Genomic DNA, 111,095 nt, shown 5'->3' on the forward strand with positions numbered 1-111,095 from the left:
CCTTGCGCTCGCGCAGCGGCGGCGCGTGGATCGGCACCACGTTGAGCCGGTAGTAGAGATCCTCGCGAAAGCGCCCCTCCTCGATCTCCTTCGGCAGATCCTTGTTGGTCGCCGCGATCACGCGGACGTCGGCGGTGAGCGTGCTGGTGCCGCCCACCCGCTCGAATTCGCCCTCCTGCAGCACCCGCAGCAGCTTCGCCTGCATGGCGGCGGGCATGTCGCCCACCTCGTCGAGAAAGAGCGTGCCCTTGTCGGCGAGCTCGAACTTTCCCTTCCGCGCCGCATGGGCGCCGGTGAACGCGCCGCGCTCGTGCCCGAAGAGCTCGCTCTCGATCAGCTCCGCCGGTACCGCTGCACAGTTGAGCTTCACGAAGGGCCCGTCCTTGCGGCGGCTGTTCTCGTGGATCGCGCGGGCGATCAGCTCCTTGCCGGTGCCGTTCTCGCCGGTGATCAGCACCCGCCCCTCGGAAGGCGCCGCGCGGCGGAGCCTGTCGAAGAGCGCGCTCATCTGCCTGCCGCCGCCCACCATGTCGAAGGTGCCGCGCGCGGCCCGCAGCTCGTCGAGCTCGTCCGCCATCGCCTTGTGGCGGAGCGCGTTCTCCACAGCGACGAGGAGCCGTTCCTTTGCCACGGGTTTCTCGAGGAAATCCAATGCGCCCAGGCGAACGGCCTGGACCGCCACGTCGATGGTCCCGTGGCCGGACATCATGACGATCGGGATCCCTTTGCGTGTTTTTCGGATCTGTTGGAGAATTTGCAGACCGTCCTCGTCGGGGAGCTTGACGTCGAGGAGGACCACGTCAATCGGCCTGGCGAGCAGGCGCTCCAGGGCCTCTTTTCCGCTGGACGCCGTCTCCGTGGCGTGTCCGGCGAGCCGGAGCGCCTGGCCGAAGGTCAAGAGGATATTTCGCTCGTCGTCGACGACGAGCACGGTAGCGGCCATCAAAATCTCCTAACGCAAAGTAATTCTAACCGATTTTCGACAGCGATTACCCGTTGACAGCGCGCGTAGCACCTAGCTAGAAGGCGCGTACCTATCGGAGGACCCACCGATGAACTCTCGGATTCTGCTCGCTCTTGGCGCCGTCGGCATGCTCGGCCTGCTCACTGGTTGCCCCCCCAGCTACCCCAACTGCAACGACAACGACGACTGCGTGGTCGACGGCCAGCAGGCCGGCATGTGCGTGAACGGCACCTGCCAGGAGTGCGGCACCGATTCCGACTGCAAGGCCGGCTTCGAGTGTGACGACAGCACGCCCGGTGCCAACCGCTGCGTGCCCATCGCGGGTTACTGCACCTCGAAGGCCGACTGCCCCGAGGATCAGGCCTGTGTGAACAACCGTTGCAGCTCGTGCCAGAGCGACGCGCAGTGCGGCACCGGCTTCGAGTGCGTCGGCGGCGCTTGCCGTTCGCTCGCCTGCCAGAGCGACGAGGACTGCACCGGCGGCCGCGCCTGCATCGACGGCTTCTGCCGGACCCCCGAGGTCGTGCGCTGCGAGCCTGCCGGCCCGGTGCGCTTCCCCTTCAACGAGTCGACCCTGACCTCGGAGGCGCAGAGCAACCTCCAGGCGCTCGCCGACTGCCTGCAGTCGAACCAGTACGCCGGCGCCAGCGTCGTCGTCGAGGGCCACGCGGACGAGCGCGGCACCGACGAGTACAACATGCTCCTCAGCCAGCGCCGCGCCGACGCGGTGAAGCGCTACCTCACCAGCCTCGGCGTCGGGGCGGACCGCCTCCGCACCACCGGCTTCGGCGAGGAGCGGCCGCTCGTCGACGAGTCGAGCGAGAGCGCGTGGGAGCAGAACCGCCGCGCCGAATTCGAAGTCACCCGCTGATTGAGGCATAGTCGGCGTGATGAACCACAAGTTCCACGTCGTGCTCGCGGCCGTCGCCCTCCAGGCGACGGCCGCCTGCTACCCCTACTGGACCGGAAGTGCTCTCGAAGAGCGCGTCGTCGCCCTCGAGAACGCCACCGCCGAGAACCGCGCCCAGCTCGACGAGACCCGTCGCCAGCTCGCCGCGCAGCTCGAGAAGCTCCAGGCAACCCTCGACGACCTGACCAAGAGCTCGACCCGCACCACCGCATCGGTGGCGGCGGCGACCGACGATCTCCTGCGCCAGGTCCAGATGCTCCGCGGCGACCTCGCCACCCAGCAATTCCGCGACGAGGAATTCGCCAAGCGCTTCGAAGCCCTCGAGCAGCGCATCGCCGCCCTCGGCGGGGAAGAGGCGCTGCAGAAGTTCGAGGCGAAGCGGGGGCTGGCGGCGATCCAGCGCCCGGCGGACAAGCAGAAGTTCTTCGATCTGGCGAAGGGCTATCACGATCGCGGCGAGTACACCTTCTCGCGGCAGCTCTTCGCCGAGTTCATCGAGAAGTGGCGCTTCGACGAGCTCTCGCCCCGGGCGCAGCTGCTCATCGGCGATTCGCATTTCGCCGAGAAGCAGTACCGGGAGGCGATCCTCGCCTACCAGAAGATCCGGGAGACCTGGCCGACCAGCCGCTACGTCCCGGACGCGCTCTACAAGCTCGGCCTCTCCTTCCTCCAGCTCGGCCTCCGCAACGAGGCGAAGCAATTCCTCGAGGAAGCCGCCAAATTCCCTGCGCAGGATGCAGGCAAGCAGGCGCGCGAGAAGCTGAAGCAGCTGCAGGGCGGCGGCAAGAAGCGGTAGCGCCGGCGCTGGCGGGGACGCGGGCGATGCTGGTAGCATCCGATCGATGACACACCGCTCGCTTCTCTTCGCCTGTGCGGTGCTCGTTGCGGCGGCCTGCTCCTCGAAGCCCGAGGAGAAGGCCGCGCCGCAGCAGCCCGCAGCCATCGCCGCACCTGCCACGAAAAACACGCAGGCCTCGCAGGCCGAGGTGACCGCAGCGCCGGTCACCCTTCTCGTCACGGGGGACAACTGGGGCGAAATCGCCCCGTGTGGCTGAAAGAGCCACCCGACGGGCGGTCTGCCTCGTCGAGCCACCGTGATTTCCGAGCGCCGGTCGAAGGGGCCCGTGTTGGTCCTCGACGCCGGTGATGCACTCTTCCAGCTGCCGTCGAAGGCCGACGAGCGGGCGCAGGCGCAGGCGCGCCTGGTGCTCGCCGGCATGGCCGAGGTCGGAACCGCGGCGATGGCCGTCGGCGACCGCGATCTCGCTGCGGGCCTCGATTGGCTCCGCGCCGAGGCGAAGGAGGCGGGGATCCCGCTCCTCTCGGCCAACCTCGAGAGGCCCGGCGGCGAGAAGCCCTTCGAACCCTCCGTGCTCCTCGCCGTCGGCGAGAAGCAGGTGGGGGTGATCGGCCTCTGGGCGAAGGGCACGCTTCCTGCCGGCCTCGTCGCCGCCGACGCAGCTGCAGCGGCGAAGGCCGAGGCGGCGAAGCTACGCGCCAGGGGCGCGCAGCTCGTGGTCGCCCTGGTCCACGGCTCCACCGCCGAGGCGATGCCCCTCGCCGCCGTCGAGGGGATCGATCTCGTCGTCCCCGCCCACGACGGCCAGTCGCGCCAGCCGGTGGCGGCGCCCGGTGGCGGCTGGGTCCTGGGGGCCGGCTCCCGCGGCAGGCAGGTGCTCGTCGTCGAGGTCCACCCCGACGGCGCCGGCGCCCTCGCCGATGCAGGCAGCGCCGATCGCCTCGCCCGCGAGGTGGAGTACGTCGAGCGGCGCCTCGCCGAGGCACGGAAGCGCCGCGACGGCGAGCGTCCGGAGCTCCGCAAGACCTACGAGAAGATGGTCGAGAGCTTCGAGGCCCGCCTCGCCACGCTGCGGACGCAGGTCGCCGGGGCAGGGATGCCGGAGGGCCGGCGCTTCCGCGCCAGCGAGATCAGCCTCGACGAGCACGTCGCCGACCAGCCTGCGCTGCAGGCGCGGGTCGACGCCTTCGAGAAGGCCCACGGCAAGGCGGAGGAGAAGCCCCACCTGCTGCCGCGGTGACCGACGCCGCCAGGACGAGGAAAAGGGCGCCTCCGCCTCGGGATGGCGCCCTTTTCCGTCGCACCGCCGCGCTGCCGTTCAGCTGGTGCCGGAGGGACCGGCAGAGGCGATCGCCACCTCCGGCGCCTCGTCGTCGAGCGGCGGCGGCACACCGTCCGCCTCTGCCTGCATCCGGTCGGCGCGCGACTTGAAGTGGCCGAAGGTCGCCAGGAGGATCGACGCCACCGGCACGGCGAAGAGCGCGCCCACGAAGCCGAAGGTCCGTTCGCCGGCGAGCAGGGCGAAGGCGATGAGCGCCGGGTGGATCTTCGCCGCCGTCCCCATGATCTTCGGGTTGAGCAGGTAGGCCTCCACGGCGTGGATCCCGAGGATCCAGGCGAGCGCCGCGACGCCGGTGGAGAAGGACTGCGACAGGCCCACCAGCACGATCGGGATCGTGGAGATGATCGTCCCGAAGATGGGGATGAACGAGAGCACCGTGGCCACGGTGGCGAGGACGAAGGCGAACTTCACCTTGAGCAGCAGCAGGCCGACCAGGGTCAGCACGCCGTTCACCAGGCAGATCACGATCTGCCCGCGGACGACGCCGGCGAGCTTCCGGTCGATCCGGCGGAGCAGGTCGTCGTAGTCGCCGAGGTGCTCCGGCGGCACCATCGAGCGGAAGAAGCGCTGGATGCCGCGGACGTCGATGAGCAGGAACGCCGTGACCATCAGCACGAAGAAGAGCATGAAGACGCCGCCGAAGAGCCCGGCGAGCACCCGCTGCGAGTAGCCGACCACGTCGAGGAAGTGGGAGCGCAGCCAGGCCGATCCGTTGGCGATGCTGTTGCGGATCGCAGCCTCGAGGTCGAGATGGAGCTTGGCCCCCTCCGCCGCCTGGTCGGCGCCGACCGCCAGCTGCGCGGCGCCGGGCTGCGCGGCGGTGAGATCCCCGACCTGCAGGCTCTCGTCGCCGAGGGCGATGGGGATGCCGTGGGTGGTGAGCCAATCCTCGGCGACGCGGATGTACCAGGCGATCCGGGTTGGTGTGAGGGCGTTCAGGAACTCCCGGGCCTCCGCGGTGAGGCGCACCAGCTCCCGGTAGAGCTGGGGCAGCGCCGCCACGGAGAAGAGGTAGACCACGCCGAAGAACGCCGCGTAGAGGAGGAGGATCGCGCCCCAGCGCGGCACGTTCCTGCCGCCGACCCGGTAGCCCGCGATCCGCGTCACCAGCGGCTCGATCACGTAGGCCACCAGCAGCGCCACGCCGAAGGGCAGCAGCACCTGGTGGAAGACGACCAGCACCGCTGCGATGGCCAGCCAAAGCAGGGCGACGATCAGGAGGTAGCTTTTCGGGCGGGCCTTCGAGCGCGAATCCACGGGCGATGATCTAGGGGAGCGCGGGGCTCCGGTCAACGGAAGGACCCGATGGCCGGGCTCTGCCGTGGGGTGATAGGATCGGCGCTTCCGCACCCGGAGCGCTTCTTGATGCACGGACAGAAACCGGCGCCGCTCGCGATCCGTTCCCTCGCAGCGCTTGGGATCTGCCTGCTGCTCGCCTGCTCGCTGGCCTCCTGCACCGAGGTGAAGGAGGAGCCTCCCGGCGGCGCAGGGGCCCGGACCGAACCCCTGGGGGCCGGTGAGAGCTGCAGCTTCGACGCGGAGTGCCGCGCGGGCCTCCGCTGCGATCCGGAGCGAAGGAGGTGCGTCTGCACCTCCGACGGCAACTGCCCCGTGCCGCTCCATTGCGATCCCTTCTCCGGCCGCTGCGTCCGCGAGGCGCCCGGCTGCCTCGCGGACCGGGATTGCGGGGACGAGCGCTGGTGCGAGACCTCGAGCCGCGTCTGCAGGCAGCTCCGTGCCTTCTGTGAGAGCTGCGAGCTCGACGGCGACTGCGGCGCGGGCAACCGCTGCCTCGTCGACGCCGGGGGATCGGGCCGCTTCTGCGGCGAGGCCTGCGCCGCCGACGCGGACTGCTCCCGCCCCGGCACCCGCTGCACCGAGGGGCAGTGCGTCCCCACCACCACCTGCAGGGACGTCGCCCCGTGCACGCCGGACGAGGGCCGCAGCTGCGCCATCGACCGCGATTGCAGGCCGGAGCAGCGCTGCGATCGGGACGTCGGCGCCTGTGTCGCCCGCAGCTCGGGCTGCGCGCCGGAGCAGCGTTGCGATGCGGCGAGCCTCGCCTGCTACGTGCCCTGCGACGACGACAGGGCCTGTGGAAGCGCCGCCCGCTGCGAGCGGGGCGCGTGCGTCTCCTTGCCCACCTGCACCGAGAACGGCGAATGCCCGGCGCCCCACCTCTGCGCGAAGGCCGCAGGCGCCGCCACCGGCACCTGCCTCGCTGGCTGCACCGAGGACGATCATTGCCCGCGCCCCAGGGTCTGCGCCATCGAGCCGGGGCAGGTGGTGGGCGGCTGCGTGACGGGGTGCGGCGAGGACGGCGACTGCCCCCTCGGCGCCGTCTGCGCCGCAAGCGACGGCCGCGTCCTCTGCGTCCCGGGCTGCAACGACGCCGGCGACTGCCTGCCGCAGGAGATCTGCGACGCCGGCAGGTGCAGAGCGGAGGAGGGGCGCTGCCAGATCACCGATACCTGCGGCCTCTGCGAGCAATGCAGCGGCGCGGGCTTCTGCGAGGGCGCCCGCAGGGCCGGCGTGCCCGCAGCCAATTATTGCGGTCTCTGCTCCGGCAGCGGCCTCGACCCTGCCTGCGGCGCCGGCGGCCTCTGCGTCGACGGCCGCTGCGCCCCGGCCTGTCCCCCCGACGGCTGCCCCCGGGGCTTCTTCTGCCAACCCGTGCGCGACGCGGGTGGCGAGCTCGTCTCCTCCGTCTGCTTTCCCAACGACGGCATTTGCGATAGGGAGTGCATGTGAAAATCCCGAACCGGAACCTCCTCCTCCTCGCGCTCGCAGCAGCGCTCGCCGCCGCTGCGCCCGCCTGTGGCAGCTCCTCCCCCGGCGCTGAAGGCCCGAAGAACGAGCCGCCCGATACCGGCGCCGAGATCTGCGACAACGGCATCGACGACGACGAGGACGGCGCCATCGACTGCGCCGATCCGAACTGCCTCGTCCTCGAGGAGTGCACCGCCACCGGCTGCACCGAGCAGGTGCCCACCTGCGAGGCCGACCGGGTGGGCCAGCTCAACCTGATCTGCCTCGAGGGTTCCTGCGAGCCCGCCGGCCAGCTGGTCGACGGCGCCACGGTGCGCGGCAGCGTGCAGGTCTTCAACCAGCTCGATTCGCGGCTCCACTCGCTCACCGACCGGAACAAGGCGGTGCTCGTGGAGCTCTTCCACCCGCTCAAGCCGGATGGTTCCGAGGCGACCTGCGACGACATCTTCGTCGCCGGCCTCGACGGCGGCTCGCTCGCCGCCTTCAACCTCGTCGGCGCTTCGAGCCGCGGCATCAGCGACCCCGACACCACCATCCCGGCCCCTGCGTTCGAGATGCCGGTGCCCGAGGAGGGAACGGGCTTCCTGCTCCTCAGCCGCTTCTACGGCGCCCGCGACGTGAGCGGCAACCCGGGTGGCGAGCTGGTCGGCCTCGGCTGCAAGGAGGGCGTGGTCATCCCGCCCGGTCCCTACGTCGAGGACGACGACCACGCGGTCTACGTGACCATCCTGCCGGTCTGCGATCCCGGCAACGACACCTGCCCCGACGGCAAGACCTGCCAGATCGGCGCGCTGGTCTGCCGCGACAAGCGCTGCGGCGACACCTGCTCCGCCCTCGACAACAACACCTGCCGCGACATCGACGGCAGCCCCACCTGCGTGCAGATGTGCGATCCGGAGCGCCTCGAGACCAGGCCCTGCGCCAGCGGCGAGCGTTGCGACACCACGCCGGGTGAGCGCCCCGCCTGCATCCCCGTCGCAGAGTGAGGCGCGGATGATCGACCTCGAACAGTCGGGGACTGGCGCGCTGCCCTGCATGCCGGTGCAGCGCCCCAGGCCCCCAGCCGGCTGAACGTCGGCTCGAACACGAGGGGCGGTGTGCTCCCCGGCACACCGCCCTTCGTGCGTCTGCGCCCCGTGGATCAGCGCTTGCGGAAGAGGCCCACCGTGAAGCCCAGGGGGCCGAACCGGCGGTGCCGTTCGTTGCCGGCGCGGGCCCTGGCGAGAAAGGCGTCCCGCTCCGGATCGAGCGGATGGTCCTCGGCCCAGCGCTCCACGTTCGCGAGCCACGCCGCTTCGTAGGCGTCCCACTCCGATGTCGAGGCGCTGCGCAGCAGGATCGGGACGAGGCCCGCGCGCTCGGCCTCCGCTTCCAGGGCATGGGCCTCGGGAAGATCGCCGCGGGTGCAGCCGAGCGCCGCGAGCAGATCGGGCGGCGGATCGCCCCGCCAGTGCGCGTCGCCGGCGAGGACCCACCCGCCTGCCGGGACCGCAGCTGCCAGGGCGGCGACGCTCGCCAGCGGGCCGGAGCCGATGCAGATCGACATCGCCCACCGCGACGAACCCAGGGGCCACCCGGCGGCGTCCGCCTGCAGCAGCTCGACGGCGCCGTCGGGCAGGCGCACCGCTGCAGCACGGCGGCCCTCGTCGAGGAAGTGCGCGGAGCGGTCGATGCCCGTCGCCGCTACGCCATGGCGCTCGGCGAGACGAAGGAGCAGCTCCGCCTTCCCGCATCCCAGCTCGATGAGCCGTTCGCCCGGCGCCAGGCGGACGCTGCCTGCGACCTCGTCGAAGAACGAGGCGGGCAGGGGGTTGAGAAAGGAGAGGCCGGTGTGGGCGATGGCGGAGAAGCGCGCGCGATCCATGCCCTCTCGTACCACGTCCACCGGCGCTGGTAGGATCGACGCCATGAGCCCAGCCCACCGACGCCTCTACCTCGACGGCCAGTTCGTCGAGGGGCCCGCGCTGCAGGAGATCCGCAACCCCTGGGACGGCAGCGTCGTCGCCACGGTCGCCGCCGCCGGCGCCGCGGAGATGGAGCGCGCCCTCGCCGCGGCCCACGCTGCGCGGGAGCACGGCCGGCACCTGAGCGCGGGGAAGCGCCGCGACCTCTGCCAGGCGATCGCCGACGGCATCGAGGCCCGCGCCGAGGAATTCGCGCGCGCGATCTGCACCGAGGCGGGCAAGCCCATCGCCATCGCCCGCGGCGAGGTGAAGCGGGCGATCGCCACCTTCTCCCTCGCCGCGGCGGAGACCACCCGCTTCGGCGGAGAGGTGGTGCCCATCGATCTCGACGCCGCGACCGGTGGCTACGAGGCCATCACCCGCCGCGTGCCCGCCGGCGTTGTGGCGGCGATCTCGCCCTTCAACTTTCCGCTCAACCTCGGCGCCCACAAGGTGGCCCCGGCGATCGCCGTTGGCGCGCCGGTGATCTGGAAGCCGCCGCCGCAGGCCCCCTCCGCCGCCTGCCTCCTCGCCGAGGTGGCCCACGAGGCGAAGGTGCCGCGCGGGATGCTGCAGGTGCTCCCGTGCAGCAACGAGGTGGCCGAGAAGCTTGCCACCGATCCCCGCATCGCCATCCTCTCCTTCACCGGCAGCGTGCCGGTGGGCTGGATGCTCAAGGAGAAGGCGAAGCGGGCGAAGGTGATCCTCGAGCTCGGCGGCAACGCGGCGGCGATCATCTGCGCCGACGCGGACCTCGACTGGGCGGCGAAGCGCTGCGCGCAGGGCGGGATGATCTACGCGGGGCAGGTCTGCATCAGCGTGCAGCGGATCTACGTCGAGCGCTCCTGCTACGAGGCCTTCCGCCTCAAGCTCCTCGGCGAGGTCCGGATGATCCGCGCCGGCGATCCCGGCGACCAGTCGATCCTCGTGGGGCCGATCATCGACGAGAGCCACGCGAAACGGATCGAAGGCTGGATCGAGGAGGCGCGCGAAGGTGGGGCCACCGTCCACGGCGGCGGGCGGGAGGGCACGGTGGTCCACCCGGCGGTGCTGGAGAACGTGCCCCCGGGCGCGCGGATCTCCTGCGACGAGGTCTTCGGCCCGGTGATCCTGCTCGCGCCCTTCGACGATTTCGACGAGGCGATCGAGCGCGCCAACGACTCGCGCTTCGGCCTCCAGGCCGGCATCTTCACCGACTCGCTCGGGCGGGTTCGCAAGGCGTGGCGCGATCTCGAGGTCGGCGGCGTGATCGTCAACGACTACCCGACCTTCCGGCAGGACAACATGCCCTACGGCGGCGTGAAGGAGTCGGGCCTCGGCCGCGAGGGCCTCCGCTACGCGATGGAGGATTACACGGAGCCGCGGGTGCTGGTGCTCGCCGGCCGTTAGACGAACAGCGACGGCGCGAGGAAGCGCCGCTCGATCCGGTCCACCAGCTCGACCAGATCGCGGCGCTTCAGCTTGCTCTGCAGCGATTCGTTCAGATCGAAGAGGCGCTCGGTGAGGTAGCGCCAGAGGAAGATCGCCGCGTCCCGCTCGCCCTCGTTGAGCTGCGCGCTGCGCCACCCGTCGTCCTGCCAGCGATCGATCGCCTCGTATTCGTGTGCGAGGTCGAGCCGCGCCAGGGCGAAGGCCTGGTCGAAGGCGAGGCGGTGGGGCCTCGGCCCCTGGAGCACGTTCAGCGTGCGGGCAGCGCCTGCAGGCTCGATCCCCTCGAGCGGCGGCGGCCACTGCTGCAGATCCTCGGCGAAGGCCTTGGCCGCCTCGTCGAGGAGCACGTCGAGCGCAGCCCGCGGCTGCAGGTCATACAGGTAGTCCCAGCGTCCCATCGATCTCCGGAACGCGCCGCTCCGCCTCCTGCGGCACGGCCACGTTCTCCTCCTTGATCCGCGGGTGGGCCAGCGCCCAGGCAGCGCCGTTCGCCAGCTCCGCGTGCACCGCATCGTACACATGCTTGCGGAGGAGGAGGTCGTGGTGTGGGGCGTGGACCTCGACGTTCTTCACGTTGGGCAGGCCGCGATCCACCACCGCCGCAGGGAAGGGGCAGACCGCGTCCTCCTGCGACCAGATCGACGCGAACCAGACCGACCGCGGCGTCGGCGTCTTCTTGAGCCGCCGGATGAACGGGGAGAGCGGCATCATCTCGAGCACCGACTGCGCCACCGGCGCGATGAGGAGCCCGAGGTAGGCGAAGGGGGTGCCGTTGTGCGGCGTGCCCAGGGTGATCAGCGTGCGCACCCGCCGATGGCCGCCGAGGTGCTTCACGTAGTGGGCGCCGATCAACCCGCCCTTCGAGTGCCCGATGATCGTGAGCGGCCCGAGTTTGTAGCGGGCGTACATCCGCTCGACCTTCGCGGCGACGTGGGCGGCGAGCTCCTCCACCGGCCGGTTGTTGAAGGCGCCGCGCAGCCCTCCGAGGTTCAGGGAGAAGACGCAATAGCCGTCGCGGCGCAGCCGACGCTCCATCACCTGCAGCGAGCGGCGGGTCGCCATGAAGCCGTAGATGAGGAGGACCGGCTTCTCGCACCGGGTGAAGTCGGTGCGCTTGCGGATCTGGTTGGCCGCCTGCGGCTTGCCGAAATGGTTCTTGAGCCGGCGGACGCGGGAGCGGAAGCGACGGTAGCGAATCAACCAGGCTGGCGTGCTCAATCGTCTCTCCCTCCGCTGCTGCTCGTCCCCCGCTGCCCCACCCGAAGCGAAAGCTCACTGCCCCCTGACGAAGTGCTCGTCCCAGTTCCGCAAGACCCGGTAGCCGTGCTCGGTGGGCCGGGTCTGCCCCTGCCTGCCCCGTGCGTCGAGGAGGCGCCGGAGCGTGTCGGCCCGCAGCTCGGGGTGGAATTGCACCGCCCGCAGATGGGGCCCAGCAGAGAAAGCCTGCCAATCGCAGCTCTCACCTGCAGCGAGGAGCTGGGCCCTTTCGGGTGGGGGAGCCGAGACGAGGGCATCGTTGTGGGTCTGCTGGACGGCGATGCGCTCGGGCAGGCCGGCGAAGAGGGGATCGCTCCGCCCCGCTGCGGTGAGCCGCACCTCGCTGGTGCCGTACTCCGGTCCCGCGGGGTTCACGCCGACACGGCCGCCCAGCGCCTCGCCCACCAGCTGGTGGCCGAAGCAGACCGCGAGCACGGGCACGCCCCGGTCCGCCGCCTCCAGGGCCCACGCGCCGAGGCGGTCCATCCACGGCGACTCGTCGCGCACCGAGAGCGGCGAGCCGGTGAGGATCACGCCGCCGAAGCGCTGCGGGTCGGGAAGCTTCTGCGCCGCGGGATGGACCGTGGTCCGATCGGGGCCCCCTTCGAGGGAGGCGATGAACCAGGCCTCGTAGTCGCCGTCGCTGCGGATCACGTCCGGGTGGGTGCTGCCCGTCTTGACGATGAGGAGAGGGGGAAGGGTCACGTTGCCGCTCCGATTCCGGTGCCTAACCTATGCACCTGCCTGCCCGGCCGCATGCCGGGGGGCAAGTCACCAGCGCCGGCTCCGCGATCCGCCCACCCCTTCGCGTCCGGCACCAGGGGAGGCAAATATGGCCGACAAGCGAGTCCGGGCGTCGGGCCGGCCTTCGGGCCGGGTGGCACGCAAGAGCACCGGCAAGGTGCAGACCCGCGCGAGCAGCTCGGCGCGCAGCGGGCGCGTGCGCACCCAGAAGACGGAGCCGCGGGTGCGGCAGGAAACCCGCGATCTCGAGGCGCTCCGCCGCGAATTCGCGCAGCGGAAGATCACCACGGTGAAGCTCGGCGGCTTCGACGTCGACGGCATCTTCCGCGGCAAATACGTCTCGCTCGAGAAGTTCTTCTCCGCGGCGAAGGGCGGCCTCGGCTTCTGCGACGTGATCTTCGGCTGGGATTCCGGCGACACGCTCTACGACAACGCGCGGCTCACCGGCTGGCACACCGGCTATCCGGACGCGAAGGCGCGGATCGATCTCGACAGCTACCGGCCGATCCCCTGGGAGCCGGGCACCGCCGCCTTCCTCCTCGATTATCTCGACGCCGAAGGGGAGCAGCCCCATCCCGCCTCGCCGCGCGGCCTGCTCCAGCGCGTGGTGGCGAAGGCCAACGCGATGGGCTTCGCCCCGAAGTACTCCGCCGAGTTCGAGTTCTTCCTCTTCCGCGAGACGCCGGAGAGCGTGCGCGAGAAGAACTACCAGGGCCTGAAGCCCCTCTCGCCCGGGATGTTCGGCTACTCCTGGCTGCGCGCCTCGGAGAACGCCGAGCTCCTCCACGCCATCGTCGACGGCTGCAGGGAGTTCGGCATCCCGATCGAGGGGATCCACACCGAGACCGGCCCCGGCGTCTACGAGGCGGCGATCACCTACGGCGAGATCCTCGAGGCAGCAGACCGCGCGGCGCTCTTCAAGACGGCGGTGAAGGAGATCTGCGCGCGCCACGGGGTGATGGCCTGCTTCATGGCCAAGTGGAACGCCGACCTGCCCGGCTGCAGCGGCCACGTCCACCAATCGCTCTGGAACCTCGACGGCACCGCCAATTGCTTCGCCGATCCGAAGGCGGAGCGGGGCATGTCGAAGACGATGCGCCACTTCCTCGCCGGCCAGCTCTCCCTGATGCCGGAGCTCACCGCGCTCGTCTCCCCGACGATCAACTCCTACAAGCGCTACGTGCCCGGCGTGTGGGCGCCGCTCAACGCCACCTGGGGCCTCGAGAACCGTACGTGCGCGCTGCGGGTGATCGGCGCCGGCGACGCGAAGGCGGTGCGGATCGAGCACCGGCAGCCCGCCGCCGACATGAACCCCTACACCACCATGGCAGCGGTGCTGGCCGCCGGGCTCTACGGCATCGAGCGCAAGCTCGAGCCGGCGCAGCCCATCGCGGCGGATGCCACCGGCAGCGGCGCCCCCGATCTGCCGCGCTGCCTCGAGGAGGCGGTGGAGCGTCTCGACAAGAGCCGGGTCGCCCGGGAGATCCTCGGCGACGGCTTCGTCGACCACTACATCCGCACCCGGACGTGGGAGGTGCGGCAGTACCAGCGCGCCGTCACCGACTGGGAGCTCGACCGCTACTTCGAGATCATCTGATTCTTCTGGCCGCCTGCTCCTGCGAGCGAGAGCGCCCGTGCCGCCAATGGCGCGGGCGTTTTTGCCGCGGGGAAGGGGAGGGGACATGCCGACCTATCTTTCCTATCCAACCCGCGTCGTCTGGGGCGCCGGGACCATCATCAAGCTGGGCGAAGAGGTTCGGAAGGCAGGCGGCACCAAGGTGCTCGTCGTCTCCGACCGCGGGGTGATCGCGGCGGGCCTGGTGAGGCGGGTGGAGAACCTGCTGAGCGAAGCCGATCTCCAGTTCAGCGTCTTCTCCGATCTGCAGCCGAATCCGGTGGAGGCCGACGTGTGGAAGGGCGTCGAGGCGTACCGCGCCCTGCACGCCGACATCATCGTCGCCATCGGCGGCGGCGCGCCCCTCGACACGGCGCGCGCGATCCGGCTCGCGGTCAACCACCCGAAGCCGCTCTCGCGCTACGACGACGCCAAGGGCGGCGACGTCAACGTCACCTCCGAGCTGCCGCCGCTCATCTGCATCGCCACCACCTCGGGCACCGGCAGCGAGGTGTCGCGGAGCGCGGTGGTCAAGCTCGACGACACCAAGCGCAAGACCGTGCTCTTCAGCCCGCGGCTCATCGCCACCTGCGCCATCGCCGATCCCGAGCTCACCCTGGGCCTGCCGCCCAAGCCCACGGCGTGGACCGGGATGGATGCCTTCACCCACTGCCTCGAGGCCTACGTCGCGCTGGGCGACAACCCGCTCGCCGACGCGCTCGCCATCGACGGCATCCACCGGGTGACGCGGGCGCTGCCCGCGGTGATGGACAACCCCAACGACCTCGCCGCGCGGGCCGACATGATGGCGGCGGCGATCATGGGGGCGATGGCCTTCACCAAGGGGCTCGGCGCGGCCCACGCCATCGCCCACGCGGTGGGCGCCATCGTGCCGGGGGCGCACCACGGCCTGGTCAACGCGATCGTGCTGCCTGCGGTCTGCCGCTACAACGAGGAGCAGGCCCACCCGCGCTTCGCCCGGATCGCCGAGGCGATGGGCGAGCCCTGCGGCTCGATGGACGAGCGGAAGATGGCCGACCGCGCCTGCACCCGCGTCGAGGAACTCTGCCGCCGGGTCGGCATCCCGGAGAAGCTCTCTGCGGCAGGCGTCACCGCCGAGATGATCCCGCAGCTCGTCGAGCTCGCCCTGGACGACGCCTCGCACCGCACCAACCCGCGGCCCTTCACGCGGGAGGATTGTGAGCCGATGCTGCGGTCACTGCTCTGAGCACGCGATGGCGCCGCCGCCGAGGCGGCGCCAGCGGTTCCCAGCGGTGCACTCATGGTACGCTCTGCCGCACACCATACGAGCGGAGCGTTCGATGCTGCATCGAGCAGGCGCATTTATTGTGCTCTTCGGGGTCCTCGTCACGTCGTGCGCGTCGGACCCGCAGCCGCCCGCCGTGGACCACGGCGCAGCAGGTACCCAGGGGGGCTCGGCCGGCAATGGTGGCGCCAGCGGAGGAGCCGGCGGTCGCGGCGGCGACCTGGGCACGGGCGGAGCGGGCGGGGCCGGTGGCGCGGGCGGTGCCGACCAACGCGTGTGGTGCGAGAAGCGGGACTGCCTCTGCACGCTGGACTGCTGCACGACGCTCGACGCGATTCCGAGCGAGTACGACGTCGACCGAGACGCCTACTATTGCCCCGCAGGGTTCTACGAGTGGGGGAAGTGCGATCGCGAGGCTCTCTGCCCGTGCGACCTAGCGACGCAGGGACGGTGCATCAGCGATTGCTGTTGGGCCAACGACATGCATACGGGAATGGTCTGCCGCGAAGGGGAGTGGCGATGTGAGCCTCCCTTTGCGGTCGATAGAACGAGTTGCCCGCCGCCGAGCGAGTGCCCTTGCGAGTCGCAGCTGGTCTGGCGGGGCGATGCCTGTGATGCCGAAGGGCGTCTCTACTGCAACCTCAGCGAAGAGGTCATGGCTGCCTGCGACGGGATCAGCTGCCAGACCTGCGAGGGCATCGAGGGCACGGTGGCGACCGAGTCCTGCAGCTGCACGTGCAGTGTGTACAACGTCCTCTGCGAAAGCATCGCCAACTGACCGCTAGGCCCCGCCCGCTAAGCGGGGCAGCTCACTCACACGAGGCCAGCACCGAGCAGCCCTGCTGCTCGACCCAGGTCTCGTCATCCGCGCACTCCGCCGGTGAACTGAAGGTACAGCGCCAGACGCAGCTGTTCTCGACGCAGCGGTACTCCCCGCTGCAACCGGGCCGAGGCGCATCATCTTCGTATCCTACGCAGTCGCAATCCTCCTCGCAGTCGTCTCCGCAGCCGAGGTTCGGCGCGAGGAGGAGCGTCGCCAACAGCAGGGTCGTGCGTGTCATGGTTCCTCCACCCAGGGGCGGAACTATGCCACCGGCCGCCGCCTCGCTTCGAGCGCAGCGCCTGACGAAGCGCATTCTCGGCGGAATACGGCGCCGCTACCCCGCCCTGCCCAGCAGCTGCAGCTCGTTCTGCAGGATCCGCCGCACGATGCCGATCGCGCAGGCGTAGGTGCTCTCCACGCCGAAGTAGCTCAAGGATTTCGAGAGCAGGCTCTGCCGGCGGGAGTAGGGCGTGTCCGAGGCGTAGTGGAGCACGCCCACGTCGAAGGGCATCTGGTTCGACAGGTGGACGATCTCGCCGCGCGGGTGGCGGTTGGGATTGGCCAGCTCGAAGAGCGCAGACAGATAGGGCCCCGCCTCCATCTCCAGCACCGTGTAGCCGGAGCTGTAGTAGCTGCGCATGTACTCGCGGTTCTGCTGGAAGGTGCCGAGCACGGTGAGCGCCTTCTGGTTGTCGATGACCACGCCCTCGCGTAGCCACGGCTGGACGTCGGCGGCACTGAAGCAATTGCGGAAGAGGTACGTATTCCGCGAGTGCTCGTCGTGGACCACCGACGAGATCATCGCGTCGCCGACGCGGCCGTTGAGCGTCGCCGCCTTGCCCATCACGTAGACGCCGCGCAGCTCACCGACGCCCTGTCCCAGCCGCGAGAGGTGGTGGTAGGCCGCCATGCCCAGCGGATAGTCGATGTTGAGGATCACGGCGTCGCTGTCGCGCAGCCGCTCGAGCCCGTCCATGCGGAGCCGCGGGTCCATGCGCTCGGGGATCAGGCGCTTCAGCTCGATCTGCTGCGCGCTCACGTCGATCTTGCCGGGGCTTTCGATGGTGACGATGCCGCTCTCCGCATCGAATTGCTGCACCTCGGTCTGCTTGTCCTCGGCGTGGATCAGTTCGCGCAGCAGGTAGTAGGCGATGGCGCTCGTCTCCGCCTCGTCGCCCCGCTGCATCGCGTGCTCGAGGGCAGGCGCGAGGTTCTCCGGGTTGCGGCGCTTCACGAAGTCGATGATCTGCTGCCGGTGGGCCACGGCGTAGCCGCCGAGCAGGTTGGAGAGCGAGTGGGTGTTGGAGGAGACGAAGTAGACCGGCCGCCGGCGCGGCGCCGTCTCCTGCAGGTAGGTCGGCTCGATCTCGCCCCACCAGCGCTGCGCCGCGCGCTGGTATTGCGAGTAGGAGCCGGCGAGGAGCCGGAAGGAGAGGTCCGCCTCTCGCCGCGCCATCTCCCGCAGGCCGAAGTCCCAGCTCTCGCCGAAGGCGGCGCGGAGCTGCTCCACCGCGTGGGCGTCGAGCCCCAGCGCCGCCGCGAGCTCGTCGAGGTCGACGGTGATCGGCGCGTCCGGCGGCGCCTCGGCGAGTTGCTTGCCGATGGCGCTCTGGGAGAGCGCGCGGTGCATCTTGTTCCACTCGATCTGCCAGCCGGTGGTGATCGGCACCAGGTCGTCGATATCGGAGGTCGAGGTGACGAAGCCCGCCAGGTTCTCGCCGCCGTCCCAGCGCAGCGGCCGCCGCCTGCCGCGGGTGCGGACCCGCCTCCAGTTGGTCACGTCGAAGCCCGCCGCCTCGAACATCTCGTGGCTCTGCCCCATCACCACCAGCCGCACGTGCGGCATGCACGCCGGCAGGCGCGCGGCGCTGTAGCCGAAGGCGGCCACGTCCGGCACCAGGTCCCTGGCGCCGGAGTGGAGGCTGGTGTTCGAGTAGATGTGGGCCTCTTCGAAGCCACGTACCCGCACCTCGCCCGAGCTGCGCAGGAGCGAGTAGTAGGTCCGGACGTAGAGATCGATCTCGTCGCTGGTGATGCGGGGCGGCTGCCGGTCCACGGTGGCTCTCCTCTGCGTCTTGCCCTGGATTCTGCTGCCGCACGGGAGCGCTTGCCACCTCTGCGATCGATCCTTTGCCGCAGAAACGACGAACGCCCCGGCAGCGTGGGCTGCAGGGGCGTTCGTGGTGCGAGCGAGCGGGCCGCTCAGGTATTGGCGAGCCGGATCGCCTCTTCGCTCTTCTCGCGGCAGAAGTTGCAGAGCACCGGCTCCACGTTGGACTCGAAGGGCGCTGCCCACGACGGGTGCATCGAGCACTTGGGATCGAGGCAGGTGTGCAGCTCCCAGGTGCGCCCGATCTCCCGCACCGCCTGCTTGGCGAGGCGCTTGCGGAACTCGTCGCTGTTCTCCTCGAGGTCCTTCGGGAAGAGCGCGGTGGAGACCACCGCCTTCTGTCCGCCGAATTGCGCGAGGCCGTGGGTGGGCGGCTCGCCGAGGGGCCCCTCCGGCTGGTGGAGCTTGCGCCGGGTCACGTAGAGGAGCTTGTCGTCGGCGACGAGCTTCACCGTCTCGGCCTCGTCGAGGAGGGTGTTGGCATCGTACGCCCCCACGTCGCCGACGCTCTCCGCCTCCTCGGGCAGCGGCAGGTTCCCCGCCCGCTCGCAGCCGAGGCCGTAGGCCTGGAAGAGCATCTTGCAGAGGGCGTCCATGTCGGCGTCCTCGAAGGACTCCAGCGTCACCACTCGGATCACGGCTTACTCCGACTTCCTGGCGCGGGTGGTCTTCTTCGCGGGGGCCTTCGCTTCGCCCTCGTCCGCTGCGGCGGCCTTCTTCTTCGCGGCGGGCTTCTTCGCCGCCGGCTTCTCCTCGCCGGCAGCGGCCTTCTTCGTGGTCCGCTTCGGCTTCTCCGCAGGCTCGCCCGCCTCTGCCGTCTTTCGCGCGCTCCTGGCCGCAGGCTTCTTCGCCGCCGCTGCCTTCTTCGCCGGCGCCTTCTCCTTCGCTGCAGCAGGCGCCTTCTTCGCCGGGGCCTTGCGGGGCTTCTTCGCCGGGGTCTCCTCTTCCTCCTCGGCCTCTGCCGCCTCGCCTTCGGCCTCGCCCTCGCCTTCGGTCTCTTCCTCTTCCGCGGGGAGCTCTTCCTCGCCGAGGTCGAGCTCGTCCTCGAGGCCGATCTCGCCGAATTCCTCCTCGTCCTCGCCCCGGGGCCTGCGGGCTGCGGGCCGGACGGGCTTCGGAGGCAGGGTGGCGAGACGCCGGGGCTTCGCCGCGGGCCGGACCACGCCGGGCGGCGGGATCAGCGCGAGGTCGATGTAGTCCTCGGCGGTGGAGTGGGGGACGCCCAGGGCCACGGCGATCTCGTCCACCAGGAGGTGGCGGGCAGCGTCGTAGCGCTCGCGTTCCTTCTGCGGAAGAGGCCGCAGGTTGGCCAGCGCCTGGAGCGCCTTGAGCACCTCCGCCACGCCGAGGATCCCGCCAGCGCTGAGCAGGTCGCCGTGCATCCGGTGGCGAACCTTCCAGTCGAGCTCTGGATCGTCGAACGAGGAGGCGAGCAGGTCGAAGACGTCGCCGAGCTCCGTCGTGTCGGCAACCTTGCGGAGGCCGATGGTGGGCACCTTCGCCACGGGCACGAGGATGGACGCAGCATCCTCCTCGCGCGCGAGAGCGATGAACTCGAGCTTCATCCCCGAGATTTCCTTCGCCTGGCGGCCGAGAACGCGGCAAACGCCCTGCTTGGGATAGACGACCCGGTCCCCGTCGTGAAGCTCGTCGGCGGACTGGATCGCCCCTGCGGAATCCTGGGGGAGGCTCTCCGTCTGTTCCTGACTTGGCACGATCGGTTGCCTACCATGCGGGCAAGCGGGCGGCAACGAAGCCGAACCCCCTGCCATACCGGTGAAATGTCGGGAAACGTGCAGGGTTGGCCACCCGCCCGGTCGCCGGACGCGTCAAGCACATGGCGCTGCATCGCTTCTCACCGCCGGGCTTGGTTGTCGGCGGGAGAACAGGGTAGAGTCCCGCGCGATGCACCTCGAGAAAGTCATGACCGAAAGCCGCCGTGTCCTCGTCCTCGACGACGACCAGCTCATTCTCCGCGCACTCCACCGCGTGCTCGAGGCGCAGGGGTTCGAGGTCTCCAGCTGCAACAGCCCCGAGGACGCGCTGCTGAAGCTGCAGGAGCGGCCGGCGAACCTGATCATCTCCGACTACATGATGCCGGGGATGAACGGCGTGGAGTTCCTGAGCGAGGCCCGGCGGATCTGCCCCGACGCGCCGCGCCTGCTCCTCACCGCGGTCAACGACTTCAAGGTGGCCACCGACGCGGTGAACACCGGCGAGATCTACCGGCTCCTCACCAAGCCCTGGAACCATGCCGAGCTGATCAACACCATCCGCCAGGCCTACGAATACGGCGAGCTCAAGCGGCAGCACGCGCTCCTCACCGAGAAGGTGCAGGAGCAGAACGCGCAGCTGCAGGAGATCAACGCCGACCTCGAGCGGCTGGTGGTGGAGCGGACCAACGATCTGCTCGACGGCATGATCAACGCCCTCGACTACCGGGACATGGAGACCCAGTGGCACTCGCGCCGCGTCTCGCTCTACGCGAAGCGCCTCGGCGAGCAGCTCGGGCTCACCGGCAGCGAGCTCCACGACGTGGAGATGGGCGCGCTCCTCCACGACATCGGCAAGATCGGCGTCCGCGACTCGGTGCTCCTGAAGCCCGGTCCGCTCACTCCCGAGGAGTGGGAGGAGATGAAGGAGCACCCGGCGATCGGTTTCAGGCTCCTGCGCGGGATCCACTATCTCGAGTCCGCGGCGCAGGTGGTGCTCCAGCACCAGGAGCGCTGGGACGGCAAGGGCTATCCCGCCGGCCTCAAGGGCGAGGATATCGCGATCGGCGCGCGGATCTTCTGCGTGGTCGACACCCTCGACGCGATCCGCTCCGACCGCCCCTACCGCGCGGGAAGGCCCTTCCCGGTGGCGCTGGCGGAGATCCAGCGCTGCTCGGGGACGCAATTCGATCCGAGGGTGGTCGAGGCGTTCGCGGCAGTCCCCGAGGCGGAGTGGGAAGCGATCCGCGACCAGATCGACGAGATGGCGGCGGCCTCGACTGCTGCCGACGCCGCCGACGGGCTGGGCGAGGTCGGCCGCTTCTGGCAGCGCCGCCAGACCGCCGCGGTGACCGGCACCAAGGGCTGACCGCCGGGCGGTCAGCGCACGCGCTGGGCTCGCCGCTCGGCGCTTTGCCGCGTCTCGCTACACCGAAAAGAAGAGTGGGCTCACTTCGCTAGCTTGCGGAACGCGCTGTCGTGCCGTGCCATCGCGCGGTCCGCGGCTTCTGCGACGTGGTCTCCATTTCCGGGAGCGTGTGTCGGGCGGATGATCAGCGCCTCGCCGTCGGTGCTGATTTCGAGCGCGGTTTCGCGGTCGATCTTGAGCAGATCGAGGATGGGGCGGTCGATGATGATGCCGAGGCTGTTGCCGACCGGCGTGAGTTTCTTGACCATGGCTGGCTCGTTGGAACGGTGTTCGAACAACGAGTAGCGGCTCTGGTCGCAAGGGGCAAGGTGACGCCGCCAAGCGACCCCACCCACCCGGGCGGATGCCGGTGGGGCGGGTGGTCGCCACCGTTGCGCTCCGGGTGGGGCGGCGCCGGTGTGTGCCTCTCCCCTGTCTGGTTGCCCGCCCCTTGCGCACCGACGCGACGCGGCGCAACAATGAATGGGTATTCATTCAGCATGATCCCGTGGGCCCAGCGAGCCGGCGGGAAGAAGGAGCTGCGGCATGGCTGCAAGGATGGAGACGGGTCCGATCCAGGGCTCGATCGGTGGCGGTTATCTCCTCGAGCCGGTGGGCAAGACCCGCTTCCTCTCGCCGGAAGGCTTCAGCGAGGAGCAGCGCCTCTTCTTCAAGACCGGCGACGAGTTCGTCCGCCGTGAGGTGGTGCCGAACGCCGAGCGGATCGAGCACAAGGAGTACGATCTCACCACCCGCCTCATCCGCGAGGCCGGCGAGCTCGGGCTCCTCGCCGCGTCGATCCCCCAGAAGTACGAGGGGCTCGGCCTCGACGAGACCACGGCGATGATCGTCGCCGAGGCGATGGCGCGGCTCGGCTCCTGGTCGGTGACCCACGGCGGCCACACCGGCATCGGCACCTTGCCGATCGTGTGGTTCGGCAACGAGGCGCAGAAGGCGAAGTACCTGCCGAAGCTCGCTACCGGCGAGTGGATCGCCGCCTACGCCCTCACCGAGCCGGGCTCCGGCTCCGACGCGCTGGGCGCCAAGACCACCGCGGTGCTCTCGCCCGACGGCAAGCACTACGTGCTCAACGGCACCAAGCAGTGGATCACCAACGCCGGCTTCGCCGACGTCTTCGTGGTCTTCGCCAAGATCGACGGCGACAAATTCACCGGCTTCATCGTCGAGAAGGGCACCCCCGGCCTCACCATCGGGCCCGAGGAGAACAAAGTCGGCCTGCGCGGCTCCTCGACCTGCCAGCTCATCTTCGAGGACGGCAAGGTGCCGGTGGAGAACGTGCTCGGCGAGATCGGCAAGGGCCACAAGATCGCCTTCAACATCCTCAACAACGGCCGCTTGAAGCTCGGCGTCGGCTGCATCGGCGGCTCCAAGAACGCCCTGGAGATCGCCACGGGCTACGCGCAGGAGCGCAAGGCCTTCGGCAAGTCGATCGCGGAGTTCCCGCTCATCCGCGAGAAGCTCGCGCAGATGGTCGCCAGGATCTACGCCATCGAGTCGATGGGCTACCGGACGTCGGGGAACATCGACGCGAAGCTCCAGGGCCGCGACCACGACGCCGACGACTTCGGCGCAGCGGTGATGGCGGCAGCCGAGGAGTACGCGATCGAGTCCTCGATCCTGAAGTACATGGGCTCGGAGATCGCCGGCGGGATCATCGACGAGGCGCTGCAGATCCACGGCGGCTACGGCTACATGGAGGAGTACGCGGTCGCCCGCGCGTGGCGCGACCAGCGCATCAACCGGATCTTCGAGGGCACCAACGAGATCAACCGGATGCTCGTGCCCGGCATGCTCCTCAAGCGGATGATGAAGGGCATGCCGCTCCTGCAGTGGTTCGGCCAGATCCAGGAGGAGCTGAAGAGCGGGCTCCCCTCCTTCGACGGGCCGCTGGCGGAGGAGAAGCAGGCGGCGGAGATGATGAAGCGCCTCGCCGGCTACGCGATGATGGTGGCGGTGAACGCCTTCGGTCCCGCCATCGAGGAGCGGCAGGAGGTGCTCGCGGCGCTGGCCGACGTCATCGGCGAGGCCTACGCCGTCGACTCGGCGGTGGGGCGGACCCTGCACCACGGCGCGGACGACGCGGCCCGGGTGGCGGCGGTGCAGCTCTACGCCCACGACGCCTGGGAGCGGGCGCTCTCCGCTGCGCGCAAGGTGGTCAACGCCGCCTCGAAGGGCGACGAGCGCAAGGCCCACCTCGCGGCGCTGCAGAAGCTCTACACCTTCGTGCCCTACGACTCCGCGGAGCTCCGCGAGACGATCCTGGGCCGGGTGATCGAGAGCGGCGGCTATCCCTGGAAGTACTGATCGGCGGTAGCGGCGCATGAACCAGGCGGCGTGCTCCCTCGCGGGACACGCCGCTGCGCGTATTCGGGGCCGAATACACCTCGTGTCGCAGCCGGTGGCGCGGCGCAGCGGTGGCTGCGATGCTGCCGCCATGTCGCGCCTGCTTCTCGCCGCGAGCTGCCTCCTGGTGGCAGGCTGCACCTCGCTCCAACGCTACGGCACCGCCCGCACCCTCGCGCCGAGCGAAGTCTCCGTGCACGCCGCAGTGGACGTGGTGGAGGGCTACGAGCCGCAGCTCGGAGAGACCTTCGATGCAGCCCTTCCCGCCGCGCCCCGCCTCGGCGCGCGCTTCGGTGTCGCCGGATGGACCGAGGTGGGGCTCGAGCTCGCTCCCGTCCACGGCACGTTCGACGTGAAGCAGCAGCTCGTCCGCTCCTCCCGCTTCGATCTGGCGCTGGCGCCCGCGCTCACCGCGGGCTGGATCGACGATACGCAGCTGGAGGGGCTGGTGCTGGTGCAGCTGCCCGTGGTCTTCGGCATCCACGCCACCGACTGGCTCACCGTCGTGCCGCAGGTCTCCGCCGGGTACGGCTGGCGGGAGGCCGAGCGGCTCTGGCCCGAGGACCGGGCCTGGCAGGGGAGCGCTCTCGTGGGTGGGGGGCTCGGGCTCTTCGTGCGGATCGCGGACACGTTCGCGCTGCAGCCGCTCGTGGGCATGACGTTCGAGCCGGACAGCGGCTATCGCTATACCAGCGGCGGGCTGGCTCTCTTCTACGGCGCCCAGCCGGGGCGGGGGGCGCGATGAGGGGCTGGCTTCTCGCCGCGGCGGTCGCGGCGGTCGCGGTGACGCCGACGGCCGCCTGGCCATGCAGCACCGGACCCATCGACCCGTACGAGATCGATCCGGCGGAGGTGGGCATCGACACCGCCTCGCCGACCGCCGCGGTCGTCCAGTCGGTGCGGGTCGTGCGGGCGGTGCAGCCGCTGCTGCCCGGGCGCGGCGTGGACAGCTGTGGGGACGGCGACGGGATCCGCTGGTTCGGCGAGGCGCGGCTTCTGCTGCGCCCGAGCACGGACGACAGGACCGCCGCCGATCGCATCGGCTACCGGGTGGAGTTCGACGGACCGCACCTGCCGCCGCTCTACGACACCTCCGGCGGGATCCAGGTCCTCGGCTGGGACGACTCGGTCGCCCTCGTCTGGGAGGAACGCGACGACGACGACCGTGTCGACTTCCGCGTCCGCCTCACGCCGCTCGACCGCGCCGGCAACGAGGGGCCGTCCACCGAGGTCCACGTCCGCGACGAGGGCGTCGGCTGCGCAGCTGCCGGGGGCAGTCCCGGAGCGCTGCCGTTGCTCGTGGGAGCCGCGGCGTTGCTGGGTGCAAGGCGCCAGCGATGCCGGTTGTTCGCTCGGGAACGCTCGCCGTCGCCGTAGCTCGCCGGCTTCCTGCTACCCCGTCGGGTCGGGCACCATCCTCCTCCAGTTACATCAGCGGTTACACGAAACACGCACCGCAGGAGAAACGCGATGGCGGTTCACGGCGGGCCGAGGTTTGGTCGTGTAGCACCACGGGCGAAGTTGATTTTCGCGCTGATCGGAGCTGCCGGGCTCCTCGCTGCGACGGGCTGCGGCGGGACGGAGCCGGGGGATCCCCCCGGCAACACGGGGGGCAGCGGCGGCACCGGCGGAGCGGGTGGCAGCGGTGGCACGGGTGGCAGCGGCGGGGCAGGGGGGACGGGCGGTTCCGAGACACCGACCTTCGGGCTCGCCGGCAGCGGCCTCGTCCTCCAGCTCAACGACCCGCACGATCTGGCCATCGCGGAGGCGGGCGCCTTCGCCTTCCCCGCGGTGCTGGAGGACGGCGACGGCTTCCTGATCAGCGTCGCCCAGCAGCCCACCGGCCTCGTGCAGACCTGCACGGTGGCCGATGCCGTCGGCACCATCACCGGCAGCGACGTCGTCCTCGAGGTGACCTGCGCCACCGACACTTTCACGGTCGGCGGCACCGTCACCGGCCTGCGGGGCACGGGCCTCGTGCTGCAGAACAACGGCGGCGACCCGATCACCATCGACGCCGACGGTCCCTTCGCCTTCCCCACCGCGCTGCCCGACGGCTCCACCTACCGGGTCGAGGTGGCGACCCAGCCTGCCGATTCCTTCCAGATCTGCAGCGTGACCTCGTCCTTCGGCAGGCTCGCGGGCGCCAACGTCGAGAGTGTGGCGGTCGATTGCGTCGACACGTACACGGTGGGCGGCACGATCACCGGCCTCGGCACCGCGCCGCTGACCATCCGCAACAACCTGAGCGACAGCCTGGTGCTGACCCAGGACGGCGCCTTCACCTTCCCGACGCGGTTGGTGGCGGGGAGCAGCTTCGACGTCACGATCGGCGTCTTCGCCCCCGATCGCACCTGCACCATCAGCGGCGCTGCGGGCACGCTCGACGCCGACTACACCGGCGTCGAGATCACCTGCGTCGAGCGGCTCTACACGGTGGGCGGCAGCGTCACCGGCCTCGAGGCGCCGGGCCTCGTCCTCCAGAACAACGGCGGCGACAACCTGACCGTCAACTCGAACGGCACCTTCACCTTCGCGACGCCGATGGCGCCGGGCAGCACCTACTCGATCACCGTGCTGACCCAGCCGGACTGGTGGCTGCAGTGCAGCGTCACCTCCGGCGCGACGGGTACCGTCGGCAACGGCAACGTGACCAACATCGTGGTCACCTGCCTGGCGCTGGGCTGATCGATCCGGGCGGGCGGGCGGTCGCCGGAAGCGGTGCCGCCCGCCTCGAAGTCCTACCCGTCGAGGAGCGTGCTGCCCGCCACGATGCGGTCGTAGAGCGGCAGGAAATCCGCGAAGCCCTCGACGGTGAACTCGCCCATGCGCTCGAGGCAGCCGTTCTCGTCGGCGAGGCCCGAGGCCACGATGACGTGCACCGCAGCGCCGTCGTAGATCATCGTCGAGCGCACGTGCTCGATGCCGGTGCCGTCTTCGAGCGCCACCCGGAACTCGATCCGCACCGCGGGATGCCCGCCGACGGTGAGGGCGGCGGGCTCCTCCGGCGTGAACTCGGATCCGGCGGGGCATCCCGCCGCGCGGTCCGCGCCGAAGGTCGCCAGGAAATCGTCCGCAGCCCACTGCAGCGCCGCCTCGGCGCCGTCGCTGTCGAGCTTTGCCTTGAAGTCGGTCATCGACTCGAGGGGGAAGCGCATCGCCTCCACCTTGCCGTCGCCGTGGGTCGGGTGGGTGGCGCAGAGGACGGGGGCGTCGCCGCAGGACCCGAGGCTCCAGCCGTCGACGACCTGTGGCTCGGCCGGCAGCGCGTTCCAGTCGGTGTTGATGGCGGCGGGCTCGGTGGCGCCACCCGTGCCGCCGCCTCCACCGACGCCGCCCGTGCCACCTGCGCCACCGCCGCCGGCGGGATCGTCGTCCGTGGCGCAAGCGGCCACGGTGGTGCCGAGCACGAGAGCGAGAACAGCCTGAACGAGCCACCTGGTGACGCGCATCGCGAGAGCCCCTGGGAAGAGATGCGCCCACGGTAGGCGACCGGCACAGGCGCGGACCAGTGCGGGAATCCGCACCCCCAGATGCCGATCGGCCGCCCCGGCGATCCACCGGACCCCACTTTCGGCCCCCCTTCGATCCACTTGGATCCACCTAGCCCGTAAACGGCCTCCAAACCCCCGCTAGAACCCATTCCAGAGAAGGGTTCGGTTTTCCACAGCCCTGTCCACAGAGACCAGGTGCAGATCGGCCTCCCATTCGGTACAACGCAAACCCAGCGAGATCAGGCCCCTTTCTCTACTGGCCCCCCGTGCGTGCGCATGGGACTGGCGCGCCGGTGGAGGAAAGTGGTATGAAGTGGATCGTGGTGGCGGATGGAAGTCGTCACGAGGGTCGAGGACTCGCTTGTTTCGCGGAACCTACGAACACGCCGTCGACGCAAAGGGCCGGACGGCCCTGCCGGCGAAGTTCCGCGAAGTGATGCAGGGGAAGTACGAAGGCGAGAGCACGCTGATGCTGGCTCCCTCCGCCGACGGCGCTCCCTGCCTCCGTGCGTTCCCGATGCAGGAGTGGCGCGCCACCGAAGAGAAGCTCGCGGACATGGACCCGTTCGATCCGCGCGTCGACGAGCTCATCCGCCTCTACGTCGGGCCTGCCCAGGACGTGGAGACGGACAAGTTGGGCCGCCTCCTCGTCCCGCAGCCGCTGCGGGAGGGGATCGGCATCACGAAGGACATCCTCTTCGTGGGGAAGCTGAAGCACTTCGAGATCTGGGACGCGGAGACCTTCCGCTCCTACATGGACAAGCGGCGCAGCGAGGGGACGCTGACCCGCACGCTCAAGGAACTCACGCTATGAACAAGATCACTTACGCCAGGGTGTCGGGCTACGAGGCTGCTGTTGCCGCTGCCGTGCAGGCGGACGTGCACGTGATTCCCGCGGAGGGCGAGCTCCTCGAGCAGCAGATCACCGACCTGGCCGACGAGATCGTCCGCCTCTCGGTGGCCGGCAAGCACAACGTCGTCCTCGACCTCTCCCGCGTGCACCACGTCGACTACCGCGGCGTGCGCCAGCTCGCAGCCCGGGCCCGCTTCCTCCGCGGCGCCGGCGGCGACCTCAAGGTCTGCGGCCTCTCGCTCTACCTGGCGTCGATCTTCCGCGCCTCGGGCCTCTACGCCGAGTTCGAGATGCACGACACGGCGCAGTCCGCTTCCGCCGCCTTCGCCTACGCCGCCCTCGCCACCGAGGACGCTGCAGGCGAGGACGACACGCTCTAAGAGTAGAACGTGGAAAACGCCCCCCACCTCTCCGTCCTGCCCCGCGAGACCATCGACGTGCTCGCGGTGCGCCCGGATGTCGTCGTCGTCGACGGCACCCTCGGATACGGGGGGCACACCGAGCTGCTGCTCCAGGCAGGCGCCAGGGTGATCGGCCTCGACCGCGATCCCCGGGCCATCGCCGCGGCCGAGGCGCGGCTCGCCCCCTTCGGCGATCGCTTCCGCGCGGTGCAGGCGAACTTCCGCGACATCCGCGCGGTGCTCGATGAACTCGGCATCGACGAGGTCGACGGCGCCCTCGTTGACCTCGGCGTCTCGAGCCCGCAGCTCGACGTGGCGGAGCGCGGCTTCTCCTTCCGCAACGCAGGTCCCCTCGACATGCGCATGGGCGAGGACGCGCCGACGCTGGCCGAATATCTCGCCGGCGTCGACGACCGCGAGCTCAAGCGCGTCATCTCCTGGTACGGCGAGGAGCGCTTCGCGGGCCCGGTGGCCAAGGCGATCAAGCGCGAGCTCCACCGGATCTCCGACACCGTGCAGCTCGCCGAGGTGGTCTCGAACGCCATCCCCCGCGGCGCCTGGCCCAAGGGGATCCACCCGGCGACGCGGACCTTCCAGGGCCTGCGCATCGCGGTGAACGACGAGCTCGGCGCCCTCGACGCGTGGCTGCAGGCGCTGCCCGCCGTGATCGCGAAGGGCGGCAGGGCCGCGGCGATCTCCTTCCACTCGCTGGAGGACCGCGCGGTCAAGCAGGGATTCACAGCCCTCGCGCATCCGTGCCGTTGCCCGCCGGGGATGCCCGTGTGCATCTGTGGCGCCGCCGAATGGAAGCTGGTCACGCGCAAGGCGATCGTCCCCACGGAGGAGGAGATCGCCCGCAACCCCCGATCGCGCAGCTCGAAGCTGCGCGCAGTGGAGCGGCTGTGAGGATCAAGAAGAGCCCGAAGATCACCGGCGCCGCCTCGACCCGCGGCTTCGCCGCCACGGTCGCAGCGAGCCTGCTCCTCGCCACGCTGGTCGGCGCACACGCCTGGACCCGCGTCGAGGCGACGATGGTGGGCTACCGCCTCTCCGCAGCGCAGGCGGAGCAGGAGGATCTGCTCCGCGAGCAGCGCGAACTCGAGCTCGAGCTCGCCACCCGCCGCGCCGCGGCGCGGATCGAGGGCGACGCCCGCAAGCGCCTCGGCCTCGTCGAGCCGCGCCCCGACCAGATCTTCGCGCTGCCCGATGGCGCGCCCGCAGGCAGCGCGGTGGCGCAGGCCTCCCGGTGAGCCCGTCCCGCCTCTCCCTCGGCAGCTGGGATGGTGCCCGCTGGGTGAAGGTGCGGGTGGCGCTGCTCGGCTTCCTCCTCGCAGCGGGCCTCCTCGTCGTCCTCGGCCGCGCCTTCCATCTGCAGGTCCTCGAGCAGGAGTGGCTCGCGGGGATGGCGCGGGAGCAATACCTCCGCACCGCGGAGCTCGCGCCGCGGCGCGGTGAGATCCTCGACCGCACCGGCGCGCGCCTCGCCTCCAGCGTCGAGGTCGAGTCGATCTTCGTCGACCCGAAATTCCTCGGTGCGGACGACGCCGAGCGCCGCGCCAACCTGGTGCGGATCGCCAAGGCCGCATCCCTCTCCAAGAAGCAGAGCCACAAGCTCCTCGAGCGCGCGCTCGCCCCCGGCAACCGCTTCACCTGGGTGAAGCGCAAGGCGAGCCCCGCGGTGGTCGCGGCGGTGGAGGGCCTCGGCCTCGGCAAGGGCGTCGCCACGGTGAAGGAGTCGCGCCGCTTCTACCCGCAGAAGGAGATGGCGGCGCAGCTCCTCGGGTTCGTCGGCTCCGACGGCAAGGGGCTCGAAGGACTCGAGCGCTCGCTCGACGATTGGCTGCGCGGCCACGGCGCGGCGCTGCCCGCCCTTCGCGATGCCCGCGGCCGCAGGCTGCTCCCCGAGGTCTCGGTGCCGGTGGAGGAGCGCACCGGCCACACGGTGGAGCTCACCCTCGATCGCAACATCCAGTACCTGGCGGAGAAGGCGCTGGGGAAGGCGATGGAGACCTCGCGGGCCAACGCGGGCTCCGCGCTGGTGGTCGATCCGCGCACCGGCGAGATCCTCGCGCTCGCCCATGCGCCGACCTTCAACCCCAACATCGTCCCCGGCAGCTCCGAGCGCGCAGCGGTCCGCAGCCGCGCGGTGACCGACGCCTTCGAGCCGGGCTCGACGATGAAGGTCTTCCTCCTCGCCGGCGCGCTGGAGCAGGCCGCGATCAAGTCGAACCAATCGTTCGACTGCGAGAACGGCAGGTGGAAGGTCGGCCGCCACGTCATCAACGACCACCACGGCCACAAATGGCTCACCCCGGGCGAGATCCTCCAGGTCTCCTCGAACATCTGCTCGGGCAAGGTGGGCCTGCTCCTCGGCGGCGATCGCCTCGCGGGCATCTACCGCGACTTCGGCTTCGGCAGCCGCACCGGCGTCGAGCTCCCCGGCGAATCGCCGGGCCTCGTCGCCACCATGAAGTCGGAGATCTCGGTGGTCACCGGCTCCTTCGGCCAGGGGCCGGTGATGGCCTCGCCGCTCCAGATCGCCATGGGCATGGCGGCGGTGGCCAACGGCGGCGAGCTCCTCCAGCCCTGGCTGGTGCGGCAGGTCACCGCGCCGGACGGCACGGTGGTGGAGCGGGGCGGCAGGCACGTGGTGCGCCAGGTCCTCTCCGAGCGGACCGCGAAGAAGGTCACCGAGTGGATGCAGCTCGTGGTCGGCGAGGACGGCACCGCAGCCAAGGCCGCGGTCCCGGGTTATCCGGTGGCGGGAAAGACCGGCACCGCGCAGAAGGTGGATCCCGAGACGCGCGGCTACGGCAGGGGGCGCATCGCCTCCTTCGGCGGGTTCGTTCCCGCAGACGATCCGCGCCTCGTCATCCTCGTGGTGATCGACGAGCCCAAGAGCAGCGTCTACGGCGGCATGGTGGCGGCGCCGGCGTTCCGCGAGATCGCCGAGGGTGCGCTCAAGTCGTTGGGTGTCGCACCGACCCTGCCGATCGTGGCGGCGCAGAAGGAAGAGAAGAAGAGCCCGGCCCAGAAGAAGCGGGAGCGGGAGAAGGCGGCGGAGGGGCTCGTCACCGTCGAGGACGCGCTGCCCCTCGAGCCGCAGCAGGTCCGCGTTCCCTCGGTGGACGGCCTCTTCGCCAGGGCGGCGGTGCGCACCCTCGCGGAGGCGCGCCTCGAGGTGGACGTGGTCGGAAGCGGACGGGTAGTGAAACAGGAGCCGCCTGCCGGCTCGGTCGTGGAGCGGGGGAGCCGGGTTGCCGTCACTCTGCAGCCTCTGTAGAGACGGGGCCGCGCTGGTGTAGAGGAATTGCCGCGACTCCTGTGGCATGGGCCTCGTGCGCCGCCGCCTGCCGGGCAGATGGGCGCCGGCAGGGCGGTTGCACTGCATCCCCTTTGTCGGGCTCCAGCGGAAAGAGGAAGGAACGCCAAGCACCATGCGCCTCAGCCACGTCATCGCCGGCACCGGCCTCGCGCTCCCAGCAGGAAGCCCCGACCCCGAGATCACCGCGGTGGTCCACGACTCGCGCAAGGTGATCCCGGGCGCGCTCTTCGTCTGCCTCCCGGGCCTGAAAGTCGACGGGCACGCCTTCGCCGCCGGCGCGGTGGCGGCAGGGGCTGCGGCGGTGATCGGCGAGCGGTCCCTCGACCTCGCGGTGCCGGCGCTGGTGGTGCCCTCCGCCCGCGCGGCCCTCGCCCGCGCCGCTGCCAACCTCCACGGCAACCCCGGCGAGCGCCTCGCGCTGGCGGGGATCACCGGCACCAACGGCAAGACCACGACCACCTGGCTCTACGAGGCGATCGCCCTGGCTGCGGGCAAGCGCTGCGGCGTGATCGGCACGGTCAACTACCGCTTCGCCGGCAAGGTCCTCCCTGCGGAACACACCACCCCTGAGGCGGTGGAGGTGCAGGCGCTGCTCGCCGGCATGGTCGACGCCGGCTGCGAGACCGCGGTGATGGAGGTCTCCTCCCACGCCCTGGCGCAGGACCGCGTGCTCGGCCTCACCTTCGCCACCGCGGCCTTCACCAACCTCACCCACGACCATCTCGACTACCACGCCGACATGGAGGACTACTTCGCCGCGAAGGCGAAGCTCTTCCGCGCCCACCTGCGTGCAGGCGGCGTCGCGGTGCTGAACGGCGACGACGCGTACGGCACGCGGCTCCACGAGGAGCTCGTCGCCGGCGGCGTCACCAGCTGGCGCTTCTCCACCGAGGACGCAGCAGCCGAGCTCACCGCGCGGGACGTGCGGATCGGCATCGACGGCATCGAGGCCACGCTGGTCACGCCCCGCGGCGAGGCGCAGATCCGTTCGCCGCTGGTCGGCGCCCACAACCTCCAGAACCTGCTCACCGCTGCCGGCCTCGCGCTGGGCGCAGGCCTGCCGATCGAGGCGGTGGCCGAGGGGCTGACGCAGAGCCCCGGCGCCCCGGGCCGCCTCGAGCGCATCGACGGCCCGCAGGGCGTGGTGGCCTTCGTCGACTACGCCCACACCGACGACGCCCTGCGCCGCGCCTGCAGCGCGCTCCGCGAGGCGTCGCCGGGACGGCTCATCACCGTCTTCGGCTGCGGCGGCGATCGCGACACGGGCAAGCGCCCGCTGATGGGCGCCGTCGCCGGCAGCGGCTCCGACCTCGCGGTGGTCACCTCCGACAACCCGCGCACCGAGGATCCGGCGCGCATCGTCGAGATGATCGTCCCGGGCGTGGAGTGCACCGGCAAGAAGCGCCTCTCCCACGACGAGGCCCGCGCCGGCGGCGAGGGCTTCACCGTCGAGGTGGATCGCCGCAAGGCGATCGATCTGGCGGTGGCGTGCGCGCGCCCCGGCGACGTGATCCTCATCGCCGGCAAGGGGCACGAGGACTACCAGATCCTCGGCACCACCAAGATCCACTTCGACGATCGCGAGGAGGCACGGCGCGCCCTCGGCGCGTAGATCCTTATGGCCACCGCATCCCCAGCAAACCGCGCGATCTTCTGCCTCGCCGACGTGGCCGCAGCCACCTCGGGTGCGCTCGTCCGCGGCGACAAGCTGCTGCCGATCGAAGGTGTCACCACCGACAGCCGGAGCATCGGCGCGCAGAACCTCTTCGTCGCCCTGGTGGGCGAGAGCTTCGACGGCCACCGCTTCGTGGCGCAGGCCGCCGCTGCAGGTGCGGCCGCCGCGGTGGTGCGCCGGGGCTTCCGCTCCGACGCGCCGCTCCCCGAGGGCTTCGGCCTCGTCGAGGTCGACGACACGCTGGTGGCGCTGGGGGCGCTGGCCCGCGTCCACCGCCGCCGCTTCCCGCAGATCAAGGTGGGCGCGATCACCGGCTCCAACGGCAAGACCACCACCAAGGAGCTCGCCGCCGCGGTCTTCAACGCCGCCTTTGGCGAGACGCTGGCCACGGTGGGCAATCTGAACAACGAGATCGGCGTGCCGCTCACGCTCTTCCGCCTCAGCCCGGCCCATGCCGCAGCCACGGTGGAGATGGGCATGAACCACGCCGGCGAGATCGCGCGCCTCGCGGCGATCGCAGAGCCCGACGCAGGCCTCGTCACCTGCGCGCAGCTGGTCCACCTCGAGGGGCTCGGCTCGATCGAGGCGGTGGCGAAGGCGAAGGGCGAGCTCTACCACGGCCTGCCGCGCCACGCGGTGGCGGTGACCAACCTCCGCGACGAGCGCACCACCGCCGAGGCCCGCGCCTCCGGCCGCAAGCTCCTCACCTACGGCGGCCCCGAGCACGAGGGCGCCGACGTGCGCCTCGTCCGCCTCGTCTCCCACGACAGGCGCGGCCTCGCCTTCGAGGTCTCCTTCCGCGGCGGCCCCGCCGCCTTCGTGCGCCTGCCGCTGGTGGGCGTGCACAACGCCGAGAACGCCTGCGCGGCGCTGGCGTTGGGGCTCGCCCTCGGGGGCGATCCGGACCGGATGCTCGAGGGCCTGGTCACCGCCCGCGGCTTCGATCGGCGGCTCCAGATCAAGCAGGCCCCGGGCGGCGTCACCGTCGTCGACGACTGCTACAACGCCAACCCCTCCTCTATGCTGGCGGCGCTGCGCACCGCGCGCGAGCTCGCCGGGGAGGGCAGGGTCTTTGCCGTGCTCGGCGACATGTTCGAGCTCGGGGGAGAGGAGGCGGCGGGCCACCGCGAGGTGGGCGTCGCCGCTGCAGCAGCGCAGGTCGCAGGGCTCGTCGCCTTCGGGCAGCGGAGCCGCGCGATCGCCGCCGCTGCAGCAGAGGGAGGGGTGGAATCCATCTGCACCACCGAGTCGCCGGAAGAGGCGCTCGCGTGGCTGCGTAGCCACCTGCGCGACGGCGATCTGGTGATCGCCAAGGCGAGCCGCGGCACCAGGCTCGAGCGGATCGTCGACCCCCTGGTGGCGGGGGAGAAGGCCTAGATGCTCTACCACCTGCTCTTTCCGCTGGCGGACCGGATCGCGATCTTCAACGTCCTCCGCTATCCCTCGTTCCGCATCATCGCCGCCGGGATCTTCGCCCTGCTCCTCGGCATGCTCCTCGGGCCGTGGTTCATCCGCGAGCTGAAGAGCCGCCAATACGGCGCCTCCAACGTCCGCGAGGACACCCCCGAGCAGCACAAGAGGAAGAGCGGCACGCCGACGATGGGCGGCGGCCTCATCCTCTTCTCCTTGAGCGTCTCCACGCTCCTCTTCGCCGATCTCACCAACCGCTACGTCTGGATGGTGCTGATCGTCACGCTGGGCTTCGGCGTCATCGGCTTCCTCGACGACTACCTGAAGCTCTCCAAGCGCAATTCGAAGGGGCTGCCGGGCAAGCTCAAGATGGCGGGGCAGACCGGCATCTTTGCCCTCGCGATCGTGATCTTCGGCGTGGACTGGGAGCAGGCCCGGCTCCTCTTCGACACCACGCTCTCCTTCCCCTTCGTCGCCACGCGCCTCTTCAACCCCGACATCGGCTGGCTCTACCTCCCCTTCGCCTGGGTGGTGATCGTGGGCACGTCGAACGCGGTGAACCTCACCGACGGCCTCGACGGCCTCGCCATCGGCCCGACCATCGTGAGCGCGATCACCTTCCTCGTCCTCGCCTACGTGGCGGGCACGGTGATCGCGGGCTTCAACCTCGCCGACTACCTCTACATCCCCTTCATCGAAGGGGCCTCGGAGCTCTCGGTCTTCTGCGCCGCCACGGTGGGCGCCGGCATCGCCTTCCTCTGGTACAACACCTACCCGGCGAGCGTATTCATGGGCGACATCGGCGCCCTGGCGCTGGGCGGCGCCCTCGGCACGCTGGCGGTGCTCACCAAGAACGAGTTCGCCTCGGTGATCCTCCACGGCGTCTTCCTGGTGGAGACCCTCTCGGTGATGATCCAGGTGGCGGTCTTCAAGCGCACCGGCAAGCGCGTCTTCAAGATGGCGCCGATCCACCACCACTTCGAGCTCAAGGGCTGGGCCGAGCCGAAGATCATCGTGCGCTTCTGGATCGCCTCGATCATGCTCGCGCTCGTCACCCTGATCAGCCTGAAGCTGAGGTAATCGCCCTTGTACGAGCTCTCCGGTCGCAAGGTTCTCATCGTCGGCCTCGCCCGCTCCGGCGTCGCCGCTGCGAAGCTCTGCGCGGCGAAGGGCGCGCGGGTCACCGCCACCGACAAGCGCAAGCCCGCACAGCTCGAGGCGCAGGTGCGGGAGCTCCTGCCCCTCGGCGTGCGCTTCGAGCTCGGTGGCCACGACGTGGAGAGCTTCACTTCCGCGGAGCTGATCGTCTGCTCGCCCGGCGTGCCGCTGGCCAACGCGGAGTTCACCGAAGGCCGCAGGGCCGGGGTCACCATCGTCGGCGAGGCGGAGCTCGCCGCCTCCTTCGTGCAGGAGCCGATCGTCGGGATCACCGGCACCAACGGCAAGAGCACCACCACCGCGCTGATCGGCCACCTCCTCGCGCAGAGCGGCAAGTCGGTCTTCGTCGGCGGCAACCTCGGGACGCCACTCTCCGAGCGCGTCCTCGACGGCACGCCCCGCGACGTGTCGGTGGTGGAGCTCTCCAGCTACCAGCTCGAGGCGGTGCACGCCTTCCGCGCGCAGGTGGCGGTGCTCACCAACCTCACCCCCGATCACCTCGACCGCTATCCGTCGGCGGAGGCCTACTACCAGGCCAAGCGCGCCATCTTCCGGGGCCAGACCCCGGACGACTACGCGGTGCTCAACGCCGCCGACGAGAAGACGCTCCGGCTCCACCAGGGCGCGAGCTCGCTGCCGATCACCTTCGGCCACGGCCCGGCGCAGGATCGCGCGGCCCGCGACGACGGCAGCCGGATCGTGGTGCGGCTGCCGGGGGGCGTCGACGAGTCCTACGAGACCCTCGGCCGCACCCTGCGCGGCAGGCACAACCGCGAGAACGCGATGGCGGCGATCGTCGCCGCCCGCCTCGCCGGCGCCACCGAGAGCGGCGTACGCGAGGGGCTCACCAACTTCCCCGGCCTGCCGCACCGCCTCGAGATCGTGCGGGTGCAGGGCGGGGTCGAGTGGATCAACGACTCCAAGGCGACCAACGTCGACTCGACCACCGTCGCGCTGCAGGCCCTCGCCGGCCCGGTGATCTGGATCGCCGGGGGGCTGGGCAAGGGCGCGCCCTACGCGCCGCTGCGGCCGCTCCTCGGCGGCAGGGTGAAGGCGCTGCTCACCATCGGCGCCGACGCTGCCGCCCTCGCCGCGGAGCTCGGCGACGTGGTGCCGGTGACGGCCTGCGAGACGCTGGACCGCGCGGTGGCGACGGCACGGGCGCTGGCGGCGAGCGGCGACCAGGTGCTGCTCTCGCCTGCGTGCGCCTCCTTCGATCAGTTCAAGAGCTACGAGCACCGCGGCGCGACCTTCCGCGCGCTGGTCGAGGCGCTCTAGCTCGTTTTCCCGGGGGCGCCGGCGAGTGGCCGGCGGGAGGGATTGGGATGCGGCTTCTCTCCGCTTCGAACGGAGGCTCCGGCCTGCCGGCGACGAGCTCCGACCTGCGCGCGCAGATGGAGGCGCCGCGCTACGATCCGGTGCTCCTCTGGGCGATCCTCGGCCTCACCGCCGTGGGCCTCGCGAGCGTCTACTCCGCCTCGGCGGTGATGTCGGCCCGCGACTACGGCAGCCCCTGGCATTTCCTCGTGCGCCAGAGCATCGCCGCGGGCGTCGGCCTCGCCGGCATGTACGGGGCGATGCGCTACGGCTACAAGCGGCTGGAGAAGCTCGCCTACCCGATCCTCGCCATCACCGCGGTGGCGCTGCTCCTCGTCCTCGTCCCGGGGATCGGCACCGTGGTCAACGGCGCCCGCCGCTGGATCCGCTTCTTCGGCTTCAACTTCCAGCCGGCGGAGCTCGCGAAATTCGCGCTGGTGATCTACCTGGCGCGATCGCTGGCGCGGAAGGGCGAGAAGGTCCGCTCCTTCTCGATCGGCTTCCTCCCCCACGTGCTCGTCACCGGCTTCTTCATGCTCCTGCTCCTCGGCCAGCCCGACTTCGGCTCGTCGATGGTGCTGCTGGTGCTGCTCTGGGTGATGCTCTTCTGCGCCGGCGTGCAGCTGCGGTGGCTGGTGGGCTCGGCCTTCGCCGCTGCGCCGCTGGCGGCGGTGCTGGTGCTCAGCAAGGAGTACCGCATGGCCCGGCTCACCGCCTTCATGGATCCGTGGGCCGATCGCCTGGGCAACGGCTGGCAGCTCGCCAACTCGCTCCTCACCCTGGGCAACGGCGGCGTCACCGGCCAGGGGATCGGCGCGGGCAAGCAGAAGCTCCACTACCTCCCCGAGGGCCACACCGACTTCATCGTCTCGGTGATCGGCGAGGAGGCGGGCCTGCTCGGCATCGCCTTCGTGGTGGGGCTCTTCGGCCTGCTGGTCTGGCGCGGCATCCGCGCCGCCTTCAACGCCGCCGATGCCTTCGGCGCCTACCTGGCCCTGGGGCTCACCGCCCTGTTGGGCATCCAGGCCGTTACCAATATGCTGGTGGCGATGGGGATGCTGCCCACCAAGGGGCTCACGCTCCCCTTCGTCTCGTACGGCGGCACCTCACTCGTGTTATCCCTGACGGCTGCAGGCGTGCTCCTCGCCATCTCCAGCGGAAGTGGCGGGTACCTGCGGCCGATGTCCTCCCGCTCCCGGTAGCGGGCAAGTGTTTTGGCGGGCCCGGTTCGCGGCCCGGCGGAGTTCTGGCTCGGATGAAAGTGGTGATCGCAGGAGGCGGCACGGGCGGGCATCTCTTCCCCGGCATCGCGCTGGCGGAGGAGGTGGTGACGCGCCACCACGCCAACGACGTCCTCTTCGTGGGGACGGCGCGGGGCCTCGAGGCCCGCGTGGTCCCGAAGGCCGGCTTCAAGCTGGAGCTGATCGAGGCCACCGGCGTGAAGGGCAGGGGGCTCGGCGGCTGGATCTCCGGCCTCTTCCGGCTCCCGAAGGCGATCCTCCAGTCGGTGCACATCCTCCGCGGCTGGAACCCGGACATCGTGGTGGGAGTGGGTGGGTACGCCTCCTTCCCCGTGGTCTTCGCCGCCTGGCTGCTGGGCCTGCCCACCGCGGTGCAGGAGCAGAACGCGCTCCCCGGCCTCACCAACCGCGTCCTCGGCAGGCTGGTCCGCGCGGTCTTCGTCTCCTTCGACGAGGCGAAGCGCTTCTTCCCCGAGCGGAAGACCCAGAACGTGGGCAACCCGATCCGCAAGGCGCTGATGGAGAATTTCCTCCGGCCGCAGTCGCGCCACGATCGTTTCAAGATCCTCATCTTCGGCGGCTCCCAGGGCGCCCACGCGATCAACGTGGCAGCGGTGGAGGCGGGCGCCCACCTCGAGGGGCTCAAGGAGAAGGTGGAGATCCTCCACCAGACCGGCGCCCGGGACATCGAGGCCACGCGCAAGGGCTACGCGGAGGCGGGGATCGCCGCCGAGGTGGTCGAGTTCATCGACGACATGTCGGCGGCCTACGCCGCGAGCGATCTGGTGATCTGCCGCTCCGGCGCCACCACCCTCGCCGAGCTCACCGTCTGCAAGAAGGCGGCGATCCTCGTCCCCTTCCCCTTCGCCGCCGACAACCACCAGGAGGTCAACGCCCGCTCCCTGGTGGACAAGGGCGCCGCGGTGATGATCCGCCAGCAGGAGCTCACCGGCGAGCGTCTCGCAGCGGAGGTCCGCGACCTCCTCGAGCACCCGGCGCGGCTCCAGCGGATGGAGCGGGCGGCGGGGCTTCTCGGGCGGCCGGAGGCGGCGAAGGAGATCGCCGACGTCTGCGTGCAGCTCGTCTACCAGGGGCGCGAGCAGGGCGCCGGCTGAACGGCGCTGGCCTTTCGGCGGCGCGCCTTGCAAGGTGTTTTCCGTGGGCCGGCCCAGTGCCGGCCGCTGCATTTGTGGGAGCTGGAGATGTTTCGAGGCAGGCGACCGACCATCCACTTCGTGGGCATCGGCGGCATCGGCATGAGCGGCATCGCCGAGGTGCTGCTCAACCTCGGCTACCCGGTCACCGGCTCGGACCTCAAGGCGAGCGAGACGACGAAGCGCCTCGAGTCCTTCGGCGCGAAAAGCTTCGTGGGCCACGGGGCCGAGAACGTGGGCAGCGCCGACGTGGTGGTGATCTCGTCGGCGGTGCGCCGCGACAACCCCGAGGTGGTCGAGGCCCGGCGCCACTCGATCCCGGTGATCCCGCGGGCCGAGATGCTCGCCGAGCTGATGCGGCTCAAATACGGCATCGCGGTGGCCGGCTCCCACGGCAAGACCACCACCACCTCGATGGTGGCGCACCTCCTCGCCGCCGGTGGCCTCGATCCCACCGCGGTGGTGGGCGGCAAGCTCAACAACCTCGGCTCCAACGCCTGCCTCGGCACCGGCGAGTACATGGTGGTGGAGGCCGACGAGAGCGACGGCTCGTTCCTCAAATTCTCGCCGGCGATCGCCGTGGTCACCAACATCGACCCCGAGCACCTCGACCACTACGGCGACTTCGACAGGCTCAAAGGCGCCTTCGTCGAGTTCGTGAACAAGGTGCCCTTCTACGGGCTGGCGGTGATGTGCCTCGATCACCCGGCGGTGCAGGCGCTGCTGCCTTCGCTCGAGCGCCGGCACGTGACCTACGGGCTCTCGCCGCAGGCGGACTACCGGGCCGAGGCGATCGAGTCCTCGGCCTTCGAGATGAGCTTCACCGTGGTGCGCCGGGGCGAGGCGATGGGGCGCTTCACGCTGCACATGGTCGGCATCCACAACGTGCAGAACGCGCTGGCGGCGATCGCCGTGGCCGACGACGTGGGTGTGACCGTGGAGCAGATGCAGGAGGCCTTCGCCTCCTTCACCGGCGTGCAGCGGCGCTTTACCGTGCGCGGCGAGGCGGGCGGCGTCACCGTGGTGGACGACTACGGCCACCACCCGGCCGAGATCCGCGCGACGCTGGCGGGGGCGCGCAAGGCCTTCCCCACCAGGCGGATCGTGGCGGCGTTCCAGCCCCACCGCTACACGCGCACCCGCGATCTGCTCGGCGAGTTCGCCACCTCCTTCAACGAGGCGGACACGCTGCTCGTCAGCGAGATCTACGCAGCCAGCGAGGAGCCCATCCCGGGGGTGAGCGGCGAGGCCCTCGTCGAGGCGGTGCGGTCCTGCGGACACAGGGACGTGGCCTTCGTGCCGCACCGGAACGTGCTGGCGCAGGCGATCCGCGAGCGGGTGCGGCAGGGCGATCTCGTGATCACGCTGGGCGCAGGCGACATCAGCCAGACCGGGCCGGAGCTGCTGGCGCTGCTGCAGTCGTAGGCACGGCGTTCGCAACACGTCGCCGCGAGAGGTGATCGACTTGTCCTTCCTGGCAGAGCTGCAGCGCCATTTCCGCGGCGAGCTGCGTGAGAACGAGCCGCTGGCCCCGCGCACCTCGGTGAAGGCGGGCGGCGCGGCGGATCTCTTCGCCCGGCCCGCGGACGCGGGCGACCTGCGGGTGCTCCTCGCCGCCGCTGCTGATGCCGAGGTGCCGGTGACGGTGCTCGGCGGCGGCGCCAACACCCTGGTGTCGGACGAGGGCGTCGCCGGCGTGGTGGTGAAGCTGCCGGCGTGGAGCGGCGAGGCGCAGGTCGACGAAGCGGGCGGCACCTTCGTCTTCGGCAGCGGTGAGCCGATCACGAAGATCCCCGGCGCGATGAAGAAGCACGGTCTGGTGGGCGCGGAGTTCCTGGCCGGGATCCCCGGCACCATCGGCGGCGCCTGCGCGATGAACGCGGGCACGAAGAACGGCGAGACCGTCCGCGTGGTGCAGGCGGTGGAGATCGCGTCGCCGGAAGGCGCGCGCTGGTGGGCCCGGGACGAGCTGGTGTGGCGCTACCGCTCCTGCGAGCTGCCGGCCGGGGCGGTGGTGACGCGCCTCGAGGTGCGGCTGCGCCGGCCCGCAGGCGAGGCGGAGCTGGCGGCCTCGCGCGAGGCGATGGAGGCGGACCTCGCCTACCGCAAGCGCACCCAGCCGCTGCACCTGCCCAACTCCGGCTCGGTCTTCCAGAACCCGCCGGGGGATTTCGCGGGGCGGCTCATCGAGGCCTGCGGTTTGAAGGGCCTGCGGCAGGGTGGGGCGCAGATCGCCGAGGGGCACGCCAACTGGATCGTGAACCTGGGCGGCGCCCGGGCTGCGGACGTTTCGTTCTTGATCGAGAAGGCCCGCGCGGAGGTGCGCGAGCGCTTCGGCGTGGAGCTCACGCCGGAAGTGAAGCGGATCGGAAGGTGGTCATGAAGGGCAAGAAGGTTGCCGTGCTCTACGGCGGGCGCTCCTCCGAGCGCGAGGTCTCCCTGCGCTCCGGCGCCGCGATCCACAAGGCCCTGGTGGCGAAGGGCTACGACGCCGAGCTCCTCGACGTCGATCTGGACGTGGCGGGGAAGCTGCGCGCGATGAAGGCCGAGGTCGCCTTCATCGGGCTCCACGGCCGCTACGGCGAGGACGGCTGCATCCAGGGGCTGCTCGAGTCGATGGGGATCCCCTACACCGGCTCCGGCGTGCTCGCGTCCGCCCTCGGCATGGACAAGGTCGCCACCAAGCAGGTCTTCAAGATGCGCGGCATCCCCACCGCCGACTACGTGGCGGTGCGGCCGGATCGCATGCGCGAGCTCCTGATCGCGGATCTGCCCTTCGGCCTGCCCTGTGTGGTGAAGCCGAGCTCCGAGGGTTCCTCGGTGGGCGTGCACATCGTGAAGACCGCCGAGGAATTCGCCGCAGCCTGCGAGGACGCGGCAAAGTACAAAGGCGACATCCTCATCGAGCGCTACCACAGGGGCCGCGAGGTCCAGTGCGCCGTGCTCGACGACGAGGCGCTGGGCGTCATCGAGGTGAAGCCCGCCGCCGAGTTCTACGACTACAAGGCGAAGTACGACTCCGGTGGCACGACCCGCTACCTCTACCCGGCGCCGCTGGACGAGGCGATGTACCGGAAGGTGATGGACGTCACCGCCGAGGCGCACAAGGCCCTCGGCTGCGCCGGCGCCACCCGCACCGATCTCATCCTCATGGACGACGGCGAGCTCATCGTGCTGGAGACCAATACGCTCCCCGGCATGACCGAGGCCTCGCTGCTTCCGAAGATCGCCGCGGGCATCGGGATCGACTTCCCCTCGCTCTGCGAGCGCATCCTCCAGGGCGCGTCGCTCAAGGCCTGACGGGGGCCGCCGGGCGAGGCCGCCGTGCACACCTTCCTCCGGCCAGCAGCGGGGGAAGTGATGGAGCAGGTGCAGCGCACGGAGCGGACCGATTGGTACGCCCTCGAGGTGGAGGAGGTGGAGAGGCGTCTCTCCGCCTCCCACGCCGGCCTCGACACGGCGGAGGTGCGGCGTCGTCGGGAGCGCTTCGGGCCCAACCGACTGCCCGAGCCGGCGCAGAAAAGCGATCTCGTCATCCTCCTCCACCAATTCACCAGCCCGCTCATCTACATCCTGCTCATCGCCTCGGGCGTCACCTTCCTGCTCGGCCACTACGTCGACGCCGCGGTGATCCTCGCTGCGGTGCTCCTCAACGCGCTGATCGGCTTTCCCCAGGAGCGCAAGGCGGAGCGCTCCGTGCGGGCGCTGATGCACCTCGTGGCGCCGAAGGCCCGCGTGCTGCGCGACGGCCACGAGCGCGAGGTGGAGAGCGGCGAACTGGTGCCTGGCGATCGGGTGCTCCTCGAATCGGGGGCCCGGGTCCCGGCGGATCTCCGCCTCGCCGGCGCCACGGGGCTCGCCATCGACGAGTCGATGCTCACCGGCGAATCGATGCCTGCGGCGAAGCGGATCCGCACCCTGGCGGAGGGAACCCCCCTCGGCGATCGTGCCAACCTCGCCTTCACCGGCACCGTGGTCACCAGCGGCAGGGGCTGGGGCTACGTGGTGGCGATCGGCAGCGGAACCGAGCTGGGCGCCATCGCCGGCAGCATCGAGCATGAGCCGCGGACGGAGACGCCGCTCCAGATCCGGATGCGGCGCTTCGCCCACGTGATCACGCTGGCGGTGGTGGTGTCGGCGCTGCTCGCCTTCGGCGTCGGTGTGGCCCTGGGCGAGCGCCCAGCCGAGATGTTCCTGACCGCCGTCGCCCTCGCCGTCGCGGCGATCCCCGAGGGGCTGCCGGTGGTATTCACCATCGCCCTCGCCGTCGGCGTGCGGCGGATGGCGCGGCGCAAGGCGATCGTGCGTCGCCTTCCCGCGGTGGAGACGCTGGGTAGCACCACCGTGATCGGTTCGGACAAGACGGGCACCCTCACCGAGAACCGGATGACGGTTCTGGCGCTCTGGTCGGGCGGCGAGGAGCGTGCGCTCGAGGAGATCCCCGCCGACGAGAGCGATCCCGCCCACCTCGCGCTGCTGGCCGGCGTGCTCGACAACGAGGCGGAGGTCTACGAGAGCGAAGGTGGGGAGAGGAGCACGGGGGATCCGACCGAGGTGGCTCTCCTCGTCGCGGGGGCGCACGCCGGGATCGATCACGAGGAAGCCCGCGGCACCCACGCCCTCTTCGCCCAGATCCCCTTCGAATCGGAGCGCCGCTACTCGGCCACCGTGCGGGAGCGCGGCGGCCACCACCGCCTGTGGGTCAAGGGCGCCCCGGAGCGCGTGCTCGACATGTGCACCGCGCTGCAGGGGCGGGGCGGGCGCGAGCCCCTCGACCGGGAGCGGGTGCTCGCCGCAGCCCACGAGATGGCGGGGCGCGGCCTGCGGGTGCTGGCCTTCGCCTGGAACGACGTGCCGGCGCCCCCAGCGGCGGAGGAGGAGCTGCCCGAGCCGCGCGACCTCGCGCTGCTGGGGCTGGTGGGCCTGATGGATCCGCCGCGCGAAGGCGTCCCCGACGCGATCGCCGCCGTGCGGAGCGCTGGGGTCCGGGTGTTGATGATCACGGGCGATCACGCCTCCACCGCCCGCGCGATCGGCGAAAGGCTGGGGCTCGCCGAGCCCGGCGCCGCGGTGCTCACCGGCGGCGAGCTCGAGGCGCTCGACGAGGCGGCGCTCCGCGGCGCGGTGGGCCAGATCTCGATCTACGCGCGCATGGCCCCGGACCACAAACTGCGGGTGGTCAAGGCGCTGCAGGCGAATGGTGAGGTGGTGGCGGTGACCGGCGACGGCGTCAACGACGCGCCGGCCCTGCGGGCAGCCGACATCGGCGTGGCCATGGGCAGGAGCGGCACCGACGTGGCCCGAGAGGCGGCGGATCTGGTGCTCACCACCGACGACTTCGTGAGCATCGGCGCCGCGGTGGAGCAGGGGCGGATCACCTTCGACAACGTGCGCAAGGTCACCTTCTTCCTGGTGAGCACCGGCCTCGCTTCGGTGCTGGTGATCCTCGCGGCGATGGCGCTGCGCTGGCCGCTGCCGCTGCTGCCCGCGCAGCTGCTCTGGCTCAACCTCGTCACCAAGGGGCTGCAGGACGTCTCGCTCGCCTTCGAGCCAGGCGATCCGGACCTGCTCCGCAGGCCGCCCCGGAGCAGGAAGGAGGGCATCGTCTCGCGCCTGCTCTGGGAGCGCACGGTGATCGTGGGCGTGGTGATGGCGGTGGGTACGCTGGCGCTCTTCCGGTGGGAGCTCGATCGCACCGGATCGCTCGCCGAGGCGCAGACCATCGCCCTCACCGCGCTGGTGGTCTACTCGATGTTCCACGTCGGGAACTCGCGTTCGGACCACCGCTCGCTCTTCCGGCTCTCCCCCTTCTCGAACCGCTTCCTGCTGGTGGCGACCGGCGCCGCGCTCGTGCTCCACGTGCTGGCGCTCTACGTCGGCCCGACGCAATTCGTGCTGCGGGTGGTGCCGCTCGACGCCGCGGCGTGGCTGCGCATCTTCCTGGTTGCGCTCACCATCGTCGCGGCTGTGGAGCTGCACAAACTTCTGCGGCACGAGCCGCGGGGGCTCCAGGTGCGACGGCGGCCCGCCGCCACACCGGTGCCCGAGGAGCGGCGCGCGTAGGTTTTCACGCGCCTACAGGTGGCTCGTCACCTGCGGCGCCTCGTACCAGTTGTCGGTGGCGCCGTCCGAGAAGCGGACCGGCGCCGCGGCGAGCTCCGCAGCGTCGACGCCGTCGAGGCAGGCGAGGTTGATCGAGAGGAAGTCGCCGCCGAGCACGTCGAGGTGGCCGCGGCCGAAGGGGCGCACCCCGCAGCGCTTGCAGAAGAGGTGGTGCATCGACTTGCTGCCGAACTGGTAGTCCGAGAGCGCGCCCTCGCCGGCGAGGAGGCGGAAGTTCTCCGGCTTCACCAGCGTGGCCCAGCTGCGGGTCTTGGCGCAGATGGAGCAATTGCACTTCCCCGTGCCCTCGGCGAGGTCCATCTCCGCCTCGAACTTCACGTCGCCGCAGTGGCAGCTTCCCGCGTAGGTCTTCTTCATCGTTCTCTCTCCCGGTGGGGCAAAGCGCCCTCGAACCAGGAGGAGCCTATCGGGCTCGGCGGACATTTCCTGTCCGCGAAGATCGGATAGCCTCCCCCCATGCTCGAGACGTCCGCGCGGCTCCTCCGCCTCCTCGCCACCCTGCAGACCCGGCGCTTCTGGACCGGGAACGATCTCGCCGGCCACCTCGAGGTGACGCCGCGGACCCTGCGCCGCGACGTCGATCGGCTGCGCAGCCTCGGCTACGCGGTGGAAGCGACCTCCGGCCACGGCGGCGGCTACCACCTCGGCACCGGCACGGCGATGCCGCCGCTGCTCCTCGACGACGAGGAGTCCGTTGCAGTCGCGGTGGCGCTCCGCAGCGCCACCGACACCGTCGCCGGCCTGGGGGAGACCGCCATCCGCGTGCTGGTGAAGGTCGAGCAGCTCCTGCCCGCGCGGCTGCGGCGCCGGGTCGGTGCGCTGCAGGCGATGACGGTCTCGGTCAATCGGTACCCGCAGACCGCGGTCGATCCCGATCGGCTCGCCACCCTGGCCGCAGCCTGCCGCGACTCCACCGCCCTCCACTTCCCCTACCGCCGGCGCGAGGGGAGCACGGCGGTCCGCGCCGTCGAGCCGCTCCGCCTCGCCCACGCCGGTGGTGGCCGCTGGTACCTCGTGGCCTGGGACGTCGAACGGGAAGATTGGCGCACCTTCCGCGTCGACCGCATCGAAGGGGCGATCGGCCTCGGCGCCCGCTTCGTTCCGCGCCAGCCGCCGGGTGATCTCGAGGCGTACGTCGCCGAGTCGCTGGCCCACGCCCCCTTCGCCCACCAGGCACGGGTGAAGCTGCGCGGCTCCCTCGAGGAACTCTCGCAGCGGATCCCGGTGTGGTGCGGGGTGCTCGAGCGCCTCGACGACGAGAGCTGCGTGCTTCGCGCCGGCGCCGAGTCGCTGGACGGCCTCGTCTGCCAGCTCGTCCTCTGCGGCAGCGATTTCGAGCTCCTCGACCCACCGGAGCTCGCGCCGCAGCTCCGCGCCGCCGCCGACCGGCTGCTGCGCGCTGCAGGGCCTGCACCTGCAGCGACGAAGGGGACCCGCCGGGAAAGACGTGCCCGACCGGGGCTGTGACACGGCGGATCCGCCGCTCCAGAATGGCCCGGTGCAGCGAAAGCGCCCACAGCCCTGGCCGATCCGGATCACCCATTGGCTCAACGTCTACCTGCTGATCGTGATGGCGGGGAGCGGGCTGCAGATCCTCGTGGCCTATCCGTTCATGGGGCCACAGGGCGATCGGGCCGGCTGGTATCCGCTCGACGGCTGGCAGCCGGGGCCGCTGCTCACCGTCGGCGATTGGCTCGCCGGCGGACGGCATTGGCACTTCGCCTTCGCCTGGTACTTCGTGGCGACGGGCGTCGTCTACGTCGGCTACCTCTTCGGGTCCGGTGAGTGGCGCCGCCGGCTCTTTCTGCCGCGCCGCGATCTGCCAAACGCGGTGGAGACGGCGAAGTACTATCTGCGTCTCCGCGGGACGCCGCCGCCGCAGGGGCTCTACAACGGGCTGCAGCGCTTCGCCTATACGGGCACGCTCTTCCTCGGCGCCCTCGCTGCGCTCACCGGACTCGCGCTCTACAAGCCGGTGCAGCTCCAGGGGCTGGCGCGTCTCTTCGGCGGCTACGACCCGGCGCGGGCGATCCACTTCCTCACCCTCGCGGCGCTGGCGGGTTTCACCGTGGTGCACGTCGTCCTCGTCGTGCTCCACCCGCGCGCGCTCGCCTCGATGTTCACCGGCGGCAGGAAGGAGGACGTGCATGAAGAGGAACGCTACGAGCAGCCACCCGGCAGACCTCCACCTCCCTGAGGCGCCGCGCCTCGTCCGGCCCACGAGGCTGCAGGTGGCGCACGTGCAGAAGCGCGGCCTCGAGGCCTCGCGTCGTGCGCTGCTCGGTGGCCTCCTCGCCGGCTCCGCCGCGGCGCTCGGCGGCTGCGACAGCTCGAACCCGCGCACCGGCTTTCTCGGCGCGATGGAGCGCTTCAACCACCGCTTCCAGGCCTGGCTCTTCGACCCGGAACAGCTGGCGCCGGAGGAGCCGCACGCCGCGCTCACGCCGCCCGCTGCCTTCCCCGCCTACTTCATCTCGCCGGTGGTTCCCCGCGCACCACGGACCTGGCGGCTGAAGGTCGGCGGCCTCGTCGAGCGGCCCGCCTCCTTCACTGTCGAGGAACTCCAGCAGCTGCCCCGCACCGAGTACCGGATCCGCCACCACTGCGTCGAAGGCTGGACCGCGGTGGCCGCGTGGACCGGCGTATCGATCCGCGACCTCGCAAGCCACGTCGGCGCCAGCCCCGCTGCGCACTACGTGGATTTCCGCTCCTTCGACTTCGGCTACTGGTCCTCGTGGGATCGCCCGAGCGCCTTCCACCCGCAGACCATCCTCGCGTACGGCCGCAACGGCGATCCGCTCCCCCCCGAGTACGGCGCCCCCCTGCGCCTCTACAGCGGCGTGAAGCTCGGCTACAAGATGGTGAAGTACCTCACCGAGGTGAACTTCCTGCCAGCGCCCACCGGCGGCTACTGGGAAGACCGGGGCTACGAGTGGTTCGCCGGCGTGTAGAGCGGCGCTATTCGCGCAACGGCTCGCAGATTCCGTCCCCGTCCTCGTCCTGCAGGCCTTCCTTGCAACGGTCGCAATTCTCGCCTTCCCAGCCGGCGAAGCAGGCGCAGCGCGCGACACCGGAGGCGTCGACGCACTCGCCGCGACCGCACTCGAGGGCGGCGGTCCTGCAGTCCGGCAGGCAGACCTCGTCGAAGTCGTAGTCCTGCAGCCCCTGCGCGCACATGTCGCAACGCTCGCCTGCCCAGTCGGGCTCACAGGCACAGAGAGTGCTGCCGGTGGCGTCGTCGCACGCGCCGTGGGCGCATTCGATCTCCGCCAGCGCGCAGGAGAGGGTGCAGAGGCCGTCGCCGTCGTGGTCCTGGTAGCCGATGGTGCAGCGTTCGCAAGCCTCGCCCTCGTTCCCCTCGGGGCAGCTGCAGCGGGCGGTGCCGGAGATGTCGTCGCACCAGCCCATGCCGCAGGCGAGGGCGGCGGTGAGGCAGTCGGGGGCGCAGACACCGTCGTCGTCCCAGTCCTGCGTCCCCTCCTCGCAGGGATGGCAGTCGGCGCCGAAGCTCCCCGGCGGGCAGAGGCAGCGGGCGAGCTCCCCATCGGTGGTGCAGTCGAGCTCGCCGCACCGCAGCTCCTCGCAGCTCACGGGCTGTTCGGTCGGCCCGTGCAGCGGGTCGTGCTCGTTCGCCCCGGGCTCGTCCCCGCCGCAACCGAGGATGCCGAGCGCTGCCACCAGGATCGCCAACCACCTCATCGCAGCCTCCGCCGGACGACCTTCCCAAAGATGCAGCGCTTCGGACACGTCCACGGGCCCGTGGGTGACGAGGGATGCGGTGGGTTCGTGGACGCGGCCACTCTACAACTGTTCGGTGTCGGAGAAAATAGGGCCGGGCCGACCGATCTCCTCCCCGAGCTGGCGGAGGTAGGCCTCGATGAACGCCGCCCGCTGCGCTGCCATCCGCCGGGCGGTCTCGGTGTGGAGCCCTGCCGGGATCTTGAGCAGCTTCCGGAAGAAATGGTCGACGCCCCACTGCTTGTCGTCCGGGTCACGTGCGAGGCAGAAGGGATCGGCCGGATCGTAGAAGGGCCGGCCCATGGTGCTGCAGGTGGCGAAGAGGCGCGCGACCCCGATGGCGCCGATCGAGTCGAGCCGGTCCGCGTCCTGGAGCACCTTCGCTTCGCGGGTCTCCGGCGTGATCCCCCGGGAGAAGGGGTGGACGCGGATGGCGTAGGCGATCGCCTCCGCCTGCGCGGGCTCCCAGCCCTCCGCCCGAAGCAGGTCGAGCGCGCGCTCGGCGCAGACCTCGCCGGAGAGGTGCGACGCCGGGTGGTCCTTCGGGTAGTTGAAGAGCTCGTGGAGCAGCGCCGCTGGAACGGCGATCGAGGCGTCCGCCCCCTCGCCCTCGCAGATCCGCCGCGCATTCTCGGTGACCCGGAGCACGTGGAGGAAATCGTGCGAGGGCTCCGCCCCTGCCGTCGCCGCCTCCGCCGCAGCACGCAACCTATCCCATCGCACGTCCCAGCTCATCGCTCGCTCCTCCGACATCGACCTACGGGCGGTTTTACCTCGCGTTGGCAGGGGTTGGGGCATCTGTCGTATCCTCCCGGCCAGGGCGAGGCAGGGGGAACTCGTGCAGCTCGGTCACCGCATTCTTCTGCTCGGCGCCACCGCCGTGCTGCTCGTCGGCGGCATGGGCGCCGGCGCCCTCGTGGGCGCAGCCCGGGGCGAGGCGGTCCGTGCTTCCACCTTCGGCGATCGCGAGCAGCTCCAGGCCGTCTTCCGGATGGCGATCGATGCGCTCGAGCTCCGCCGCGCCGGGACCCTCGGCGATCCCGCCCTCGCCGGGGCGATCGAGGCGCGGATCCGGGGAGAGCTCGCCACCTATCGCTCGCTGGTTCGGGAGGAACCCTCGCCGCTCGAAGCCCGCGAGGAGGAACGCCTGGCCGCGGAGATCGACACGGTGCTCACCGAGCTCCGGGCGCAGCCGCTCGCCTCGATCCGCGCCGAGGTCCTGAGCGACACCCTGGTCGCTCGCATCCGCAAGGCGCTCGAGCGCGAGCAGGCCGAACTCGCCGCGTCCGCGCAGCAGGCCCACGACGTGATCGGCGCCGTGCGGCTCCTCGGCATCGCGGTGCCCGCCCTCGCTCTGGTCCTCATCGTCTGGATCTCGCTCACGCTCCTCGTGCCCCTGCGCGACCGGGTGCGCGATCTGCTCGCAGGGGCGGAGCGGATCCGCCGCGGCGATACGCGCACCGAGATCCCGGAGCGGGGCGGTGACGAGCTGGCGCAGGTGGCGGCGGCCTGGAATGCGATGCAACGCGAGCTGCGGCTCACCACCGTCTCCCGGAGCGAGCTGGAGGAGAACCTCGCGGCCCTCCGCGAGGCCCGCGCGCAGCTGGTGGTCGCGGATCGCATGGCGCTGGTGGGCACGCTGGCCGCCGGCGTCGCCCACGAGATCAACAACCCGCTCTCCTACCTCGGCGCGAACCTCGAGTGGATCCGCGCCGAGCTCGCCCTCCGCGCAGGCGATCGCAGCGATCTCGCCCGTGCCCTCGAGGAGGCGACCGACGGCGCCCAGCGCATCGCCGCCATCGTCGGCGATCTGCGGGCCTTCAGCCGGGAGGACGAGACCCGGGTCCAGGTCGATCTCCGGCAGGTGGTCGAGGACGCGATCCGCCTCGGCGGCCACGAGGTCCGCCAGGTCGCGACCCTCGAGCGGCAGCTGGACGAGGTGCCGCCCGTGCTCGGCAACCGGATGCGCCTCGGCCAGGTGGTCCTCAACCTGCTGGTCAACGCGGCGCAGTCCTTTCCGCCGGAACGCGCGGGCAACGCCCGGATCGCGATCCGTACCCGCACCGACGCCGACGGCAACGCCGTCGTCGAGGTCGAGGACGACGGCCCCGGGGTACCCGAGGAGATCCGCCACCGGATCTTCGATCCCTTCTTCACCACCAAGCCGGTCGGCGTGGGGACGGGGCTCGGCCTCTCGGTCTGCAACGGCATCGTCGCCGCCCACGGCGGCGCGATCGAATACGTGGCCGCTGCAGGGGGCGGGAGCCTCTTCCGGGTGACGCTCGGGGGCGTTCCCACGGCGCGCGTCGCCTGATCCCGAACGATCGCGCGATGTGATCGCGATCCACACAGGCAGAAAACTGGATCGCCGATATCACCGGCCCGATCAATCGGCGCGTGAGCAACCGCCGCAAAATCGATCGCGCCGAGCAGGCGCGCAGGGCCCTCTCCCTCACCAGGCGCCTGGCCATCTTCACCCTCCGGGTGTGCGGCCTCCTCGCCGCAGTGGCTGCGGTCTGCGGCGGCGGCTGGGCTGCGATCCGGTGGGTGACGACCACGCCGCGGCTGGCGATCGTCGATTTCGAGATCTCCGGAAACGATCGCGCCAGGGAAGGCGAGATCCGGCAGCTCCTCGGGATCGCGCCTGGCGAGAACCTGCTCCTCGCGGATCTCGGCAGCGCCCACGACAGGCTCCTCGACCACCCGTGGATCCGCGAGGTCTCCCTCGAGCGGCGTTTTCCACAGGGGGTCGATATCGCCGTCGTTGAGCGGCAGCCCAAGGCTCTCGTAGATCTGGGCCATCTCTACCTCCTCGACGAACGCGGGGAGGCCTTCAAGCGCGCACAGCCGGGCGATCCGCTCGATCTCCCGGTGATCACCGGCCTGCCCCGCGAGGACTGGTCGGACAAGCCAGAGGAAACACGGCTTCGACTCGACGAGGCGCTGCACGCGCTCGGCGCCTGGGCGGAGCGGGAGCGGTCCCGCTCGTTGCCGGTGGCGGAAGTGCATCTCGACGAGGGGGAGGGCGTGACCCTCTACCTCGGGGAGCGGGGGCCGGCGGTGAAGCTGGGACACGGCGATTTCGAGCGAAAGCTGGATCGCCTGGCCCGGGTCCTGGCCGAGGTGGAGCGGCGCGGTGAACGGGTCGAGCTGGTGCGGCTCGACAACCGGGCGAGGCCCGGCTGGATCGCGGCACGGCTGGCGGAAGCCACCGGGCCGGAGCGGAAGACGGCGACTCCCTGAGAGGGGAGAAGCCTGCAGGGCAATGGGCGCGAGAGCGCTCATCGGACGGGAAAAAGCGGCACGGCGGGCCGAAAGGCTTCTCACGTCGAGCATGCCGCAGGCAGCTCACCCGGAAACGGGGAGCGAAAGGAAGTCCGGCATGGGCAAGAAGGGCGAGCTGATCGTCGGACTCGACATCGGCACCACCAAGATCTGCGCGATCGTGGGCGAGGTGACCGACGAGGGCATCGACATCATCGGCATCGGCAGCCATCCGTCGAAGGGGCTGCGCAAGGGTGTCGTCGTCAACATCGAAGCAACCGTCGCCTCGATCAAGCGCGCGATCGAGGAAGCGGAGCTGATGGCAGGCTGCGAGATCAACACGGTCTACACCGGGATCGCAGGCGGCCACATCAAGGGCTTCAACTCGCAGGGCATCGTCGCGATCAAGGACAAGGAGGTCCGCGAGGCGGACATCCAGCGCGTGATCGACGCGGCCAAGGCGATCGCCATTCCGCTCGACCGCGAAGTGATCCACGTGCTGCCCCAGGAGTTCGTCATCGACGAGCAGGGCGGCATCAAGGATCCGCTCGGCATGTCCGGCGTGCGCCTCGAGGCCAAGGTCCACATCGTGACCGGCGCGGTCTCCAGCGCCCAGAACATCATCAAGTGCGCCAACAAGACGGGCCTCAACGTCGCCGACATCGTGCTCCAGCCCCTGGCCTCCTCCGAGGCAGTGCTCGGCGAGGACGAGAAGGAACTCGGCGTCTGCCTCGTCGACATCGGCGGCGGCACCACCGACATCGCCATCTTCTCCGGCGGCTCGATCGTCCACACCGGCGTGATCGCGCTGGGCGGCAACAACCTCACCAGCGACATCGCCATCGGCCTGCGCACCCCCGCCCACGAGGCGGAGCGGATCAAGCAGAAGCACGGCTGCTGCATGGCGGCCCTCGTCGACGAGGACGAGACGATCGAGGTGCCGAGCGTCGGCGGCCGCCAGCCGCGGGTGCTCTCGCGCCGGATCCTCACCGAGATCCTCGAGCCGCGGGTGGAGGAGATCTTCCAGATGGTGCAGCGCGAGGTGGAGCGCTGCGGCTACCAGGATCTCCTCGCCTCGGGCGTGGTGATCACCGGCGGCTCGACGCTGCTGGCCGGCATGCCGGAGCTCGCCGAGGAGGTGCTCGGCCTGCCGGTGCGCCGCGGCCTGCCGAGGGGCATCGGCGGTCTCGTCGACGTGGTGAAGAGCCCGATGTACGCCACCGGCGTGGGCCTCGTGCAATACGGCGCCCGCAACCTCGAGATGCGGAACTTCAAGATCCGCGGTGGCGACGACAACGTCTACAAGAAGGTCGGCAAGCGCATGAAGGAGTGGTTTGCCGAGATCTTCTGATCACGCCGAGAGCTGAAGGAGCGAGCGATGATTGATTTCGAAGGGAAGAGCAGCGTTCCCGGCGCGCGCATCAAGGTGATCGGCGTCGGCGGTGGCGGCGGCAACGCCGTCAACAGCATGATCTCGGCCGGCCTCACCGGCGTGGACTTCATCGTCTGCAACACCGACGCACAGGCGCTGGCGGCCAACAAGGCGCCGTTCAAGGTGCAGCTCGGGCAGGCGCTCACCCGCGGCCTCGGCGCCGGCGCGAACCCCGGCGTGGGCCGCGATGCGGCCCTCGAGGATCGGGAGAAGCTCCTCGAGCTCCTCGAGGGCGCCGACATGATCTTCGTCACCTGCGGCATGGGTGGCGGCACGGGCACCGGCGGCGCGCCGGTGATCGCCGAGGTGGCCAAGGAGCTCGGCGCCCTCACCGTGGGCGTGGTGACCAAGCCCTTCTCCTTCGAGGGGAACAAGCGGCGCAAGCAGGCCGAGTCCGGCATCGTCGAGCTCGGCGCCGCGGTCGACACGCTGATCACCATCCCGAACCAGCGGCTGCTCTCGGTGGCCGATGCGCGGATGCCGATGCTCGAAGCGTTCCGCCGCGCGGACGACGTGCTGCTCAACGCGGTGCAGGGCATCGTCGACCTGATCCAGAACCACGGCTACGTGAACGTCGACTTCGCCGACGCCCGGGCGGTGATGGCGGATCAGGGCATGGCGCTGATGGGCACGGGGCGTGGCACCGGGGCGAACCGCTGCCTCGACGCGATGCAGGCGGCGATCGCCTCGCCGCTCCTCGAGGACGTCTCGATCGACGGCGCCATGGGGTTGCTCATCAACATCACCGGCCCGGGGGATCTCGGGCTGGTCGAGGTGGACGAGGCCCTCTCCATCGTCCGCGAGGCGGCGCACGAGGATGCGAACATCATCTTCGGTTCCGTGGTCGACGAGCGGATGGAGGACGAGGTCAAGATCACGATCATCGCCACCGGCTTCGAGCAGAAGACGGCGCGGGTGCAGCCGCCGCGGCTCCCTGCGGCAGCGCCGAAGCAGCAGCAGCCCGCAGTCGCTGCCGGGGCCCGCACCGGCAGGGCCCTGCCGCCTCCTCCGCCGCCGGAGGAGATGGCCTACGTCGAGCAGCAGCCGGCCGCGCGCCGCCCCGCCGCGGTGCAGACCCGGCCCTTCTCCTCGCCCCAGCTCCTGCGCGAGCTCGCGGCCGATGCAGAGGATGAGCTCGACATCCCCACCTTCCTGCGCCGCGCCAACCAGGCGGAGTTGGGGTAGGGAAGCGCCGCCGACGGCGGACTGGCGGCAGGGAAATCGGGCCCGGGCGACTCGCTCGGGCCCTTTTTTGTGCTCGATATCAAACACAATTGCCGCTGTTTCGCTTTGGTTAATCGCAATAGTCGAAAAGCTCTTTGCTGGCTCAAATGCAGGTGCCAGAAAATTGGTAACGGCGTCTTGACGCCTTTTTGAAGCGCTTGGTACCGTTCCTTTCGTCCTGACAAACGAAGCGCTGGCTGCCGTGGGAAGTCGAGTTCCAACGGGTGTCGGCGAGGGGGATCGCCTTCCTACCCGGATAACGGGAAGGCGTAATTGCGGGCTTTTGCCCGGAAGAAGGGAAGCACCGATGGCGCAGGGAACGGTCAAGTGGTTCAACGACGCGAAGGGCTACGGTTTCATCTCGCAGGACACCGGCGAGGACGTATTCGTGCACTTCTCGGCGATCACCATGGAGGGGTTCAAGACCCTCGCCGAGGGGGAAGCCGTGGAGTTCGACGTGACGCGTGGCCCCAAGGGCCTGCAGGCGTCGAACGTGCGCCGCGTCGCCTAAGTCACCGAAACCACCGGTGAATCCGCGAAGGCCCGGGCTCTTGCAGCCGCGGGCCTTCCGCGTTCCTGGGGCACGGCTGTGGTGCTGCGGGCGGGCAGCGGTGCTGCGACCCGGGGGTGTTAGCGGACTGGCATCTCCGCGTCCCTGCAGCTGGACGCATCGAGCCGGCATCGATCACCGGTTTGACGACATCCTCGGCAATCAAACGAGCGATGCGACGAACTCGTCGGTGCGGCTCGCCAGTCGATCGCTCTTTTCGAGCAGCTCGTCGAGCTCCCGGAAGAGCTCTTCGCTGCCCTCGAGCTCCTCCCCCGGCGCGAGTCGATGGATCAGATCACCCACCCGAACAAGGTGCTGCCGGGCGAGGAGGAGATCCCTGCCGGCTCTCGTCCCCTGGCGCGTGAAGAGCAGGCCGCTGTGGAAGAGCCGCGCCACCGCCTGCTCGTTCCCGTCGAGAACGCGGCGCAGCCGCGCCCGGTAGAGGCGCTGGCGCCTGTGGCTGCGGACGGCATCGAGATCGACCACCTCTGCGGTCCTGGACCTGCGGCGCATGGCGTCCTCCCTTCCTCGTTCTCCGGAGCAGGAGCGCAAGGTTGGGACGTGCGGGCTGCCGTGCAACCCATGCGCGGAAACCATTGAAAGGGGGACGCCTTCCGCGTATGGCGAAGGGATGTTCCGCAAGATCCTCATCGCGAACCGGGGCGAGATCGCCCGCCGGATTTCGGAAGCCGTGCGCCCGATGGGCGTCTCCACCGTCGCGGTCTACAGCGACGCCGACGAGGGCGCGCCCCACACCCGCGCCGCCGACGAAGCGGTGCACATCGGCCCTGCTGCGCCGCGGGAGAGCTACCTCAACGCCGAGGCGATCCTCGCCGCCGCGAAGAAGACCGGCGCCGAGGCGATTCACCCGGGCTACGGCTTCCTCTCGGAGAACGCCGCCTTCGCCCGCGCGGTCCACGACGCCGGCATGACCTTCATCGGTCCGCCGCCGGAGTCGATGGAGCGGATGAAGGACAAGGCAGAGGCCCGGCGCCTCGTCACCGCTGCAGGTGTGCCCACCGTTCCCGGCACCGAGGGCACCGTCTCCACCACCGAGGAGGCGAAGGCCGCCGCGGCACAGATCGGTTATCCGGTGCTGGTGAAGGCAGCCGGCGGCGGCGGCGGCATCGGCATGATGCCCGCCCGGGACGACGAGTCGCTGGAGAAGGCGCTCCGCGCCTGCGGCGACCGGGCCCGCTCGGCCTTCGGCCGCGATGCGGTCTACCTGGAGCGCTACCTCGAGGCCCCGCGCCACATCGAGGTCCAGATCCTCGGGGACCACCACGGCAACCTGATCCACCTCTTCGAACGCGAGTGCTCGATCCAGCGCCGCCACCAGAAGGTGACCGAGGAGGCCCCCTCGCCGCTCTGGTGGCAGGGCAAGCGCGACCTCCTCGAGCGGATCTACGACGCGGCGGTCCGCGCGGCGAACGCCTTCGGCTACGCGAACGCCGGCACCTGCGAGTTCCTCGTGCAGGGCGACGAGTTCTTCTTCATCGAGATGAACGCGCGCCTGCAGGTGGAGCATCCGGTCACCGAGCTCACCACGGGCGTCGATCTCATCGGTTGGCAGCTCCGCATCGCCGCCGGCGAGAAGCTCGACCTCCACCCCTCGCGGATCGAGCGGCGCGGCGCGGCGATCGAGATGCGCGTCTATGCCGAGGATCCGATCCGCTTCTTCCCTGCGCCAGGAAAGATCACCACCTGGGAAGAGCCGACGGGGGAGGGCGTTCGCGTCGATGCAGGCTACGAAGCCGGGCAGATGGTGACGCCCTTCTACGACCCGATGATCGCCAAGCTCATCGCCTGGGGCCAGGACCGCTCCGAGGCCATCGCCCGCGGTCTCGCGGCGGTGCGCTCTTTCAAGATCGAGGGCGAGAAGCTCAAGACCAACCTGCCGTTGCACGAGCGCATCCTCGCCGACGACGCGTTCGCCGCAGGCGACCTCGACACCCACTTCCTCGAGAAGCACGCGCGCCCTTCGAAGTGAGCGCGCCCACCAGGAGAGCAGCGAGATGGCAACCGAGATCCCCGCCCACATCACCGGCACCGTCTGGAAGATCGAGAAGAAGCAGGGCGACAACGTCCAGGAGGGCGACGTCCTCGTCATCCTCGAGTCGATGAAGATGGAGATGCCGGTCGAGGCGCCGGAGAACGGCGTCGTGCAGGAGATCCGCTGCTCGGAAGGGCAGGCGGTGCAGGAAGGCGACGTGCTGGCGATCATCGGCTGATCGCGCGGAGACGACGTGGGCCTGCTGCAGGTCGACAGGGTGGGGGAGGACGTTCGCGTCCTCACCCTCGACAACGAGCGCAAGCGCAACGCCGTCGATCCCGATCTCCTCGGGGCGATCGTCTCGGCCTGCGAGGAGGCGAACGCGGCGCAGGTTCGCTGCCTCGTCCTCACCGGTAGGGGCGACAAGGCCTTCTGCGCAGGCTACGACCTCGAGGCGCTGGCCCGGACCCGGCCCGACGATCCCCTCCCCGACGCGGCGCTGCAGGTGGCGCTCTCGGCCCTCGAGCATGCGCAGGCGCCGGTGATCGCGGCGATCAACGGCGCCGCCTACGGGGCCGGCGCCGAACTCTCGGTCGCCTGTGATCTACGGATCGCAGCTGCAGGGGCGCGGATCGCGATGCCGCCGGCAAAGCTCGGGATCATCTACGCGCCGGCGGGGCTGCAGCGCTTCGTCGAGTTGCTCGGGCTCTCGCAGGCCAAGCGCCTCTTCTATACGGCAGAGCCGGTCGAAGCCGCCGAGGCCCGGTCGATCGGCCTGGTCGACGAGGTGGTGGAGCCGGGCAGGGCGCTCGATCGGGCGCTCGAGCTCGCCGCCTCGATCGCCGCGAACTCGCCGGTGTCGGTGCAGGGGATGAAGCGGCTCTTCCTGCTGCTGCGCAGGCGCGAGCTGCAGCCGGCGGTGATGGCGGAGGTCGAGGCGCTGCGGCGCGCCTCCTTCCATTGCGAGGATGCCCGGGAGGGTATCGCCGCCGTGCGCGAGCGGCGCAAGCCCCACTTCACCGGTCGCTGACCGAGTCAGCGCGCTGCAGCGCGCTCCCAATTCTCGATGGCGGAGCGGATGCGCTCCGCCTGCGGATCGCCCGGACGCAGCTCGAGATAGCGGCGCCAGTGGGTGGAGGAGCGGGCGCCGTCCCCCTGCCGCGCGCGGATCTCGGCGAGGCGGCGCTGCAGCTCCGCGTCGTCCGGACGAGCCGCCGCTGCGAGCTCGAAGAGAGCGCCTGCACGCTCGAGTTCGCCGCGGGCGTAGAGCTTCTCGGCGGCGCCGGCGAGGTCGGGGGCCGACGCGGCGGAGGGCGGCGCCTCGGCTGGAGCGGGGAGCGCCACCGGCGCGCGCTGCGCCGCATGGCCGCCGCCCACCCAGAGCGCGCTGGCATAGCCGGCGGCACCTGCTGCCACCAGCGCGAGACCGAGCAGCGGGATCCAGGCGGCGGCACGCTGCCGCGTGGCGGGCGGTGGCGCCGCGGCCGGAGCGGGCCCCGGCGTAGGGGCGGCTCCTGGCCCCGGCGTGTGTGCAGCGGCACCGGGCCCCGGCGTGCGGTGCAGCGGCGGCGGTCCCGGCGTGTGTGCAGCGGCACCAGGCCCCGGCGTACGGTGCAGCGGCGGCGGTCCCGGCGTGTGTGCAGCGGCACCAGGCCCCGGCGTGCGGTGCAGCGGCGGCGGTCCCGGCGTGTGTGCAGCGGCACCAGGCCCCGGCGTGCGGTGCAGCGGCGGCGGCAGGTCGCCCCTCCGTGGTCCCGGCCCGGGCGTCACGTCGTCCGGGCCGGCGTTTTCGCCCCACGGATCGTCGCCCAGGGTCACGCCGCCAGAGTGCCAGACCAACTCCTCGTCGACGCTCCCATCGTCGACCTCCAGCGAGACCGCGTCCGCGTGCTGCCGCACGCCGGCCCCCGCCGCCCCCTCGAGGACGATGGTGTAGTCGCCGACCTGCACCTGCTGCCCGGGCTGCAGCACCACCCGCCCGTAGGCCGGCGCGCCGTCCACCCGGATCCCGGTGCTGCTGTCCAGATCCTCGACCGCTACCGTCTCGCCCTCGCGAACGAATCGGCAATGCTCCCGCGAGATGTTCCGGGCGGTGAGGCGGATGTCGTTGCCCTCGCGGCGGCCCACGCTGAGCAAGTCGCCGCGAAAGGGGACCGTCACCTTCGCACCGCTCGGATCGTGGACGATCAGCCGCATTGTCCCACCTCCGCCTACCATGTCATCCCATGACGAGCGGACGCCGACGAAGTTACCATCCGGGCGGAACCCTTGCTCTTTTGGCGCTTCGCGGATTGGATCGTCCCCTTGGACATCTCCAGCACCATCACCGTCCGCGGCCCTGCCGGCGAGGAGATCCTCGAACTCGACGAGTTCGAGGCCCGCGTCGAGAGCGGCGAGATCGGCCCAGCCACCGAAGTGAACTTCCCGCCGGTGACCGGCGCGGGATTCGTGCGCGCGGCGGAGCTGGACGCCTTCCGGGGGCTCTACGAGCCGAAGGCCCTCTACTTCCGCAGGGCCTTCACCCTGGGCCGCCTCCCGCTCCTCACCCTGGCCTTGAGCCTCGCCAACCTGGCGGTCTTCCTGCTCGAGCTCCGCGGCGGCCCCGTCGACACCGCCACCATGGTCGCCTTCGGCGCCAAGGCCGGGCCGCTCCTCCACGATCTGGGTGAGCTCTGGCGGCTGCTCACCGCCAACTTCGTGCACCGCGACTGGGCGCACATCGGCTTCAACCTCTTCGTCCTCTTCCACTTCGGCGCCGCCCTCGAGAACGCCTACCGCCCCCTCGACTACCTCTACGTCCTGCTCGCCGCGGCACTCGGCACCACCGCCCTGAGCTACACCATGACCGACGCCGTTTCCGCCGGCGCCTCGGGCATGGCCTACGGCATGCTCGGCGGCGCGATGGTCTTCGGCCTCAAATACCGGCGGATCCTCCCCGAGCGCTACCGCACGGTATTGGGCGGCGCGGTGGTTCCGACGGTCCTCGTCTTCCTCTACATCGGCTGGACCTCCTCCGGCGTCGACAACTGGGGCCACGTCGGCGGCCTCCTCGCCGGCGCCCTCGCCACCGCACCCCTGCGGCCGCGGCTCCTCGGCGACGCCCCCAGGGGACGGCGCCTCGTCCTCTGGCGGATCGTGCCCCTCGCCGCGGTGGTCGGCGGTCTCGTCCTGGCGCAGCCGATCCTCGAGGATCGACTCCCGCGCCTCGAGGTGCAGCGCGAGGAGCGCTTCGGCCTCGAGGTCCCGGTGCCCGCTGGCTGGCGCCCGGCGGCGGAGCGGCTCGGGCCGATCTCCTGGAGCAACGGTCTCGCCGGTCCGGTGCGCGCCTCGCTCTCCGCCGGGGCGCGCTTCCTCGACGAGGAGCCTGCCCTCGACGTGGAGGCGCGGCGCTGGATCGCCGAGGAACTCTACGGCGAGGAGCGCGAGGGCCGGATCGAGAACGTCCTCCTCTCGCCGATCCGCTACGCCCACGTCGGCGGTCTCCTCGGCGTGGCGGTGGACGCAGCATTCGACGCAGAGGGCGTGCGCACCGCGCTCACCGCCCACTTTTTCGCCAGAGGGCACGTGCTCTACTCGCTGGTGCTCGCGAGGCCCTCCGGGCTCGAAGGCTACGCCCGCGTCTTCGAGCGGATCGTCGCAGGGGTGCGGCCGGTGGAGCCTGCCTTCCTCCGCGCCGCCCGTGGCAGGGCGCTCCTCGCCCCCGACGATGCGGAAGCCTGGCGCGCGGTGGCCGTTGCGGCGGAGCGCGTCGGCGCAGCGAAGGAGGCACGCCGCGCCCTGGAGCGGGCGATGGCGCTGGCGCCGGAGGATCCCCTCGCCGTGGCCCACCTCGCCAGCCTCACCGTGGAGGAGGGGCTGCCGCGGGAGGCCTGCAGGCTGGCTGCACGCGCCCGCTCGCTGGCGCCACAGGCGTCGCAGACCCTCGAGGCCCTCGCCGATTGCGCCCTGGGCCAGCACGATGCCGCCACGGCGGAGGCCCGCCTCGCGGAAGCGGTGGCAGCAGCGCCGGACGATGCACGGCTCAAGCGCCGGCTCTGGCTGCTTCGCGCCGACCGGGCCCGGGAGGACTTCTCCCTCGCGCGCGAGGATTAATTCTCGCGGACGAGGGTGCGGGTGATCGAGGGGCCGACCTCGTCCGGCGTGACGATGAACGAGTCGAGCTCGTAGCCCTTGCGACGCAGGTCGAAGCGGTGCGGCTTGTCGAGCACCATCGCCTCGATCGCGAAGGGCGTGTGGCCGACCACCTTGCCGTTCCACTGCAGCTCGGCGCCCGGGGGATCGGAGTCGATCCGGAAGGATCCGAGCGAGGAGGAGAGCTTCGCTTCGGCGCGGACCACCGAGCGGCCGCCTGCCACCGGTATCGTCGCTTCGCGATGCAGCGCGAGCCGGAGTGTGAGCTCGGCGCCCTCGTCGGGGATCGGCGCATCCTCGAGGACGAGCGGCGTGATCCCGAGGCTGCGCTCGCCGACGATCACCTCGGCACCTGCGGGGTCGCTGAGGACCACCAGCGTGGGGCCGCCGCTGGCGAGGAGGGCCCAGGTGCCGCCGATGCCTGCTGCGAGACCGAGGACGCCGGCTGCCGCCGCCTTGAACCAGCCGGTTTCGCGGCGTGCCTTGAGACGAAGCGGCGGCGTCGCCCGCATCGAGGCGGTGATCCGGCCGACGGTCCGCTCCGGCCCGGGATCGAGCTGGATGGCGACGCTCTGGGGATCGAGGGCCGAGACGAAGATCCGCGTGCCCTGCTCGGGCTCCGGCGCCAGCTCGGTCTCCGCCCGCGCTGCTGCGTGTGCGTCCTCGATCGCCCGGCTGCGCGCGTTCGCGAGGACCTTCATGTGCAGCGGGTCGTTGGCGCGGAGCCGCTGCTGCCGCTCGATCCGTTCCCGGTAGAGCTCCTTCATCGTCGCCGATAGGTGCTCCTGCACCCCGATGATCGGCGTCGGGAAGAGGAAGTCGATGAGCTCGTCGGCCATCTCCTTCGCGCTCTGGAAGCGGTCCTCGCGGCGGTAGGCCAGCGCCCGGAGCACGAAGGCGTCGAGCATCGAGGGGAGCTCGCGCTTCACCTGCGACGGCGGCGACACCGGCTTCTTGCGCGACTCGCGCAGCGCCTCGATCGTCTGGACCCTGCCGAAGGGGTGGGCACCGGTGAGCAGCTCGTAGAACATCACGCCGACCGCGAAGAGATCGACGCGGTGGTCGAACCACTCGCCCTCCGCCTGCTCGGGAGCGGCGTAGCTCAGCTTGCCCATGAGCGTGCCCTCCCGGTAGTTGGAGAGGGAGCCCTGCGCCGCGCGGGCGACGCCGAAGTCGAGCAGCTTGATCCCGCCCTCCCACGTGATCATCACGTTGTCGGGAGAGACGTCGCAGTGGACGATGCCCAGGGGGTTGCCGGCGCCGTCCGCCCGGCGGTGCGCGTAGTCGAGACCGCGCAGCACCTCGAGGCAGATGAAGATGCACTGCTCGATGGTGAGGGCCTTGTTGGCCTGCTTCGCGGTGTAGATCAGGTCGTGGAGGGAGGCGCCCTCCACCAGCTCCATCGAGATGAAGTGCTGCCCCTCCACCTCGCCGAGCTCGTAGACCTGGGCGATGGCGGGGTGGGTCAGGGCGACGGTGAGCTTCGCCTCGTTGACGAGCATGCGCACGAACTGCCTGTCGCTCGAGAGCGCCGGCAGGATGCGCTTGACCACCAGCTCCTTCTCGAAGCCGACGGCGCCCGCCGCCTTCCCGCGGTAGATCTCCGCCATGCCGCCGGCGCCGAGCTTTTGCAGCAGGAAGAACTTGCCGAAGATCTGGGGCCGGAACGGCTCGGGAGGGGGGGCCATAAAAGTCCCCGAATCCTAGGCGGTTTCGGGGGATCGCTCAACCTTCCCGGCTACTTTCCACTCGCCTCGGGCCGGACCGGTCCCTGCCCGCCGGGCATCGTCCCCGGCTGGCCACGCTGCTTGTCCTTCTCGAGCTTCTTCAGCTGGCCGGGGGCGGTGGGCAGGCCCGGGCGATCGAGGCCGGACTGTCCGGGCGGACCACCGAGCGGATGGCCGTTCAACCCCTTGCCCTTTGCTGCGTCGGGGAGCTGCTCCAGGCGACGGTGTGCCTCGCGATCGCGGTTCACCGCACCCGGCCGCTCCGCGAAGGGGTCGACGAGGTGGTCCATCGGCCTGCCGCTGTGGGCACGGACGGCGATCTCCTCGAGGAGATCGGCAGGCGCCGCACCCTCGCTGGTGCCGGCTGCCACCCGGTCGGAGATCTCGGCGATGGCGCCGGCGGCGTAGCCCCTGGCGACCATGCGGCCGAGGGCCAGGCCGGCGGTGGGCGTCGCGGCACGTACGGCGGCGAGGTCACCCAGCTCGCGAATGGCGAGGCCGAGCTGCTCTGCGGGGACAGGCGCGTTGCCGACCTCGGCGGCGAGGGCCACCAGCGCATCGCGTCCTGCGCCGCGGCGCAGCGCCTCGGCGCCCGCCTCGACCAGCTCGGGCCTGCCGTCGAGAGAGACGTGGACCCGGGCGAGGGCGGTGTCGGCTTCGGCGAGGCGGAACACCATGCCGTCCACGACGGGAAGGAGCCGCGCCGGTGGAATGCCCTTGGCGATCCCTTCGAGGACCTTGTCGGCGATGCCGGCGACGGGAAGCCCACGGGCTGCTGCCTTCTCGACGCTGGCGAGGGCGGCGGTGAGCGCGTTGGCGTCGAGGCCCCGCGCGGTACCGCGGGCCACGATCGCCTCGACGGTGTCGGCGGGAACGCCTGCCGCCAGGGCGCGGCCGGAAGCTGCCTCGACCGCTGGCGCCGCGGCGAAGGCAGGCGTCGCGGCGAGCAGCAGGGCGGCGAGCGCGGTGGCCTGTCCGAGGCGGAGGATGGCGGGGCGAAGCTTCATTTCACCTCGAAGGACGAGCCGTCGGCCCGCAGGTTACCGGTGATCTCCACCACCCCGTTTCTGCCCCCGAAGCCGTCCGGTTCGTAGCGGGCGAGGCCCGGCGGGGCGAGCCAGCGCTCCGCGCCGTCCGGCGATCGGACGACGAGCTGGAAGCGGTGGGTGCCCGGGGCGAGATCGAGGACGATCTGGTAGACGCCGGGCCGTTCCTCGCGGAGCGCGGGACCCTGCGGATCCCACCGGTTGAAACTCCCCGCCACGGTGACGGTGCTGCCGGGGCGCAGCCCCTCCACCCGGAGCGGAAGGCTGCCTTCGTAGCGCGCGGGGGCTGCGGGAGCGTTCGTGGTGGCGCAGCCCGCAGCGAGGGCGAGCAGCAGGGCCGCGCGGATCACAGCCACCATGGCAGCTCCATCCGCAGCCCGCTCCAGACCACCTGGCGGGTGCCCTCGAAGGTGCTGCGATCGGCCTCGGTGCCGCCGTCGACCACGGTGTTGGCGCCGTAGGACCAGGCGATCTCGGCGGTGGTCGACGGGGCCACCGGAAGCGACGCCCCCAGGCCGGTGTAGCCGTAGCGGTCGCTGCGCTCGTCCGCGGCGAACCGGCTCCACTGCAGGCCCGCGTAGCCCCGCACCACGAGCTCGCCCCACGGGGCGATGCCGAGCGAGACCTGGCCGCCGTCGCCGTCCATGTCCCAGAGGGCATCGGTGGTGCGGTTGCGGACGCGGCGGTATTGCACGCCCGCTTCGAAGATGCCGGAGAAGCGATGGATCAGCGAGAGCACACCGACCTGGAAATCCTCCTCCACGCTGGCGCCGTCGCCGAGATCGTTGGCGCGCTTTCCCGCGGCGAGACTCGCCTCCGCGGTGGTGCGATCGGAGAGGCGCCAGCGCAGCACCGGCCCTGCATCGAAGGCGAGCGAGGCGGCCGTCGGCGGGGCGCTGGGATCGCCGGAGGCGGAGCCGCTGATGTCCTCGAAATCGACCTGCTCCACCGAGGCCCGGAGGTCGAGATCGACCTGGCGCGAGAGCCGGAGGCGCAGGTTGAGGGCGCCGTCGTGGAGGAGGGAGCTGGCGTCGGGGCCGTAGCGGCTCCAGGTGAGCCGATAGCTCGAGAGGATCTTCACCACCGGTCCGGTGGAGAGATCGAAGGCCACGCCTGGGGCCACGTGGGTCTGCCAGTGGGGGAAGTCGCTGCCGACGAGGAGGGCGGAGGCCCAGCCGCCGCCCACCGCGAGCTCCGGCGTCAGGCGCGCCTGCACGGCGGCCGCTGCTGCACACGGCGTGATGACGAGGAGCGCTGCGAGGAGGGGGAGCGGGCGCACGGTCCGTGACGATGACACGGACCATGGGACCCGGCAACCTTGCGACGTTACAGCTCGATCACCGAATTCCTGCCGCCGAAGCCGTCGTCGACGACGGCCGCCGCCTGCGGATCCGGCTGCCAGTCGCCGTCCACCCGGAAGGCATATTCGTGGCGGCCCTTCTCCAGGGGGAGCACCGCCTCGAAGGTCCCGTCGGGCAGCCGCTGGAGCGGCGCCGGCGTCCAGCGGTTGAAGCTGCCGGCGAGCTCGACGCTCTTCGCGTCCCCGGCGCGCAGGGTGAAGCGGACCAGCGCCGCGCTGCCCACGTCCGAGGCGGCGATGGCCCGGGCCGCGTCCTGCTGGCCCCGGGAGAAACCGACGCTGCCGGCCACGCCGGCGGCTGCGACCAGGGCGAGACCCGCCATCGCCATCTGGGCGAAGGAGAGCTCGAAGCGGCGCTGGAAGAGGGTGGGGATGCGGAAGGGCCGGCGCTGCGGCGCCTCCGCGCGGATTCTCGCCATGGCCCTGTCGACGAAGCCCGCCGGCAGGGGCGGCACCGGCAGGTCCCGGGCTGCCTCGGCGATCCGCTCGAGCGCCTCGATCTCGGCGAGGCGGGAACGATCCGCCCGCAGGGCCGCGAGCAGCTCCTCGGCCTGCGGGGCTTCGAGCTCCCCGTCGAGCCAGGCGTGCACGAGCTCGTCGATGCGCTTGTCGTCTGCGGCCATCACTCGTCCCCCAACAGCTTCCGGAGCATCTCCCGGGCGCGGAAGACCCGCACCTTGAGCATCGGGATCTGTCCACCGACCACTGCCTGGATCTCCTCGTAGGAGAGATCCTCCACGTGCTTGAGCAGGAAGGCCTCGCGGTACTTCTCGGGGAGCTTGCCGATCGCCTCCTCGAGGGCCCGCACCGCCTGCCGTCCTGCCACCCGCCGCTCCGGATCGGGATCCGGGTCGACGGGCGAGAAGAGGTCCTCGTCGTCGAGCGCACCTTCCCGGCGCTCGCCCGCCTTGAGGTGGTCCCTGCAGAGGTTCACCGCGATCCGAAGGAGCCAGTGGCGGAGCTGCGCGTCCTGCCGGAAGGAGGCCAGGGCGGCGAAGCCCTTGGCGAAGGTCTCCTGTGCGAGCTCCTCCGCCACCGCCGTGTTCCGGACCATCCGCATGCAGAGGGCGTGCACCGAGGGGCCGTGGCGTACCACGACCTGTGCAAAGGCCTCCCGATCGCCGGCGAGGCTCCATTCGACCGCCTGCCGGTCGAGAAGCTCGCTCTCGGGAATTTCCTCTCTGGCTGCGCGCGGTCGGGACATGCGCGGGCTTTTTTCCTTCGGGCGGGGGGAGCCCCGCTGGCCGGTTCCTCCTCGGGCTCTTCTTCACCTGGGAAGACGAGCGGGCACCGGGGAGGTTTCACCGGCGCATCCTAACGCGGCACCGGCCCGCACCGCGAGTGACCCTGTGGTCAGATGGAGTGAGATGAACGCCTTCGAGAAGATCCGGAACGAGCTCAGCGCCTCCTACCTCGAGCGAGACGAGGTGGTGGAAGGCCTCCTCTGCGCCCTGGTCGCGGGGCAGCACGTCCTGCTGCTCGGCCCCCCGGGAACGGCCAAGAGCGAGCTCGCCCACGAGCTCTGCAAGCGCGTCGACGACGCCCGCTACTTCCAGTGGCTGCTCACCCGGTTCACCACCCCCGAGGAACTCTTCGGGCCCATCTCCCTCAAGGCCCTCGAGCAGGATCGCTACGTCCGGGTCACCGACGGCAAGCTGCCCCGGGCCCACGTCGCCTTCCTCGACGAGATCTTCAAGGCCTCGTCCTCCATCTTGAACACCCTGCTCGCGATCCTGAACGAGCGCCGCTTCGACGGTGGGGACGGTCCCGCGCAGGTGCCGCTCTTCTCGATGGTGGGCGCTGCCAACGAGCTCCCCGAGGACGAGGAGCTCCACGCGCTCTACGACCGCTTCCTCCTCCGCTACCAGGTCGGCTACCTCAAGGAGGATTTCCGCTTCCTCCAGATGCTCACCGCGTCGGCGGCGGCCGAGCGCTCCAGCGTGGGCATGGCCGATCTCTCGGCGATGCGGGAGAAGGCCCGCCAGGTCGAGATCCCCGGCGAGGTCCTCCGGGACGTGGCGGAGCTGCGCAAGCGCCTCGAGGACAAGGACGTGGTGGTCTCCGACCGGCGCTGGCGCCACTCCCTCGATCTCCTCCGGGCCCGGGCGGCGCTCCAGGGCCGCGGCCGCGTGAGCGGCGACGATCTCGGCCTCTACGCCCACGTGCTCTGGAGCGATCCGAGCGAGCGCGCGGTGGTGGAGGAGTGCCTGCGCGAGGTGGCCCACGGCCACGAAGACGAGGCGGAGAAGATGCTCTACCAGGCCCGCGAGGTGGCGGAGAACGCCCGCGGCCCCCACGAGGACGAGGAGAGCGCGGACCAGGCTGCCGTGGAGGCGCTGGCCAAGCTGCACGACCTGCAGCGGCGGCTCGACACCATCGTCGCCGAGGCCTCGGCGCGGGGCCGTGCGGTGGAGCGGGTGACCGCCTTCCGGGACGAGGTGCGCGGCATGGTCCGGGCGCTTCTCGCAGCGGAGCAGGGCGAGTCCGACTCGCGCCACTGAACCCCGCCCCTCTCGCCAACCTCTTCGTTCCAGCGGGGATCGCTTGATCGACGCCTGCCTCATCGAAACCGATGCCTACGACCGCGACGCGCGGGCGAAGGCCCTCACCGGCCCCGCCGTCGAGACGCTCTGCGAGAAGGGCGCGCGGGTCACGCCGCACTTCCGCGCGCTCCTCGAGGATCTCTTCGCCATCTGCTTCAAGCTGCGGGTGCGCGTGCGGGAGGGCGGTCCGCGCTCCGCGGCGCTCAACCGCCGCATCCTCTCGGCGGTGCTCCAGGCCGACGGCATCGACGAGCTCCGCGCTTCGTCCGCCCTCGATCCGGTGCGGGCCGCGAGCGGGGCCATGGGCATCGCCCGGGCCGCGCTGCAGGAGCTGAAGAAGGGCGAGGCCCTCACCGACGAGGAGCTCCTGGACCAGGCGGCCCTCGCCCACGCGGAAGGCAAGCTCGGTGAGCTCGACGAGCTCGCCCGATCGCTGCCCGACGAGCCCGGCGCGGATTCGATGCGCCGGCGGATCGAACGGGAGCGGGAGCGGCAGCAGGAGCAGGTCGACGATCTCGCCTCCCGCGTCGATCGCGCCATGGAGGACCTGCCCTTCCTCGAGCGCCGGGTGACGCAGGCCACCGCCCGCGCCGCCGACGCGCTGGAGGAGGAAGAGGAGGCGGCCCGCGCCTTCACCGAGAAGATGGGCGTCTCCAGCTCGGGCTCCGCCGCGGAGCGCCTCGAGCTGGCGGAGAAGCTGCGCGGCAACGACAAGCTGCGCAAGCTCGCCAACCTCGCCGGCGCCTTCCGGCGCGACGCGCTGGCGGCGCGGAAGAAGCGGGTGCGCCGCGCCTCGAGCGAGGTCCACAAGGTGGGCCGCGGGGCGGAGCTGTCGCGGCTCCTGCCGGCGGAGCTCTCGGCCTTCGTCGATCCCCGGCGCAAGCTCGACTTCCTCCGCCGCATGGCCGAGCGTGATCTCGCCGAGTACGAGCTGGTCGGCGCCGATCGTGGCGGGCGCGGCCCGATGGTGATCTGCGTCGACGCCTCCGGCTCGATGAACGGACCGCGGGAGCTCTGGGCAAAGGCCGTGTCGCTGGCGCTGCTCGAGGTGGCCCGCAGGCAGAACCGCTGCGTGGAGGCGATCGTCTTCGCGGGCCGCGAGGCGCGGCTCGAGCGCTTCTCGCTCCTCGACGGCAAGAAGAACCGCGGCGGGCGCCGCGTGCCCCAGCTGCCCTCGCTCCTCGACTTCGCCACCTGCTTCCCAGGCGGCGGCACCGATTTCGAGAAGCCGATCTCCGCAGCGGTGGAGGTGCTCGAGAGCGCCAAGATGAAGGGCGGCGACATCGTCTTCGTCACCGACGGCGAGGCGCCGATCCGCGAGGGCTTCGCGGAAGACATCAAGTGGCTGCAGAAGAAGCACGACTTCACCATCTACGGCGTGCTCATCGACGACCCATCGGTGGCGGCGAAGCGCCCGGCCCCGGGCGCGGTGCGCCCGGAGATCGAGCGGGCCGCGCGGGAGCTGCGCAAGATCACCGATCGGATCACCACCGTGCACCGGCTCACGTCGGGCGCGGTGAAGGATCTCTTCGAGCGGATCTGAGGTCTGGTCGGGGGCCGGCGGTGATGCTGCCGGCCCTTCGTCCCTTCGGATTTGCGCTGTGCCCGGGGCCGCGCCCGGTGCATTCTCGCGGCGAGCGGAAGGTGAGGATGCGATGCGGATCTGGATCGATGCGGATGCCTGCCCCGGGGCGGTGAAGGAGATCGTGCTGCGGGCGGTGCAGCGGCTGCAGGTGCCGGTGGTCTTCGTGGCCAACGCGCCCCTGAACCTGCCGCGCTCGCCGCTGATCTCCACGGTGCAGGTGGGCAAGGGGCTGGACGTCGCCGACTTGCACATCGCCGAGCAGGCAGAGAAGGGCGACCTCGCCGTCACCCACGACATCCCCCTGGCTGCGGCGCTGGTGAAGAAGGGCGTGGTGACCATGGACCCGCGCGGCGAGCTCTTCACCGAGGAGAGCATCGACGAGCGGCTCTCGGTGCGCGACTTCATGCAGGAGCTGCGGGAAAGCGGGGTGATGTCCGGCGGGCCGAAGAGCTTCGGGCCCCAGGACAAGCAGCGCTTCGCCGCCACCTTCGATCGGGAGATCGGGCGCCTCGTGCGGCGCTGAGGACCACCGCGGTTGCGATGGGCGGCGCCCCGTTCCCATTCTCGGGGACGGAGGTCCTTCCATGTCCGAAGCGCTCGTCCACAAGGTGCGCGCAGCAGCCCGGCCCCTGCAGCAACCCTCGGATCTCGATCCCCTCCTCGAGCGGATCGGCGACGCCCGCGTGGTGCTGCTGGGCGAAGCGACCCACGGCACCTCGGAGTACTACGGCTGGCGCGCCCGCATCTCCGAGCGGCTGCTCCTCGAGAAGGATTTTTCCTTCCTCGCGGTGGAGGGCGACTGGCCCGATTGCTACCGCTTGAGCCGCTACGTGAAGGGTCGGGAGGACGCGGGGGGCAGCGCCTTCGAGGTGCTCCACGCCTTCGACCGCTGGCCCACGTGGATGTGGGCCAACCAGGAGATCGTCGAGCTGGCGGAGTGGCTGCGGACGTTCAACGAGGGGCGGGAGCCGGACGACCGGGTGGGCTTCTTCGGCCTCGACGTCTACTCGCTCTGGGACTCGCTCCACGCCGTCCTCGACTTCGTGCGGAAGATCGACGGCGCTTCGCTCGAGCACGCGCGGCAGGCGCTGCGCTGCTTCGATCCCTACGGCGAGGACGCGCAGGTCTACGCCAGGGCCACCCGCTTCGTCGGCGAGAGCTGCGAGGCGGAGGTGGTGGGGCTGCTCCGCGATCTGCGCGCGCGGCGGGAGGCCCTCCGCGCCGACGGCAGCAGGGACGCGTTCTTCGACGCGGAGCAGAACGCCCTCGTCGCCCGCAACGCCGAGGCCTATTACCGGGCCATGGTCCGCGGCGGCGGCGCCTCCTGGAACCTGCGCGATAAACACATGATGGAGACCCTTGAGCGGTTGCTCCGCCACCATGGCCCGAAGGCCAAAGCGATCGTCTGGGAGCACAACACCCACGTCGGCGACGCCCGCTACACCGACATGGCCCGGGCCGGGATGTGGAACATCGGGCAGCTCGCCCGTGAGGCCTGGGGCGAGGATCGGGTGGTGCTGGTGGGCTTCGGCTCCCACCGCGGCACGGTGATCGCCGGCGAGGAGTGGGAGGCGCCGATGATGCGGATGCCGGTGCCGGCAGCGCGGCAGGGAAGCTGGGAGGACGTGCTCCATCGCGCCTCGCCCCAGGACAAGCTGCTGGTCTTCGGCGGTGAGGCGGACGAGGAGATGCTGGCGGTGCGGCCGCACCGCGCCATCGGCGTGGTCTACCACCCGCAGTGGGAGAGCTACGGCAACTACGTGCCCACCGTGCTGCCGCGGCGCTACGACGCCTTCCTCTACGTCGATCAGAGCCACGCGCTCGAGCCCCTCCACTTCGTCGAGCGGTCCGAGCACGACTACCCGGAGACCTGGCCGAGCGGCTTCTGAAGCGGCGGCTCGTGCCGCACTGCGGCGTTCGCGACGCTGGCAGGGCGGGGCAGCTGCAAGCTATATGGCCTCCGAACGTCCACCGGAGGCAGCGACCCATGGCCCTTCTCCACGAGATCCTCGAGCACAACGCCCGCTTCGTCCACGAGCGGAACCGCGCCGTCACCAAGGTCCCGCAGAAGAAGGTCGCGATCTTCACGTGCATGGACACGCGGCTCGTCGACTTCCTCGAGCAGGCGATGGGGCTGGGGCGCGGCGACGCGAAGATGCTCAAGAACGCGGGCAACACGCTCATCGACCCGCAGGGCGGGATGATCCGCAGCCTCGTGGTGGCGGTGCACGCGCTGGGCTGCGAGGAGGTCCTCGTCATCGGTCACACCGACTGCGGCATGGCGCAGATCGACGAGGTCCGCCTCGAGCGGTCGATGCTCGAGCGCGGCGTGCCGGCCGAGGCGATCGCCTCCCTGCAGCCCTCGCTCCGCGACTGGCTCGGCGCCTTCCACCACCCGGTGGAGAACGTGCAGGACGTGGTGAAGAAGATCCGCGAGAACCCGCTCATCCCGAAGAACGTGCCGGTGCACGGCCTGATCTTCGATCCCGTCGCGGGAAAGCTGCAGCTCCTCACCGAGGGGTACGATGCTGCGGCGCAGGGCGCCTGATCAGCGGCCCTCCGCTGCCCAGACGCCGCCGAGGAGGAGCAGGGCGAAGATCACCGCCAGGGTGATCTTCACCCAGCTCCAGGGCGCGTCGCCGCTCACCTTGCCGGTCTGCCCGTTGACGAGGAAGCGGTAGATCTCGTCGCGGTAGGCGTAGGCGGCCACGTAGATCGGCAGGAGCGTCGGCTTGAACGTGACCGCCGAGAAGTCCGTCTGCACCCGCAGATCCCGGTGGGTGTTGCCGGGCACGTCGCCGGCACAGCGCTTCTTCTGTTCCTCCTGCAGCTGGTGCTGCCCCACCTCCCAGCCCTGCTCGGCACCGAAGGCCGCCTCCTCCGCACCCCAGCCCGCGAGGAAGGCGGTGGTGAAGGGCTGAAGCTTCGTGGTGTCGAAGGGCTCGACGTTGCGCACCAGGTGGAGCGGCAGGCCGCGCGAGGCGTAGACGAGGTGATCGTCGTGCCGGTCGCGGCGCTGCCCCGTTGCAGGTTCCCAGCGGGTGCGCTGCACCTGCCGGTAGAGGCGCTGGCTGCGACCGTTCACCGAGACGGTGTAGCTCTGCGTCACCCAGTAGTGATAGCCGGCCATCGCGGTCCAGCGCGAGTCGGCGGTGGCATCGAAGGTCCAGAAGGGCAGGTAGACGCCGCGGAGCTCCTTCAGCTTTGCCATGCGCTTCAGATCGTTGGGGCGGAACCAGAGCCCTTTGAGCCAGCGGCGGAAGGCCTCGTCCGCCTCCGTACGCGGAACGGCGAATGGCAACACGCTCTCCGGCGCCGCCGCCTCGGCGTCCTGAACGACGATCTCGTGGGAGCCGCAGAAGGCGCAGCGGGAAGCGATGATGCCGGGCTCGAAGTCGACCTGCGCACCGCAGCCCGTGCAGCCGACCCGGCGCACCCGCAGCCTCGCCGCCCGGTAGGTCGCGGCCCGCGCGAGGCCGTGCTCGACGACGGAGCCCACTGCCTCCACCGCGCTGCTGCTGCCGCAATAGGCGCAGGCCAGCGCACCAAGGCCCGCGTCCCACGCCACCGGCGCGCCGCAGGTCGCACACTTTGGAGAAGGCGCTGCTGCCGCTTTGCTCATCGCCTCTGGCGTAGCACGCCGTCGTCGTGGGCAACAATGGGCCAGGCCGAATGAACCGGATCGGCAGCCCACGCGTTGTTCCGGCTCCGCGCCGGGTTTACCATCGGCGCCTCGAGGGAGGTCCGCCATGGGGCTGTGGGACAAGTTGAAGCAGGTCACGGTCGGCGAGGCGGCACGCCTCTTCCTGCAGCGGCCCGACGAGGCCAAGGGCTGGGTGGTCTACCGCTGGCCCGACACCAACATCCGCCTCGGCACCCAGTGCACCGTGGAGGCGGACGAGGTCGCGGTCTTCCTCCGGGACGGCAACGTGGTCGGCACCCTGCCGCCAGGGCGGCACACGCTGGACGGCCAGTCGATCCCTTGGCTCTCGCTTCTCGTGGACGCCGTCACCGGCGGCAACCTCTTCGTCTGTGAGGTCTACTTCGTCACCACCCGCCAGCTCCATGGCGTGAAGTTCGGCGGCGAGATCGGGCGGGTGAAGGATCCGGAGACGGAGCTGCGGGTGCGGCTGCGGGCCTTTGGTGCGTGCACGGTGGAGGTCTCGAACCCCGTCGTCCTGCTCACCAGGCAGACCGGTCTGGGCGAGCTCCGCGACGACGGCGAGCGCTTCAAGCGGATCGTCGGCGAGCGGGTGATGCTCGCACTCTCCGACGACGTCGGCGAGCTGGTGGCGAAGAAGGGCACGGCGCTCGACCTGGTGCTCTCCGGCGCGCTCAAGGAGGAGCTGATCGAGGAGGCGAAGCGCGGCGTCGACGGCCACCTCCAGGAGATCGGCCTGCAGGTCGCGGGCTTCCAGCGCCTCGAGATCAACCCCGACGACACCGACTGGCAGCAGCTGCAGCACGACGCAGCGGACCTGCGCGCGATGCGCCGCGACGCGAGGCGGGCGCAGCTCATGAACGAGGTGGAGATCGAGCGGCGGGCGAAGCTCTCGCAGCTCGCCGGCGGCTACCAGCCGATGGCGTCGGGCGAGGCGATGATCGGCGCCGGCGCGGGCCTCGCCCAGGGCGGCGAGTCGTCCGGCACCGCCCTCGGCGGCGCCGGGCTGGGGATCGGCCTCGCCATGGCGGGGCAGCTGGCGCAGGGCCTGGGCAATACGATGGCCCACGGGGCGCCCGTACAGCAGGGGGGCGGCATGCCCAGCGCGCCCGTCGTCGCCGGCCTGCCCGGCGCCAATACCGCCGCGCTCACCACCTGTCCCTCCTGCCAGGCGCAGGTCCCGCAGGGCCGCTTCTGCGGCTCGTGCGGCACGCAGCTTTCGCCCGCTGCCTGCAGCTGCGGCGCCGCCTTCGCGCCCGGCGCGAAGTTCTGCTCCAGCTGCGGCAAGCCCGCCGCTTGATCAATGCGCCGCCGCCGGCGGCGGATCCAGCTTGCGGATCTCGGTGTGGCGGATCTGGCCGCCACGCTGCGCGGTCCAGATCAGGAGCACCACGCTGGCGAGCACCGGCACCAGCACCACGCCGGTGACCCAGGAGGGGACGCGCCCCCGGCGGCGCCAGGAGAAGACCAGGCCCGCCAGAGCGACCACGCCGGCGGCGATGGTAACGCCGAGTGCCGTCTCGGCGATCTCCTCGTGGGGCTCGATCCACGCGTCGGTGACACCGGGCAGCTCCTCGGCTGCATCCTCGGCGCTCTCGCCGCTCTGGTAGGCGACGACCGTGAAGAGGGCTACGCCTACCGCCATCCACATCCCCACCCGCGCCACCTCGGCGGAGCGGCGAGCGAGGGCGTAGATGAGCACGAAGAGCGTGAAGCCGACGCCCACCACCGGAACGTGGACGCTGGTGAGATGCAGGTAGATCGGCTCCATCACAGGCCTCCAAAGGGCAGTCGTAGGGCCGCCGACCCGGGTCCGCAAGCGGCGGACGACCCGCTTCAGCCGGCCTTCGCGGCGATTCGTGTCTGCCGGGCGGCCTCGGCCTCGATCTTGAGCCCGGCCACCGCCTCCCGCACCCGCCTGGTGAAGGCGTCGCGCTCCTTCATCGTGTAGCCCGCCACGTCGATGGGCTTGCCGAAGGCGAGGCCGATCACGCCGGGCCGGATCTCCAGCGTGCTCTTGGGCAGGACCTCCTCGGTCCCGGCCACGGCGATGGGCAGCACCGGCACCTGCGCCTGGATCGCCATCACCGTCGCGCCCTTCTTGAAGGGCATCAGCTCCGCCTGCGCCGAGCGGGTCCCCTCGGGGAAGAAGAGCACGCTGATCTCCTTGCCGACCTTCGCGCTCATCTCGCGAAGCTTGCGGGTGGCGGAGCCGGTCTTCGCCCGATCGACGGAGATGTTGCCGGCGGCCCAGAGCGCCTGCCCGAAAACGGGCACGTAGAAGAGCGACTTCTTGGCGACGAAGCGGACCTTCTGCGGCGCGTGGGCCACGATCGCCGGCGCGTCCATCAGGCTCACGTGGTTGGAGACCATCACGTAGTTGCGCTTGTGGTCGAATCGGTCCATCCCGACCACCGCCACGTCGGCGCCGCACGCTGCCAGCACCCACTTCGCCCAGAGCTGCGGGAGCACGCGGGTGCCGTGGTTCTTTCCGAGGGTGGCGAAGCCCGCCACCATCACCGAGGGCGCGATCACGGCGGTGGCGGAGACGATGCCGGCGGCGGCGATGGGAAGGCGCGGGATCTTCACGTCATCTCCTCGCAGGCGGGAAAGAGCAGCGTTTCATCGATCGACGAGAAGCCGCCGAGCAGCATCAGCAGCCGATCGATACCCACCGCCACACCTGCAGCCGTGGGCATCCGGCCCACCGCATCCACGAAGCGATCGTCGATCGGGTAGACCGGCTTGCCGAGGGAGGCGCGGAAGCGCTGCTCCTCCTCGAGGCGCCGCCGCTGCTCGGCGGAGTCGTTGAGCTCGAAGAAGCCGTTCGCGAGCTCCATGCCGCCGATGTAGAGCTCGAAGCGCTCCGCCACCAGCGGATCGTCGACCCGCAGCTTCGCGAGCGAGGCCATCGACGCCGGCCAGTCGACGAGGAAGGTGGGCCGCGGCCAGCCGAGGCCCGGCTCGATCGCGGTGAGGAAGACGGCGAAGAAGACGTCGTCGAAGGAGGTGAACGCCTCGGGGATGTCGAAGCCCCGCTCCTGCGCCCGCGCCCGGAGCAGCGCCGCGTCGCCGTCGAGGGGCAGCTCGATCCCCGCCCGCGAGGCGAAGGCCTCCGCCACCGAGAGCCGGTCCCAGGGCGGGGTGAGATCGACCGGCGCGCCGTTCCACTCGATCTTCGTGCCGCCCGCGAGCGCCTCGGCGCCGCGCAACGTGAACTCCTCGATGTCGACGAGGATCGGACCGTACCCACGCCCGGCCTTCGGCCCGTCCACGAGGTTCGCCCGGTAGAACTCGAGCATCGTGAACTCGGGGTTGTGGGTCCGGGCGATCTCCCCGTTCCGGAAGACCTTGCCCAGGAAGAAGATCCGCTCCCACTCCTCCGCGAGCAGCCGCTTCATCGCGTACTCGGGGGAGCTGTGCAGCCAGAGGGGGCGTTCGGGGCCGCGGGCGCCCATCTCCGGCACGAAGCGGGTCTCGAAGGCGGTGATGTGCGGCTCCATGCCGGGGGCCGGAACGAGGAGGGGCGTCTCCACCTCGTCGAAGCCCGCGTCGGCGAAGTAGCCGCGGATGGCGGAGTAGAGGGCGTTGCGCGCCCGGACGGCACGGAACTTCCGGGCGCTCGGCGGGTTGCTCATGGTGCAGGCACGCTAACTGGGCCAAACCCGCCTCTGCAAGGCGTTCCACGCCCCTCGTGGTAGGGTGCCCGCGCCATGCGCGTGCTTCTTCTCGCCGTCGTCCTCGCCTTCGCTTCCGGTTGTGCCACCAGCGCCGCGACCACCTCGACCACCTCCGTCCGCCGGATCGGCAAGGCCACCGAGGCCGATCGCAAGCTGGTCGCCGAGGTGCGCGACCAGGCGGCGGCGCTGCTCCAGGGACAGGCCGAGCTCTTCTGGGAGGCGTGGACGAAGGGCACCCCCGTCGACGTCGAGGCGCACTACGCGAGCCACGAGGCGCTCTTCACCGCCACCCGCTTCGAGGCGGTGCAGCGGGTGCGCGCCGCCGAGAAGGATCCCGACGGGCGGCGTGCGCTCCACTTCCTCGAGAGCTGGCTCGCAGGCGAGATCCTCGCCCGCTCCACCGCCGAGCACTCGACGCGCCTCGCCGGGATCGAGGCGGCGGCGACCTTCGGGCTCGACGGCGAGAAGCACGGCTGGCGGGAGCTCGAGCCGATGCTCGCGGCGGAGGCCGATCCCGAGCGGCGCGCGGCGATGCAGCAGGCGGCGCTTCCCGTGCTTCATTCGCTGGGCGAGGTGCTCCACGCGAAGCGGGAGCGCCTCGAGGCGGTGGCGCGCACCCTCGGCTACGAGAGCACCCTCGACGCCGCGGCGGCGCTGCGGCAGAGCAGCCCCGCCGCGATCGACGCGCTCGCAGGGGGCGTGCTGGCTGCCACCGACGGTCTGCACACGAAGGCGTTCACCTCGCTGGCCCGCAGGCAGCTCGGCACCGAGCTCGGGGCGCTGCGTCGCTCCGACATGCCGCGGCTCTTCTCCAGCCTCGGGCTCTTCGTCCGCTTCCCTTCTGCCGACGCCCTGCCTGCTCTCGAGGCGACGCTGCAGGGCCTCGGCCTCGACGCCTCCGCGCTGCGGGTCGAGCCCCGGGCGCCGAGCGGGAGGCCGCTCGCCCTGGCGGTGGCGCCGCCGCAGGACGTTCGGCTGGCGCTGCCCGCTGCCGCACGGGATTGGGCGCCGATCTTCCACGAGGCCGGCCTCGCTCTCCACGCGGCCCACACCGCGCCGGGCGCCTTCGAGCACGCGCTCCTCGGCAACGAGGCGAGCGCGGAGGCCTTCGCCGTCCTCTTCGAGAACCTCACCACCAACCCGGCGTGGCTCCGCGACCAGACCGGCATGACCGCAGCCGAGGCCGCGGCGCACGCGAGCACCGCCGCGGCCCGGCGTCTCTACCAGGCCCGTCGGCACGCAGCGCGCCTCGGCTACCAGATCGCCTGGGCGAACGGCGTCGATCAGCCACGGGCGCTCTACCGCGCGGCGATGGAGCGGGCGTACGGCTTCCCGCTCTCCGGTACCGACGCGGCGTGGTACGCGGTCGATCAGGACGAGTGGCTCTTCGGCGCCGACGCGCTCCGCGCCTGGATGCTCGCTGCGATGATCGAGGAGCACCTCGTCGCCGCGCACGGCGAGGCGTGGTGGCTGTCGGCGGAGGCGGGCAGGGCGCTCGCCGCGCTGATGGAGAGCGGCAACCGGGAGACGCCCGACGAGATCGCGCAGCGGATCGGCGCGAAGGCGCTCGATCCGCAGGCCTTCGTGCGGCAGCTCGAGGGCCGCCTCGGCGTGCTCCTCACCCCGCCCCCGGCGCCTGCAGCGAAAGAAGCGGAAGCGGCGCCCGCCAGCTGATCAGGTGGGGAAGGCCCCCGCCTCCAGCGCCTCGATCCACGCGCCGAGCTGCATCTCCTCCGGCGGCAGGAGCCGCGCTGCCTGCTGCAGCCTGTCGCGGAAGCGCTCGTGGCTGCCGAGCCCCGCGACGAGCAGCGCGTCGAGATCCCGCGGCGCGAGCCCGTGGGCGCTGCGCACCCGTTCCAGCTCCGGCACGAAGCCCGCGCGCTGCGACGCCTCGAGGCGCCGCGCGACCCGCGCCCTGCCGGCACGCACCCGCAGCGCCGCCGCCCGGCGCCGCAGGCGGATCCGCTGGCCCCGCAGGAGCGCCGCGGTCCAATCCTCCTCGAGCGCTCCCGCCGCCACCTGCGCCCGGGCCCGGGCCTCGTACTCGCGCACGAGATCCTCGTAGTGCTCCTCGGCGTCCCGGTAGGGCGCGTCGAGATCGTCGCCCCGGAAGCTCGCCCCCGGCGCGGAGATCTCCCGTGCCGCGTCGGCGAGGAGCTCCATCCGCGTGGCGAGATCGGCGGCCACGAGGACCTCGCCCGCCACCCAGGGCTGCAGCGCCAGCCAGCGCGCCAGCCGATCGATCCGCGCCTCGAGGGACGACGCGCGCAGCTGCGGCAGCAGATCGATCCCGTCGAGCAGCGCCGCCAGCTCCTCCCAGGCGCCGCCTTCCGCAGCGACGAAAGGCACGCAGCCCGCCTCGGTGCCGTCGGCGTAGGGATCGTCGTGATCGCAGCAGCCGCCCGACGAGGTGCCGGCGATCCGCACCCGCCGCACGCCCCGCACCACGGCGTAGTCCTCCTCGAAGCGGAGCAGCGTGGAGGCGGTGGCGACGGTGAGCAGCCGGTCCGGCTCGGCGGCGGGCTCCTCGCCCTGGCGCCGCTGCGCCGGATCGAAGGCGAGCACCGCAACCTCTTTGCCGTCGCGGCGCGCCAGCCGCGCCGCGGTCTTCATCCGCTCCTCGCCGAGGAAGAGCCTGCGCCGCTCGCCGGGAAGCACCGCCGCCTCGGAGGGCGCGAGCACGAGCAGAGGAAGGAGCTCCATCGCGTCACCCATCAGATCCGCACCCCGTTCTCGCGCAGGAAGGCCCGCACCTCGTCCACGTCGCCACGGTGGAGCACCGCGCCGATCCCTTCGCGCCGCGCCGCCTCCACGTTCTCCTCGCGGTCGTCCACGAAGAGGCACGAGGAAGCCGGCAGCGAGAAGCGCTCCAGCGCCAGGCGGTAGAAGCGGGGATCGGGTTTGGCCGCCCGTACCTCGTAGGAGAGGTGGAGATCGGTGAAGCGGCCCAGCACCGGGATCTGCTTCCGGAGCAGCTCGAAATGGACCGGCTCCGTGTTGGAGAGCAGGTAGGTCGGGTGCCCCGCCTCGATCACCTCCGCCGCGAGGGACTCCATCTCCGGCCAGAGGTCGAAGATGTCGCACCACGCTTCGACCGCGAGGGCCGGCGCGAGCTCGGGGCAGCCGAGCCGCGCGGTGAGGCCGCGGAGGAACGCCTCCGTGCTGATCTCGCCCGCGTAGCATCGGTGGGCCTGCTCGCCGTGGTAGACGCTCGCCGCGTCGCGCACCTCGGCCAGCGTGCACCGGGCCAGATCGGCGAAGCGCTGCAGCCCGCGCTCGAGGCGCAGGTGGACGAGCACGTCGCCGAGATCGAAGAAGACGGCAGGCCGGCCCATCGTCACACCGCCCGAAGCACGAGGCATTTGAGGTAGCGCGTCTCCGGCACCGGCAGGAGCATCGGGTGGTCGCGCCCTGCGCCGCGCCGCTCGATCACCTGCACCTCGCGCCGGGCATCCCGCGCCGCGTCGGTGACCACGTCCTCGAAGGCCTGCGGGCTCACGTGGTAGGAGCAGGTGGCGGTGAGGAGCACGCCGCCTGGGGCGAGGAGCTGCAGCGCCCGGAGGTTGACCTCCTTGTAGCCGCGCATCGCCGCCTCCAACGCTGCCTTGTTCTTCGCGAAGGCCGGCGGGTCGAGGACGATGGTGTCGTAGCGCGCGCCGCTCGCCAGCTGGTCGCGCAGCCAGTCGAAGACGTTCGCCTCCACCGCCTGCACACCGGCGACGCCGGAGAGCTTTGCGTTCCGCTCGATCCGCGCACAGGCGTCGGAGGAGATCTCCACCGCCTGCACCGAGTCGGCGTTGCGCGCCATCTGCAGGGCGAAGCCGCCGACGTAGGAGAAGAGATCGAGGGCCCGTCCCTTCGCGTAGTCGCCGGCGAGGAGGTGGTTCTCGCGCTGGTCGAGGAAGGCGCCGGTCTTCTGCCCCTCGAGCAGATCGGTCTCGAGCTTCGCCGACCCCTCCTCGTAGATCGTCGGCCCCCGGTAGGTGCCGCGGAGGACGCCCTTCACCTGCTGCAGCCCCTCGAGCTCGCGCGTGCGTACGTCGTTGCGCTCGACGATGCCGGCGGGCTGCAGGAGCTCCTCGAGCAGATCGCAGATCAGCTCCTTGCGCCGCTCGGTGCCGGGGACGAGGGTCTGGATCGAGAGGTGATCGCCGTAGCGATCGACCACGAGCCCCGGGAGGAAATCGGCCTCGCCGTGGACGAGGCGCAGGTCGCGCACGCCCGGGAGTACGCGCTGCCGCATCTCGATCGCCGAGGCGAGGCGCATGTGCAGGAAGGCCCGGTCGATCTGGATCGGCTCCCGGGTGAGGAGGCGCAGGGCGATCTGCGAGTGGACCGAGTAGAAGGCGGTGCCGAGCGCCTTGCCGCGGCCGTCGAGCACCTCCACCGCTGCACCGCTCTGGATGGCGGGGCCGGGATCCGGCGCCAGATCGCTGCGGTAGATCCACGGGTGGCCGGCGCGCAGGCGATCGACGCCGCGCTTGCTGATGGTGACGCGATCCAAGAAGGGCTCCGGGTTGCGGACTTGGGACCGCGATCAGCGCGGCCCGCCGGTCCCGGTACCAGAGGGCGAGGCAGGGACGCAACCCGCCTCGTCCTTCGGGCCTTCGACCGGGATGGTGAACCAGAAGCGGGTCCCCTCGCCGACCTCGCTCTCCACCCCGATGGCGCCGCCGTGGGCCTCGACGATCGCCCGGGCGATGTAGAGGCCGAGGCCTGCGCCGAGGTGGGCGGTTTCCCGGGCCTGCATGTGTCGGGTGAAGAGGACCGGGAGCAGGGCGGCCTCGATGCCGGGGCCGTCGTCCTCGACCAGGAAGCGGACCGCGTCGCCTTCGCGGCTGGCTGCGACACCGATGCGGCCGCCCGGCTGCGTGAATTTGAGGGCGTTGCCCAGCAGGTTGGAGAGCACCTGGAGGAGCCGGTCGCGATCGAAGGAGAGCGGCGGCAGCTCGTCGATGGAGAGCTCGAGGGAGCGACCCTCCCGCTCCGCAAGCGGCACCCAGGACTCCTGGAGCTCCTCGGCGATGGGGGCGAGGGATTGCATCTCGGGTGAGACGGCGAACTTCCCCGCCTGGATCCGGGTCAGGTCGAGGAGATCGGCGATGAGCCGGCTCATCTGATCGCCCGCACGGCGGATCCGGTCCATGAGGCGGACCGCTGCCTCGTCCTTGCAGAAGCGCCGCAGCGCCGCCTCGGTGCACATGCTCACGACGTTCAAGGGGTTGCGGAGATCGTGGGAGACCACCGCCACCATCTCGTCGCGGGCGTGGACCGCAGCCTGCGAGACCTCGTGGAGTCGCGCGTTCTCGATCGCCACCGCGGCGAGCTGCGCCAGCTGCGAGGCGATGGCGGTGTCGCTGGGGGAGAAGTGGGCGCCGCGCAGCACCAGCTGCCCCAGCTCGTTGCCGCCGCGCCCCACCAACGGCACGTGCAGATCGCCGCCGGCCTTGCCGCCGAGCTCCGCCCTGGCGTCGGCGCAGCCGATGATCTCCCGGGTGTGGCGGGCCACCGCCTCGAGGACATCGTCGACGGAGAGCGAGCCGTGGATCGAGGCGGCTGCGCCTGCGAGCTGCTGCAGCTGCCGGACGTGGCGATCCCGCGCCGCCTCGGCTGCCTCCGCCTGCAGGCGCGCCCTGCCGAGCTCGGTGGCGTAGCGGACGCTCTGGGCGAGGCGCTCGGGGCCGAGGGCTGCCTTGGAGAGATAGTCCGCGGCGCCGGCGCGGAGGAGCTCCACCGCCAGCTCCTCGTCGCCCTGGCCGGTGAGCATCACCACCGGCAGGCCGATGCCCCGGCGCTTCACCTCGCCGAGGAGCGCGCGTCCGTCGCGGCCCGGGAGGAAGAGATCGAGCAGCAGGCAGTCGAAAGGCTCGGCAGCCAGGATCTCGAGCGCCGCCTCTGCCGAAGTGACTTCGTGTACGTCGGCGTCGATCGATGCGGCGCGGAGCGCACGCCGGACCGCGAGGCGATCGACCTCGTCGTCGTCGACGAGCAGGAGGCGGAGGCGAGCCACGTTGATCTTCTCCAACCGGGTCGGTGCTAGGGAAACTCGACCAGGGTCCAGTATTTGTTGAGCGTCGCGGTGAGCTCGACGAAGTTCGAGAACGTGACCGGCTTGAGCAGGTAGCCCGAGACGTTGAGATTCCAGGCCTCGACCCGGTCCCGCTCGTCGTTCGAGGTGGTGAGCACCACCACCGAGGTCGCCTGGAGATCGGGATCGGCGCGCAGCGCCTTGAGAAACTCGAGGCCGTTCATCTTCGGCATGTTGAGATCGAGGAGGATGAGCCGCCTGCCCGCAGGAACGGCGCCGCTGCGGAGCATCTCCAGGGCCTCGAGCCCGTTGCCCGCCACGTAGAGCGGGTTGCAGATCCGGTTCCGGTCGAAGGCCCGCTTCACGTTGAGAACGTCGACCTCGTCGTCCTCGACCAGCAGGATGTGCAGCTCTCGCTCGGCGTTCACTGTTCCGCTTCCTCGCTCCGGGGCCAGAGGAAGCGGAACGTCGCGCCCGCACCCGCCGCCGATTCCACCCACGCCCGTCCCCCGCGGGACTCGACGATTTTCTTCACCACCGCCAGGCCGATTCCGGTGCCCTCGACCTTGTCGCGAGCCTCGAGGGTCTGGAAGATCCCCCAGATCCGCTGGTGGAAGGCGGGATCGATCCCGGCGCCGTTGTCGGAGACGCTGAACTCGTACCACGAATCGCCGCTGGGCCGGGCCTCGATCCGGACCACCGGCGCCGCTGCGGCGCCGTGCTTGAGCGCGTTGCCGATCAGGTTGAGGAAGACCTGGCTGAGCTGCGTGCGCTCGGTGCGGAGGACCGGCAGCGCTGCGCCGAGATCGATGCGCGCCCCTTCCGGCACCGCGAGCATGTCGACCACCTCGCCGAGGAGGCGGCCGACGTCGACGGTCTCCACCTTCCCCGCCTTCCGGCCTGCCCGGGAGTAGCTGAGGATCCCCTCGATCAGCCCCTCCATGCGGTGGGCGCGCTTGCGCAGCAGCCGCAGGTGCTCGTGCACCGTCTCGGTGGCTGCCTCGCCGAGGTCCTCCTCGATCCATTGGGAGAGATGGGCGATGCCGCGCAGCGGCGCCTTGAGATCGTGCGAGGCCACGTAGGCGAACTGATCGAGGTCGCGGTTGCTGCGGGCGAGCGCGCCGATCAGCGCCTCGCGCTCCCGCTCGCCCTCCTTGGCTGCGGTGATGTCGGTGTGGGTGCCGACCCACTCGCGTAGGGTGCCATCGGGCTCGAGGACCGGCGAGGCCCGCGCCGCGAACCAGCGGTAGATGCCGTCGTGGCGGCGCAGCCGGTGCTCCACCGCATAGACGCTGCGGAGGGCGAGCGCCTGCCGCCAGGCTGCCAGCGTCGCCTCCCGGTCCTCCGGGTGCACGGCGTCCTGCCAGCCCTCGCCCTCGTATTGCGACTGCGTCTGGCCGGTGTAGGCCCACCAGCCCGGCTGCTCGCCGCGGAAGCTGCCGTCGGGCTCGGTGGTCCAGACGATCTCGGTGGTGTTCTGGACCAGCTGGCGGAAGCGCTCCTCGCTCCGCCGCAGCGAGGTGTGGAGGCTGGCGTTCTCGATCGCCATGCCCGCGCGCCTGGCGAGCTCCGCCAGCGGCTCCACGTCCGTCTCCTCGTAGAGCCTGCCGGACTCGGCGAAGACGAAGGAGAGGGCGCCGAGGATCCTGCCCCGCGCTTCGATCGGCACGGAGATGAAGGAGCGCAGCCCGAGCGACCGGACGATGGCGAGGTGCTCGGGATCCCGGGCGACCTGGACGAGGAGTTCGTCGGGGATCTCGCGCATGAAATCCGGCTCGCCGGTGCGGAGCACCTTGCCGAGGCCGTGGGCGTCCTCGATGCGCGGCGGGTAGCGCTCCTGGATCTCGAAGGCGTAGCGCTCGAGGGCCGGATCGCCATGGGCCACCTGCATCCTGCGGATCGCGCCGCCCTCGAGCAGATCGACGGCGCACCAATCGGCCCAGGCCGGCACCATCATCCGCGCCACGCTCCGGAGCGTGGTCTCGTAGTCGAGGGAGGAGTCGAGCTCACGACCGGCCCGGGCCTTGAGTTCGAGGAGGTCCTGCGCCCGCCGGTGTTCGTGGATGTCCGTGCAGGTGCCGAACCAACGGACGATCGAGCCGCTCTCGTCGAGGACCGGAAGCGCCCGCCCCAGGAACCAGCGGTAGGCGCCGTCGTGGCGCCGGAACCGGTATTCGATCTCGAAGGGCTGCCCGGTGGCTGCAGAGGAGCGGAAACGCTCCCAGTTGCGCGGCAGATCGTCCGGGTGGAGCGCCTGCTGCCAGCCCTCGCCGAGGGCCTCCTCGGCCTGCAGGCCGGTGAACTCGTAGAAACGCGCGTTGAGATAGTCGCAGTGGCCGTCGGGCCTGGTGCTCCAGACCAGATGCGGGATCGCCTCCGCCACCCAGCGATAGGAGGGCTCGAGGGGCGGGCCCCAGGCGTTTGGCTCCGACATCGCCGAGGCGAGCAGCCCCAGGTCGCTCTCCTGCTTCATTCGGTGGTCTCCGATTCGGGGGGATGTACGGATCCCTCCCTCGATCGGCAAGCCTCGCCGAGGTGTTCCTGTAGGAGAGCCAACGGTAGGGCCAGCTCCAGCGCGAAGCGATCGCCGAAGGGCTGGACCCTGGCGTGATCGAGGAGATCGACCAGCGCCTCTTCGCCATCGGCCCGCGCCTTGAGCCTGGCGAGAGAGAGGGCGGCGCCGAGGCTCTTGCCGAGATCGCGCACGCTCGTCGGCTCGGGCCCCTCCACGTCGGCGACGATGGCCACGTCGCCGCTGGCGTCGACGTGGAGCTCGATCCGATCGGCAGCCTCCTGGAGCCGCTCGCGGAGGCCGCGCTCGTCCGGCGGGAGGAGATCCGCCAGCTGCGCCGCGGCGATCACCCCGTAGATCTCGCCGTAGGTGCTCGACTCGTCGAAGGCGGGCGTCGCCTCCCTGCGCCCCTCGAGGCGATCGATCGCCTCCTCGAGCGAGGCACGATCGTCGGCGAGGAGGACCATCTCGTCGCCCCAGACCGCGAGCACGTCGCCGCTCCCGTCGCTCTCCCGCTCGACGAAGCGCCCCTTCTCGCCGTAGGGGACGAAGCGCAGCCCCGGCTCCAGTTCCTCCCACCGCGCGCCGCCGAAGTGGCCGGAGACGAGGAGCACGTCGTCGCCGCCGAAGGCGATCCGGTCGACGTCCTCGAGGGGATCGATGCCGAAGCGCTCGCGCATCCGATCGAGCTCCCCCTGCTCCCCGGCGCCGAGGAAACAATCGAGCATGAGCTGCCCGAGCGGCGAGTGGCGCAGGGCGTTCGCCTCCACCACCACCGCGGACTTCCCCGGCACGGAAGGGAGCGCCGCGAGCACGGGATCGAGCACCGGTGCCCGCCGCTCCGGTGGCGCGTCGTCCGGCGAGGGTTCCGGCACGGGCTCCGGCTGGCGCAGGGTGCGGCGCCGCTCCATCCGCTCGTATTCCGCTGGGCGCAGCGAGCGGGGAAATTCCACCCGGGGCTGCACCGGCGGGCGGGGCTCGTCGCCCCGCGACATGAGGAAGGCGGCGACGCCGAAGAGGACGATCGCCGCCACGAGCCAGATGCGCCTGCGCATCAATAATCCTTCCCTTCGAAGCGCCAGATCGCCAGGGCGAGGGCGGCGAGGCCGAAGACGCCGAGGCCCGCGAGGAGCGAGAGGAGGACCGCCGGCTCCACCGGCTGCGAGCCGGCGATGTCGGCGGCGGCGTCGGCGATCGCCGAGACCCGGGGCAGGAAGGCGGTGACGCCGCCGAAGATCTCCCGGCCCACGCCGGGCTCGAAGGCGGAGAGGAGCTCGTCGCGGTAGCCCGCCACGATCCCCGCGAGCAAGAGACCCGCGCCCACCGCTGCGGAGAGGGCGCTCGATCGGGCGAAGACCGCGGTGGCGAGCATGGCGCCGTAGATCGCGGAGAAGGTGACGCTGGCCAGGAGCGCCGCCGCCATCGGGCGGAAGGTCCAGACGCCGGTCTTCACCCCGAGGAGCAGGCTGAGGCCCCCGGCGCCGTAGAGCGCGCCGGCGGAGGCGAGCAGGAGCACGCCGAGGAAGGTGCCGGCGAGGAGCTCCGGCCTGCGCAGGGGCAGGGCGAGGAGGTGCTCGATCCGGCCCGGGGCGAGGAGGCTCGGCCCGAAGTCGGCGCAGGCGAGCACGCCGAAGGCGAGGCCACCGTAGAAGATCACGTAGGCCGCCGCCTGGAAGACCGGGCGGAGCGCCACGTCCACCGCGCGGATCTCGCCGCCGCCCAGCGCGCTGCCGAAGAGGCGGGTGGCGGCGAGGGCGCCATCCACCACCTCGAGGCGGAGGGCGAGGCCGAGGAAGAGGAGGAGCGCGGTGATCGCGAGGCCGAGGGCGAGGAACCAGCGGCGGGAGAGCGATTCGCGGAGGAGATCCGCCGCCACCGAGAGGACGGCGCTCATGCTGCGGCTCCCACTGCCTCGGCGAGGACCGCCTCGAGATCCTTGAACTCCTGCTGCAGCTCCACCAGCAGCGCCCCGGTGGCGCGGGCCGCCTGGAGGTGCGCGTCGAGGGAGGTGGGATCGCCCGCCTCGCAGAGCCATACACCGGGTGAATCACCCGGTGTGAAGCCGAGCGCCTGCAGCGCCGCCGGATCGGCGCCGGGCGCGAAGCGGATCCGGTGGCGGGTGCCGCTGCCGCACAGGGAGGCGAGGCTGCCCTGCTTCACCAGCACGCCGCCCGCGAGGATGCCGATCCGATCGCAGACCCGCTCGGTCTCCGCGAGGAGATGCGAGTTGAGGAAGAGGGTGGCGCCGCGGGCCCGCTCCTCGGTGAGGAGCCGCCGCACCTCGGCGCGGCCGAGGGGATCGACGCCGTCGGTGGGCTCGTCGAGCACGAGCAGATCGGGGGCTCCGAGGAGCGCAGCGGCGAGACCAAGGCGCTGGCGCATCCCTTTGGAGAAGCCGCCGATCCGCCGCGTGGCGCTCTCCTCGAGGCCGACGCGGCGGAGCTGCCTGCCGATCTCGGGGCTCGCGCCGCCGAGCCCCTTGAGGCGGGCCACCGAGGCGAGGAAGCCGGCGGCGCCGAGGTGGGCGGGGAGGTGGAGCCGCTCCGGCAGATAGCCGATGCGGCGGCGCACCGCCACGTCGTCGGGGCTTCCGCCCAGCACCCGCACGCTGCCTGCGGTGGGTCGCACCACGCCGAGGAGGAGCTTGATGAAGGTGGTCTTTCCGGCGCCGTTGAGCCCGATGAGACCGAAGGCGGTCCCCTGCTCGACGGCGAGATCGAGACCGCGCAGGGCCTCGTGGCCTCCGCGCAGTCCGGCATAGGTCTTGCGAAGTCCCGCTGCTTCGATGGCCAGCACGGGCGGAGTGTAGCAGGAGTCGCTGTCTCCGGCCGCAGGCAGGGAAGCGGGGTCTCGGATCGTCGAGGCCCGTGGGGAAGCATTCCACGCTACGGGGCGCCAAGGCCTCGCGTGGCGGCGGGGCCGCGAAGCCCCGGGGGAGCGGATGATGCGGCGTACTCTCGCCGGCCTGGCGACAGGCCTTGCCCTCACGTTGATCGCGGGTTGCTCCTGCGGCGGCGCCGACGTCGTGCGCGACCTCGACGGCCACCTGGTGGTCGAGGGCGGCGAAGCCGATCCGCAGCACGCCGCCGGGCTCCTCTTCGACTTCGGCAGCCTTCCCGTCGGCGGCACGGAGCGCCGCACCTTCACCGTGCGCAACCGGAGCAACGAGGAGGTGGCCCTGGAACCCCTCGCGCCCGGCGCTCCCTTCTCCTCGAGCATCGCCGCGGGCGCCGTCCTGCCGCCGCGGGGGGCGATCGAGGTGGAGCTCACCTTCGCGCCGACGGAAAGCTCGACGAGCGAGGTGCTGGTGCAGCTCGGCTCGCGCCTGGGCGATCACCCGATCCGGCTCGTGGGTGAAGGGCTGGCGGCCCGGTTCCGCTGCGCCCCGGGTGCCCTCGACTTCCGCGCGGTCGTTCTCGGCACGTCGCGGACCGAGACCATCCGCTGCGCCAACGAGACGGCGCACGAGGCCACGCTGCTCGTCCCCGCCGTCGAGGGGACCAACGCGGCCGCCTTCCGCTTCGCCGATCACGCCCCCGGGGATCGCGTGCCCATCGCGGCGGGAGAGAGCCGCGAGCTGCCGGTGGTCTTCACGCCGGCTGCTGCGGAGATGCACGTGGGCTCCTTCCGCCTGGCGACCGAGGGCGGCGACAAGCTCCCCGAGATCCGGCTGATCGGCTGGGGGCAGCCGGGGGCGCTCCTCGTCTTCCCGGCGGCTGGCTGCCTCTTCCAGCGCCCGACGCCACTCGGAGCGAGCGACGTCGTCCCGATCATCGTGGTGAACCCGAGCACGGAGCAGCGGTCCGTCACCGCGATCGAGCTGCCGGAAGGCTACGAACTCGCCTCCTTTCTGCCCGCCTTCGTGCCACCCGACGACCTGGAGGATCTGGTCCTGACCTCCGTTGCGCAGGTCGCCGTCCGCTTCACGCCCGCCGCCGTCGGCCCGCACGAAGGCACCATCCGGCTCCATACCGACGACCCCGCGCTCCCGGTTGTGGAGCTCTGCGCCGGCGGCTCCGGCGGCGGGCCCGAGCTCCATTGCGAGGAGGAGCGAATCGACTTCGGCGCCGTCGCCGTCGAGGTCCCCGTCACCCGCACGCTCACCTGCGAGAACCGCGGCGCCGGCTCGCCGGAGGACGACGCCACCAGGCTCGACGTCCACTCGATCGGGACCAACTCGCCGGCCTTCTACGCTTCGCTCCGCGATCCGACGAAGCGCTCCTTCGCCCTGGGCGAGCGCTTCCTCGTCGACGTCACCGCCGAGCCCGCAGCCGAGGGCGAGCACTACGGCACGGTCCTCTTCCTCACCTCGGACGCCCGCTCGATCGACGAGCGGATCGTGCTCACCGCAGACGCCGTCGCGCTGCCGCCCTGCGACTACGTGCTCGAGCCCGCCTCCCTCGACTTCGGCGTGGTGGAGCCCGGGACCAGCGAGAGCCGCTCCCTCCTCGTCCGGAACCGCGGCAGCGACGCCTGCCTCGTCCACGACGTGCGGATCGCCCCGGGGAGCCACCCGGGCTTCGCGGTCGACGCGCCAGCGGAGAGGCGTATCGAGCCCGGCGCGGATCTCCAGCTCCAGGTGCGTTTCACCTCGGCGGGCCCCGTGCCTGCCGCGACGGGAACGCTGGCGCTGCAGATCTCGGAGCCGGACGAGCCGCTGGTGGAGGTCCCCCTCGCCGCCACCGCGGAGAGCCGCTGCCTCGAGCTTTCCGCTGCATCCCTCGACTTCGGCGTGGCAGCGCCTGGCTGCGCGCTGGAGCGATCGGTGCTGCTCCTCAACCGCTGCGCCCTGCCGGTGGAGATTGACGGCCTCGACCTCGAGGGCAGCGCCGCCTTCTCGTTCGCCGGGCCGGTGGCCATCCCCGCAGGCGAGGGGCGCCGGGTGGATCTGCGCTTCGCACCGGCGGTGACGGGGATCACCACCGGCTCCCTCGCGATCCGGGCGGACGGCCAGACGCCCTACCGGCTTCCGCTGGCGGGGGAGGGCGGCCCCGACCAGCACGTCGACCGCTGGGCGCCCTTCGAGCGCGAGCCCCTTGACCTCCTCTGGGTGGTCGACGATCGCGCCGGCGTCGAGGGTCTGCGCGCCGCTGCCGCAGCAGGCGTCGCGGACTTTGCCACCGCCCTCGCCGGCTTCGATCTCCAGGTGGGCGTGACCTCGATCTGCCCTGACGTCGACGGCAGGCTGCTGCCCCTGGGCGCCGCCGACCGTGTCCTCGACGGCACGGGGCTGGAGGCCCTCGGGCCCCGCCTCGCAGCAGGGAGCTGCACGGCAGGAGCGCAGGGGCGCAGCGCCGCCTTCCGGGCGATCACGCCGCCGCTTCGCAGCGCGGTGGACGATCCGATCCACCCCGAGCCCGCCGACGGCAACGCCGGCTTCTTCCGCCCGGCGGCCCATCTCGGCGTGCTCTTCCTCGCCGACGGCCCCGACGGCAATGGCCCCGATGCAGCGAGGTTCACCGCGGTGAAGCCCGGCGCGATCGGCGCGCACGGCCTCTTCGGCTGCGGCGGCGGGGCGGGCTTCGAGGCGTGGGTGCAGGCAACCGGCGGCCTCGCGACGGACGCCTGCGCCGGCGGAGGGATCGGCGCCGTGGCGGCAGGCCTCGTCGATCGGATCGGCCACCTGCCGCTCGGCGCCACCCCGGCGGATCGGGACGGCGACGGCGTGCTCTCCCCGCTCGAGCTCGCGGTGATCGTGGACGGGACGCAGCTGCAGGCGGGTTGGCGCTACGACGAGGCCACCGGCGCGATCCACTTCGCCCCAGGCGCCGTCCCGCCGGACGACGCGGCGATCGAAGTGCGCTACTGGCCGCGCTGCGACTGAAAAAGAGAAAGGCGGCCTCCGCCAGGGAGGCCGCCTCTTCAGGTTCGAGCGGGAGAAGGGACTACCGCGGCACCGGCGAGGCGACCCACGCCGTGCTCTCGCCCTCGGTGTAGGTGATCAGCGCGCCGGTGGTCATCGCCTCGGCGATGGCGGCGTTGCGCTCCTCCGGGCTCCACGGAAAGAGCGCCTCGATCTCCTCGGGCCAGAGCACCACCGCCGAGCGCAGCGCGGCGATGAAGAGGAAGCACCAGGCCCTGCCGATCTCGAGCTCGACCTTGCGCTGCACGTTGCGCTCGGCCCAGCGGCTCAAGCTCTCGACCACGGTGATCGGGTTGTCGTCCTCGTCGAGGCCGGCCCTGGAGACGACGAGCAGCCTCGCCTCGAGCTCCGCGTGCACGCTGGCGAAGGCCGCCGCGTCGAGGCCGACGAGCTGGCGCAGCCGATCCGCGGGAACGACGCCCTTGCGATCGAGGACGTCGAGGGCCTCCTCCGCCTCGACCGAGAGCACGCCGCCGCGCCGCGCCGCCTCCTCGCGGGGCGCCGCCACGGTGACCAGCGCCGGCCAGAGATCGGCGCCGACGAGCGTCGGCCGTTCGAAGCAGAGCCGTGCCTCGAGGAGGTCCGGCGCCGCGTCGATCTCCCGCCGCCACGCCTTGAGCGTCTGGGCGATCGGACCTGCGCTGCGCTCCTCCTCGCTCACGGTGTGGCCCACCACCGGGTCGAGGAGGTTCGGCAGCGCCGAGCGCACCGAGGCATGGACGAGGTGGCGCTCGCGCACGAAGGCCACCGCCTGGGTGGCGCTCTTGAGCGCCGGCCTGCCGCTGCGGCCGTGCCAGCGCTCCCGCGCTGCGAGGGCAGCTGCGAGGCGCGGGTCGGCGGCCTTGCCGTCGAGCTCGTGGATCGGCACCTGCCTGGGCGCGAAGGCGGGGACCTTCGGCTTCTTCGGCGCGGGGGCCTTCGCCGGCGCCTTCTTCGCCACCGGCGCCTTCGGCGCAGCCTCGGCCTTCGCCTTCGGTGCTGCCGCTGCCTTCGCCTTCATCGGGATGTCCGCCTTCGCGTTCGCGGCGGCCTTTGGAGCCGCCGCCTTCGCCTTCGGCGCAGGCGCTGCCTTCATGGCAGCGGGCTTCGCCGTGGTGCGCTTCGGCGCCGTCGCCGTCTTCGCCGTCTTCGCAGCAGGCGCCTTCGCCTTCACCGTCCGGGCAGGCGCCGCCGCACGGGCGGCCGGCTTCGGTGCAGCCTTGGCTGCAGCCTTTCCGGCCACCGGCTTCTTCTCCACCTTCTTCTTGCTGCGGGTCGTCGGCATGGGCTTCACGCCTCCGCGAGGGCCTGGCGCAGATCGTCGACCAGGTCCTGTGCATCCTCGATGCCCACCGACAGGCGGATCAGGCCGTCGGAGATCCCGAGCTTCTCCCGGGTCTCTTTGGGAACCGAGGCGTGGGTCATGATCGCAGGGTGCTCGATCAGGCTCTCCACGCCGCCGAGGCTCTCGGCCAGCGCGAAGACCTTCACCTTGCGCAGGAAGCGATCGGCGGCGGGCAGGCCGCCCTTGATCACGAAGGTCATCATCCCGCCGAAGCCCTTCATCTGGCGCTTCGCGAGCTCGTGCTGCGGGTGGGAGGCGAGGCCGGGCCAGGTGACCTTCTCGATCTTCTCGTGGCCCTGGAGGAACTCGGCGATGGTCGCCGCGTTCTTCGCGTGGCGCTCCATGCGCACGCCCAGCGTCTTCAGGCCGCGCAGCACCAGGAAGGAGTCGAAGGGCCCGAGGACGCCGCCGATGGCGTTCTGCCGGAAGTACATCCCCTCGGCGAACGCCTCGTGGCTGGTGACGATCGCGCCGCCGACCACGTCCGAGTGGCCGTTGATGTACTTGGTCATCGAGTGGACCACCACGTCGATGCCGTGCTCCAGCGGCCGCTGGAAGTAGGGCGACATGAAGGTGTTGTCCGCCACCGAGAGGACGCCGGCCTGCTTGCAGATCGCGGCGATCGCCGAGAGATCCGCGAGCTTGAGCATCGGGTTGGTGGGGGTCTCGATCCACACCAGCTTCGTCTGGCCCGGGCGGATCGCCTCGCGCACGTTCTCGGCGCGGGTCATGTCCACGTAGGTGAACTCGATCCCCATCTGCTTGAAGACCTTGTCGAAGATCCGGAAGGACCCGCCGTAGAGGTCGTCGGAGCAGACCACGTGGTCGCCTGCCGAGAGCATGTGGAGGATGCAGTCGTTGGCGGCCAGGCCCGAGGCGAAGGCGGCGCCGTATTTGCCGCCCTCGAGGGCGGCGAGGCAATCCTGCAGCGCGTAGCGCGTGGGATTGTGCGAGCGGCTGTACTCGAAGCCCTTGTGTTCGCCGGGGCCGCTCTGTACGTAAGTGGACGTAAGGTAGACCGGCGTCATGATCGCGCCGGTGGTGGGATCGGGCTCCTGGCCGGCGTGGATCGCCAGCGTGTCGAAGCGGTGCTTGCCGTCGCCCTTGAAAGCCATCTTGCGTCACTCCCACGCGAGGTTCGAGAAATCCCCGACCGCCGAACGGCAGCGCCGCCGGCCTTCCACCCGGAGTGGAAGCCTGCGGCGGCGTCGGTCCTGCAGCGTCGGTACGTGCACGTCCGGTCCGTTGCGGTCGCTCCCCCGGCTGCTGGGGGAGGGGGCGACCTTATAGCACACCGGGCGTCCCGAAGGTTTTTTCTTGCATTCTCGGATCGGCCGGTTCCCCGGAAGGCCGCCTCGCAGGAACGCGAAAGGGCCTCCCGGAGGAAGCCCTTTCCGTAACGCCGAGCTGGATGCTGCGCTCAGATTTCGAAGCCGTTCTGCTTCATCCACTCGTCGTTGTAGAACTTCGAGATGTAGCTCTTGCCGCCGTCGGTGAGCACCGCGACGATGGTCTTGCCGGCGCCGACCTCCTTCGCCAGCTGCACCGCGATCGCCACCGCGGAGCCGGACGAGCCGCCGGCGAAGATGCCCTCCTCACGGGCGAGGCGGCGGGCCCAGTGGAACGAGATCGCGTCGTTCACCTGGCGCACGTCGTCGAGGACCGAGAAGTCCATCGCCTTGCAGAGCATGTCCTCGCCGATCCCCTCGACCTTGTAGACGTGGGGCTCGGAGAGCTTCCCGGTCTTGAAATACGAGTGGTAGACCGAGCCCTCCGGATCGACGCCGACGTTCTGGATCGAGGGCTTCTGCTCCTTGAGGAATTTGCCGGCGCCGCTCATGGTGCCGCCGGTGCCGAGGCCCGCGACGAAATAGTCGAGCTTGCCCTCGGTCTGCTTCCAGAGCTCCGGACCGGTGGAGAGGTAGTGGGCCTCCACGTTGTCCAGCGAGTGGTACTGGTTCACGTAGAAGGCGCCCGGGGTCTCCCGGGCCACGCGCTTGGCGGTCTCGTAGTAGGAGTCCGGGTGCTCCGCAGGCACCGCCGTCGGGGTCACGATCACCTGGGCGCCGAAGGCCTTCAGGGTGTCGATCTTCTCCTTGGACATCTTGTCCGGCATCGTGAAGATGCACTTGTAGCCGCGCACCGCAGCCACCATCGCCAGCGCGGCGCCGGTGTTGCCGCTGGTGTTCTCGACGATGGTGCCACCCGGCTTGAGCAGCCCGGCTTTTTCGGCCTTGTTCACGATGTGGACCGCCATCCGGTCCTTGATCGCGCCGCCCGGGTTCATGAACTCGCACTTCACGAGGACGGTGGCGTCGTTCGGCCCGACCAGCTTGTTGAGCTTGACGAGCGGCGTGCCGCCGATGGCGTCGAGGATGGTCTCGTGCATCTCCACGGATGACTCCCGGTAAGAGCGGCCTACGCTCGGAGCGCGGCGCGGGAAAGAGGCGGGTCTATAGAAGAAGCAAGTCGGGCGGTCAACACGCCGGACCCCGCCGGGAATGCCCGCGATCGTTGGTGGCTCAAGCGATCGACGGGCCGCCGGGCGAGGCCCCGGCGCCTGCGCGACGCCCGGCGCTTGTGTTATCTCCGACCTCCTATGTCCGACGCCTCCCTCCTCCGCCAGCACGCAGCCCGGGCCGCAGGCCTCCCTCCCGACGAGTCGTGGGGGATCACCAAGCTCAAGGGCGACGCCTCCAACCGCTCCTACTACCGGGTCACGCTCCCCGAGCGCGCCTACGTCCTGATGGTGATGCCCGAGGGCGCCAGGCCCGAGGAGGCGACCAAGGGCGAGGCGCCCACCGAGCTCCCCTTCGTCAACGTCCACCGCTACCTCCACGGCCTCGGCGTGCGGGTGCCGACGATCCACACCTGGGATCCGGAAGCCGGCGTGATGGTCCTCGAAGACCTCGGCGACGTGACCTTCGAGGCGGGGCTCTCCCAGGGCGCGGATGCGGAAGGCCGGCGCGAGCAGCTCTATGGGCAGGCGATCGATCTGCTGGCGGGCCTGCGGGCCCGCGCCGACGCGAACCCCGACGCGAGCTGCCTCGCCTCGAGCCGCGCCTTCGACTTCGACCTCTACCGCTGGGAGTTCGACCACTTCCTCGAGTGGGGCCTCGAGGCGCGCCACGGGGTGAAGCTCGCTGGTGAGGACGCTGCCCGGGTCGGCGCCCTCGGCGACCAGATCTGCAGGGCGCTCGACGAGCTGCCCCGCGGCTTCACCCACCGCGACTACCAGTCCCGCAACCTGATGCTCCTGCCCGGCGACGAGCTGGTGGTGATCGACTTCCAGGACGCGCTGCAGGGGCCCAGGCAATACGACCTCGTCGCGCTGCTCCGGGATTCCTACGTGGAGCTGCCCATCGAGTTCGTGGAGAAGATGGTGCGCCGCTACCTTTCGCGGCTGGTGGAGGAGGGCGGTCCCCGGATCGATTCGCAGGCCTTCCTCGCCGACTTCCACCTCCTCACCGTGCAGCGCAAGCTCAAGGACGCCGGGCGCTTCGTCTTCATCGACAGGGTGAAGGGCAACCCGGGCTTCCTCCCCTACATCCCCGCGTCGCTGCGCTACGTGCGGGAGGCCCTCGCGCGCAGGCCCGAGCTCGCCGACCTCCACCGGATCCTCGCCCGCCACGTGCCGGAGCTCGCGTGATCGCGATGGTCCTCGCAGCGGGGCTGGGCACGCGCCTGCGGCCGCTCACCGAGCGGATCGCCAAGCCCGCGCTGCCGCTCCTCGGCTCGACGCTCCTCGAGGGCAACCTGCGCCTCGTGGCCCGGGCCGGCGTCCGCGAGGTCGTGGTCAACGCCCACCACCTGCAGAAGACCGTGGCGCGCGTCGCCCACGAGGCGGCGGAGCGGCTGGGGCTCACGCTCCACCTCTCCTTCGAGGCGCCCGAGGTCCTGGGCACCGGCGGCGCCCTCGTCGCTGCGAGGCCGCTCCTCGATCGCGGCACGCCCTTCCTCCTCGTCAACGGCGACGTGCTCTCGGATCTCGATCCGGCAGGGGCCATCGCCGCCCACGTGGCGAGCGGCGCGCTCGGCACCATGGTGCTGCGGCCGATGCCCGAGGGCGCGAGCTACGGCGCGGTGGAAACCGATGCGCAGGGCCGCGTGGCGCGGATCGCCGGCTTCGGCAGGGAGCTCGCCCCGGGGGAGCCCACCGCCTCGTGGCTCTTCACCGGCGTCCACGTCCTCTCGCCTTCGATCTTCACGGTGCTGCCGACGGAGGGGCCTTCCTGCGTCAACCGGCAGGGCCACGCAGCGCTGATCGCGAAGGGCGGCCACGTCCTCGGCCACGTCGAAGCGGGCGGCGGCTGGTCCGACGTCGGCACCCCGGAGCGCTACGTCGAGGCCAACCTCGATCTGCTCGAGGGGCGCTACGCGGTGGAGAAGCCGCTCGGCGCAGCGGTGGAGCGCGCGCCCGGCGTCTTCGTCGATCCCTCCGCCGGGGTGGAGCCGGGCGCTGAGCTGGTGGGGCCTGCCTTCGTCGGTGCCGGCGCGGTGGTGCGCAGCGGCGCGCGGATCGGGCCGCGGGCGGTGATCCTCGCCGGCGCTTCTTGCGCCGGCGCCGTTCGCGACGGCGTGGTCGGCCCCGGCGTCGTGGCTGCGGACGACGTGGTCGGCAGACTCGCCTCGGCTTAAACCAAGCGGGCGAGGACGACGGTGACGTTGTCCGTGCCGCCCGCGGCGTTGGCGGCGTCGATCAGCTGCTGCACGGCGCGATCGAGATCTTCGGTGCGCTGCAGGATCTGCTCGATCCGCTCGTCCGCCACCATGCTCGAGAGGCCGTCCGAGCAGAGCAGGTAGAGATCGCCCGGCTGGAACTCGTCGCGGATCACGTCCACCGCGACGGGATCCTTCATCCCCAGCGCCCGCACGATCACGTTCTTGTGGGGGAAGCTCTCCGCCTCCTCGGGCTTGAGCTTCTTCGCCTTGAGCAGGTCGTTGAGGAGCGAGTGGTCCTCGGAGAGCAGCTGCAGCGCGCCGTCGCGGAGGCGGTAGGCCCTGCTGTCGCCGGCCCAGCCGAGCCAGACGTGGGCCTCGCCGACCAGCAGCGAGACCACGGTGGTGCCCATGCCCTTGAACTGCTCGTCGGTGGCGGCGAGGTCGACGATGCGGGCGTTCGCCTGGCGGATGCCCACCACGAGGCGGTTCTCCTCGTAGGGCTTGCTCTCGTCCACGGCGAAGGGCCAGGTGATCTCGCGGTCGCCGGCGGTCTGGCGGAAGAAGGCTTCGATCGCCTCGATCGCGGTGCGGGAGGCGACCTCCCCCGAGGCGTGGCCGCCCATCCCGTCGGCGACGACGCAGAGCCGCTCCTCGGGCAGCAGGAGGAAGCTGTCCTCGTTGTGGGGACGCTTCATCCCCACGTGCGTGCTGCCGGCGAGCTCGATGCGCATTCCCCACCCGGACGAAAGTCGATCATGCCTACCGGAGAGAGGGCCACCGATCAAGTTGGCGGCCGGCCGAAAAGGCGATCCGTTCCCCTGCAACCACCGGCGTCGCCGCCAGGGTTCCGGGGCCGAGCTCCAGCACCAGCCGCGTGCCCTTCGCGGACGCCGGGATCCGCCAGGGGGGCAGGCCCTCCAGCACCCGGAGCACCGTGCCCGCCTCGTCGAGAAGGAGCACGTCGATGGGAAAGCGCATCCCCAGGGTGTGGATCGAGGTGCACGGCGCGAGCAGCAGCCCCTCGCCCGGCGCGAGGCCGGACCTGCCGAGGAGGCCGACCAGACGCTGCGCGAAGCCGGCTGCCACCTCCACCCGGTGGGCGAGCTGCCTGCCCTCGACGAGGATCTCCATGGGGCCAGCTTACGTCGTTGTGGCGGAGGGCGGCGTGCTTCGCGCAGGATGGGGCCCATGTTGCCGGCTCTCGATCGTCCGTACGCCCTCGTCCTCGTCCACCCGCAGATCCCGCCCAATACCGGCAACGTGGCCAGGCTCTGCGCGGTCACCGGCTCCCACCTCCACCTGGTCGAGCCGCTCGGCTTCTCCATCGCCGACAAGGATCTGCGCCGGGCGGGCCTCGACTATTGGGACCAGGTGGTGGCCGAGATCCACCCGGACGTGGAGACCTGGGAGGCCCGGGCGCCCTGGCCCCGGGTCCACCTCTTCACCGCCAACGCCGAGAAGTCGCTCTGGGAGGCGGATTTCCAGCCCGGCGACATGCTGGTCTTCGGGTCGGAGCAGGTGGGATTGCCGAAGGAGCTCCTCGAGCGCCGCAGGGCGCACACCGTGGGCATCCCCCAGCGGCCGGGTCTGCGCTCCCTCAACCTCTCCACCGCCGCTGGGATCGCGCTCTACGAAGCGCTCCGTCGCACCGGCGATGGCAGATAGTCCAAATACCGGATAGCATCGCCCCGATGGCTGAACCCCTCTGCGATCTCTCGGGCGGCGAGCTTCGATCCGCCCCCCTCGCCGCGATCCTGGTCGAGGCCCTGCGCCTGCGCGCCACGGGAGAGCTCCGCGTCGACGCCAACGGCGGCACCTCGCGGGTCTACCTCCGCGGCGGACAGCCCTGCGGCGCGCAGGTCTTCTTCGGCTTCAAGCCCCTCGGGCAATTCCTCCTCGAGCAGGGCTGGATCGACATGGAGGCGCTGGAGCGATCGCTGGCGGCGGTGGTCGACGGCCGCAAGCAGGGCGAGGCCCTGGTCGAGCTCGGCTTCCTCAGCCGCGAGAAGCTGCACCTCGGCCTCGCGCTCCACCACCAGCGCCACATCCGCAACCTCGCCGCGGTGGCGGAAGGGATCTACTCCTTCCAGCCCCTGGCCGAGCTGCCCGCCTGGACCGACGAGCTCAAGCTCTCCGCCCACCGGGCCATCGTCGACGCGCTCTCCGCGCCGCCGGCCCTCGCGGTCTGCCAGAAGATCCTCCGCCGGATCCCGGGTGGCCTCGGCGTGCGGCTGCGCAGCGGTTGGGATCGCTACACGGGCCATTTCCAGCTCGACGCAGCGGAGCTGGCTTTTCTCGCAGGCCTCGAGCGCCCCTGCGCCATCGACGCAGCGGTGGCTGCGGGCCACGTGCCCGAGGAGCGGGCGCTGGCGCTGCTCGCAGCGCTGCAGCTGATGGGCATCCTGGTGCCGGCGCCCCTCGGCGGCGAGGCGCCCTGGGCCACGCCGGGCCCTGCGATCCCGTCGACGCCGGGGCCGGTTCGCCTCGACACGCCGCCGCCGGTGCTCGGCCGCGCCCCCGCCGGTCCGAACGTGGTTGCGCCCAACCGCGCGGTGATCGCCGGCGCCGGCAAGCCTCTCGAGGTCGACCTCGGATTCGGGCTGGGCGATCACGCAGCGGGAGATTGGGGCGGGAGCTTCCAGGCCGAGGAGGCGATCGAGGTCGACGAGGTCGAGATCGTCGAATTGGTCGAGGAGCCACAACGCGGCAGGGTGGTCGAGCTGGACATGGACGCCACCGCGGTGGTGGGCGGCGCCTTCGCCGAGGCGCCCACCGTGGCCGCACGTCCGGGCATCGATTTCGAGGCGACCATGGCGGCGCGGCCTGGCCCCGGCGACATCGGTCCGGCGGAGCGCGCCGCCCTCGAGGCGCAGCAGCGCCGGGCGCAGGAAGAGGCCCGCAAGCTCCAGCGCGAGCAGCAGGCGCACGAGGAGCGCGCCCGCGAGGAGGCGCTCCGGCGTCCTGCCCCCGAGTTCAAGAGTGATGCGGGCGAGGCGAAGGAGCGGCGGGCGCGCATGCTCCAGCGCGCCTTCGGCAACATCCTCGGCACCGACGCGATCCGAAGGCGCGAGGGAACCCCGGGCCCCGGCTACGCCGGCACGCCGGGGCCCGCTGCGATGGGGACGCCGGGCCCGGGAACCCCCGGGCCCACCGCGGCGCGCCTCTCCTGGGATCGGCTGCCGCCGCCCGGTGACCCGGCCTTCGATCGCTTCGTCCACGAGCGGCTCGCGACGCTGCACCTAGACGATCACTACAAGCGGCTGGGGGTCGCGCAGGGCGCTTCCCGCGACGAGATCAAGCACGCCTTCTTCGCCGCGGCCAAGCGCTTCCACCCCGACCGGATCCCCTCGGCGATCCAGCACCTCGCGCCGCAGCTCAAAGAGATCTTCGCCGCGGTCAACGAGTCCTACCAGGTGCTGCAGGACGACGAGCGCCGCCGCGCCTACCTGGCAGAGCTCCGGCAGGCCGCAGCGCCGCCGCCGAAGAGCGAGGTGCAGCAGGCCGTCGAGGATTTCGAGGCCCAGGCCGCTGCGGCTGCGAAGAAGAAGGACTTCGCCACGGTGCAGCGGCTGCTCAAGCAGGCGCTCCTGATCGAGGATCGGCCCGATCTGCGGGCGCACATCCTCTGGGCCCGGCAGTCGGAGAAGCCCGACGAGGCGGGGCAGGTGCGGATCGACCTGGAGCGCCTCGTCGAGGAGCACCCGCGCTGCGCCATCGCCCACCACTACCTCGGCGTGCTCCTCCGCGTCGCCGGCGATACCCCCGGGGCGGAGGCAGCTTTCCACCGCGCCCTCGAGATCGCGCCCGATCACCGGGAGGCCCGGCAGGAGCTGCGGCTGATCGAGCTGCGCAAGGCCAACAACCCGCACCTTCGCAAGCGCTGAGGCCCACTTTGGCAGCCCGTCCGCAGCTTCTTCTCGTCGATGCCGATGCCCGCAGTCTGCGCCTGCTCGAGGTGAGCCTGCGCAAGGCGGGCTTCACCGTCATCGCCGCCTGCAACGGCGCCGACGCCCTCGAGAAGCTCGAGCAGGTGGTCCCCGACCTCGTCCTCTCCGACACCCGGATGCCGGAGATGGACGGCTGGGAGCTCTGCAGGCGGCTCAAGGAGGACCCGCGCTTCCGCGAGGTGCCCTTCGTCTTCCTCACCAGCCGCCGCGCGGTGGAGGACAAGGTCCGCGGCCTCGAGCTGGGCGTGGACGACTACCTGACCAAGCCGATCTACGTGAAGGAGATCGTTGCCCGGGTGCGCATGCTCCTGCAGAAGCGGGAGCGCGAGCGCCTCGAGCGGCGGGACCCGCGCTCCGGCTTCTCCGGGAACCTCGCCGATCTCGGCCTCGTCGATCTGGTGCAGACCTGCGAGATCGGCCGCAAGACCGGCATGCTTCGCTGCGTCGACAAGCGTGGCCGCCGCGGCGCGGTCTATTTCCGCGACGGCAAGGTGATCGACGCGGAGATGGCGGGGCTGCGGGGCGAGCACGCCTTCTACCGGCTGCTGGAGTGGAGCGAGGGGAGCTTCGAGATCGAGTTCGGCCCGGTGGAGCGGGCCGACGCCATCGCGATGTCGGCGCAGGGTCTGCTCATGGAGGGCATGCGCCGGGCGGACGAGTGGAGCCGGCTCCTCGAGACGGCGCCGCCCCTCGACGCCGTCCTCTCGGTGGACCCCGAGCGCCTCGCCTCCATCGGCACCGGGGTGATCCCGGAGGCAGCGGCGCCGCTGCTGCCGCTCCTCGACGGCAAGCGCACGCTGCAGGCGGCGCTGGAGGAGGGGGCCCGCGACGATCTCGCCGCCCTCGGCGCGGTGATCGAGCTGGTGGGCAAGGGTGTCCTCGTCGCGGCGGCGCAGGCGGACGGCCCCGCGCCGCAGGAGCAGGCCTGGTTCGTGCCGCCCGTCTCCTCGAGCGTCGAGGCCCGGCCCGCGGTGGAGGAGCCGCGGCCTGAGGCTTCGGCGGAGCCGAGCGGTGTCTTCGATTTTCCCGCGCCTGCCCCCGGGCCGCGGTGGGGTGCCTCGGCTGCGGCGCCGGCGGCGGTTGCTCCGGCGGCAGTGGCCGCTGCGCAGGCCGCGCCGGTGGAAGCGCCTGCGCCGGTGGCGCCGGTGCCCATCCCCGCCGTGCCGAAGGTGGCGCCGCTGCCGCCACCGCCGCAGCTGCGCCTGGTGGAATTCGAGCAAGCCGTCGCCTCCCGGAGCAAGCTGCGCTGGGTGGTGCCCCTGCTCCTCCTCGTGGCCCTGGTCGGCCTCCTCGCCCTCGTGCGCCTCGACTGACCTCGGGCTGGGACAGCGGCGCCCGCGTGTTATAAGGCGCGCCATGCTGGTCCTCGGGATCGAGACATCTTGTGACGAAACCGCCGCCGCGGTGGTCCGCGACGGGCGGGAGATCCTCTCCGACGTGGTCTCCACGCAGATCGAGATCCACCGCCGCTGGGGCGGGGTGGTGCCGGAGCTCGCCTCCCGCAACCACGTGCTCCAGGTGATGCCGGTGGTCGACGAGGCGCTGGAGAAGTCGGGCGTCACCCTCGACGAGATCGACGGCATCGCCGTGACCAGCGGCCCCGGCCTCATCGGCGCGCTCCTCGTCGGTGTGCAGGTGGGCAAGTCGATTGCGCTGGCGAAGAAGAAGCCGATCGTCGGCGTGAACCACCTCGAGGGCCACCTCCTCGCCGTGCGCCTCGGCGCCGACGCGCCGGCGCCGCCCTTCCTCGGCCTCGTCGTCTCCGGTGGCCACACCAGCCTCTACGCGGTCCGTGACTACGGCGATTACCGGCTCCTCGGCGCCACCCTGGACGACGCAGCGGGCGAGGCCTTCGACAAGGTGGGCAAGCTGCTGGGCCTGCCCTATCCGGCGGGGATCGTCATCGATCAGCTCGCGCAGACGGGCGATCCGAAGGCAATCAAATTTCCCCGGGGCCTCACCAAGCGCGCGACCCTCGACTTCTCCTTCTCGGGCCTCAAGACCGCGGCGATGTACCACCTGCAGAAGCACGGGATCCCCGAGGGGCAGGCGCTGGCCGATTTCTGCGCCAGCGTGCAGGAGGCGATCGCCGACGTGCTCACCCGCAAGGCGGTGAAGGCGGCGAAGGAGGCGGGGTTGCCCCGGCTCGTGCTTTGCGGCGGCGTCGCCGCCAACAGCAGGCTGCGCGCGCTTGCGGTGGAGCGCGGCGCCGAGGCGGGGATCGACGTGCACGTGCCCGAGAAGCGGCTCTGCACCGACAACGGCGCGATGATCGCGGTGGCGGGCTACGAGACCTTTCGCCGCGGCGGCGGGCCTTCCGGCCTCGACCTGAACGCCAATCCCGCCTGGAGGCTGTAGATGGCAGAGAGCCCTTCCGCGATCCTGCGCCGCCACGGCCTCCGGCCGAAGAAGGCGTGGGGCCAGAATTTCCTCGGCGACGACTACCACCTCTCCTCGATCGCCGACGCCGCGTCGGTGGGGAAGGGCGCCGCGGTGGTCGAGCTCGGCGCGGGCCTCGGCCACCTCACCCGCCACCTCGCCGCTGCAGGGGCCCACGTGATCGCGGTGGAGCGCGACCGCGACCTGGTCCCGATCGTGCGCAGCGAGATGGAGGGGCTCGACGTGGAGGTGCGCGAGGCCAACGCCGCCACCGTCGATCTCTGCGCGATGGCGCAGGAGCAGGGGTGCAAGCTCACGGTGGTGGGCAACCTGCCCTACCACCTCTCCACCGAGATCCTCTTCCACGTCGAGGCGCAGCGCGCCTGCATCGACAGAGCGGTCTTCCTCCTGCAGAAGGAGGTGACCGAGCGGATCGCCGCCGCGCCCGGCGGCAAGAGCTACGGGATCCTCTCCGTGCTCCTGCAGCTCCACGCCGACGTCGACGTGCCCCACCACGTGCCTGCCGGCGCCTTCACCCCGCCGCCCGACGTGGAGAGCGCGGTGGTGCGCCTCGTCTTCCGCGAGGCGCCCCGCGCCGATCCCGGCGACGAGACGCTCTTCCGCAAGGTGGTGAAGGCGGCCTTCGCCCAGCGCCGCAAGACCCTGGGCAACGCCCTCAAATCCGCCAGGCTGGTGGAGCCCGAGGCGCTCGCCGCCGCCTTCGCGAGCACGGGGATCGATCCGGGCCGCAGGGCCGAGACCCTCTCGGTGGAGGAATTCGCCGCCCTCACCCGCACCCTGGCAGCCGGGCGGGCGCAGGCCTGACGCCCGCCTGCCGATCGCCCCGGGAGCCGCCACCTTTGCAGGGATGGAGACGCTCCGCGGCAGGGTGGTGGTGATCGCAGGCGCCTCGAGCGGGATCGGGCGGGCGACCGCTCGCCTGCTCGGCGCCGCAGGGGCCCGGGTGGTGCTGGCAGCGCGCCGGGAGGAACTGCTGCGCACCGCAGCCCGGGAGGTCGAGGCCGCAGGCGGCGAGGCGCTGGTGGTCTGCACCGATCTCACCGATCCCGCGCAGCTCGATCACCTGGTCGCCGCCGCGATCGAGCGCTTCGGCGGGATCGACGCCTGGATCGCCAACGCCGGCGTCACCGTCTACGGCCCATTCGAGCGCATCCCCGCCGACGAGTTCCGCCGGGTGGTGGAGGTCGACTTCTTCGCCCACGTGGAGAGCGCCCGCCGGGTGCTTCCCCACTTCCGGGCGCGGGGCGGCGGGCGCCTCGTCTTCGTGGGATCGGTGGCCTCCGAGGCTGCGGCGCCGCTGATCTCGCCCTACGTCGCCTCGACCCGGGCGCTCCTCGGCTTCGCCCAGTCCCTGCGGGAGGAGCTCCACCTCGAGGGAGCGCCGATCCACGTGACCACCATCCTGCCGGGCTCGGTGGACACGCCCTTCTTCGCCCACGCCCGCAGCCACCTGGACGGTGATCTGCCCCGGCCGATTCCGCCGATCCTGCCGGTGGACCGGGTGGCCCGGGCGGTCGTCTCGGTGCTCGCCGCCTCGAGCCCGCCGAGCCGCCGCTTCGTCGGCAACACCGGCAGGCTGCTCGCGCTGCTCTCGTGGAGCCTGCCCACCACCTACGTGCGGATGTTCTCGCGCTTCCTCGGGCGGGTGCAGCGCACGCGGTCGACGCCGCTTCCACCCACCAACGGCAGCCTCTTCCAGCCCACGCCGGTGGGCTCGGGGGCCCGCGGCGGCTGGCTCCGCAAGCTCAAGCGCAACCCGCTGCGGCTGCTCCTGCCCGCGCGCTCCTGAAAGCCCGCGGACGCCGCGGCGGTTGAGTGTCCGGGAGGGCGTCTGTTAGAACGCGCCCCGACCGTCGTTCCCCGGAGCCCGCAAGATGAGCCGCCTCGAAAAGACCCTGATGGCCGAGATCGCCCGTGCCAGCAAGGACTTCAACCTGATCGAGCCCAACGACCGGATCATGGTCGGCATCTCGGGCGGCAAGGATTCCTACACGCTGCTCCACCTGCTCCGGCAGATCCAGAAGCGCGTGGGCTTTCCCTTCTCGATCGTGGCGGTGAACCTCGACCAGGGCCACCCGGGCTTTCCCGGCCACGTCATCCGCGGCTACCTCGAAGCCGAGGGCTACGAGTACCGGATGATCCAGCGCGACACCTACTCGATCGTGCAGGAGAAGGTGCCGGCGGGAAAGACCACCTGCTCGCTCTGCTCGCGCCTGCGCCGCGGCATCCTCTACGACGTGGCGGTCGAGCTGAAAGCCACCAAGATCGCCCTCGGCCACCACCGCGACGACATCATCGAGACGGCGATGCTCAACCTCCTCTACTCGGGGCAGCTCAAGGCGATGCCGCCGAAGCTCCGCTCGGACGACGGCCGCAACACCGTCATCCGCCCGCTGGCCTATTGCGCCGAGGAGGAGATCGCCGCCTTCGCCGAGGAGATGAAGTTCCCGATCATCCCCTGCGATCTCTGCGGCTCGCAGGAGAACCTGCAGCGCAAGCAGGTGAAGCGCCTCATCGGCGATCTCCACGCGGTGAACAAGAACGTGAAGGGCAACATGCTCAACGCCCTGCGCAACGTGCGCCCCACCCACCTGCTCGACCCGAAGCTCCGCGAACTCTACGGCGTCGACAGGATCGAGGGTTCGGACGAGGCGCTGCTGGCGATCGAGGGCGGCGGCTCCGACGACGATGCGATGGGTGGCGGCTGCGCGAGCCACGAGATCACCGCAGCGCCCGCCCCGGTGCCGCTCAAGGTGCTGGGCGCTTGATGCGCGCTCTCGCCCTCGTCCTGCTCGCCGGTCTCGCTGCTTGTACAGGGGAGGGCAGGCGCCCCGATCCGGCGCCGGCAGCCGAGGCGCCGGAGGATCGCGTCGAAGCCGCCCACCGCTACCACGGCGAGGCGCTGCTCCAGCAGGATCGCTTCGAGGAGTCGATCGCCGCCTTCGATCGGGCGCTCGCCATCGATCCGGACGACGTCGGCGTACGCTACCTGCGGGCATTCGCGCTCTTCCGCCACGGGCAGGTGGCGGAGGCCGACGCGGCGATCGCCGAGCTGCTCGTCGATCTGCCGGAAGAGCACGAGCTCCGGCCGGCGCTCCTCTGCGCGCGGGCGCTGCACGCCGAGCAGCAGGACCGCGAGGACGACGCGATCGGCTACCGCATCCGGGCCTGCGCCCTCGACGAAGAGGCCTGCTGCCCCTGAGGCGAGCGCACGATCAATCCCACTCGCCGCCGCCCTTGCGGCCGCCGCGGGGCACCGTGCGCGAGCCGCGCATCACGCGATCGAGCTCGCGCTTCGTCTCCCGCTCCTTGATGTCCTGGCGGCGGTCGACGTTGGTCTTGCCGGTGGCCATCGCGATCTTCAGCTTGGCCCTGCCGTTCTTGAAGTAGAGCTCGGTGGGGATCACGGTGAAGCCGCGCTCCTTCACCTTGGTCTCGATCTTGTCGATCTCCTTGCGGTGGAGCAGGAGCTTGCGCCGCCGCAAGGGCTCGTGGGCGATGTGCGTCGCCGCCTTGTACTCGCCGATGCGCAGGTTGTGGACGAAGAGCTCGCCCTTGTCCGCCTGCACGTAGGAGTCGGAGAGGTTCGCGTTCCCCTCGCGCAGCGCCTTCACCTCGCTGCCCATCAGCGAGAGCCCCGCCTCGTAGGAATCCCCGAGGTTGTAGTCGTGGCGGGCGCGGCGGTTCTCCGCCACACGCTTGGTTCCGCCCGTCTTGGTCTCGGCCTTGGCCATCAGCTTCCCAGCACCCGGTTGTCGATCAGCCGCGTCTTGCCCACGAAGGCGGCGACGAGGAGGCAGACCGGTCCGTCCACCCGCTCGACGGGCCGAAGCGAGTCGGCGTCCACCAGCTCGACGTAGTCGATCCGGTCGGCGCCGCGCTCCACCTCGGCCCTGGCTGCAGCCAGCAGCGCTGCCGCCTGCCGTTCGCCTGCCTCGTACCGCGCGGCTGCGGCGTCGAGCCCCGCCTTGAGCGAAAGCGCCCGCTGCCGCTCCTCGGGCGAGAGATACGCGTTGCGCGACGACATGGCCAGCCCGTCCGTCTCGCGCACCGTGGGCATGCCCACGATCTCCGTCCAGGCGCCGAGATCGAGATCCCGCGCCATCCGTCGGATCACCGCGAGCTGCTGGTAATCCTTCTGGCCGAAGAGGGCGAGCTGCGGGCGGAAGAGGCCGAGGAGCTTGGCCACCACCGTGGCCACGCCCTTGAAGTGGCCGGGGCGCTTGCCGCCGCACAAACCCATCTCCAGCTCGGTCACCTGCACCCAGGTCTGGAAGCCCTCGGGGTAGACCTCCCGCGGCGACTGCGGCGCGTAGACCAGCCAGGCCCCGGCCTCACCGCATTTGGCGAGGTCACCGGCGAGGTCGCGGGGGTAGCGGTCGAGATCCTCGTTCGGCCCGAACTGCGTCGGGTTGACGAAGATGGTCACCGCCACCTTGTCCGCGCGCTTCTTCCCTTCGCGGATGAGCGAGAGATGCCCCTCGTGGAGAAAGCCCATGGTGGGCACGAGCGCCAGCCGCTCGCCCTTCGCGTGGAGGGCGCGCAGCGCTTCGAGCAATTCGTCGCGGGTCTGGACGAGGATCGGGGAGGCCATGCTTTTCGAACCCACGGAAGGCGGTGGCGTCTAGCGCTTGGGCACGTCTGCTGCGGCGCCACCATAGACGGCGCCGAGCTTCTCGTCCTCACCGACGACGCGGATGTTCGCCGCGGCGGGGAGCTGCGCTGCCGCCTTCGCGGGCCCCATGCGGAAGGAGTGGGCCTCGGAGGGGAATGAGCCCCCCTTCACCTCGCCCAGGTAGTCCTTCACCGCGCCGCCGATCACCTCGTGGAGCTGCACGTAGCGCTTCACGAACTTCGGCGAGAAGGACGGGTCCATGCCGAGGAGGTCGTAGATCACCAGCACCTGCCCGTCGCAGTGGGGACCCGCGCCGATGCCGATGGTGGGGATGGAGAGCGCCGCCGTGATCTGCGCGCCGAGCTCCTGCGGGATCCCCTCGAGGACGAGGGAGTAGCAGCCCGCCGCCTCCAGGGCCTTCGCGTCCTCGAGGAGGCGCTGCGCCTTCTCCTCGTCGCGCCCCTGGACCACGTAGCCGCCCATCTTGTGGACCGCCTGCGGCGTGAGGCCGATGTGGCCCATCACCGGGATGCCGGCCCGGACGATCTTCGCGATCACCTCGGAGAATTCGGCGCCGCCCTCGAGCTTCACCGCCTCGGCGCCGCCCTCGGCCACCAACCTGCCGGCGTTCTTCACCGCCTCGTCCACCGAGGCCTGGTAGCTCATGAAGGGCATGTCGCCGACGACGTGGGCCCGCTGCACGCCGCGGTTCACCGCGCGCAGGTGGTAGATCATCTGGTCGACGGTGACGGGCAGCGTGCTCTTCTCGCCCTGGATCACGTTGCCGAGGGAGTCGCCGACGAGGAGCACGTCGACGCCGGCGCCGTCGAGGAGACGGGCGAAGGTGGCGTCGTAGGCGGTGAGCATGCCGATGCGCTCGCCCGCTGCCTTCATCTTCCGGAGCGTGTGGATGGTAACCTTGGCCAAGGTTCACCTCCCTGTGTGTGGCTTCGAGAAGCCGGTTGCCACCTCGCAGATGCCGGGTCGGACCCATCGCTGGTGCCCGCGGGGCGTCGGGTGGTGCACGGACTATAACAGCGGGGGATCCCCCCGCCATGCGGATCAGGCAGCGGAACCGCGGGGAATGTAGTGCTGCACGCCCTTCTTGTGGCGGCGCACCAGATCCACGATCGCGTCCTTGTCTCCCTCGATGTCGACCAGATCGATGTCGCTCGAGTTGATCACGAGGAGCGGCGTCTCGTCGTAGTGGAAGAAGTAGTCGTTGTAGGTGGAGCAGAGGCGAGCGAGGTAGTCGGCGTCGAAACCCGCCTCGAAGGCGCGGCCGCGCCTCTTGATCCGCGCCAGCAGCACGTCGAGCCGGGCCTGCAGGTAGATGACCAGGTCGGGCCGCACCACCCGCGGCCGGAGCAGGTCGAAGACCCGGTCGTAGAGGGCCATCTCCGCCGGGTTGAGGGTGAGGCTGGCGAAGATCCGGTCCTTGGCGAAGAGGTAGTCCGAGACCGTGACCTGGTTGAAGAGGTCCTGCTGGAAAAGCTCCTGCTGCTGCTTGAAGCGGGAGAGCAGGAAGAAGAGCTGGGTCTGGAAGGCGTGTTTGTCCCTGTCTTTGTAGAAGAGGGGCAGGAAGGGATTCTCGTCGACCACCTCGAAGACCGTGCGGCCGCCGAAGCGATCGGCGAGGAGCTGGGTGAGGGTCGACTTCCCCACGCCGATGGGACCTTCGACCACGATGTAGCGGGCGCGTTCCATCCTACTCCTCGTAACGGCCGGGGTGCCGGAAGGCGCGGCATTCAAGCACCGGGGCCCTCCGCTGGCAACGTCACCGGTTGGCCACGTGTAAGCGTCCGTGGCGCCGAAGGATTCGGTCGGTGTGTTCCTTGCCGCCCCCCGGGGGGTCTGCTAGAAATTGCATTCCGATTCAACCGGTCCCCGGCCAGCCGAGCTGCCTTACGTCCGGGACCGCCGGCGGCGCAGGTTGCGTCCCCATGCCGGCGAGGAGAGTGCGGCCGATGAACCCGCAGATGGTGATGCACGAGGCGGAGTACCACCGGATCACCGGGGTCTGCGACCGCCTCACCCGCGAGGCGAACGCCAAGGTCGTCTTCCTGGTCGACAAGAACGGCCAGCTGATCGCCGCCTCCGGCGCCACCAGCAACATCGACACGGTCTCCCTCGCGTCGCTCACCGCCGGCAACATCGCGGCGACCGGTGGCCTCGCCAAGCTCATCGGCGAGAAGGAATTC

105 protein-coding genes and 1 pseudogene (2 of these 106 only partly in view) are annotated in these 111,095 nt (G+C 71.0%); 61 read left to right on the plus strand and 45 right to left on the minus strand.

Annotation, left to right across the window (positions count from 1 at the left end; genetic code table 11):
* A protein-coding gene (locus ACESMR_RS00540) for a sigma-54-dependent transcriptional regulator (RefSeq protein WP_373044129.1) crosses the window boundary here: on the minus strand, positions 1–943 show its 5' portion. 422 nt of this gene lie to the left of the window's left edge; the window shows 943 of its 1,365 coding nt (coding positions 1–943); the start codon lies at positions 941–943; its stop codon lies beyond the left edge, outside the window.
* A gap of 109 nt (positions 944–1,052) precedes the next feature.
* Here ACESMR_RS00540 and ACESMR_RS00545 point away from each other — a divergent pair, with 109 nt between their 5' ends.
* From ACESMR_RS00545 to ACESMR_RS00560, 4 genes are all read left to right on the plus strand, one after another.
* Positions 1,053–1,835 (plus strand): OmpA family protein, encoded by a 783-nt coding sequence (locus ACESMR_RS00545; protein ID WP_373044130.1) that lies wholly within the window; start codon positions 1,053–1,055, stop codon positions 1,833–1,835.
* Positions 1,836–1,854: 19 nt separating this feature from the next.
* Entirely contained in the window at positions 1,855–2,670 is an 816-nt protein-coding gene (locus ACESMR_RS00550) for a tetratricopeptide repeat protein (RefSeq protein ID WP_373044132.1), read from the plus strand.
* 46 nt (positions 2,671–2,716) lie between these two features.
* Positions 2,717–2,929 carry a hypothetical protein gene (locus ACESMR_RS00555; RefSeq protein ID WP_373044133.1) on the plus strand — a complete coding sequence of 71 codons (213 nt, stop codon included), beginning with the start codon at positions 2,717–2,719 and terminating at the stop codon, positions 2,927–2,929.
* A 69-nt stretch (positions 2,930–2,998) separates the two neighbouring features.
* Positions 2,999–3,913: a hypothetical protein gene (locus tag ACESMR_RS00560; RefSeq protein WP_373044135.1), complete on the plus strand. Its 915-nt coding sequence runs from the start codon at positions 2,999–3,001 to the stop codon at positions 3,911–3,913.
* A gap of 78 nt (positions 3,914–3,991) precedes the next feature.
* Here the strand turns inward: ACESMR_RS00560 and ACESMR_RS00565 are convergent, their stop codons facing one another.
* Positions 3,992–5,272 (minus strand): AI-2E family transporter, encoded by a 1,281-nt coding sequence (locus tag ACESMR_RS00565; RefSeq protein WP_373044136.1) that lies wholly within the window; start codon positions 5,270–5,272, stop codon positions 3,992–3,994.
* A gap of 108 nt (positions 5,273–5,380) precedes the next feature.
* Between ACESMR_RS00565 and ACESMR_RS00570 the strand changes: the two genes are divergently transcribed.
* Positions 5,381–6,766 carry a Dickkopf N-terminal cysteine-rich domain-containing protein gene (locus tag ACESMR_RS00570; RefSeq protein WP_373044137.1) on the plus strand — a complete coding sequence of 462 codons (1,386 nt, stop codon included), beginning with the start codon at positions 5,381–5,383 and terminating at the stop codon, positions 6,764–6,766.
* On the plus strand, positions 6,763–7,770 hold the full coding sequence (locus tag ACESMR_RS00575) for a hypothetical protein (RefSeq protein ID WP_373044138.1): 1,008 nt from the start codon (positions 6,763–6,765) through the stop codon (positions 7,768–7,770). Before ACESMR_RS00570 ends, ACESMR_RS00575 begins: the two co-directional genes overlap by 4 nt.
* 155 nt (positions 7,771–7,925) lie before the next feature.
* Here the strand turns inward: ACESMR_RS00575 and ACESMR_RS00580 are convergent, their stop codons facing one another.
* Positions 7,926–8,648 carry an SAM-dependent methyltransferase gene (locus ACESMR_RS00580; RefSeq protein ID WP_373044140.1) on the minus strand — a complete coding sequence of 241 codons (723 nt, stop codon included), beginning with the start codon at positions 8,646–8,648 and terminating at the stop codon, positions 7,926–7,928.
* Between the two features lie 43 nt (positions 8,649–8,691).
* Here ACESMR_RS00580 and ACESMR_RS00585 point away from each other — a divergent pair, with 43 nt between their 5' ends.
* On the plus strand, positions 8,692–10,116 hold the full coding sequence (locus ACESMR_RS00585) for an aldehyde dehydrogenase family protein (protein WP_373044141.1): 1,425 nt from the start codon (positions 8,692–8,694) through the stop codon (positions 10,114–10,116).
* Here the strand turns inward: ACESMR_RS00585 and ACESMR_RS00590 are convergent.
* Genes ACESMR_RS00590 through ACESMR_RS00600 form a run of 3 tightly spaced genes read right to left on the minus strand, consistent with a single transcriptional unit; the run spans position 10,113 to position 12,120 of the window.
* A complete protein-coding gene (locus ACESMR_RS00590; protein ID WP_373044143.1) occupies positions 10,113–10,556 on the minus strand; it encodes a hypothetical protein in 444 nt (147 codons plus the stop codon). The genes ACESMR_RS00585 and ACESMR_RS00590 overlap by 4 nt on opposite strands.
* Positions 10,531–11,376 carry an esterase/lipase family protein gene (locus tag ACESMR_RS00595; RefSeq protein ID WP_373044145.1) on the minus strand — a complete coding sequence of 282 codons (846 nt, stop codon included), beginning with the start codon at positions 11,374–11,376 and terminating at the stop codon, positions 10,531–10,533. Before ACESMR_RS00595 ends, ACESMR_RS00590 begins: the two co-directional genes overlap by 26 nt.
* A gap of 54 nt (positions 11,377–11,430) precedes the next feature.
* The gene (locus ACESMR_RS00600; RefSeq protein ID WP_373044146.1) at positions 11,431–12,120 is read right to left on the minus strand and encodes a glutamine amidotransferase-related protein; all 690 of its coding nucleotides are present in this window, start codon (positions 12,118–12,120) and stop codon (positions 11,431–11,433) included.
* 127 nt (positions 12,121–12,247) lie between these two features.
* On the opposite strand from ACESMR_RS00600, the gene ACESMR_RS00605 reads away from it, so the two are divergent.
* From ACESMR_RS00605 to ACESMR_RS00615, 3 genes are all read left to right on the plus strand, one after another.
* Positions 12,248–13,756 (plus strand): glutamine synthetase family protein, encoded by a 1,509-nt coding sequence (locus ACESMR_RS00605; RefSeq protein ID WP_373044148.1) that lies wholly within the window; start codon positions 12,248–12,250, stop codon positions 13,754–13,756.
* 85 nt (positions 13,757–13,841) lie between these two features.
* Positions 13,842–15,002, plus strand: coding sequence for an iron-containing alcohol dehydrogenase (locus ACESMR_RS00610; RefSeq protein ID WP_373044149.1), 1,161 nt, complete (start codon positions 13,842–13,844; stop codon positions 15,000–15,002).
* Between the two features lie 694 nt (positions 15,003–15,696).
* Positions 15,697–15,819: a hypothetical protein gene (locus ACESMR_RS00615; RefSeq protein ID WP_373044150.1), complete on the plus strand. Its 123-nt coding sequence runs from the start codon at positions 15,697–15,699 to the stop codon at positions 15,817–15,819.
* Between the two features lie 31 nt (positions 15,820–15,850).
* Here the strand turns inward: ACESMR_RS00615 and ACESMR_RS00620 are convergent, their stop codons facing one another.
* From ACESMR_RS00620 to ACESMR_RS00635, 4 genes are all read right to left on the minus strand, one after another.
* On the minus strand, positions 15,851–16,102 hold the full coding sequence (locus ACESMR_RS00620) for a hypothetical protein (protein WP_373044152.1): 252 nt from the start codon (positions 16,100–16,102) through the stop codon (positions 15,851–15,853).
* Positions 16,103–16,198: 96 nt separating this feature from the next.
* On the minus strand, positions 16,199–17,920 hold the full coding sequence (locus ACESMR_RS00625) for a DUF6909 family protein (protein ID WP_373044153.1): 1,722 nt from the start codon (positions 17,918–17,920) through the stop codon (positions 16,199–16,201).
* 146 nt (positions 17,921–18,066) lie between these two features.
* On the minus strand, positions 18,067–18,612 hold the full coding sequence (locus ACESMR_RS00630; RefSeq protein ID WP_373044154.1) for a hypothetical protein: 546 nt from the start codon (positions 18,610–18,612) through the stop codon (positions 18,067–18,069).
* Between the two features lie 3 nt (positions 18,613–18,615).
* Positions 18,616–19,746, minus strand: coding sequence for a CarD family transcriptional regulator (locus tag ACESMR_RS00635; RefSeq protein ID WP_373044156.1), 1,131 nt, complete (start codon positions 19,744–19,746; stop codon positions 18,616–18,618).
* Positions 19,747–19,897: 151 nt separating this feature from the next.
* Between ACESMR_RS00635 and ACESMR_RS00640 the strand changes: the two genes are divergently transcribed.
* Positions 19,898–21,055 (plus strand): HD domain-containing phosphohydrolase, encoded by a 1,158-nt coding sequence (locus tag ACESMR_RS00640; RefSeq protein ID WP_373044157.1) that lies wholly within the window; start codon positions 19,898–19,900, stop codon positions 21,053–21,055.
* 80 nt (positions 21,056–21,135) lie between these two features.
* On the opposite strand, the gene ACESMR_RS00645 is transcribed toward ACESMR_RS00640, so the two are convergent.
* Positions 21,136–21,363: an AbrB/MazE/SpoVT family DNA-binding domain-containing protein gene (locus ACESMR_RS00645; protein WP_373044159.1), complete on the minus strand. Its 228-nt coding sequence runs from the start codon at positions 21,361–21,363 to the stop codon at positions 21,136–21,138.
* Between the two features lie 277 nt (positions 21,364–21,640).
* Between ACESMR_RS00645 and ACESMR_RS00650 the strand changes: the two genes are divergently transcribed.
* From ACESMR_RS00650 to ACESMR_RS00665, 4 genes are all read left to right on the plus strand, one after another.
* Positions 21,641–23,419: an acyl-CoA dehydrogenase family protein gene (locus ACESMR_RS00650; protein ID WP_373044160.1), complete on the plus strand. Its 1,779-nt coding sequence runs from the start codon at positions 21,641–21,643 to the stop codon at positions 23,417–23,419.
* Positions 23,420–23,549: 130 nt separating this feature from the next.
* Positions 23,550–24,203 carry a hypothetical protein gene (locus ACESMR_RS00655; protein ID WP_373044162.1) on the plus strand — a complete coding sequence of 218 codons (654 nt, stop codon included), beginning with the start codon at positions 23,550–23,552 and terminating at the stop codon, positions 24,201–24,203.
* Complete coding sequence (locus ACESMR_RS00660; protein ID WP_373044164.1) at positions 24,200–24,835, plus strand: MYXO-CTERM sorting domain-containing protein; 636 nt, start codon at positions 24,200–24,202, stop codon at positions 24,833–24,835. The genes ACESMR_RS00655 and ACESMR_RS00660 overlap by 4 nt, the downstream gene beginning before the upstream one ends.
* A 144-nt stretch (positions 24,836–24,979) precedes the next feature.
* Positions 24,980–26,146, plus strand: coding sequence for a hypothetical protein (locus ACESMR_RS00665; RefSeq protein ID WP_373044166.1), 1,167 nt, complete (start codon positions 24,980–24,982; stop codon positions 26,144–26,146).
* A 53-nt stretch (positions 26,147–26,199) separates the two neighbouring features.
* Here the strand turns inward: ACESMR_RS00665 and ACESMR_RS00670 are convergent, their stop codons facing one another.
* On the minus strand, positions 26,200–26,910 hold the full coding sequence (locus ACESMR_RS00670) for a hypothetical protein (protein WP_373044168.1): 711 nt from the start codon (positions 26,908–26,910) through the stop codon (positions 26,200–26,202).
* A 403-nt stretch (positions 26,911–27,313) separates the two neighbouring features.
* Between ACESMR_RS00670 and mraZ the strand changes: the two genes are divergently transcribed.
* From mraZ to ACESMR_RS00745, 15 genes are all read left to right on the plus strand, one after another.
* On the plus strand, positions 27,314–27,766 hold the full coding sequence (gene mraZ, locus ACESMR_RS00675) for a division/cell wall cluster transcriptional repressor MraZ (protein ID WP_373044170.1): 453 nt from the start codon (positions 27,314–27,316) through the stop codon (positions 27,764–27,766).
* Positions 27,763–28,185, plus strand: a complete 423-nt coding sequence (locus tag ACESMR_RS00680; RefSeq protein ID WP_373044172.1) for an STAS domain-containing protein — start codon at positions 27,763–27,765, stop codon at positions 28,183–28,185. The genes mraZ and ACESMR_RS00680 overlap by 4 nt, the downstream gene beginning before the upstream one ends.
* 9 nt (positions 28,186–28,194) lie before the next feature.
* Positions 28,195–29,112, plus strand: coding sequence for a 16S rRNA (cytosine(1402)-N(4))-methyltransferase RsmH (rsmH, locus tag ACESMR_RS00685; protein ID WP_373044173.1), 918 nt, complete (start codon positions 28,195–28,197; stop codon positions 29,110–29,112).
* Positions 29,109–29,456, plus strand: coding sequence for a hypothetical protein (locus tag ACESMR_RS00690; RefSeq protein WP_373044175.1), 348 nt, complete (start codon positions 29,109–29,111; stop codon positions 29,454–29,456). Before rsmH ends, ACESMR_RS00690 begins: the two co-directional genes overlap by 4 nt.
* Positions 29,453–31,489: a penicillin-binding protein gene (locus ACESMR_RS00695; RefSeq protein WP_373044177.1), complete on the plus strand. Its 2,037-nt coding sequence runs from the start codon at positions 29,453–29,455 to the stop codon at positions 31,487–31,489. The genes ACESMR_RS00690 and ACESMR_RS00695 overlap by 4 nt, the downstream gene beginning before the upstream one ends.
* 154 nt (positions 31,490–31,643) lie before the next feature.
* Positions 31,644–33,143: a UDP-N-acetylmuramoyl-L-alanyl-D-glutamate--2,6-diaminopimelate ligase gene (locus ACESMR_RS00700; RefSeq protein ID WP_373044179.1), complete on the plus strand. Its 1,500-nt coding sequence runs from the start codon at positions 31,644–31,646 to the stop codon at positions 33,141–33,143.
* Between the two features lie 6 nt (positions 33,144–33,149).
* Positions 33,150–34,583 carry a UDP-N-acetylmuramoyl-tripeptide--D-alanyl-D-alanine ligase gene (locus tag ACESMR_RS00705; RefSeq protein ID WP_373044181.1) on the plus strand — a complete coding sequence of 478 codons (1,434 nt, stop codon included), beginning with the start codon at positions 33,150–33,152 and terminating at the stop codon, positions 34,581–34,583.
* The gene (mraY, locus tag ACESMR_RS00710; RefSeq protein WP_373044183.1) at positions 34,584–35,696 is read left to right on the plus strand and encodes a phospho-N-acetylmuramoyl-pentapeptide-transferase; all 1,113 of its coding nucleotides are present in this window, start codon (positions 34,584–34,586) and stop codon (positions 35,694–35,696) included.
* A 6-nt stretch (positions 35,697–35,702) separates the two neighbouring features.
* Complete coding sequence (murD, locus tag ACESMR_RS00715) at positions 35,703–37,052, plus strand: UDP-N-acetylmuramoyl-L-alanine--D-glutamate ligase (RefSeq protein ID WP_373044185.1); 1,350 nt, start codon at positions 35,703–35,705, stop codon at positions 37,050–37,052.
* A 47-nt stretch (positions 37,053–37,099) separates the two neighbouring features.
* Positions 37,100–38,293 carry a putative lipid II flippase FtsW gene (ftsW, locus tag ACESMR_RS00720; protein WP_373044186.1) on the plus strand — a complete coding sequence of 398 codons (1,194 nt, stop codon included), beginning with the start codon at positions 37,100–37,102 and terminating at the stop codon, positions 38,291–38,293.
* Between the two features lie 53 nt (positions 38,294–38,346).
* A complete protein-coding gene (gene murG / locus ACESMR_RS00725; RefSeq protein WP_373044188.1) occupies positions 38,347–39,447 on the plus strand; it encodes an undecaprenyldiphospho-muramoylpentapeptide beta-N-acetylglucosaminyltransferase in 1,101 nt (366 codons plus the stop codon).
* An 81-nt stretch (positions 39,448–39,528) separates the two neighbouring features.
* The gene (gene murC, locus ACESMR_RS00730; RefSeq protein ID WP_373045203.1) at positions 39,529–40,911 is read left to right on the plus strand and encodes a UDP-N-acetylmuramate--L-alanine ligase; all 1,383 of its coding nucleotides are present in this window, start codon (positions 39,529–39,531) and stop codon (positions 40,909–40,911) included.
* 40 nt (positions 40,912–40,951) lie between these two features.
* Positions 40,952–41,869, plus strand: coding sequence for a UDP-N-acetylmuramate dehydrogenase (gene murB / locus ACESMR_RS00735; protein WP_373044190.1), 918 nt, complete (start codon positions 40,952–40,954; stop codon positions 41,867–41,869).
* On the plus strand, positions 41,866–42,786 hold the full coding sequence (locus ACESMR_RS00740) for a D-alanine--D-alanine ligase (RefSeq protein WP_373044192.1): 921 nt from the start codon (positions 41,866–41,868) through the stop codon (positions 42,784–42,786). Before murB ends, ACESMR_RS00740 begins: the two co-directional genes overlap by 4 nt.
* A 24-nt stretch (positions 42,787–42,810) precedes the next feature.
* Positions 42,811–45,549: a cation-translocating P-type ATPase gene (locus ACESMR_RS00745; RefSeq protein ID WP_373044194.1), complete on the plus strand. Its 2,739-nt coding sequence runs from the start codon at positions 42,811–42,813 to the stop codon at positions 45,547–45,549.
* 12 nt (positions 45,550–45,561) lie between these two features.
* Here ACESMR_RS00745 and ACESMR_RS00750 read toward each other — a convergent pair whose 3' ends face one another.
* Positions 45,562–45,966 (minus strand): GFA family protein, encoded by a 405-nt coding sequence (locus tag ACESMR_RS00750; protein WP_373044197.1) that lies wholly within the window; start codon positions 45,964–45,966, stop codon positions 45,562–45,564.
* Between the two features lie 99 nt (positions 45,967–46,065).
* On the opposite strand from ACESMR_RS00750, the gene ACESMR_RS00755 reads away from it, so the two are divergent.
* Genes ACESMR_RS00755 through ACESMR_RS00765 form a run of 3 tightly spaced genes read left to right on the plus strand, consistent with a single transcriptional unit; the run spans position 46,066 to position 48,560 of the window.
* Positions 46,066–47,076, plus strand: a complete 1,011-nt coding sequence (locus ACESMR_RS00755; RefSeq protein WP_373044199.1) for a helix-turn-helix transcriptional regulator — start codon at positions 46,066–46,068, stop codon at positions 47,074–47,076.
* Between the two features lie 31 nt (positions 47,077–47,107).
* Positions 47,108–47,806 (plus strand): cytochrome b/b6 domain-containing protein, encoded by a 699-nt coding sequence (locus ACESMR_RS00760; RefSeq protein ID WP_373044200.1) that lies wholly within the window; start codon positions 47,108–47,110, stop codon positions 47,804–47,806.
* Positions 47,757–48,560 (plus strand): molybdopterin-dependent oxidoreductase, encoded by an 804-nt coding sequence (locus ACESMR_RS00765; RefSeq protein ID WP_373044202.1) that lies wholly within the window; start codon positions 47,757–47,759, stop codon positions 48,558–48,560. The genes ACESMR_RS00760 and ACESMR_RS00765 overlap by 50 nt, the downstream gene beginning before the upstream one ends.
* Before the next feature lie 7 nt (positions 48,561–48,567).
* Here the strand turns inward: ACESMR_RS00765 and ACESMR_RS00770 are convergent, their stop codons facing one another.
* Both ACESMR_RS00770 and ACESMR_RS00775 read right to left on the minus strand, forming a co-directional pair.
* Positions 48,568–49,308 (minus strand): hypothetical protein, encoded by a 741-nt coding sequence (locus tag ACESMR_RS00770; protein ID WP_373044204.1) that lies wholly within the window; start codon positions 49,306–49,308, stop codon positions 48,568–48,570.
* A gap of 102 nt (positions 49,309–49,410) precedes the next feature.
* A complete protein-coding gene (locus ACESMR_RS00775) occupies positions 49,411–50,082 on the minus strand; it encodes an HD domain-containing protein (RefSeq protein WP_373044206.1) in 672 nt (223 codons plus the stop codon).
* 103 nt (positions 50,083–50,185) lie between these two features.
* On the opposite strand from ACESMR_RS00775, the gene ACESMR_RS00780 reads away from it, so the two are divergent.
* The 5 genes from ACESMR_RS00780 to ACESMR_RS00800 all read left to right on the plus strand — a co-directional run bounded on the left by ACESMR_RS00780 (position 50,186) and on the right by ACESMR_RS00800 (position 55,778).
* The gene (locus tag ACESMR_RS00780; protein ID WP_373044208.1) at positions 50,186–51,661 is read left to right on the plus strand and encodes an ATP-binding protein; all 1,476 of its coding nucleotides are present in this window, start codon (positions 50,186–50,188) and stop codon (positions 51,659–51,661) included.
* 83 nt (positions 51,662–51,744) lie between these two features.
* Positions 51,745–52,590, plus strand: a complete 846-nt coding sequence (locus ACESMR_RS00785; protein ID WP_373044210.1) for a cell division protein FtsQ/DivIB — start codon at positions 51,745–51,747, stop codon at positions 52,588–52,590.
* A gap of 139 nt (positions 52,591–52,729) precedes the next feature.
* Positions 52,730–53,962, plus strand: a complete 1,233-nt coding sequence (ftsA, locus tag ACESMR_RS00790) for a cell division protein FtsA (protein WP_373044212.1) — start codon at positions 52,730–52,732, stop codon at positions 53,960–53,962.
* Between the two features lie 27 nt (positions 53,963–53,989).
* Positions 53,990–55,228 (plus strand): cell division protein FtsZ, encoded by a 1,239-nt coding sequence (ftsZ, locus tag ACESMR_RS00795; RefSeq protein WP_373044214.1) that lies wholly within the window; start codon positions 53,990–53,992, stop codon positions 55,226–55,228.
* A gap of 346 nt (positions 55,229–55,574) precedes the next feature.
* Positions 55,575–55,778 (plus strand): cold-shock protein, encoded by a 204-nt coding sequence (locus tag ACESMR_RS00800; protein WP_373044217.1) that lies wholly within the window; start codon positions 55,575–55,577, stop codon positions 55,776–55,778.
* A gap of 201 nt (positions 55,779–55,979) precedes the next feature.
* Here the strand turns inward: ACESMR_RS00800 and ACESMR_RS00805 are convergent, their stop codons facing one another.
* Positions 55,980–56,330 (minus strand): hypothetical protein, encoded by a 351-nt coding sequence (locus tag ACESMR_RS00805; RefSeq protein WP_373044219.1) that lies wholly within the window; start codon positions 56,328–56,330, stop codon positions 55,980–55,982.
* Positions 56,331–56,448: 118 nt separating this feature from the next.
* On the opposite strand from ACESMR_RS00805, the gene ACESMR_RS00810 reads away from it, so the two are divergent.
* The 3 genes from ACESMR_RS00810 to ACESMR_RS00820 are packed head-to-tail and all read left to right on the plus strand — an operon-like array spanning position 56,449 to position 58,840.
* Positions 56,449–57,807: an acetyl/propionyl/methylcrotonyl-CoA carboxylase subunit alpha gene (locus ACESMR_RS00810; protein ID WP_373044221.1), complete on the plus strand. Its 1,359-nt coding sequence runs from the start codon at positions 56,449–56,451 to the stop codon at positions 57,805–57,807.
* 25 nt (positions 57,808–57,832) lie between these two features.
* Positions 57,833–58,048: a biotin/lipoyl-binding carrier protein gene (locus ACESMR_RS00815; protein ID WP_373044223.1), complete on the plus strand. Its 216-nt coding sequence runs from the start codon at positions 57,833–57,835 to the stop codon at positions 58,046–58,048.
* Between the two features lie 15 nt (positions 58,049–58,063).
* Positions 58,064–58,840: an enoyl-CoA hydratase/isomerase family protein gene (locus ACESMR_RS00820; protein ID WP_373044225.1), complete on the plus strand. Its 777-nt coding sequence runs from the start codon at positions 58,064–58,066 to the stop codon at positions 58,838–58,840.
* Between the two features lie 5 nt (positions 58,841–58,845).
* On the opposite strand, the gene ACESMR_RS00825 is transcribed toward ACESMR_RS00820, so the two are convergent.
* Positions 58,846–60,006, minus strand: a complete 1,161-nt coding sequence (locus ACESMR_RS00825) for an FHA domain-containing protein (RefSeq protein WP_373044227.1) — start codon at positions 60,004–60,006, stop codon at positions 58,846–58,848.
* Between the two features lie 108 nt (positions 60,007–60,114).
* Between ACESMR_RS00825 and ACESMR_RS00830 the strand changes: the two genes are divergently transcribed.
* A complete protein-coding gene (locus tag ACESMR_RS00830) occupies positions 60,115–61,902 on the plus strand; it encodes a rhomboid family intramembrane serine protease (RefSeq protein ID WP_373044229.1) in 1,788 nt (595 codons plus the stop codon).
* Here ACESMR_RS00830 and ACESMR_RS00835 read toward each other — a convergent pair.
* The 6 genes from ACESMR_RS00835 to ACESMR_RS00860 are packed head-to-tail and all read right to left on the minus strand — an operon-like array spanning position 61,899 to position 67,278.
* The gene (locus ACESMR_RS00835; protein ID WP_373044230.1) at positions 61,899–63,629 is read right to left on the minus strand and encodes a protein kinase domain-containing protein; all 1,731 of its coding nucleotides are present in this window, start codon (positions 63,627–63,629) and stop codon (positions 61,899–61,901) included. The two genes, ACESMR_RS00830 and ACESMR_RS00835, sit on opposite strands and share 4 nt — an antisense overlap.
* 50 nt (positions 63,630–63,679) lie before the next feature.
* The gene (locus ACESMR_RS00840) at positions 63,680–64,675 is read right to left on the minus strand and encodes a hypothetical protein (protein ID WP_373044232.1); all 996 of its coding nucleotides are present in this window, start codon (positions 64,673–64,675) and stop codon (positions 63,680–63,682) included.
* Positions 64,672–65,073 carry a hypothetical protein gene (locus ACESMR_RS00845; protein ID WP_373044233.1) on the minus strand — a complete coding sequence of 134 codons (402 nt, stop codon included), beginning with the start codon at positions 65,071–65,073 and terminating at the stop codon, positions 64,672–64,674. Before ACESMR_RS00845 ends, ACESMR_RS00840 begins: the two co-directional genes overlap by 4 nt.
* Positions 65,061–65,993, minus strand: a complete 933-nt coding sequence (locus tag ACESMR_RS00850) for a hypothetical protein (RefSeq protein ID WP_373044235.1) — start codon at positions 65,991–65,993, stop codon at positions 65,061–65,063. The genes ACESMR_RS00845 and ACESMR_RS00850 overlap by 13 nt, the downstream gene beginning before the upstream one ends.
* A 47-nt stretch (positions 65,994–66,040) precedes the next feature.
* A complete protein-coding gene (locus ACESMR_RS00855) occupies positions 66,041–66,697 on the minus strand; it encodes a hypothetical protein (RefSeq protein ID WP_373044238.1) in 657 nt (218 codons plus the stop codon).
* On the minus strand, positions 66,697–67,278 hold the full coding sequence (locus ACESMR_RS00860) for an RNA polymerase sigma factor (RefSeq protein WP_373044240.1): 582 nt from the start codon (positions 67,276–67,278) through the stop codon (positions 66,697–66,699). The genes ACESMR_RS00855 and ACESMR_RS00860 overlap by 1 nt, the downstream gene beginning before the upstream one ends.
* Positions 67,279–67,441: 163 nt before the next feature.
* Here ACESMR_RS00860 and ACESMR_RS00865 point away from each other — a divergent pair, with 163 nt between their 5' ends.
* The 5 genes from ACESMR_RS00865 (at position 67,442) to ACESMR_RS00885 (ending at position 72,750) form a co-directional block, all read left to right on the plus strand.
* Positions 67,442–68,575: an AAA family ATPase gene (locus tag ACESMR_RS00865; protein ID WP_373044241.1), complete on the plus strand. Its 1,134-nt coding sequence runs from the start codon at positions 67,442–67,444 to the stop codon at positions 68,573–68,575.
* 43 nt (positions 68,576–68,618) lie between these two features.
* A complete protein-coding gene (locus ACESMR_RS00870) occupies positions 68,619–70,160 on the plus strand; it encodes a VWA domain-containing protein (RefSeq protein WP_373044243.1) in 1,542 nt (513 codons plus the stop codon).
* A gap of 112 nt (positions 70,161–70,272) precedes the next feature.
* A complete protein-coding gene (locus tag ACESMR_RS00875; RefSeq protein WP_373044245.1) occupies positions 70,273–70,725 on the plus strand; it encodes a YaiI/YqxD family protein in 453 nt (150 codons plus the stop codon).
* Between the two features lie 61 nt (positions 70,726–70,786).
* Positions 70,787–72,091, plus strand: coding sequence for an erythromycin esterase family protein (locus ACESMR_RS00880; protein ID WP_373044248.1), 1,305 nt, complete (start codon positions 70,787–70,789; stop codon positions 72,089–72,091).
* A 98-nt stretch (positions 72,092–72,189) separates the two neighbouring features.
* Entirely contained in the window at positions 72,190–72,750 is a 561-nt protein-coding gene (locus ACESMR_RS00885) for a beta-class carbonic anhydrase (RefSeq protein ID WP_373044250.1), read from the plus strand.
* Here the strand turns inward: ACESMR_RS00885 and ACESMR_RS00890 are convergent, their stop codons facing one another.
* Positions 72,751–73,824, minus strand: a complete 1,074-nt coding sequence (locus ACESMR_RS00890; RefSeq protein ID WP_373044252.1) for a hypothetical protein — start codon at positions 73,822–73,824, stop codon at positions 72,751–72,753.
* Between the two features lie 127 nt (positions 73,825–73,951).
* Between ACESMR_RS00890 and ACESMR_RS00895 the strand changes: the two genes are divergently transcribed.
* The gene (locus ACESMR_RS00895; protein WP_373044254.1) at positions 73,952–75,163 is read left to right on the plus strand and encodes an SPFH domain-containing protein; all 1,212 of its coding nucleotides are present in this window, start codon (positions 73,952–73,954) and stop codon (positions 75,161–75,163) included.
* Here the strand turns inward: ACESMR_RS00895 and ACESMR_RS00900 are convergent, their stop codons facing one another.
* The 3 genes from ACESMR_RS00900 to epmA all read right to left on the minus strand — a co-directional run bounded on the left by ACESMR_RS00900 (position 75,164) and on the right by epmA (position 77,501).
* The gene (locus ACESMR_RS00900) at positions 75,164–75,634 is read right to left on the minus strand and encodes a DUF2231 domain-containing protein (RefSeq protein WP_373044256.1); all 471 of its coding nucleotides are present in this window, start codon (positions 75,632–75,634) and stop codon (positions 75,164–75,166) included.
* A gap of 65 nt (positions 75,635–75,699) precedes the next feature.
* The gene (locus ACESMR_RS00905; RefSeq protein WP_373044257.1) at positions 75,700–76,452 is read right to left on the minus strand and encodes a lysophospholipid acyltransferase family protein; all 753 of its coding nucleotides are present in this window, start codon (positions 76,450–76,452) and stop codon (positions 75,700–75,702) included.
* Complete coding sequence (epmA, locus tag ACESMR_RS00910; RefSeq protein ID WP_373044259.1) at positions 76,449–77,501, minus strand: EF-P lysine aminoacylase EpmA; 1,053 nt, start codon at positions 77,499–77,501, stop codon at positions 76,449–76,451. The genes ACESMR_RS00905 and epmA overlap by 4 nt, the downstream gene beginning before the upstream one ends.
* A 75-nt stretch (positions 77,502–77,576) precedes the next feature.
* On the opposite strand from epmA, the gene ACESMR_RS00915 reads away from it, so the two are divergent.
* The gene (locus tag ACESMR_RS00915) at positions 77,577–79,217 is read left to right on the plus strand and encodes a hypothetical protein (RefSeq protein WP_373044260.1); all 1,641 of its coding nucleotides are present in this window, start codon (positions 77,577–77,579) and stop codon (positions 79,215–79,217) included.
* Here ACESMR_RS00915 and ACESMR_RS00920 read toward each other — a convergent pair whose 3' ends face one another.
* The 9 genes from ACESMR_RS00920 to ACESMR_RS00960 are packed head-to-tail and all read right to left on the minus strand — an operon-like array spanning position 79,218 to position 88,879.
* Positions 79,218–80,246 (minus strand): hypothetical protein, encoded by a 1,029-nt coding sequence (locus ACESMR_RS00920; protein WP_373044262.1) that lies wholly within the window; start codon positions 80,244–80,246, stop codon positions 79,218–79,220.
* 11 nt (positions 80,247–80,257) lie between these two features.
* Positions 80,258–80,878 (minus strand): HAD family hydrolase, encoded by a 621-nt coding sequence (locus tag ACESMR_RS00925; protein WP_373044263.1) that lies wholly within the window; start codon positions 80,876–80,878, stop codon positions 80,258–80,260.
* A gap of 2 nt (positions 80,879–80,880) precedes the next feature.
* Positions 80,881–82,047 (minus strand): class I SAM-dependent rRNA methyltransferase, encoded by a 1,167-nt coding sequence (locus ACESMR_RS00930; protein ID WP_373044265.1) that lies wholly within the window; start codon positions 82,045–82,047, stop codon positions 80,881–80,883.
* Between the two features lie 33 nt (positions 82,048–82,080).
* Positions 82,081–83,553 (minus strand): sensor histidine kinase, encoded by a 1,473-nt coding sequence (locus ACESMR_RS00935; protein WP_373044267.1) that lies wholly within the window; start codon positions 83,551–83,553, stop codon positions 82,081–82,083.
* Between the two features lie 26 nt (positions 83,554–83,579).
* Positions 83,580–83,999: a response regulator gene (locus ACESMR_RS00940; protein ID WP_373044268.1), complete on the minus strand. Its 420-nt coding sequence runs from the start codon at positions 83,997–83,999 to the stop codon at positions 83,580–83,582.
* Positions 83,996–86,044 carry a PAS domain-containing protein gene (locus ACESMR_RS00945; protein WP_373044269.1) on the minus strand — a complete coding sequence of 683 codons (2,049 nt, stop codon included), beginning with the start codon at positions 86,042–86,044 and terminating at the stop codon, positions 83,996–83,998. The genes ACESMR_RS00940 and ACESMR_RS00945 overlap by 4 nt, the downstream gene beginning before the upstream one ends.
* Entirely contained in the window at positions 86,041–87,138 is a 1,098-nt protein-coding gene (locus ACESMR_RS00950; RefSeq protein WP_373044271.1) for a hypothetical protein, read from the minus strand. Before ACESMR_RS00950 ends, ACESMR_RS00945 begins: the two co-directional genes overlap by 4 nt.
* The gene (locus ACESMR_RS00955; RefSeq protein WP_373044273.1) at positions 87,138–87,977 is read right to left on the minus strand and encodes a hypothetical protein; all 840 of its coding nucleotides are present in this window, start codon (positions 87,975–87,977) and stop codon (positions 87,138–87,140) included. Before ACESMR_RS00955 ends, ACESMR_RS00950 begins: the two co-directional genes overlap by 1 nt.
* Complete coding sequence (locus ACESMR_RS00960; RefSeq protein WP_373044274.1) at positions 87,974–88,879, minus strand: ABC transporter ATP-binding protein; 906 nt, start codon at positions 88,877–88,879, stop codon at positions 87,974–87,976. Before ACESMR_RS00960 ends, ACESMR_RS00955 begins: the two co-directional genes overlap by 4 nt.
* Before the next feature lie 148 nt (positions 88,880–89,027).
* On the opposite strand from ACESMR_RS00960, the gene ACESMR_RS00965 reads away from it, so the two are divergent.
* On the plus strand, positions 89,028–91,907 hold the full coding sequence (locus ACESMR_RS00965) for a choice-of-anchor D domain-containing protein (protein WP_373044276.1): 2,880 nt from the start codon (positions 89,028–89,030) through the stop codon (positions 91,905–91,907).
* 61 nt (positions 91,908–91,968) lie between these two features.
* Here the strand turns inward: ACESMR_RS00965 and ACESMR_RS00970 are convergent, their stop codons facing one another.
* The 3 genes and pseudogenes from ACESMR_RS00970 to ACESMR_RS00980 all read right to left on the minus strand — a co-directional run.
* Positions 91,969–93,210, minus strand: coding sequence for a hypothetical protein (locus tag ACESMR_RS00970; protein ID WP_373044278.1), 1,242 nt, complete (start codon positions 93,208–93,210; stop codon positions 91,969–91,971).
* Between the two features lie 5 nt (positions 93,211–93,215).
* On the minus strand, positions 93,216–94,385 hold the full coding sequence (locus tag ACESMR_RS00975; protein ID WP_373044280.1) for a cystathionine gamma-synthase: 1,170 nt from the start codon (positions 94,383–94,385) through the stop codon (positions 93,216–93,218).
* Positions 94,386–94,699: 314 nt separating this feature from the next.
* Positions 94,700–95,665 (minus strand): annotated as a pseudogene (locus ACESMR_RS00980) (PLP-dependent cysteine synthase family protein); the annotation flags it as partial.
* 204 nt (positions 95,666–95,869) lie between these two features.
* Between ACESMR_RS00980 and ACESMR_RS00985 the strand changes: the two are divergent.
* Both ACESMR_RS00985 and ACESMR_RS00990 read left to right on the plus strand, forming a co-directional pair.
* Positions 95,870–96,919, plus strand: coding sequence for an aminoglycoside phosphotransferase family protein (locus ACESMR_RS00985; protein ID WP_373044282.1), 1,050 nt, complete (start codon positions 95,870–95,872; stop codon positions 96,917–96,919).
* Positions 96,920–96,924: 5 nt separating this feature from the next.
* The gene (locus ACESMR_RS00990) at positions 96,925–97,908 is read left to right on the plus strand and encodes an NDP-sugar synthase (RefSeq protein ID WP_373045204.1); all 984 of its coding nucleotides are present in this window, start codon (positions 96,925–96,927) and stop codon (positions 97,906–97,908) included.
* Here the strand turns inward: ACESMR_RS00990 and ACESMR_RS00995 are convergent.
* Both ACESMR_RS00995 and ACESMR_RS01000 read right to left on the minus strand, forming a co-directional pair.
* Positions 97,905–98,663, minus strand: coding sequence for a Stp1/IreP family PP2C-type Ser/Thr phosphatase (locus ACESMR_RS00995; RefSeq protein ID WP_373044283.1), 759 nt, complete (start codon positions 98,661–98,663; stop codon positions 97,905–97,907). The genes ACESMR_RS00990 and ACESMR_RS00995 overlap by 4 nt on opposite strands.
* Before the next feature lie 28 nt (positions 98,664–98,691).
* On the minus strand, positions 98,692–99,063 hold the full coding sequence (locus ACESMR_RS01000; RefSeq protein ID WP_373044284.1) for a DUF192 domain-containing protein: 372 nt from the start codon (positions 99,061–99,063) through the stop codon (positions 98,692–98,694).
* Positions 99,064–99,120: 57 nt separating this feature from the next.
* Between ACESMR_RS01000 and ACESMR_RS01005 the strand changes: the two genes are divergently transcribed.
* The 8 genes from ACESMR_RS01005 to ACESMR_RS01040 all read left to right on the plus strand — a co-directional run bounded on the left by ACESMR_RS01005 (position 99,121) and on the right by ACESMR_RS01040 (position 107,481).
* Positions 99,121–99,597: a tRNA (cytidine(34)-2'-O)-methyltransferase gene (locus ACESMR_RS01005; protein ID WP_373044286.1), complete on the plus strand. Its 477-nt coding sequence runs from the start codon at positions 99,121–99,123 to the stop codon at positions 99,595–99,597.
* Between the two features lie 26 nt (positions 99,598–99,623).
* The gene (locus ACESMR_RS01010) at positions 99,624–101,816 is read left to right on the plus strand and encodes a DnaJ domain-containing protein (protein ID WP_373044287.1); all 2,193 of its coding nucleotides are present in this window, start codon (positions 99,624–99,626) and stop codon (positions 101,814–101,816) included.
* 8 nt (positions 101,817–101,824) lie between these two features.
* Positions 101,825–103,192 carry a response regulator gene (locus tag ACESMR_RS01015; protein ID WP_373044289.1) on the plus strand — a complete coding sequence of 456 codons (1,368 nt, stop codon included), beginning with the start codon at positions 101,825–101,827 and terminating at the stop codon, positions 103,190–103,192.
* A gap of 43 nt (positions 103,193–103,235) precedes the next feature.
* Entirely contained in the window at positions 103,236–104,237 is a 1,002-nt protein-coding gene (tsaD, locus tag ACESMR_RS01020; RefSeq protein WP_373044292.1) for a tRNA (adenosine(37)-N6)-threonylcarbamoyltransferase complex transferase subunit TsaD, read from the plus strand.
* The gene (gene rsmA / locus ACESMR_RS01025) at positions 104,238–105,083 is read left to right on the plus strand and encodes a 16S rRNA (adenine(1518)-N(6)/adenine(1519)-N(6))-dimethyltransferase RsmA (protein ID WP_373044293.1); all 846 of its coding nucleotides are present in this window, start codon (positions 104,238–104,240) and stop codon (positions 105,081–105,083) included.
* Between the two features lie 43 nt (positions 105,084–105,126).
* A complete protein-coding gene (locus ACESMR_RS01030) occupies positions 105,127–106,068 on the plus strand; it encodes an SDR family oxidoreductase (protein ID WP_373044295.1) in 942 nt (313 codons plus the stop codon).
* A gap of 85 nt (positions 106,069–106,153) precedes the next feature.
* Positions 106,154–107,047, plus strand: coding sequence for a tRNA 2-thiocytidine(32) synthetase TtcA (ttcA, locus tag ACESMR_RS01035; RefSeq protein ID WP_373044297.1), 894 nt, complete (start codon positions 106,154–106,156; stop codon positions 107,045–107,047).
* Positions 107,047–107,481 (plus strand): tetratricopeptide repeat protein, encoded by a 435-nt coding sequence (locus tag ACESMR_RS01040; RefSeq protein WP_373044299.1) that lies wholly within the window; start codon positions 107,047–107,049, stop codon positions 107,479–107,481. Before ttcA ends, ACESMR_RS01040 begins: the two co-directional genes overlap by 1 nt.
* A 13-nt stretch (positions 107,482–107,494) precedes the next feature.
* Here the strand turns inward: ACESMR_RS01040 and smpB are convergent, their stop codons facing one another.
* The 4 genes from smpB to ACESMR_RS01060 form a co-directional block, all read right to left on the minus strand.
* The gene (gene smpB / locus ACESMR_RS01045) at positions 107,495–108,013 is read right to left on the minus strand and encodes an SsrA-binding protein SmpB (RefSeq protein ID WP_373044300.1); all 519 of its coding nucleotides are present in this window, start codon (positions 108,011–108,013) and stop codon (positions 107,495–107,497) included.
* Complete coding sequence (panC, locus tag ACESMR_RS01050) at positions 108,013–108,873, minus strand: pantoate--beta-alanine ligase (protein WP_373044302.1); 861 nt, start codon at positions 108,871–108,873, stop codon at positions 108,013–108,015. The genes smpB and panC overlap by 1 nt, the downstream gene beginning before the upstream one ends.
* A 30-nt stretch (positions 108,874–108,903) precedes the next feature.
* On the minus strand, positions 108,904–109,788 hold the full coding sequence (panB, locus tag ACESMR_RS01055) for a 3-methyl-2-oxobutanoate hydroxymethyltransferase (RefSeq protein ID WP_373045207.1): 885 nt from the start codon (positions 109,786–109,788) through the stop codon (positions 108,904–108,906).
* A gap of 168 nt (positions 109,789–109,956) precedes the next feature.
* On the minus strand, positions 109,957–110,601 hold the full coding sequence (locus tag ACESMR_RS01060) for a deoxynucleoside kinase (protein ID WP_373044303.1): 645 nt from the start codon (positions 110,599–110,601) through the stop codon (positions 109,957–109,959).
* A gap of 260 nt (positions 110,602–110,861) precedes the next feature.
* On the opposite strand from ACESMR_RS01060, the gene ACESMR_RS01065 reads away from it, so the two are divergent.
* Positions 110,862–111,095: the 5' end (the start) of a roadblock/LC7 domain-containing protein gene (locus tag ACESMR_RS01065; protein ID WP_373044304.1), read on the plus strand. 246 nt of this gene lie beyond the right edge of the window; 234 of the gene's 480 nt are visible here — the first part of the coding sequence; it begins with the start codon at positions 110,862–110,864; its stop codon lies beyond the right edge, outside the window.

The sequence above is a fragment of the Vulgatibacter sp. genome, from assembly GCF_041687135.1.
GTDB lineage: Bacteria > Myxococcota > Myxococcia > Myxococcales > Vulgatibacteraceae > JAWLCN01.

Excerpts from the sequence above, each read along its gene's own strand:
- ACESMR_RS00545 (WP_373044130.1), top strand. The coding sequence starts at position 1,053 with ATGAACTCTCGGATTCTGCTCGCTCTTGGCGCCGTCGGCATGCTCGGC.
- ACESMR_RS00550 (WP_373044132.1), top strand. The coding sequence starts at position 1,855 with ATGAACCACAAGTTCCACGTCGTGCTCGCGGCCGTCGCCCTCCAGGCG.
- ACESMR_RS00555 (WP_373044133.1), top strand. The coding sequence starts at position 2,717 with ATGACACACCGCTCGCTTCTCTTCGCCTGTGCGGTGCTCGTTGCGGCG.
- ACESMR_RS00570 (WP_373044137.1), top strand. The coding sequence starts at position 5,381 with ATGCACGGACAGAAACCGGCGCCGCTCGCGATCCGTTCCCTCGCAGCG.
- ACESMR_RS00580 (WP_373044140.1), bottom strand. The coding sequence starts at position 8,648 with ATGGATCGCGCGCGCTTCTCCGCCATCGCCCACACCGGCCTCTCCTTT.
- ACESMR_RS00585 (WP_373044141.1), top strand. The coding sequence starts at position 8,692 with ATGAGCCCAGCCCACCGACGCCTCTACCTCGACGGCCAGTTCGTCGAG.
- ACESMR_RS00590 (WP_373044143.1), bottom strand. The coding sequence starts at position 10,556 with ATGGGACGCTGGGACTACCTGTATGACCTGCAGCCGCGGGCTGCGCTC.
- ACESMR_RS00605 (WP_373044148.1), top strand. The coding sequence starts at position 12,248 with ATGGCCGACAAGCGAGTCCGGGCGTCGGGCCGGCCTTCGGGCCGGGTG.
- ACESMR_RS00610 (WP_373044149.1), top strand. The coding sequence starts at position 13,842 with ATGCCGACCTATCTTTCCTATCCAACCCGCGTCGTCTGGGGCGCCGGG.
- ACESMR_RS00615 (WP_373044150.1), top strand. The coding sequence starts at position 15,697 with ATGGCTGCCTGCGACGGGATCAGCTGCCAGACCTGCGAGGGCATCGAG.
- ACESMR_RS00620 (WP_373044152.1), bottom strand. The coding sequence starts at position 16,102 with ATGACACGCACGACCCTGCTGTTGGCGACGCTCCTCCTCGCGCCGAAC.
- ACESMR_RS00635 (WP_373044156.1), bottom strand. The coding sequence starts at position 19,746 with ATGGCAGGGGGTTCGGCTTCGTTGCCGCCCGCTTGCCCGCATGGTAGG.
- ACESMR_RS00640 (WP_373044157.1), top strand. The coding sequence starts at position 19,898 with ATGACCGAAAGCCGCCGTGTCCTCGTCCTCGACGACGACCAGCTCATT.
- ACESMR_RS00645 (WP_373044159.1), bottom strand. The coding sequence starts at position 21,363 with ATGGTCAAGAAACTCACGCCGGTCGGCAACAGCCTCGGCATCATCATC.
- ACESMR_RS00650 (WP_373044160.1), top strand. The coding sequence starts at position 21,641 with ATGGCTGCAAGGATGGAGACGGGTCCGATCCAGGGCTCGATCGGTGGC.
- ACESMR_RS00655 (WP_373044162.1), top strand. The coding sequence starts at position 23,550 with ATGTCGCGCCTGCTTCTCGCCGCGAGCTGCCTCCTGGTGGCAGGCTGC.
- ACESMR_RS00660 (WP_373044164.1), top strand. The coding sequence starts at position 24,200 with ATGAGGGGCTGGCTTCTCGCCGCGGCGGTCGCGGCGGTCGCGGTGACG.
- ACESMR_RS00670 (WP_373044168.1), bottom strand. The coding sequence starts at position 26,910 with ATGCGCGTCACCAGGTGGCTCGTTCAGGCTGTTCTCGCTCTCGTGCTC.
- ACESMR_RS00680 (WP_373044172.1), top strand. The coding sequence starts at position 27,763 with ATGAACAAGATCACTTACGCCAGGGTGTCGGGCTACGAGGCTGCTGTT.
- ACESMR_RS00700 (WP_373044179.1), top strand. The coding sequence starts at position 31,644 with ATGCGCCTCAGCCACGTCATCGCCGGCACCGGCCTCGCGCTCCCAGCA.
- ACESMR_RS00705 (WP_373044181.1), top strand. The coding sequence starts at position 33,150 with ATGGCCACCGCATCCCCAGCAAACCGCGCGATCTTCTGCCTCGCCGAC.
- mraY (WP_373044183.1), top strand. The coding sequence starts at position 34,584 with ATGCTCTACCACCTGCTCTTTCCGCTGGCGGACCGGATCGCGATCTTC.
- ftsW (WP_373044186.1), top strand. The coding sequence starts at position 37,100 with ATGCGGCTTCTCTCCGCTTCGAACGGAGGCTCCGGCCTGCCGGCGACG.
- murG (WP_373044188.1), top strand. The coding sequence starts at position 38,347 with ATGAAAGTGGTGATCGCAGGAGGCGGCACGGGCGGGCATCTCTTCCCC.
- ACESMR_RS00740 (WP_373044192.1), top strand. The coding sequence starts at position 41,866 with ATGAAGGGCAAGAAGGTTGCCGTGCTCTACGGCGGGCGCTCCTCCGAG.
- ACESMR_RS00750 (WP_373044197.1), bottom strand. The coding sequence starts at position 45,966 with ATGAAGAAGACCTACGCGGGAAGCTGCCACTGCGGCGACGTGAAGTTC.
- ACESMR_RS00755 (WP_373044199.1), top strand. The coding sequence starts at position 46,066 with ATGCTCGAGACGTCCGCGCGGCTCCTCCGCCTCCTCGCCACCCTGCAG.
- ACESMR_RS00765 (WP_373044202.1), top strand. The coding sequence starts at position 47,757 with ATGAAGAGGAACGCTACGAGCAGCCACCCGGCAGACCTCCACCTCCCT.
- ACESMR_RS00770 (WP_373044204.1), bottom strand. The coding sequence starts at position 49,308 with ATGAGGTGGTTGGCGATCCTGGTGGCAGCGCTCGGCATCCTCGGTTGC.
- ACESMR_RS00775 (WP_373044206.1), bottom strand. The coding sequence starts at position 50,082 with ATGAGCTGGGACGTGCGATGGGATAGGTTGCGTGCTGCGGCGGAGGCG.
- ftsA (WP_373044212.1), top strand. The coding sequence starts at position 52,730 with ATGGGCAAGAAGGGCGAGCTGATCGTCGGACTCGACATCGGCACCACC.
- ftsZ (WP_373044214.1), top strand. The coding sequence starts at position 53,990 with ATGATTGATTTCGAAGGGAAGAGCAGCGTTCCCGGCGCGCGCATCAAG.
- ACESMR_RS00800 (WP_373044217.1), top strand. The coding sequence starts at position 55,575 with ATGGCGCAGGGAACGGTCAAGTGGTTCAACGACGCGAAGGGCTACGGT.
- ACESMR_RS00805 (WP_373044219.1), bottom strand. The coding sequence starts at position 56,330 with ATGCGCCGCAGGTCCAGGACCGCAGAGGTGGTCGATCTCGATGCCGTC.
- ACESMR_RS00810 (WP_373044221.1), top strand. The coding sequence starts at position 56,449 with ATGTTCCGCAAGATCCTCATCGCGAACCGGGGCGAGATCGCCCGCCGG.
- ACESMR_RS00815 (WP_373044223.1), top strand. The coding sequence starts at position 57,833 with ATGGCAACCGAGATCCCCGCCCACATCACCGGCACCGTCTGGAAGATC.
- ACESMR_RS00825 (WP_373044227.1), bottom strand. The coding sequence starts at position 60,006 with ATGCGGCTGATCGTCCACGATCCGAGCGGTGCGAAGGTGACGGTCCCC.
- ACESMR_RS00835 (WP_373044230.1), bottom strand. The coding sequence starts at position 63,629 with ATGGCCCCCCCTCCCGAGCCGTTCCGGCCCCAGATCTTCGGCAAGTTC.
- ACESMR_RS00840 (WP_373044232.1), bottom strand. The coding sequence starts at position 64,675 with ATGAAGCTTCGCCCCGCCATCCTCCGCCTCGGACAGGCCACCGCGCTC.
- ACESMR_RS00845 (WP_373044233.1), bottom strand. The coding sequence starts at position 65,073 with ATGGTGGCTGTGATCCGCGCGGCCCTGCTGCTCGCCCTCGCTGCGGGC.
- ACESMR_RS00855 (WP_373044238.1), bottom strand. The coding sequence starts at position 66,697 with ATGGCCGCAGACGACAAGCGCATCGACGAGCTCGTGCACGCCTGGCTC.
- ACESMR_RS00860 (WP_373044240.1), bottom strand. The coding sequence starts at position 67,278 with ATGTCCCGACCGCGCGCAGCCAGAGAGGAAATTCCCGAGAGCGAGCTT.
- ACESMR_RS00865 (WP_373044241.1), top strand. The coding sequence starts at position 67,442 with ATGAACGCCTTCGAGAAGATCCGGAACGAGCTCAGCGCCTCCTACCTC.
- ACESMR_RS00875 (WP_373044245.1), top strand. The coding sequence starts at position 70,273 with ATGCGGATCTGGATCGATGCGGATGCCTGCCCCGGGGCGGTGAAGGAG.
- ACESMR_RS00880 (WP_373044248.1), top strand. The coding sequence starts at position 70,787 with ATGTCCGAAGCGCTCGTCCACAAGGTGCGCGCAGCAGCCCGGCCCCTG.
- ACESMR_RS00885 (WP_373044250.1), top strand. The coding sequence starts at position 72,190 with ATGGCCCTTCTCCACGAGATCCTCGAGCACAACGCCCGCTTCGTCCAC.
- ACESMR_RS00890 (WP_373044252.1), bottom strand. The coding sequence starts at position 73,824 with ATGAGCAAAGCGGCAGCAGCGCCTTCTCCAAAGTGTGCGACCTGCGGC.
- ACESMR_RS00895 (WP_373044254.1), top strand. The coding sequence starts at position 73,952 with ATGGGGCTGTGGGACAAGTTGAAGCAGGTCACGGTCGGCGAGGCGGCA.
- ACESMR_RS00900 (WP_373044256.1), bottom strand. The coding sequence starts at position 75,634 with ATGGAGCCGATCTACCTGCATCTCACCAGCGTCCACGTTCCGGTGGTG.
- epmA (WP_373044259.1), bottom strand. The coding sequence starts at position 77,501 with ATGAGCAACCCGCCGAGCGCCCGGAAGTTCCGTGCCGTCCGGGCGCGC.
- ACESMR_RS00915 (WP_373044260.1), top strand. The coding sequence starts at position 77,577 with ATGCGCGTGCTTCTTCTCGCCGTCGTCCTCGCCTTCGCTTCCGGTTGT.
- ACESMR_RS00920 (WP_373044262.1), bottom strand. The coding sequence starts at position 80,246 with ATGGAGCTCCTTCCTCTGCTCGTGCTCGCGCCCTCCGAGGCGGCGGTG.
- ACESMR_RS00925 (WP_373044263.1), bottom strand. The coding sequence starts at position 80,878 with ATGGGCCGGCCTGCCGTCTTCTTCGATCTCGGCGACGTGCTCGTCCAC.
- ACESMR_RS00945 (WP_373044269.1), bottom strand. The coding sequence starts at position 86,044 with ATGAAGCAGGAGAGCGACCTGGGGCTGCTCGCCTCGGCGATGTCGGAG.
- ACESMR_RS00950 (WP_373044271.1), bottom strand. The coding sequence starts at position 87,138 with ATGCGCAGGCGCATCTGGCTCGTGGCGGCGATCGTCCTCTTCGGCGTC.
- ACESMR_RS00955 (WP_373044273.1), bottom strand. The coding sequence starts at position 87,977 with ATGAGCGCCGTCCTCTCGGTGGCGGCGGATCTCCTCCGCGAATCGCTC.
- ACESMR_RS00965 (WP_373044276.1), top strand. The coding sequence starts at position 89,028 with ATGCGGCGTACTCTCGCCGGCCTGGCGACAGGCCTTGCCCTCACGTTG.
- ACESMR_RS00970 (WP_373044278.1), bottom strand. The coding sequence starts at position 93,210 with ATGCCGACGACCCGCAGCAAGAAGAAGGTGGAGAAGAAGCCGGTGGCC.
- ACESMR_RS00975 (WP_373044280.1), bottom strand. The coding sequence starts at position 94,385 with ATGGCTTTCAAGGGCGACGGCAAGCACCGCTTCGACACGCTGGCGATC.
- ACESMR_RS00985 (WP_373044282.1), top strand. The coding sequence starts at position 95,870 with ATGTCCGACGCCTCCCTCCTCCGCCAGCACGCAGCCCGGGCCGCAGGC.
- ACESMR_RS00990 (WP_373045204.1), top strand. The coding sequence starts at position 96,925 with ATGGTCCTCGCAGCGGGGCTGGGCACGCGCCTGCGGCCGCTCACCGAG.
- ACESMR_RS00995 (WP_373044283.1), bottom strand. The coding sequence starts at position 98,663 with ATGCGCATCGAGCTCGCCGGCAGCACGCACGTGGGGATGAAGCGTCCC.
- ACESMR_RS01000 (WP_373044284.1), bottom strand. The coding sequence starts at position 99,063 with ATGGAGATCCTCGTCGAGGGCAGGCAGCTCGCCCACCGGGTGGAGGTG.
- ACESMR_RS01005 (WP_373044286.1), top strand. The coding sequence starts at position 99,121 with ATGTTGCCGGCTCTCGATCGTCCGTACGCCCTCGTCCTCGTCCACCCG.
- ACESMR_RS01010 (WP_373044287.1), top strand. The coding sequence starts at position 99,624 with ATGGCTGAACCCCTCTGCGATCTCTCGGGCGGCGAGCTTCGATCCGCC.
- tsaD (WP_373044292.1), top strand. The coding sequence starts at position 103,236 with ATGCTGGTCCTCGGGATCGAGACATCTTGTGACGAAACCGCCGCCGCG.
- rsmA (WP_373044293.1), top strand. The coding sequence starts at position 104,238 with ATGGCAGAGAGCCCTTCCGCGATCCTGCGCCGCCACGGCCTCCGGCCG.
- ACESMR_RS01030 (WP_373044295.1), top strand. The coding sequence starts at position 105,127 with ATGGAGACGCTCCGCGGCAGGGTGGTGGTGATCGCAGGCGCCTCGAGC.
- ttcA (WP_373044297.1), top strand. The coding sequence starts at position 106,154 with ATGAGCCGCCTCGAAAAGACCCTGATGGCCGAGATCGCCCGTGCCAGC.
- ACESMR_RS01040 (WP_373044299.1), top strand. The coding sequence starts at position 107,047 with ATGCGCGCTCTCGCCCTCGTCCTGCTCGCCGGTCTCGCTGCTTGTACA.
- smpB (WP_373044300.1), bottom strand. The coding sequence starts at position 108,013 with ATGGCCAAGGCCGAGACCAAGACGGGCGGAACCAAGCGTGTGGCGGAG.
- panC (WP_373044302.1), bottom strand. The coding sequence starts at position 108,873 with ATGGCCTCCCCGATCCTCGTCCAGACCCGCGACGAATTGCTCGAAGCG.
- panB (WP_373045207.1), bottom strand. The coding sequence starts at position 109,788 with ATGAAGGCAGCGGGCGAGCGCATCGGCATGCTCACCGCCTACGACGCC.
- ACESMR_RS01060 (WP_373044303.1), bottom strand. The coding sequence starts at position 110,601 with ATGGAACGCGCCCGCTACATCGTGGTCGAAGGTCCCATCGGCGTGGGG.